Source organism: Pseudoramibacter porci, from assembly GCF_009696145.1.
Taxonomy (GTDB): domain Bacteria; phylum Bacillota; class Clostridia; order Eubacteriales; family Eubacteriaceae; genus Pseudoramibacter; species Pseudoramibacter porci.
In genome coordinates this window covers 57672-173014 of sequence record NZ_VUMO01000003.1, presented here as the reverse complement: position 1 = coordinate 173014, position 115343 = coordinate 57672, and the positions used below count along the sequence as shown (strand labels likewise).

Genomic DNA, 115343 nt, shown 5'->3' with positions numbered 1-115343 from the left:
TGTCCTGAAATGGGCGCGACCTTCGCGGATTATCTGGTCACTGCACACGCAGACGGCAAAAACGCAGCAGGCATCGGCGGCGACGGCATCGAATCTTTCCTGTACGTGATCTCCGGCGCAGTGAGCGTGAAAAACGCAGATGAATCCGCAGATCTGACTGAAGGCGGTTACATGTACAGCCCGGCAGACAAGCCGATGACTTTTGAAAATAAGAGCGGCGAAGACGCTAAACTTTACGTTTACCGCAGACGCTACATTCCGCTGGAAGGCCACAGCGCACACACGGTCGTCGGCAACGCCAACGACATCGCCTACATGGATTACGAAGGCATGACAAATGCACAAAGCAAAGATTTACTGCCGGCCGGCGAAGATCTGGGCTTCGACATCAACATGCACTTCTTAAAATTTGAACCGGGCGCATCCCACGGCTATCTGGAAACGCACATCCAGCAGCACTCGATGTACTTCCTTCAGGGCAAGGGCATGTACAACCTCGACGGCGACTGGATGCCGCTGCAGGCTGGCGATTACGTCTTCATGGATTCCTTCGTTCCGCAGGGCTGCTACGGTGTCGGCACAGAAGACTACATCTACATTTACTCTAAAGACTGCAACCGCGACGTCCAGCTTTAATTAAAACGGACTTTTGACGAAGCTCCGAAATACAAAATTTCGGAGCTTTAAATTAGATTAAAATTTAAACGATTAACACAAACTTCGAAAATTCTAGGGAGGATCAAATGCGATTATCGAGAGACGAACTCAAATCATTGATGAAAAACAAATTGATGGCGGCAGGCCTGCACGAAGACGACGCGGACACCACTGCTGAAATTTTAACCTGGTCGGACGAACGGGGCTATCACTCCCACGGTTCAGTCCGCGTTGAATATTACAGCGAACGCATCGCCAAGGGCGGCATCACCGTTGATCCGAAAATGACGTGGAAACAGACCGGCCCCTGCAGCGGCATGCTGGACGGGGACAACGGCATCGGCTACGTCGTCGCAAAACGCGGTATGGAACACGCCATCGAATTGGCGAAGGAAAACGGCGTCGCCATCGTCGGGATGCGCCGCCTCTCCCACAGCGGCTCCATCGGTTATTACACCGAAATGGCTGCAGAAGAAGGCCTGGCTGCCATTTCAATGTGCCAGTCCGACCCAATGGCCGTGCCGGTTGGCGGGACCGAACCCTATTACGGCACGAACCCCATTTCCTTTGCAGCGCCGTCAGCGGATGGCCGCACCGTCGTTTTCGATATGGCGACGACAGTTCAGGCCTGGGGCAAAATTCTCGATAAGCGCTCCCGCGGCGAATCCATTCCAGACACTTGGGCCGTGGATGAAAAAGGGGTTCCGGTGACGGATCCGAACAAAGTCAACGCGCTGCTGCCGATTGCCGGCGCCAAGGGCTACGGCCTGATGATGATGGTCGATATTTTCTCCGGCATTCTGACTGGTGTGCCCTTCGGCGGCCACGTCAGCTCCATGTACCATGATCTGTCGAAAGGGCGCGACCTCGGCCAGTTGCACATCGTCGTCGATCCGGACCGCTTCTGCGGCAAGGACGCTTTCCTCAAGGCGGTGAGCCAGTCTCTCGACGAACTCCACGACATCCCGACGGCACCGGGCTACGATCAGGTGTACTACCCGGGCGAACGGGCTAACATCCGCAAAGATAAGGCCTACGCGCAGGGCGGCATCGAAATCGTCGACGATATTGTCAAATATCTCAAGAGCGACGACATTCACTACAACCGCTACGATCATAAAAACCGGTTTGCCGAATAAGCCATCGGTTCTGCGTCAGAGAGAAGGAGAAATCAATGTTAAAAACACTTGTGGAAAAGGGCAGCTATCATGATTCCGTGATGTTAATGCTCTTGACCAACGAATTGTCGAAATTGGACGGCGTCAAAAAGGTTCAGGTCATGATGGCCACACCGGCCAACAAAGATATCTTTGCCCGGGCCGGCCTTCAGACCGCTGAACTCGACGACGCGACGGCCAACGACATGGTCATCGTCGCGGATATCGAAGACGACGGCCTGCTGGACCAGATGAAAACCATGGCCGAAGCTTTCTTTGAAGATCAGTCGACGGACAGCGCCAAAGCCGAAGACCAGAGTGTAAAATCCTGGGAAGGCGCTATGAGCGAATTGCCGGACGCGAACCTCGCGGTGATCTCGATCCCAGGCGCTTACGCCGCCCTCGAAGGGGACCGCGCACTGGATGAAGGGCTCAACGTCTTCATGTTCTCAGACAACGTTACCATCGAACAGGAAACGGCGCTCAAACAAAAAGCTCACGAAAAAGGCCTGTGTGTCATGGGGCCGGACTGCGGTACCGGCATCATCGACGGCGTGCCCATCGCCTTCACCAACAGCGTCGGCAAGGGTTCCATCGGGATCATCGGCGCGTCGGGCACCGGGATTCAGGAACTGACCTGCATCATCGACCGTCTCGGCGAAGGGGTCACCAACGCCATCGGCACCGGCGGGCGCGATTTATCCGAAGCCGTTGGCGGGATCACCGTCATGGACATGATCGACGCGATGGAACAGGACGACGCGGTCAAAGTTATGATCGTGCTCTCCAAACCGCCGGCAAAAGCGGTCCGCGACAAGATCGAAAACCGTCTGAGCGTCTGCAAAAAGCCGGTGATCACCTTATTCCTCGGCGAAAAGCCTGAAGAAAACGAAGATAACTTCTACCACTGCTACACCTTGGACGAAGCGGCGCGTCTGGCGGTCGCTCTCGTGCGCGGGGAAAGGGTTGCGGACGGCCAAGTGCCAATCGCAGTCGGCGATGTATTTGACGCAGCGGATCACAAGGCGATCAAGGCGTATTATTCCGGCGGCACCCTGGCCAACGAAGCGGCCATGCTCATTAAAGACGCATTAGACTTGAAGATTCCGCCGGAAAAGGCAGAAGGCTTTATGCTCCAGCACGACGGCCACGTGGTGGTTGACCTCGGCGACGACGTCTACACCCAGGGCCACCCGCACCCGATGATCGATCCAGCCAAGCGTATCGAATGCATGGAAGAAGCCCTTGACGATCCGGCCACCGGTGTCATTTTGTTTGACGTCATGCTGGGCTACGGCTCCCACGCCGACATGGCCGGCGCATTGATTCCGACGATTAAAAACTTACAGGCTAAGGCCGAAGCGGAAGGGCGCAAGATCGTGTTTGTCTCGACCGTATGCGGCACCCGCCGGGATTTCCAGGATTACGACGAAACGGTCAAGAAACTCAAAGACGCTGGCGTCGTCGTCTGTGAAACCAACAAGCTGGCCTGCCAGGCGGCCATCCACGCCATCGGCCTCGACTTTGACGAACCTGAAAAACCGACCGTCCCGAGACGCCAGTCGGACGTCAAACCGGGCACCCCGTCTGACAAATTGGTCGCCATGCTCAAGAGCAAGCCGAAGGTCATCAATATCGGTCTGAAGAGCTTTGCGGATGTCTGCGCGGATTTCGGATGCGAAACCGTTCAATTCGACTGGGCCCCGCCGGCCGGCGGCGATTTGGAAATGATCTCCGTGCTCAACTTCCTGAGAAGCTATACTGAAGGCGGAGAAACCGTCGACGACATGAATCAGAAAGTCATCGCGAAAGTCGTCGCCGCGCAGCCGGTGTTGAAAGACAATGTACCGGCGATGTCGGTCATTCCGGAACTGAACACCGATCACAAGACGATCCTCCACGCTGGACCGCCTATCACTTACGATAAAATGCCGCCGACCGTGCAGGGCTCCTGCATCGGGGGTGTACTTTTCGAAGAATGGGCCGATAACGAAGAAGACGCCAAGCGTCTCCTCGAATCCGGCGAAATCCGCTTTATCCCGTGCCATCACGTTAACGCGGTCGGCCCCATGGGCGGGATCACCACGGCGCACATGCCGGTGTGGGTCGTCGAAAATGAAACCGACGGCAACCGCGCGTACTGCACGATGAACGAAGGCATCGGCAAAGTCCTGCGCTTCGGCGCCTACTCGCAAGAAGTCGTCGACCGTCTGCGCTGGATGCGCGACGTCCTCGGGCCGACTTTGAGCCGGGCATTGAAGACGAAGGAAAACGGCCTGGCTGTGAATCCGATGATCGCCAAAGCCATCGCCATGGGCGACGAATTCCATCAGCGCAACATTGCAGCGTCTCTGGTCTTCCTCAAGGAAGTGGCGCCGGCAATTACCGCCCTCGACATGGACGAACAGGATAAAATCGACGTGATCCAATTCCTCGCGGATACCGATCAGTTCTTCCTGAACATCATGATGGCGACAGGCAAGGCCATCATGGATGGCGCCCGCAAGGTCACTGAAGGTACGGTTGTCACCGCGATGTGCCGCAACGGTGTGGACTTCGGCATCCGCATCGCCGGCATGGGCGATACCTGGTTCACCGGACCGGTCAACACGCCGCAGGGGCTGTACTTCACCGGCTACGACGGCGAAGACGCCTGCCCGGATATCGGCGACTCGGCCATTACTGAAACCGTCGGCGTCGGCGGAATGGCGATGATTGCCGCGCCGGCGGTGACGCGGTTTGTCGGTGCAGGCGGTTACGAAGACGCCCTGCGCACGAGCAACACCATGACCGAAATCACCATCGCACACAACCCGAACTACATCATTCCGACTTGGAACTTCAAGGGCACCTGCCTCGGCCTCGACGCCAGACTCGTCGTCGAAAAGGACATCACACCGGTGATTAACACCGGGATTGCCCACAAGATTCCGGGTTACGGCCAGATCGGCGCCGGTACGGTCCATCCGCCGATTGAATGCTTTAAAAAAGCAATTTTAGCGTACGCAAAGAAATTAGGATATGAAGACTAAAGGTGCGGCGGCGTGAGCCGCCCCCTTTAATATTTTGGCATTTACAAAACGGTATCGAAGGAGAGAGGAAATGGAACAACGAACAGTCGTCATCGCCCTCGGCGGCAACGCGCTTGGCAATAATGTTGCCGAGCAAAAGGCGGCCGTGGCAGGGACCGCCCGCGTCATTGTCGATCTCGCGGCAGACGGATATGCCCTCGTCATCACCCACGGCAACGGCCCGCAGGTGGGCATGATTCAGGACGCGATGGACGCCGCGGCGGCCAAAGGGGACGGTCCGATCCCGCTGCCCTACAGCGTGGCTATGAGTCAAGGCTACATCGGCATCGATCTGCAGAACGCGATCAAGGACGAATTGGCGCGCAGAGGGATGGATAAAAAAGTCTCGACGATTTTATCCCAGGTGGAAGTCGATCCGAAGGATCCCGCCTTTGATCATCCCTCCAAGCCCATTGGCAAATTCATGGGCGAAGAACAAGCCAAGGCGAAAGCCGCTCAGGGCATCGACGTGATTGAAGACGCCGGGCGCGGCTGGCGCGAGGTGGTCGCCTCGCCGAAGCCCAAACGCATTCGCGAGCTTTTGACGATCAAGACCCTGCTTTCGGCCGGGCACATCGTCATCACCTGCGGCGGTGGCGGCATCCCGGTGATCTGCAAAGACGGACGGCTCGAAGGCGTCAACGCCGTGATCGACAAGGACGGCGTCAGCGCATTGCTGGCTGAAAAACTCGACGCCGACGAACTCGTCATTCTCACAGCGGTTGAAAAAGTGGCCGTGCATTTTGGCAAGCCAGACCAAAAATGGCTCAGCACCCTGAGCACCGATGAAGCGAAAAAATATATGGCGGCCGGGGAATTTGCCCCCGGTTCCATGCTGCCGAAGGTTGAAGCGGCGGTGCGCTTCGCCGAAAGCGGTCCGGGGCGCAAATCTTTAATTACCCTTCTCGACAAGGCAGAAGACGGCCTGGCCGGCAAGACCGGCACGGTCATCACCGACACATCCAATTAAATGGATAAAACTTTAAGACACAAAAGTGACAATATAGTATAATAGGAAGCGTAAAGGAGCGAGCATGCATATTCCAGTGAATTTTCTGACGTGGGCGATGGCCTTTCTGCCAATCGTCGTGCTGATTTTCCTGATGGTCAAATGCCATTGGGGCGCCGCAGAGGCCTCGGCGGTGGGCGTGGTGATCACGGTCATCACCGGGTTCGTCTTTTATCGGGCGAATATCAGTCTGGTGGCCTCGGAGATGGCCAAGGGCGTGTGGGACGCAGTGATCATTCTGCTGATCATCTGGGCCGCCATTCTGCTCTACCACGTCGGCGATGAGGCCGGCGCCTACGGCGTGATCCGCGACGGGATGCAGCGGCTTTTACCCAACGAACTGCTTCAGATTTTAGCGATGGGCTGGGTCTTCGAAAGCTTCCTTCAGGGGATCACTGGTTTTGGCGTGCCGGTGGCGGTCGGCGCGCCGCTGCTCATCGGCATCGGCGTCGGCCCGGTTTGGGCGGTCATCATGCCGCTGATCTGCCAGGCCTGGGGCAACACCTTCGGGACATTGGCGGCGGCCTGGGACGCGCTGGCCAATTTCGGCGGGCTGACCGTCGGTTCCGCGATGTACTGGAAGGCGGCTTCCTGGGCGTCGCTCTTCCTCTGGCTCTGGGATATCGCAACCGGATTTATCATCTGCTGGTTTTACGGCAAGGGCAAAGCGGTGCGCAAGGGCTTCAAGGCTGTGATGATTCTCTCGACGATTCAGGGCGGCGGCGAATTTCTCCTGTCTCAGGTGAACACGACGCTGTGCTGTTTCTTCCCGTCACTTATCGCGCTGGTGGTCATTTTCCTGCTCGGCCGGATGAAGGATTACCGGGAACCGTGGCGCATTGACGACTCGCCGATTATGAATCGGAAGGCCGCGAAAACCGAAAACGCGGCCCTGCCGGAAGGGATGACATTGGTGCACGCCTTTATTCCCTACGTGTTTCTTTCGGCCGTGACGCTGATCGTGCTGCTGGTGCCGCCGATTCACAAGGCTGCTTCAGCCTTCACGATCGGGCTGTCCTTCCCGAAGGAAGTCACCGGCTACGGCTACACCACGGCGGCGGTGCCGTCTTATTCGGCCTTTGCACCGCTGTCCCACGCGAGCTTTTTCCTGTTCCTGTCGGCGGTGGTCGGCCTGGTGTATTATAAGCGCAGGGGCTGGATCAAATCCGGCGGCACCGGCCGGGTCTTCTCGGGGAGTATCGCGATGACGATGCCCTCGGGCATTGCGGTGGTCGGACTGGTCATCATGTCGAAAATCATGGGCGGTACGGGCCAGACAATCGTCCTCGCGGAAGGGATCTCCGGCGTGCTTGGCAAAGCGTACGTGGCATTGGCGCCCTTCGTTGGGCTCCTCGGCACGTTTATGACGGCTTCGAACATGAGCTCGAATATTCTGTTCGGCAATTTCCAAATGGCCTCGGCCAAGCTGCTCCACGTCAGCCCGGCCATTGTCCTCGCGGCGCAGACCGCCGGCGCATCCATCGGCGCGGCGATCAGCCCGTCGAAAATCATCCTCGGGACGACGACAGCGGGCATCCTCGGCAAAGAAGGGGAAGTCCTCAAGAAGGTGATGGGGGTCGCCATAACGGCGGCGGTGGTCGTCGGCGTCATCTCTCTTATTGTCGTGCTCATTTAGAAAGAGGTCGTTATGCAATCATTTTTTAAAACCCAGGCCGGGCATCTGACCCTGGCCTTTATCGTCATCGTCATCGGCGCCTGTCTCATCCGCGCCGGTTTGGCGTCGGGCGCAAAGCCGCTCCTCGACGTCGGCGTCGCGGCGGTGGTCGTCGCATTGTGCGCGGTGCCGTTCAGAACGTTTGTCATTAAGCCGATTGCCGACAAGCAATCCGCTGGATCCAATTCCCATTCCAAAAACAATAAGGAGTAAATCATGGAAAACAATCAAATCGAAAAATCCACGGGCCGCATTGCGGAAAATCTTGAAACCCTCAAAACCTTTACGGCGACGCCGGGCAGCGGCTGCACCCGTCTGCCTTTCACGAAGGAAGCCAGAGACGCCGTCAATTATTTGAAAGGCGTCATGGAAGACGCAGGACTTGAAGTCTGGGAAGACGCCGCGGGCAATGTCTTCGGGCGTCTGGCCGGCTCGGATGCATCGCTTCCGTGTGTGATGAGCGGCTCCCACTACGATTCGGTGGTCAACGGTGGCGATTACGACGGCATCGGCGGTGTCATCACCTCGATTGAAGTCGCGCGCCTGCTCAAGGAAAGCGGCAAAACCTTCAAACACGACTACGTCGTCGCGGGCTTCTGTGACGAAGAAGGCATGCGCTTCGGCACGGGCTATTTCGGCTCCGGCGCCATGCTCGGCCACCGCAACCCGGCCTATTGCGACAACTTCAAGGATGCGGAAGGCATCTCCATTGCCGAAGCGATGCGCGGTTACGGCCTCGACCCTGAAAAAATCGGTGCGGCGGCTTGGCCGGAAGGCAGCATCGGTCACATGATCGAAGCCCACATCGAGCAGGGGCCGGTTCTCGACGCTGAGAACATCGAAATCGGTCTGGTCACCGGGATCGTCGGCATCCAGCGCTACGTCATCACCGTTCACGGCCGCGCCGACCACGCCGGCACCACGCCAATGGACATGCGCATTGACGCCGTGGAAGCGGCTTCGAAAGTCATTTCCAAGATCCCCGATTGGGCCCGCGAAAAGGCCGACGGCACCGTCGCGACCTGCGGCGTCGTCCACGTCGAACCCTGCGGCATGAACATCGTGCCGGAAAGCTGCGAATTCTCCGTCGATATCCGCTCGATGAACAACGACAACATCAACGACATTACCCGCCGGATCCGTGCGGCCCTCGACCGCGAAACCAAGGCCATCGGCGCGACCTACGACATGGACACGAAGCTGGTCATCGAACCGGTGGCCCTCGACGAAGACATGCTGAACGTTCTCGAAGACGACTGCAAAGCCCGGGGCTATTCTTACAAACGCCTGCCCAGCGGCGCTGGCCACGATTCCCTGGAAATCGGCCAGGTTTTGCCGACGGTCATGCTCTTCGTGCCGAGTAAAGACGGCCGCAGCCACTGCCCGGTCGAATTCAGCCGCTACAGCGATTTCGCCAAGGCTTCGGCACTGATGACGACATTAATTTCCAAGCTTTTAGACGAATAATCCGCCAAAAATCCGGCGGATTGTGTTAAAATAATCATATTATTTTTCATCCGCAGAGATAGATAGAGGAGGAGCACAATTTGGTCATATCGGATATGAACCCAGACGCGAAGTCGAAAAATCTGAGACTGCTTAGACGCGCGCTGCGCATGACACAGCAGCAATTCCTGGAGCAGTTTCTGTCCGGACCGTCCGGGGAGCCGACGATGAGCATTGCGACTTACTCTAATATGGAGCGCAAGGGCGGTAAGCGAATTAACGAAGTGATTTCGAAAGTCAGTAGGCAGCTTAATCTCGACCCGATGGTCTTTACCATCGATCCGGGACAGTTCAGCGAGCAGGTCGAACACATGATCGCGTCTGCGCCGGAAAAGCAGGTGGGGGCTGAAAGCGGCGCCGGCGACATTACGGAGCTGGTCAACCGGCTGACCGTGTATTTTGCCGACGACATCATTTCCGGAAGACTCAAGAAGGGCAGCCGCATCGAATCGGACCGGGAGCTCGCCCGGAAGATGGGCGTCGGCCGTTCGGCCGTGCGCGAGGCCCTGAAAGTTTTGAGCGTTCTCGGGATGATCGATATCCGCCCGGGCCAGGGGACGTTTATCTCACAGAAGGAGTCAAATTTCTTCACAGTGCCTTTGAGCTGGTCGCTGTTTTTGAGCCGGCCCCAGGTGGAGGACATTCTTCAGGTGCGCAACCTCATCGAAGTGGGGGCTGCGCGTCTGGCCGCGATGTCCCACGACGAGGAGGCGCTCTCGAAGCTTTACGCGCACTCCTACGAGATCTTCAACGCCTACGATGCGGGTGACCACAAGCGTTTCCTCGAGGCCGACGTGGCCTTCCACACGAGCGTCGCGGCGTGTTCGGGCAACGCAGTGATTTTCTCGATGATCGAGACGATCCGCAACCTGCTCAAGCGGGTGAGCCAGACGGGAATGGTCACAGACGAGCAGATGACGTCAATTTACAACGAACACAAGGAGATTTTTGGCGCGATCATGTCCAAGGATCCCGACGAAGCAGGCAAAGCGATGTACCGTCATCTCAAAAATTCCCTCGTGCGCTACAATTACCAGTAAGATCAACACGCAATTTTTCCCGCCGGAGAGAGCTTTCGCTCTCTTCGGTCTTTTTTTATGGTTATAAAGCTTAAATCATTAATAAAGATATGAAAATTTTTGAAAAAGCGTTGCAATTTGTGGAAAAGTATTTTAGAATACATTTAGCACTCAATCAAGAAGATTGCTAATAATTTTGAAATACAAACCACACACAACCATTTTTCAGAAAGTGAGGGGTTAGAATTGGCAAAAAAAGAATTTAAAGCTGAATCCAAACGGCTGTTGGACCTGATGGTCAACTCGATTTACACGAATAAGGAAATCTTTTTAAGAGAGCTGATTTCCAACGCCAGTGACGCCATTGACAAGCGTTATTTCAAGGCCAGTCAGGAAGGACAGACCGGACTTTCCCGAAGCGATTATCCGATTCGCGTCGACCGCGACGAAGACGCCCGCACACTGACGATCACGGACTGCGGGATCGGTATGACCGACTCCGAAATGGAAAATAACCTGGGGATCATTGCCCAGTCCGGCAGTTTCGACTTTAAAACTGAAAACGCAAAAGAAGACGGCACAGACGCCCTCGACATCATCGGGCAGTTTGGGGTTGGCTTTTACTCGGCGTTCATGGTCGCGAAGAAGATCCGCGTCGTCTCTAAGGCTGAAGGCAGCGATCAAGCCTACGTCTGGGAATCAGAAGGCGCCGACGGCTACACCATCGAACCGGCGGAACGGGACGACGTCGGGACGACGATCACCTTGTATCTGCGCGACGATACCGACGACGACCAATACAGCGATTACCTGAAGGAATGGAAACTCCGCGATCTGATCAAGAAATATTCGGATTACATCCGCTACCCGATCATCATGAACGTCACCAAGCAGGAACCGCTGTCTAAGGAAGAAAAAGAAGCGGCTGAAGCTGACGAAGACGGCAAGAAGCCGGAATTCAAAACCGTCCACGAAGATGAAACCATCAACTCGATGGTGCCGATTTGGAAGCGCAGCAAATCCGACGTGACCACCGAAGAATACAACGCCTTCTACAAAGACAAGTTCGTGGATTGGGAAGACCCGCAGAAAATCATTTCGACCAATGTCGAAGGGCTGCTCTCCTACAATGCGCTGCTGTTCATCCCGTCGCGGGTGCCTTACAATTTCTACTCCAAGGATTACAAGCGCGGCCTGCAGCTGTACTCTTCCGGCGTTTTGATCATGGACAAATGCGAAGATCTGCTGCCGGATTATTTCGGTTTTGTGCGCGGCCTCGTGGATTCTCAGGACATTTCGCTGAATATTTCCCGGGAAATGCTCCAGCAGGACCGTCAGCTGAAGGCCATTGCCAGCCGCCTCGAAAAGAAAATTATCTCTGAACTCAAGGACATGATGGCCAAAGACCGCGAAGGCTACGAAAAATTCTTCAACAACTTTGGCCTGCGCCTGAAATTCGGCATTTACGACAATTTCGGCGCTAACAAAGACAAGCTGAAGGATCTGGTCATGTTCTACAGCTCCACCGAAGAAAAACCGGTCACCTTCCAGGAATACGTCGACCGCATGAAGGAAGACCAGAAATACATCTATTACGCGACAGGGGATTCCATCGACAAGATCAAAAAGATGCCGCAGAACGAAATGCTCATGGACAAAGGCTACGAAGTTTTGTTCTGCACCGAAGAAGTCGACGAATTCGCGCTGAAGGTGCTGAATGCGTACAACGACAAACCCTTTAAATCCACAGCGGAAGACGACCTCGGCATCGAATTGTCCGACGAAGAAAAGGCGATCCGCGAAAAACAGAGCAAGGCTTCTGAAGGGCTGCTCAACAGCATCAAGGACGCCCTGGACGGAAAAGTGGCCGATGTCAAGCTGTCCACCCGCCTGAAGAGCCACCCGGTCTGCTTCTCAGCAGGCGAAGGCATCTCCATCGAAATGGAAAAAGTCCTGGCGGAACAGTCCAAGGCGGTCGGTCAGACGCCAACTGACGACATGAAGGCGAAAAAGGTGCTGGAAATCAACGGGGATCACCCGGTATTTGCCGCGATGCGCCGGGTTTATGAAGCCGATGACAAGGCAACTCTCAAGGATTACGCGGAGCTGCTTTACGATCAGGCCATGCTCATTGAAGGCATGCCCATTGACGATCCGGTCGATTTTTCCAACCGCGTCTGCCGCTTGATGAAATAATGCGGCTGTCCCAGGACGGTATTGAAATTTAGATAAAATAATTTGACGAAAATTAAGCAAAAAAAGGGGGATTCGCTTGACACGAATCCCTTTTTTATATTTAATATAGAGTTATGAGGTCCAGATTGAACGCCGCGCGGAAAACAGCGCTTACGCGTCCATGTCGAGCACAATTTTCGAGTTGGCTTTCGCGGCATCCTCGAAGGTTTTGACGATGGCTTCACCGTACTGGCCCAGGTTGTCGGCAAGCACATCGGGATCGAAGAAATGGATGGCGGTGGTTTTGCGAATACCGATGAGTCCATCCCACAGCGCGTCCAAGTTTTTCCCGTACGTGTCAGGCCAGTCCATTCTGTGTTGAATGTGAAGCTGGGCGCGTTCCTTCGTAATCATCTTTCGACCTTCAATATTAATCTCGCGCATGACGACACCTCCTGTTTGTTGATTTGTGTGGTTTCATTATAAAAAAATTACAGGTAAAAGTCAAGATATGACCGTTTTCAAACGATATAACCTATAATTCGATTGAAAATAACAGTATTATTTACAAATTGACCTTGAAAAGGGCCAATCTTCGTGATAGAATGTGAAAATGACTTTGAGACTGAAGTTTTCTAACCTAATTCCACAAGATAAGGGATTTCATCTCAGGTCTAGCAACTACATCAAGTTGTGAAAATATGAATTAGAAAATCATCTACATTTAATATAGAAGTAACATTGATCTCCCAAGTCAGAGAGAAAGGAGGTTCGCGTCGGAAACGCAGGGATGGATCAAGGATCAATATCGGATCAATCGTATGGACTTATTTTAGAATCTATAATATTTGAAAGAAGTGAGTAAACAAATGGCATCATTTAAATACAATCTTGAAAAATTCGGTATCGAACGTGTTGTGGGCTGGTTGACGAAAAACCCGGAAAAGAACCTGCCCCGTGTTATGAATTGGGTCGATAAATTTGCACACGGTGAATTCGTCGGTCAGAGAAATGCGATCCGCGCAGCCATCAACGACGAAAACCACCCGTATCACCCGGTTGTTCAGAGAGTCGTTCACATGGACCCGAACGTTTTGAAGAAAGCTTTCGTCAACTTCTTCATGAACGCCAACCTCGTCGGTTGGGACAAACAGGAACAGGTCCGCAACAAATACGGCTGCAACGCGCCGTGGGCCATTCTGCTCGACCCGACTTCAGCCTGCAACCTGCACTGTACCGGCTGCTGGGCGGCTGAATACGGCAACAAGCTGAACCTGTCTTTCGACGAAATCGACGATATCATCAGACAGGGGAAGGAAATCGGCGTTTACATGTACATCTACACCGGCGGCGAACCGCTGGTTCGCAAGGATGACTTGATCAAACTTTGCGAAAAACACAACGACTGCATGTTCCTGTCCTTCACCAACGGCACCCTGCTCGACGCAGCTTTCGCAGACGAAATCAAACGCGTCGGCAACTTTATCCCGGCGATTTCCCTCGAAGGGTTTGAAGAAGCGACAGACGCCCGCCGCGGGAACGGCGTTTACGACAGAGTTATCGCCGCAACCAAGCTTTTGAAGGAACGCAACCTGCCTTTCGGCTTCTCCTGCTGCTACACGAGACAGAACTTCGAATCCATCACCTCTGAAGCGTATTACGATCAGATGATCGATCTCGGCGCCCTTTTCGTATGGTATTTCCACTTCATGCCGACCGGCGTCAACGCCGTACCGGAACTGATGGTCACACCGGAACAGCGTGTGGAAATGCATAGAAGAATCCGCGACTACAGAAACCGCAAGGCCCTGTTCGCGATGGACTTCCAGAACGACGCCGAATACGTCGGCGGATGTATTGCCGGCGGCCGCCGCTACCTGCACATCAACGCTAACGGCGACATCGACCCGTGCGTCTTCGTCCACTATTCGGACTCCAACATCCGCGAAAAATCATTGCTGGATGCGCTGCGCTCACCGTTGTTCATGGCTTATCACGACGGTCAGCCGTTTAACGACAACATGCTCAGACCGTGCCCGATGCTGGAAAATCCGGAAATTCTGCCGGAAATGGTCAAGAAGACCGGCGCACACTCCACTGACTTGGAATGTCCGGAACCGGTTGACGATCTCGTCGCCAAGACTAAAGACTACGCAAAGAATTGGGCCCCTGTCGCTCACGACATGTGGGACGGCAGCCCGGAAGAAGCCCGCTACATCGCCAAACGCGATCGTCTGCAGAAGGCTTCTGAAAAACGCCAGAAAGAATTGGCAGAAGACCAGGAAACGGCATAATTTAAGCGAAATCAAAAGCCGCACTGTTTTGGCAGTGCGGCTTTTTTGCTTACAAGCACAATTTTAAAAAAGGAGGTCCACTGTGCAAAACCGCAGGAAAAAGCGCCGCAGCCGATCAGATCAGCGCAAAGCACAACGGAAGAAATTTGCAAAATCAGAAGAGAATTTAAGGCGGCAGCAGCTGATGGCGGGCGCAGTCTGGCCGACGGACGAAGAGGCGGCCAAAATCGTCGCGGACGTGTTTGAGAAGAAGCTTGTGAGCCAGCGGCTCTACACGAGAAAGCGCCACCGCGATCAGGAAATCACGCCGCAGATCGAATTTGATCTGCGCGCCTGGGTCGAAAGCGGAAAAGCGCCTTACGATTATTTTCATTTTAAGCACAACACCCTGCCGATGAAGAAGCTGCGCCGCCGCTTCGCCGAGGCCAATCCGGAGCTCGACGGGCTGACCCGATACGTCTCCCCGCGGGGGCATTGGGTCAATATTCCCGAGCACGTCGAGAAGCGGTTGCACAAAACCCTCGAACGGGGCGAGCGCCTCGCGGCCTCGCAGATTCAGCTGAGCGCAACCATCGATCTGCTCGAGCACAACGGCCATTACCCCTTCATTAAAAACCGTTCCCGGGAGCGGGAGCTGATCAAGGAGCAGATCCCCGAACATATCGCCGAGCTCTTTCCGGTGGCGCGCAGCGTCGACCGGCACTTCGTGCTTCACGTCGGGCCGACTAATTCCGGCAAGACCCACGAGGCCATCACCGACTGCGAACGGGCCGAAACCGGGGTCTATCTCGCGCCCCTGCGCCTGCTCGCCATGGAGGAGGCCGAGCGCATGAACCGCGACGGCGTCCCCTGCAGTATGGTCACTGGAGAAGAAGAACGGCTGATCCCAGGGGCCATGCACATGGCCTCGACCATCGAGATGATGTCCGAAGAGCGGCTTTACGACGTCGCCGTCATCGACGAGTGCCAGATGATCGCCGATCGGGACCGGGGCTGGGCCTGGACGCAGGCCATTCTCGGAATCGCGGCGAAGACCGTCCACGTCTGCATGGCGCCGGAAGCCGAGCAGCTGGTCACCGCACTCATCGCGGAATGCGGCGATACCTGGGAAGTGGTGACCCATCACCGGGCGACGCCCCTTGAAATGGAAGGGGGCGGCTTCGTCTTCCCGCGGGACGTGCGTGCCGGAGACGCCTTGGTGGTCTTTTCGAGAAAATCGGTGCTGCAGGCTGCCTCGATTCTAGAGGATGCCGGGCGGCGGGTTTCAGTGATTTACGGCGCCCTCCCTTACGACGCGCGCCGGGCCGAGACGATGAAATTCCTTTCGGGCGAGACCGACGTCGTCGTCGCCACCGACGCCATCGGCATGGGCATGAATCTGCCCATTCAGCGCATTGTTTTTCTCGAGACCGACAAATTCGACGGCATGCGCCACCGGGATCTGGCGCCGGCGGAAATCAAGCAGATCGCCGGACGCGCCGGGCGCCGGGGCTTCGCTGAAAAAGGCTGGGTGACCTCAAGCTATAACCGCGGCCTGATCGCGGAGGGCCTTGACGCTGAGGTCGAGCCCCTTCAGAAAGCCCGGGTATCGATGCCGCGGTTTCTCGTAAACATGGACAGCCGGCTCTCCCAGACGATTCAGGATTGGCAGGGCCTGCCGGACGACGGGCTCTACCTCAAGACCGACATGACCCGGGCCTTTCACCTGTGTGTGTGGCTCGAGGTGAACTGCGAGCTCACGAAGACCGACATGCTGCGCGCCGTGACCATTCCCTTCGACGAAAACGACCTGGGCATGTGGGCGCTGTGGCGCCGCGCGATGAAAAATTTCGACAAAGGGTGCCCGATTTTAGACGGATTTGAGCGCGTCGCCTATCAGCCCGGCGACGGCCTCGACCGCCTCGAGAAAAAGTACCGGACTCTCGATTTGATGTATTACCTCCAGCGCAGCCTCGGGGAAAACGAAACCTACGCCGACGAGGAAAAGCGCGACATCTTGGGCTGCAAGGCTGAAGTGGCCGACGCGATCATCCGCCGGCTTAAAAAAGCCAAGCGGGTGTACCGCCGGTGCCGCGTCTGCGGCGAGAAGCTGCCGTGGAATGACCCCTACACGGTCTGTGAAGCCTGTTATCGCGCCGGAAAGGCCCATTTGGCCCATTAAGCGAAGGCCTTGGGCTTTGGGCCGTCAGTGCCGTAAATCGCGTTAATTTCGTCAGAATAGACGCCGGGAGCCTGATAGATCGACAGGGGCGGCTCGACGATGGTGCCGGCTTTGCCGCGCTTCGCCGCCTGCAGCAGGATCTGGTTGGCCGGTTTATCCGGAAAAGGCTGGACCGCGCGGATGCGCTTGACCTCGAGCTGGTGCGCCCGAAGCACCGCGCAGAGATCGACCACACGCTCGGCCCGGTGCACCATGAAGAGCTTGCCCCGGTCTTTGAGCAGGGCCTGCGCCGCCGCGGCCACATCGTCCAGGGTGCAGGCGATTTCGTGGCGGGCGAGGGCCAGCGCGGGCTCGGGATTCACCTCGCCTTGGCCTTTGGGCATGTAGGGCGGGTTGGTGACGATCACGTCGTAGGCCCCACGGTCAAGGGCACGGCCCGGTTCTTCCCGGATGTCCCCCTCCTGGATGCGGATCACGTCCTCGAGGTGATTCATCGCGACGGAGCGCGACGCCATGTCGGCCATGGCCGCCTGAATTTCGATGGCGTCGATCGAGCGGGTGTGGGTGCGGCCGTAGAGCAAAAGGGGCAGCACGCCGGTGCCGGTGCCGATGTCGAGGGTGCGGGTTTTGCGGTGCACAGCCGGCGCGGCGTACCAGGCGAGCAGCACCGAATCGATATTGAATCGGAAAGCGTCCGGGTCCTGAAGGATGTAAAGGCCGTCCAGGCCGAGGTCTTCGAGACGCTCGCCCGGCCTTTGAAATGGGGCGGCAAAATCTGTGGTCATAGGATTCTCCTTGTGTATTTGCAAATGTTTAACCTGTTGATAACCTGTTGCGGAATGTTGGCGGATATTCGGAACTTGTCCACAATTCGGTGGATAAATCTGGGGATTGGCTGTGTATCACCAAAAAAACGGCGGCAAGTTGTTGACAATCTTTCGACAGCTTGTGGATAAGATTCCGGCCCGCTGGGGACAACCGACAAGTTTATCCACAAAAAGGCGCAGCCGTAAACAGACTTTTCCACAGCAAAGTGAAATTCCGGCATTTTTTATCATGTTATCACATTAAAAGGCCGAGAATGCAACTTTTTTCGCCATTTTCCTTTTTAAAATAAGCGCTTTCTGATATAATGCAAATAGCACGGTTTATAAGCTATTTATCGTTTTCTGTCATGAAATAACCGGAAAAGAAAGTGGGTGGAACCATGGATGATCAAAATAATCGCGACAATGAAATGTCGAAAATCGTAGAAAAAGCCGAGAACCTCAAGACGATGTTCGCCAAGCAGAAAAGCGGCGAAATGGCCCCGCCAGCCAGCCCAGAACCGGAAGGCGCGGTTCAGCCGGCCGGCGACCCCGATCTCAAGGCGGCGCACATGCCCTTTGCGCACACGCGCACGATGGCGGAAAAGCGGACTGCCATTGATGCGGCCTTTGACAATGCCGTTGCCAACAGTCAAAAATCTGTCGGTCAGCTGATCGACGAAGCGGTCGCAGCGAAGATCCAGGCGGAACGCCAGGCATTGGCAGACGAAAAACAGTCCTTTGAAGCCAAGGTCCGCGCTGAAGCTGACGCTCAAGTCGCCGACACGAAGCGCAAACAGGCCGACGCGGAAGCAGCTCTGAAGGATCAGCAGGCGCAGGCCGCAGCCGACATCGAAGATTTCAAGGCGCAGCTCGCCCAAAAGGACGATCTTATCGCCGACGCCCAGCGCGAAAAAGCGGAAATTGCAGCGCAGGTTGAAACCCAGAAAACCGAAAAAGAAGCGCTGCGCAGCCAGATCGAAGCCGCTCGCCAGCACGCTGCGGACTACGACGACGAGCTTGCCCAGCTCAGACAGGCCCTCGTCGAACGCGACGCCAAAATGGCGGATATCAGCGCCGAACGTGACGACGCCCTGAGAGCGGCCGACGGCGCCAAACAGCAGCTGGCCGATTACCAGAACCAGATTGAAGCGGCGCAGGCCGAACCGGCATCGGATTCCACCACGGATGCCGGCATTGCCATGCAGCCGGAAACCGAAACGACCCTGACAGAAAACGAAATCGATACAACTCCGGCAGACGACGACGTCAAGGCATTCTTTGCGATGGACGACGATAATACAGAAGACAGCCAGCCGCAAGCGGCGTCGATCTGGGACGAAGGGGACGCAGACGATCTCTTCGAAGCGGAAGAAGCTGAAAACGACGCCCTGTTCGAATCCGAAGAACCGGTCGACGAAGACGAAGCAGACGAAGACGCCGAAAGTTTTGTGGTCAGCCACGAAGCGTACCGCACGAAGCCGAAGGAAGACGTCGAATTGAGCGAAGACATTCCGTGGGTTTCGCCAAATACCGCGGAAGAAATGAAGAAGCGGCGCCAGGCGAGAGCCGAGCTCATGCAGCAGGCCGCAGCTCGCGAAGCGCAGGCGGCCGAAGCGGCCCGCAACGCGGAAGCCAAGGCCAAGCCGGTCGGCAGCCGCCAGGCTGAAGAAGAACACGACGTGCTCGACGTGCTGCGCAACGCGGGCGCCGCGCCCGAAGCGCCGGAAGCAGAAAATATCGACGACGTGCAGCCGGTTCAAGAAGAAGCCGCGACTGAAAGCATCGACATCGGCACCCTGACCGAAGATGAAGCCCAGTTCTTCGAACAGGTCGGCCGGGAAACGGCGGCAGAAACTGACGAAGCCGACCTCTTTGAAGTTGAAGAGCCGATCAACGACGACGAAGGCGGTCTGTTCGAAGAAGTCGAAACCTACGATCAGACCGAAGGGGCGGCACAACCCGAACAGGCTGAAAGCCAAGACAGCATTTTCGACGACGTGACGAATTTGGACGACGACGATCAGGGCGATATTTTCGAAAACTCCAAGGGCTGGAGCGAAATGACCCACGACGAAACGCCGGAAGCGCCAGCAGCTGACGCCGCCGACGATTTGTTTGAGGAAGACGATCTCGACGAGGACCTCTTTGAAAGCGAAGCGCCGGAAGCCGAAGCGCCGGTTGAACCCGCCTCTGCGGAAGCGCAGCTCGAAGATTTCGACAGCCTCTTTGCCGGCCAGTCGTCGGACGATTGGTTCGAGGAAGAAGACAAAGCGGTCGAAGATGCCAGTTTTGAAGAAGAACCCGCTGAAGCAGCGCCGGCAGAAGCCGCCCCGGAAACGCAGCCTGAAGCAGAACCGGAAGAAAAACCGGAACTGACGGCAGACGAAAAGGAAGAAAAGGCGCGAATCGCGGCGAAGAATGCCGAAATCGACAAAGATATCGCCAAACTCGGCGACACCCAGGTGCTCGACACCGGCGCGATCAACGATTTCTTTGAAATGGCAGAAAAGGACGATAAAGTCCCGTCGCTCTTTGACAATCCGCCGGCTGACGACGGCAGCGACGATCTCTTCGAGGATGAAACCACCATCGAAGAAGGCGACGATGTCACCCAAATCGTCAAACCGTCTGAAATCGAAGAAAAGCTCGACGCAGGCGACGACGGCAGCCCGAAGCCTTATCACGACGATTTCGACGATCTCTTCGACGAAGGGGATCCGGATCCCTTTAGCGATGACGATGACAGCCACGCCGACAAGAAACGCAAACGCGGCTTGTTCCGCCGGAACCGCTAAACTGTATCCATAAGCACCAAGCAAAAAATAAGCACTGGTCTGAAAATCAGATCAGTGCTTTTTTTCTGCCCGAATGATTATTCGTAGCGCAGGGCGTCGATGGGGTTGAGCTTGGCGGCTTTGTTGGCCGGGTAGGCCCCGAAAAACAGCCCGATGGCCATCGAGAAGAGGACAGCCACGCAAATGGACGATGGCGTCGGATAAACGGCTATATGGACGAAATGGCCGCCGACCGCGCCAATGGCAGCGCCGACGCCGATCCCGAGCAGCCCGCCGATCAGACAGATGATGACGGATTCGACGAAAAACTGGAAACGGATGTCCCGGTTGCTGGCGCCCAGGGCTTTGCGGATACCGATTTCCCGGGTGCGTTCGGTGACGGAGACGAGCATGATGTTCATGACGCCGATGCCGCCGACGAGCAGGGAGATGCCGGCGATCAGCGCGATGCCCAGCGAGAGCTTCGCCATCTGATTATTGACTTCATTGGCTTGCTTTTCAATGTTCATCGTTGTGATTTTTGCGTCGGGGTTGTTCGCGTAATAATGCCGGTTAAACCAGGTTTTGATTTGGCGGCTCAGGGACTCGGTGTTGGCATCCTGGCTGAGGGTGACGATGATTTCCGAGTTGCCGTCGTCCGCGCGCATCAGCGCGTTGGCAGCGGCCGCCGAGAGGTAGACTGTCTCGTCGGAGACCCCGTTCATCGCGGACACGATATCCTTGCTGCCGGTTTTGTACACGCCGACGACGGTGCAGCGGACGCTGCCATTGTCGGTGCGCACCGTCATGATTTGGCCGACGGGGTCCTGATGGCCGAAGACCTTCAGAGCCAGCTCCTTTGAAATGACAGCCAGAGGGCGCGACCCGCGGGATTCCGTTTCGGTAAAGCGGTGGCCTGAGACGAGGCGCAGCTGCAGGTAGCTGAGGTAGCCGCCGTTGGCGCCGGTCAGCGAGACCTTGGTCTGTTTGAGGTCGTCGACGGTGCCCGACAGGCCGGTCGAGGTGGAATAAGCCACGTCGTCGATCTTCCCGGAGAAGTGATGCTGGAAGGCGTCGATCATCTCCTGACTGATCATATCCTTGGTGTCGATGGTGCCGTTGTCGCTGCTCCGCGGCGTGACGTAGACGTCGACGCTTTTCGACGCCATTGCGCTGAGGGCGTCGCTGACAGAGCGGCTCACGGCCGAGCCGATGGAGGAAATGGCGATGACCGAGCCGATGCCGATGATGATGCCGAGCATCGTCAGCAGGGCGCGCATTTTGTTGCTCTTCAGGCTGGTGATGGCGAGGCGGATGTTTTCTCGTAAATTCATCGCGCCGCCTCCATCACTTTTGCCGCGTCGGGGATTCTGCGCGCGGCCTTTCCGGCGCGCTCCCCGGTGATCCGGCCGTCCTCGATGGTGATGATGCGCTCGGCCTCCTCAGCCAGCTCGTCGTTGTGGGTGATGAGCACGATGGTTTTGTGCTGGTTTTCGTGGAGGTGGTGGAAGATGTCCATGACCATCCGCCCGGTGTGGGAGTCCAGGGCGCCGGTGGGTTCGTCAGCGAGGATGATCGGCGGATCGTTGGCCATGGCCCGGGCGATGGCGACCCGCTGGCACTGCCCGCCGGAGAGCTCGTTGGGCATGTGGGAGGCCCAGGCGCCCATTTTGACAGTTTGAAGCAAGGCGTAGGCGCGGCTTTGCCGCGCTTTCTGGCTGACCCGGGCGTAGAGCATCGGCAGCTCGACGTTGGACAGTGCGGAGGTCCGAGGGATTAGGTTGAAGGACTGGAAGACAAAGCCGATTTTCTGGTTGCGGATCATCGACAGGCGCTGGTCCGGCACTTGGTCGATGGGCAGACCGTCGAGGACGTATTGCCCCTCGGTGGGCCGGTCCAGCACGCCGATGATGTTCATCAGCGTCGATTTGCCCGAACCCGAGGGCCCGACGATGGCGGCGAATTCGCCGTCGTCAATGGACAGGTTCAAGTCGTCGAGGACAGTCAGCTCGTTGGCCGTGCCGATGAAATAGCGCTTGGTGATGTGTTCCAAATGGATGAGTGCCATGGCCCCTCCTTATTCCTGAACCTGCTGGCCGTCTTCGAGGGACGCCGGATTGAGGGCGACTTTGGCGCCGGCTTTGAGGCCCTCGGCGGTAATCTGGATGTGGGTGTCGTTTTGCAGGCCCGTTTCGACCACCACCGCCTCGACCGTCTTCGGCGCGTCTTTGTGGGACTTCACGACGAAGATTTCGTAACGGCCGTTTGCGTCCTTCGTCACCGCGTCGATGGGCACGGTGAAAACATTCTGGCGGTTTTCGACGGTGATGTCCTGATTGGTCTTCATGCCGATTTTTAAGCCGTCGGTCGGCCGCGCGATATCGACAGTCGCCTGGAAAGTTGCGGCGGAGCCGGAACTCACCGAGGTGGTGCCGGAAGCGGACAGCGCCGAGGTCGTGTCTGAACTCATGGCAGACGAGCCCGCGTCAGCGTTTCCGACCGCGGCATCGGTGCTCGTCGGGGCGACGCTGGCGATCACGCCGGTGTAGCGGCGCCCGCCGGTGCCGTCGGCGGTAATGGTCACGGCCTGGCTGGTGGAGACGGCGCTGATGTCGTTCTGGTCGATCTGCATGACGATCTGGAGATTGCCGGTGTTCTGAATGGTGAAGAGCTCCCCGGAGGTGGGATTGCCCTTGACCGCGCCGACGTGGGTGATCGTGCCGGCAATGGGCGCGGTGACGGCGCGGGCCTGGCCGGTCTGGCTGTCGACGAGGGTGCAGAGTCTTGCGCCCTTGTTGACCGTGTTGTTCAGCCCGACGTCGACGCTTTGGATGAGGCTGCCGCTGCTGTCTGCCACGACGCTGACGTTTTTGCTTTGGACGGTGCCGTCCGCGGAGATGGTTTTGGTCAAATTGCCGTAGGTGATGCGTGCCGTTGTGATGTGTTTGAGATTGGGCTTGCTCTTTTGATAGAGCGCAGCGGCGGCGATGCAGGCAGCGGCGGCGATCAAGATGATGGCGATGATCCGCTTCCGGCGTTTTTTGCGGCCTTCGTCGGCCACCATCGGATCAGGTGTCAGGGCTTCACCATCTTCAAAAACCGGACGGTTCGCGTCGTCCGGCTGGAAATTTCGTTTAAAGGGATTTTTCATGGGATCCTCCTTTGATTGTATTAAGGTAATAATACATCGTGAAACGCAGTTTGTCAACAAAAAAAGAGCCGCCCTGGGGCAGCTCTGTATGCATTTATCAAATGATGATTAGTTTCACGCTTTGTCGATGGATCCGAAGACTTCCATTTTTTCTTTGACCTTGGCCTTGATGGCTTCCGTTCCTGGCAGGAGCAGTTTTCTCGGGTCGAAGCCTTTGCCGACCTTGTCTTTGCCGGCTTCGATGTATCCGCGGGTCGCTTCTGCGAAGACGAGCTGGCATTCGGTGTTGACGTTGATCTTGGAGACGCCGAGCTTAATCGCGTGCTGAACCATTTCGTCTGGGATGCCTGTGCCGCCGTGGAGCACCATTGGCAGGTCGCCGATTTCCTTCTGGATGTTGGCGAGCACGTCGAAGTTCAGTCCCGGCCAGTTTTCCGGATAAACGCCGTGGATGTTGCCGATGCCGGCTGCGAGGAAGTCGATGCCGAGGTCTGCGATCTGCTTGCATTCCTTCGGATCTGCGAATTCGCCAGCGCCGATGACGCCGTCTTCTTCACCGCCGATGGTGCCGACTTCCGCTTCGATGGACAGGCCGAGAACGTGAGCCGCAGCGACGAGTTCCTTCGTCTTTTCGACGTTTTCTTCAAAAGGCAGATGAGAGCCGTCGAACATGATTGAGGAGAAGCCGGCGTTGATGCAGGCCTTTGCCCCTTCGTATGAGCCGTGATCCAGATGCAGCGCAACGGGAACGGTGATGTTTAAGGATTCGATCATCGCCTTGACCATGGCTGCGACGGTTTTAAAACCGGTCATGTATTTGCCGGCGCCTTCGGAAACAGCCAGGATGACTGGGGAGTTGTTTTCCTGTGCGGTTTCGAGAATGGCCTTCGTCCATTCGAGGTTGTTGATATTGAAAGCGCCAACGCCGTAATGCCCGGCTCTCGCCTTGACTAACATATCCTTTGCTGAAACTAACATGTGATACCTCCATATCAAGTTAATGTGTTATCCTTATTATAGCGGACAGGGGCGCCAATAACAATAGAATAACCCCAAAATTATGTAAAAATCAGCGAAAACATTCAAAATTAATCAATATTTATCAAAAATGAGAACGACCGGCAGACTGTGTTATAATGAAATGATCAATGGATGTGATGGGAGGCTGTGATGAAAAAAGATCCGTACCGGTTCCAGCGGAGCTGCTTTAAGGCTCAGGCGGTATCTCCGGGCTCAGAGAAATGGGCGGCGGCCGCGGCGAGGAGGGACGCGCTCTACCAGCGCGACGAAGACATCCGCACGCCCTTCGGCCGGGATTACACCCGGATTCTGCACTCGTCGGCCTACCGCAGGCTCAAGTACAAGACGCAGGTGTTCTTCCGGCCGCGCAATGACCACGTCTCCACCCGGATCGACCACGTGCACTACGTCGCCTCCATCGGCCGGCTCATCGCCGATTTCCTCGGGCTCAACGGCGAGCTCACGGCGGCCATCGCCATCGGCCACGACCTCGGCCACACGCCCTTCGGCCACGACGGCGAGGCGGCCCTTGCGGCGATTGTCCGGCGGGACGGTCTGGCGCCGTCTTTTTGGCACGCGGCCAACGGCCTGCGTTTTGTCGACGAATTTGAACTGCTCTCCGGCCCGGACGGCAGGCAGTACAATTTGGACCTGACTTACGCGGTGCGGGACGGCATCGTCGGCCACAGCGGTCCGGTGAACGCGCCGCTGTTCCCGCGGGAGGCGGCGATCGATCTGAAGGATTTCACCCGGCCGGGTCAGTTCAACCCCTTCACCTGGGAGGGGTGCATCATCAAAATCGCAGACAACATCTCCTATCTGGGGCGGGACATCGACGACGCCGTGCTCCTTGGGCTCATGAAGCCAGAAGACCGCCGGGTTTACGCCGAGGTGGTCGATCGGTACGCCCGGGCGGCGGGGATTTCGTCCATCGACGTGAACAACGCCAACGTCATCCACCTGATGGTGACCGATTTGTGTCTGCATTCGACGCCGGAACGGGGCATGGGCTTTTCAGCGCCGGCGATGAAGGCGATCAGTGAAGTCACCCGGCTTAACCGCGAACTGATTTATTACAACGACCGGCTCAAGGCCTACAAGGATTACGGCCGCCAGGTGATCGAGACCATTTACGGGGCCCTCTGCCGCTACGCCGAGGAGCCAGGCCGCCGGGATTATTTCCGGGAGCAGTTTCCGTCGCTGACCGCCGGATTTGAAAAATGGCTCGTCGACTACATGCAGGGCTTCCACGACGAGAAGCGGGCCGACACGTTGGCCTGCCATTGGGTTTACACCTACCGGAAAGGGGAGGCCGGCGTGTCAGAGATGAAGCGCGCCGCGGTGGACTACATCTCCGGCATGACAGACCGGTTCATCGAGCTGCTCTATCGGGAGCAGGTGGTGTTCAAAAGCCAGCGCACACCTTACGTGTCGCTGTAAATAAATGAAAATAATTGAGAAAGTGAAATAGAAAACAGAGGCAATACAATGGAAATCGAACCAGTACTTCAAAATAAAAGCGTCGTCATCATCGGACTCGGGCTCATGGGCGGGGCCCTCGCCATGGCTCTCAGAAAAGAAAGGCCGGATTGGATCGGCGCCATCGACACCGACAGCGAAGTTCTCGAGGCGGCCCTCGACCGCGGCGTCATCGATCAGGGGGAAAACGACGCGGAAGGCGCGGCGCGCATCCTCGCGCAGGCGGATTTCGTCTACTTCTGCCTGTACCCGCGCACGGCGGTGAATTTCTTCAAGACCCACATGGGAGATTTCAAGCCCGGCGCCGTGATCACCGATATCACCGGGGTTAAGCAGATCCTCGTCGACGAGGTGCTGCCGATTCTTAGAGACGACGTCGATTTCATCATGGGCCACCCCATGGCCGGCAGCGAAAAGGAAGGCTTCGGCGGCGCGGACGAGCGGATTTTCCTCGGACACAACTACATCCTCGTGCCTATGTCCCAGAACGATCCCGACCACATTGAGTGGCTCGAGCGCGTGATTTACAACATGGGCTTCACAAACATCGTCGAGACGACCCCGGAAGGCCACGACAAAAAGATCGGCTTCACCTCTCAGCTCTGCCACGTCATCGCCTGCGCTCTTATCGACTGTAAGGAAGAGCGCCACCTTTCGGATTTTGAAGGGGGCAGCTTCATGGACTTGACGCGGATTGCGATGATCAACGCGCCGATGTGGGCGGAGCTCTTCGTGAGCAACCGCGAGGCACTGCTGTCCCAGATCGATGATTTTGAAAATAGTATGAAAACTCTTAGGGGGATGATTGAAAATTCTGATGAAAATGGCTTGGAAGATTTGATGTTTTCAGTCCGCAAAAAGCGCGTAACGATGGAAATCGACCGTAAAAACAGGACTTTGGCCATTGAAAATCAGTTTAAACATAATGAATCTTAATTAAATCTTAAGAAAATCTAAATGTAACAGTTTACATTAGGGATATTCCAATTTACATTCTTACAACGCTTGACGTTTTTTTCATAACGCGCTATACTATAGTCACATCAAGGAAATACATTCGATTGAAGCACACACCCGGTTGGATGTATTTGATGTTCAGAACTTGCTGAATATGCGAGAATTCAGCAAGGAATCATAATATTACCCCCCTCTCTCCAAAGGACTTCGAACTCCTCCCCCTATTTGGTTCGAAGCCCTTCTTTTTTTGTCTTTTTTCATTGATTTACAATATTTATCGTCAAATCAATCGGCGCCAATAAAAAAACCTGTCTGAAAATTTTCAGACAGGCTTTGATGTAGGGAAGGACTTATGCAATCCCCTTGATTTTCTTGACTTCTGCGGTCAGTGCCGGGACGACAGCAAAGAGGTCGCCGACAACACCGTAATCAGCGATGTCGAAGATTGGTGCTTCTTCGTCTTTGTTGATGGCGACGATGCAGTCAGAGCTGCTCATCCCAGCAACGTGCTGAATGGCGCCGGAAATCCCGCAGGCGATGTACAGTTTCGGGCCAACTGTTTTACCAGTCTGGCCAACCTGATGGGAGTGTGCGATCCAGCCAGCGTCAACGGCTGCACGGGATGCACCGACAACGCCGCCCAAAGCGTCGGCTAATTCCTGTAACGGTTCGTAGCCTTCCGGTCCGCCGACACCGCGGCCGCCGGAAACGATGACGTCCGCGCCGACCAGGTCGACCATTTCGGAAGCGTCTTCTTTGATTTCTTTGATTAAGCGGGTTCTAATATCTTCAGGAGCAACGTGGATGTCTTCTTTGATGACTTCGCAGGTGCGGCCTTCTTCAGGTTCCGCTGCCTTGAAGACACCAGGACGGACAGTACCGAGCTGTGGACGGTGGTTCGGGCAGAGGATGGTGGCCATCAGGTTGCCGCCGAATGCCGGACGGGTCCAAGCGATATTGCCGGTTTCTTCGTCGTAGCCGAGTTTTGTACAGTCAGCGGTCAAGCCAGTCTGCAGACGGGATGACAGACGCGGTCCGACATCGCGGCCGTTGTTGGTTGCGCCGATGAGCATGGTGGTCGGTGCGTATTTGGTGACAACTTCGTACAGCGCGTTGACATAAGCGTCGGTGGTGAAGTGTTCGTATTCTTCGCCGTCGATGACGATGACCTGATCTGCGCCGTGTTCCTGAACAGCTTTCACAGCTGCGTCGGTGTTGTGGCCGAGTACCAGACCAACCAGTTTGCCGCCCTGTTTTTCAGCCAGTTCGCGGCCAGGGTTTAACAATTCCAGGCCCACATTCTGAGCGGAGCCATCAGGATAAGTTTCAATAAATACCCAAAGATCCTTTGTTTTCGGTTCCATTTCTGATCTCCTCTCTTATATTATAGTAAGCCTTCTTTGTCGAGGGCAGCTGCCAGATTTGCAGCGAGTTCTTCTGGCGATTCGCCGGTGATCATTTCGCCGCCGGTCTTGACTGGCGGGACGAAAGTCTTCTTAACGTTAGTCGGTGAGCCCTTCAGGCCGCATTTTGCGAAATCGATGTCGAAATCTTCTTCGCCGAGGACGTGGATTTCTTTTTTGCGAGCAGCCAGTTTGTCTTTGATCTTCGGCAGACGCGGATCAAATGACGGTTTGGTTGCGGTGACCAGGCACGGGAAGCTGGCGCCGAGGATTTCCTGGCCGTCTTCTGTTTCGCGGGTGACCTGAATTTCATCGTCCGTCATTTCAGCGGTTAAGCCGTAAGTGATTTGCGGGATGCCGAGGTGTTCAGCCAGTTCCGGACCAACCTGAGCGGTGTCGCCGTCGATTGCCTGTTTGCCGCAGAAGATGACATGGAATTTGCCTTCGATTTCTTCGATCTTCTTGATGGCGCAGGCCAGAACGTAGCTGGTTGCGAGAGTATCGGATCCGCCGAATTTACGGCCGGAAACCAAATAAGCTTCGTCGCCGCCGACTGCCAGGCAGTTCTTCAGCGCTTCTTTAGCCTGATCTGGTCCCATTGATACGACGACGATTTTGACGTCGTCTCTTGCATCCTTAATGCGTGCGGCCATTTCCAGCGCGTACCCATCGAAAGGATTGACAATGCTCGGCACACCTTTACGAATCAGCGTATTCGTTTCCGGATCAATACGGATTTCGGTTGTGTCAGGCACTTGTTTAACACACACGAGAAAATTCATGATATTACGTTGCCTCCTTAAAAAATCAATGTGTATCATCTGGACGAAAAAGCGTCCTAATAATTTGTGAATATTGTAACATAAAGATAAGGCGTGCGTAAAGGGTTTTAATGGCAAATTAATGCAAATTTAATGCAAAAAATTACTGATTAGTGGCACACTTTAACAAAATTTTCCCCTCGTATAGGCTATGTCAAATCTCCCTGAGGAATGGGCCAAAAATCAGGTTGAAGGGGAGAAGGGAATAAGCGTATAATAAATGCAATCAATATTGGTCATCAGGCTGCGTCAATCGGCGCAGTTCAGAGGAATAGAAGGGTTAAAATGGATAAGACAACCAATCAGGCAATGGCGCAGCCGATTCGCGTCGGCCTCGGCTACGACGTGCACGCCTTTGAAGCAGGCCGCCCGCTGATTCTCGGCGGGGTCCGCATCGAAGGGCACGCCGGCCTCCGGGGGCACTCCGACGCCGACGTGCTCCTGCACGCGGTGATGGACAGCCTCCTCGGGGCATTGGCCCTCGGCGATATCGGCGCCCATTTTCCAGATACTGACGCAAAATACGCCGGGGCGGACAGCATGGCGCTGACCGATCACGTCTGGCGGCTCATCGACGAAGCCGGCTACAAAATCGGCAACGTCGATGCCATTATTGTGGCCCAGGCGCCGAAAATGGCGCCCCACATTTCGGCGATGCGGGCCAACATCGCGGCGTGCCTCCGGGCGGACGTCTCGCAGATCAGCGTCAAGGCGACGACGGAAGAGCATTTGGGATTTACCGGAAGGGAGGAAGGCATCGCGGCCAAAGCTGTCGCGTGCCTGATTAAAAAATGATTGGCTTTGTGGCAGCGATGGAAGAAGAAGCGGCCGCCTTTGCGCGGTGGATGACAGACACCAGCACCTTTGCGAAGGGCGGCATCGATTTTGTCACCGGGAAAGTCGGCAGCAGCGACGTGACCCTTGCGGCCGTCGGGCTCGGCAAGGTCAACGCCGCCATGGGCACCCAGATGCTCATTGACTGCTATGGCGCCGACCCGGTTATCAGTTTTGGCGTCGCCGGCGGCATCGGCGAGGGGCTTGCCTTTGGCGAGCTCGTCATCAGCACCGACGCGGCGGCCTACGGGTTTGAACCGGACAAAGGCGGGCTCAAGCCTGTGGACGTACCCTTTATGAACGGGACGGTTTACCCGGCGGATGGGGAGCTGATCGCGGACGCGGTCCGCGGGGCTCAGAAACTCAAGCTCAAATACCGCAAGGGCCGGGTGCTCACAGACGACCGGGTGGTGGCCGACTCCAGGCTCAAGGCGGCGCTGCGGCAGCATTTTAAAGCCGAATGCGTCGAAATGGAAGGCGCTGCGGTCGCGCAGACGGCCCAGGCCAACGGCGTGGCCTGGCTCATCCTCCGCGGGATCTCCGATTTGGCGGATGAAAACATGCAGGGCACTTACGACCAACACTACACCAAGGCCATCGAAGCGGCGGCTGGCGCCGCGGTGGCGGTGTGTCTGGTTCAGAATACGTCCAAGGGCTGTCAAGCTTAATAAAAACAACTAAAACATAAAGAAAGTTAGAGGCAAATATGAACGAAAACAGCGAAAAAGATATGTCGGCGCTGGGTGCGGCGCAGATCGGCGGCGACGAACGGGAATTTGACGAATTGGGTATTAAAGTGCCGGTGCCGGCCCATCGGCCGACCTGGGCGGAAATCAGTCTGGACAACGCCGTGCTCAATTTGCAGGCAATTAAAAAACGGGTGGGCCCGGGCCCGAAAATCATCGCGGTGGTTAAGGCCGACGCCTACGGCCACGGCATTGAATTCACCCAGACGATTCAGGACGAAGGCGTGGACATGATGGCCGTCGCCTTTTTGGACGAAGCCATCGCCCTGCGCCAGAAGGGCATCGACCGGTGCGACATCATGCTCCTCGGGCTGACCCGCCCGAACCAGATTCCCGATCTGGTGGAATGGGACATTCAGCCGGCGGTGGATTCCCTGGAATTCGCGCGGGCACTTTCGGAATACAACGTGAAAAACGGCACGGTGACCCGCATCCACGCGAAGGTGGACACCGGTATGGGCCGCATCGGCTTCCGCTGGGATGAAGCGGTGGACGCCATTGCCGAAATCGCCGGCATGCCGGGCATCGAGCTTTACGGCTTATTCACCCATTTCGCGACGGCGGACGAATCGGAAAAATCCTTCACAGAGCTTCAGATGAAGCGCTACCTCGACGTCGTCCGGGGGCTCAAGGCCAAGGGGGTCGAAATTCCGCTGAAGCACGTGGAAAATTCTGCGGCAATTGTCGATTTCAGTAAATCGGTGTTCAACGCCGTGCGCCCGGGGATCATTCTTTACGGGCTTTACCCGTCGGACGAAGTCAAGAAAGAAAATCTGAAGCTGCGCCCGGTGATGACCTTTAAATCCACGGTCATGCATCTGAAGACGATCCACGCCGGGGATTCCTGCGGCTACGGCCGGAAATTCATCGCCGACGGCGATCGGAAAATTGCGACGCTGGCCGTGGGCTACGCCGACGGCTACACCCGGATGCTCTCGGGCAAGGGAACGGAGGTTTACCTCGACGGCCACCGCGCGCCGGTGGTCGGCAACATCTGCATGGACCAGTGCACGGTCGATGTGACCGACGTGCCGGGGGTCAAGGTCGGCGACGAGGTCGAACTCTTCGGGCCCCACATTCCGGTGGAAGAACTGGCCGAAAAACTCGGGACCATCAATTACGAACTGGTCTGCATGGTCAACAAACGGGTGCCGCGGCTCTACAAATTCTTGGGAGACGAACACCTCGAGGTCGAAATCTTAAATGACGGCTTTTACGGCGCGTTTTAATCGGCGCCGGGGGCAGGTGCAGCCGGCGCTTTGAGCCGGGCGCGCAGGTATTTGATCGGGATGCCCCGTTCTGAGAACATCGCCTCGTGCTCGGTGGGAAAATCCTCGAGAGCAGCGTAGCGCGCGTCGCTGTGAAGGTCCCGGCTGAGGGCGAGGACTTCGAAGCCGGCTTCCTCGAGATAGCCGAGGGTCGCTTCGAACAAATCGTCGTCGTCGGTTTTGAAGCGCAGCCAGGCCCCGGGCGCGAGAAAGGCCTTGTACTTTTCCAGCTGGCGGGTGTGGGTCAGCCGCTTCTTGTGCTTTTTGCGCTTGGGCCAGGGGTTGCAGAAATTGATGAACAGGCCGTCGATGCGGTCGTCAGGGCCGAGGATTTTCTCGATGCGCTCGATGTCCCAGGCGGTGAGTGTTAAATTTTCCGGGTCGGCGCCGCCGCGTTCGGCGACGACGTTGCGCCGGGTGATGCCGAGCATGGTGTCGATCATGTCGACGGCGAGATAATTATTTTCAGGGTGAGCGGCGGACATTTTCGCGATGAAATGCCCTTTGCCGCAGCCCAGTTCCAAGTAAAGCGGGTGCGCGGGCGCAGGGAAGCGTTCGCGCCAGTGATTTTTCAAAGTCCAGGGTTCCGCGGCGAAAAACGGGCTGGCTTCCAGCTCGGGCCGCGCCCACGGACGGGGTCGGATGTGCATAAGGCCTCTCCTTTTTATATGAATTGATTTTGATTCGAATGTATTTTAATGGAAGATGGGATTTTGAGCAAGGGGGATGGGATGAAAGCCGCTCACGATTCACAGATTACGCGCAACCCGCTGTATAGCGCGCCGCTGATGCCGCTGATCGCGAAGTACGCCGTGCCGTCGATTGTCAGCATGCTCGTGTCGGCGGCCTACAACATCACGGACCAGGCCTTCATCGGCCACGTCGTCGGCCTCGTGGGCAACGCCGCGACGAGCGCCGCCTTTCCGGTGGTGACGCTGACGACGGCCTTCGCCCTGCTCATCGGCAACGGCATGGCCGCCGCCTACACCATGGCCATCGGCGCCGGCAAGCGCGGCGAGGCAGCGCACATCGTCGGGACGGGGACCTTCATGCTGGCTCTGGCCGGGGTGCTCGTCTTCACGACCATCGTCGGGCTCAAGCAGCCGATTTTGATTCTCTGCGGTGCGACGAAAACCGTCATGCCCACCGCCAGCCTTTACCTCAAATACACGGCCTTCGGCCTGCCGATGCTGCTCTTTGCCAACGCCGGCGCCAGCCTCATGCGCGCCGACGGCAGCCCCAACGCGGCCATGGCCGCTTCGGTGAGCGGGGCGGTTCTCAACGTGGTCCTCGACGCGGTTTTCATGTTTGGGCTCCACCTGGGCATCCGCGGGGCGGCGCTGGCCACGGTGATCGGTCAGGGCGTGTCGTTTTTATGCTGCCTGTTTTATTACCCGCGGTTCAAATGCATCCGCTTCAAACTTTCGTCGGTGGCCTACCGGCCGGAGACCGCGGCGCAGATCGCCAAGCTCGGCACCGCGAATTTCATCAACCACATCATCATGGCGCTGGTCAACATCGTGCTCAACAACCAGCTGACCCGATACGGGGCGCTGTCGCCCTACGGCAGCGACATCCCGCTGGCGGTGGCCGGAGTGGTCGCCAAACTCAACGTCATTCTCGCGGCCTTCGCCGTCGGGCTGGCCCAGGGCTGTCAGCCGGTGGTCAGTTTCAATATGGGGGCGCAGAATTACCCGCGGGTCAAGGGGGCGTATCTGACGGCAGTGCGCGCCGCGGTGATCGTGAGCATCATCGCCTTCGCGGTTTTCCAGATCTTCCCGCGGCAGATCGCGGGCCTGTTCAGCACAGGCAGCGCCGCCTATTTCGACTTCGCCGAAAAATACCTGCGCATTTACATGTTCATGATTTTCGTCTACGGGGTGCAGCCCATGACGGTGAATTACCTCGCCAATATCGGCTGCGTTGCCAAGGGCATCACGCTCTCGGTCGCCCGCCAGGGCTTCTTCTTAATTCCGCTGCTCGTCTTTCTGCCGCGGCTTTTGGGCATCGACGGCGTGCTGTTTGCCGGGCCTGCCGCCGACGCGCTGGCCTTTGCCCTTTCGGTGGTGCTGATGCGAAAGAATTTCAGAGAACTGGATCAGATGGCGGCCGAATCCGGGAAAACCCTGTAAATTCGCCCTTGCAATTTTATAAAAAAATGATACAATACAGAATCATAGTCAAAGGCGTTGATGAAGACGGTGTTTTGACCCCTGTGTCAACCAGAGAGGCGGCCCTTAGCTGAAAAGCCGCCGGCGCAGCAGAACGCGGATCACTTCGGAGCCGGCAGCCTGAACGGAGTAGGGCGGCCCGGGAAGCCGTTAACCTTAAAATGAAGCGGGCCGCAGCGCGGCCAATGCGGGTGGTTCCGCGGTAATCATGGATTATCGTCCCTTTTTGAAAAATCAAAGAGGGGCTTTTTTTATATTTGAATTGTCATAGAGGAGGAAATATGGCGCGAAAGTTTTCTGAATTGTCCAAAGCTCCTGTGAAGGAAGTCGAAACCCAAATCGCTTCCAAATGGGAAAAAGAAGACATCTTGAACAAAACGATTGAAGCACACGCTGACGACAGCAATTTTGTATTTTTTGAAGGGCCGCCGACGGCCAACGGCAAGCCGGGGATTCACCACGTCCTCGCGAGAACCCTGAAGGATTCGGTCTGCAAATACCAGACGATGAAGGGACACCGCGTGCTGCGCAAGGCCGGCTGGGACACCCACGGCCTGCCCGTCGAAATCGAAGTGGAAAAACAGCTGGGCATCCACAACAAGCCCGAAATTGAAGACTACGGCATCGCCAAATTCAACAAGAAATGCCGCGAATCCGTCTTTACCTACGAAGCGCAGTGGCGCGAGCTGACCAAGCGCATGGGCTATTTCATCGATCTCGATCACCCGTACATCACCCTGGACAACAATTATATCGAAACCGAGTGGTGGATTCTTGACCAGTTCTACAAAAAGGGCCTGATTTACGAAGGCCACAAGATTTTGCCCTACTGCCCGCGCTGCGGCACCGGCCTGGCGTCCCACGAAGTCGCCCAGGGCTATCAGGAAATCAAGACCAACACGGTCACCGTCGCCTTCAAACGCAAGGACGCTGACGAATACTTCCTCGTCTGGACGACGACGCCGTGGACCCTCGCCGCCAACATCGCCCTCTGTGTCAATCCGGAAGCGGATTACATCAAAGCCAAGAGCCGCGGCACGGTCTTCATCTGTGCGGAAGTCCTCGCCGACAAACTCCTCGGCGACGATTACGAAGTTGTCGAACGCATGAAGGGCAAGGATCTGGAATACGTCGAATACGAACCGATCATGCCTTTCGTCCGTCCGGCCCGGGGCAAGGGCTATTTCGTCACCTGCGCCGATTACGTCACCACCGACGACGGGACGGGGATCGTCCACATCGCTCCGGCCTTCGGGGAAGACGACTACCAGGTCGGCCGCCGCTACGATCTGCCGGTGCTCCAGCCGGTCGGCCTCGACGGCAAATACACGGCGACGCCATGGAAGGGGCACTTCGTCATGGAAGAAGGCCTCGACGTCGAAATCATCAAATGGCTCAAAGATCAGGACGTCCTGTTCAAAAAAGAAAAGGTCACCCACAACTACCCCCACTGCTGGCGCTGCAAGACCCCGCTGGTCTATTACGCCAAGCCGAGCTGGTACATCGAAATCACCAAGCTGAAGGATCAGCTTATCAACAACAACAACGGCGTCAAATGGTTCCCGCCTTTTGTCGGCGAAAAGCGCTTCGGCAACTGGCTCGAAAACTTAAACGACTGGGCGCTGTCGAGAAGCCGCTACTGGGGCACCCCGCTGAATATCTGGCGCTGTGACGACCCGGACTGCGGCTGCACCACCTCCGTCGGCAGCCGGAAGGAATTGGCGGAACGGGCCATCGAAGACATCGACGACAGCATCGAGCTGCACCGCCCCTACGTCGACGACGTCCACCTGACCTGCCCCCACTGCGGCGGCCGCATGTCCCGCGTGCCCGACGTCATCGACGTCTGGTTCGATTCCGGCTCCATGCCTTTCGCCCAGCAGCATTATCCCTTCGAAAACAAAGAAAAATGGGAAGACCAGTTCCCGGCCGACTTCATCTGTGAAGGGATCGACCAGACCCGCGGCTGGTTCTACTCGCTCCTCGCGATTTCGACCTTCCTCACCGGCAAGTCGCCTTACAAGAACGTGCTGGTCAACGATTTGGTCCTCGACGCCAACGGACAGAAAATGTCCAAGAGCCGCGGCAACACCGTCAACCCCTTTGAATTGTTCGACCAATACGGCGCTGACGCCCTGCGCTGGTACCTGATGTATGTCAGCCCGGCCTGGACGCCGACCCGTTTCGACGAATCGGGCCTGCAGGAAGTGCGCAGCAAATTCTTCAACACCTTGAAGAACACCTACGCCTTCTTCGCCCTTTACGCCAACACCGACGGCATCGACGCCGACGCCATCGCCACGGACGAATTTGACATCGCCCCGGCGGACCGCCCGGTCATCGACCGCTGGATCTTGAGCAAATACAACCGCCTGGTCAAGAACGTCACCGAAGCCATGGATCAGTACAACCACAACGCGGTGGTCCATCTGATTCAGAATTTCGTCAATGACGATCTGTCCAACTGGTACATCCGCCGCAACCGCCGCCGCTTCTGGAAATCGGGCATGGACGACGATAAGAAGGCCGTCTACCGCACGACTTACGAAGTCCTCGAAGGGCTGTGCCGCCTGTGTGCACCCTTCGCGCCGTTCATCAGCGAAGAAATGTACGGCGATCTGACCGGCGCTGATTCCGTCCACCTGGCCGCTTATCCGGTGGCGGACGAAAGCCTGATCTCAGACGACGTCGAAAAACCGATGGACCTGGTGCGCGATCTCGTCTCCCTCGGCCGCTCCGCCAGAGAAGACGCAAAGATCAAGGTCCGCCAGCCGCTGACCAAAGTCATCATCGACGGCGAATACAAGGGAGTTCTCGGCGATTTAACGGAACTGCTCAAAGAAGAGCTCAACGTCAAGGCGGTCGATTTTGAAGACGACCTTCAGTCCTTCCTGAACTTCACTGTCAAGCCGAACTTCAAGGTCGCCGGACCGATCCTCGGCTCGAAGGTCAAGCTTCTCGGCAAGGCCATGGCCACCGTGGACGCGGCAGCCCTCGTCGCCGCCACTTCCGCCGGCAAAGCTTACCCGGTCGAAGTGGAAGGGGAAACCATCGACGTGACGCCGGAAATGGTCGACGTGCGCATCGCCGCGAAGGACGGCTTCGACGTCCAGACCGACGGCGAACATTTCGTCATCCTCGACATGACCTTAACCGACGCCCTCATCGCCGAAGGCATCGCCCGGGAATGTATCTCAAAAGTCCAGCAGATGCGCAAGAATCACGATTTCGAAGTGACCGATCACATCGCCATCACCTACGAAGCCGACGATGAAGCGGCCCAGGCCATCGAAGCCAACGCCGAATTCATCAAGAAAGAAACCCTGGCCGAAACCCTCCAGGCCGGCAGTGCCGAAGAAGAACAGGATCTCAACGGCCACGCCGTGAAGCTTTCTGTCGCACGAGTTTAAGATCAACTCAACGCAATAAAAAATCCCTGGGTGGTTAACCACTCAGGGATTTTTTTGCGGCGATTAAGCTTGTCGTTCGGCGAGCAGCCACGCCATGACGTGGACCGCCTGTTGAAGGCCGCCGGTTTCAATCAGCCGGCAAATCGACGTGTCAATTCAATTTGGTCAAAAACTGGGCCGAGCGCTGGCGGATGGGGCCGGCGACGACACAGAGCAAGACGGCGTAGAGGGGATAGAGCACGACGTTTTTGACGATCCGGGCGGCGAAAAGCGCCATGAAGGCGTTGCCGTACATTAAGGACAGCCAGAAGGTGTTGAGCAGCATATCGACGCCGATCGTGACGACCGCCTGGGCGATGAGCACCCGGGAGACCGACGGCTTTTTGTGGACGATCAGTCCGAAAATCAGCCCGGTCAGCGCGTAGCTGATCGTGAATCCCGGGAAGAACGCCCCGGACGGGTGCACCATGTAGCCGAGGATATCGGACAGGCCGCCCACCGCGCACCCGAGCCCCGGCCCGAGCAGAATGCCGGCGGCGGCGATGGCCAAGCCGTTAAACCGGATCTCTAAGGTGTTGGTGACCGTGATGGAAAAGAAGGACAGGATGGTGGCGAGGGCGACAAAAAGCGCCGACGTGACGATCCGCCTCGTGTGCATTGATGACATAAAAAAACCTCCTTTGCAGCAGGTCCTTCGCTACAAAGGAGAGAGACAATCTCGGAAGTAGCAACGGGATGCGGAAGGGACACCGTAAGCCTTGCGCTTTTCGTCTGGCTGACAACTCCCCGTTCAGCCGGCACTTGACGCGTCCGATCCTACTCTGCTTCATCAATTTTCTTTATTATATCGGTCGCGCCCGGCGATGGCAAGGGGAGATTAAAAAAATACAAAAATTGATTAAAATCGCGAAAAAGTGTAGTCTCATGACAAGCAGTATGTTATAATATAAACACAATTTGGAGATAGATTGTCGTCCGCCGGCGTAAATCAATTGGAGAGGATTGAGCAGCGGACAGGCGCGCGCACCGCGATTTATCGGTGTGCCGCAGAGGGGGAACAAAGATACGGCCTGACCGTATCTTTTTTTATTGCCGCCGTTGTGGCAGAATCATCGCAGGTTAGTTAGCTAAACGAATGAGATCTTTAATCGAGAAAGGAAGTGAAGGGATGGCGCGTCCTCAAACGCTGACCGTCGGCATGCCCCGGGCGCTGCTGTATCACCGGTACGCGGTGCTGTGGCAGACTTATTTCGACGCCCTGGGCATCGCGACGGTTGTTTCAGAAGAGACCAACCGCGAAATCGCCGAAGGGGGCATCGCGGCCGCCACGGACGAGATGTGCCTGTCGCTGAAGGTGTACCTCGGACACGTCGCGGCGCTGATCGGAAAATGCGACCGGATTTTCATCCCGCGGATTGTCGATTTCGGCATCCGCCGGGTCATGTGCACCACCTTCGAGGGGCTGCCCGATATTGCGGCCAATATTTTCAGAGACCGGCACATCGACATTTTGTCCTGCAATATTTCCGTTCAGGGCGGGATCGACGAAAAGGCCGGCATGGTGCAGATGGGCCGGGAACTGGGGTATTCGAAAAAGGAAGCGAAGCGGGCTTACAAGCGGGCCCTCGTGGCGCAGCGCGCGGCCGACGAAGCCGCGGCGGCTGCGGCAGAACATTTGTACCAGAGCCGCGGGCTCAAGATCGCCGTCGGCGCCCACGCCTACGTCATGGACGACGACTATTACGGCAGGCCCGTGCTCGATTATTTGAGCGAAATGGGCGTGACGGCCATTCCGGCCTACGCGGTGGACCGCCGGGAGGCGCGGAAGGTGACCAAGCGTCTGAGCCCGACGATGAAATGGGAGGTGTCCCGAGAAATCGCCGGGTCGCTGGCGATGCACCTAGACGACGTCGACGGGATCATCCTGATGAGTGTCTACCCCTGTGCGCTGGATTCGATGGTCAATGACATGCTCGTGCGCAAATTCAGAGACAGCGGCGTGCCGATGATGCATCTGACGATGGACGCCCAGAGCGGCACGGCCGGGCTCGAGACCCGGCTCGAATCCTTCATCGATATTCTGTCGATGCGGCGGACCGGAAAGGCGGTGAAAGCATGAAAAGGGATAAACAGGTCAAGCGCAAGATCGCCTTTCCGATGATCGCCCATTACAACGACGCCGTGCGCTATTTCATCGAGCGGGGGCTCGGCCAGACTTACATCATGCAGCCGGCGATGACAAGGCGGACCATGGCCCTGGGCGAGAAGCTCTCGCCGGATATGGTCTGCACACCCTTCAAGACGATTCTCGGGTCGATGATCGAGGCCTTAGAGGCCGGCGCCGAGGTGCTGATCATGACCATGGGCTATTGCCGCCTCGGCTATTACGGAGAGCTGGCGGAGTCGATTCTCAGGGAGCAGGGCTACGATTTCGATTACGTCAATTTCGCCGAGTACACGACAGGCCATCCCAAGGATTATCTGAAGGCGGTCAAGGCGATCTGCCCCCATGTCCGCCCGGCCAAGGCGATGAAGGCTCTGCGCGAGGCCCTCGACATGGTCAAGATGATCGACGACATCGAGTGCCAGTATTATATGAACTGCGGCTTCGAGACTGAACCCGGCAGCTTCAAGGCGGCGCTGACCCGCTTCTACCGCGATATGCGCACCGCCAAAACCCGGAAAGACATCGAGGCGGGCTACGAAAACTGCCGCCAGGCTTTTGAAAAACTGCCCATCGCGAAGGATCAAAACGCGCTGAAGGTCGGCCTGATCGGCGAGTATTTCACGGTGATGGACGCCTTCTCCAATCTCGATCTCGAGCAGGCCCTCGCGGACATGGGCGTCGAGGTGCACCGGTGGATGAACGTCTCCCACCGCAACCTCGATTACCCGGGCGAGAAGAACCTCCACGTGCGCATTAAGGCATACTGCCGGTACGAAATGGGGCCGACCTCGACGGCGAACATCTGGAAGGCGAAAAAATACGCCGAGGACGGCTTTGACGGGATCATCCACGTCAAATCCGCCGGCTGCACGCCGGAGATCGAGATCATGCCCGTGATCCGCAACATCTCCGAGGATTACAAAATCCCGGTGCTGTTTCTCACTTACGATACCCAGACGGCCACGGCCGGGCTCATGACCCGGCTCGAGGCCTTTTACGATATGATAGCCATGCGAAAGAAGGTGATACAATGAGAGAAGAAGCGTATCTCGGCGTCGATGTCGGCTCCATCTCCACCAAGGGGGTCGTCATCGACGGGGACAACCACATCCTCGCCTCAGCCTACATTTGGACAGAGGGCGACCCCATCGGGGCGGTCAAGCGGCTGATCGCAGATCTGGACGGCCAGTTTGATCACGACCGCTGGGCCATTCGGGCGACCGGCACCACCGGCTCCGCCCGGAAGCTCGTCGGCGCGGTGCTCGGGGCGACGGTCGTCAAGAACGAAATCACGGCCCACGCCGTCGGCACGACGACTTTCCACCCGGACGTGCGCACGATCCTCGAGATCGGCGGCCAGGATTCGAAAATCATCCTGCTGGAAAACGGCATCGCCATCGATTACGCGATGAACACCCTGTGCGCGGCGGGGACCGGCGCCTTTCTGTCGTCCCAGTCCCGGCGCCTGGGCATTCCGGTGGAGGACATGGGCGCGGTGGCGCTGAAGTCGGCCCACCCGACCCACATCGCGGCGCGGTGCACGGTTTTCGCCGAGTCGGACCTTGTGCACAAGATTCAGGTGGGCCACACGAAAGAAGACATCGTCGCCGGGCTCTGCCAGGCGGTCGTCGGCAATTATCTCAACAATGTGGGCAAGGGCAAGCGCATCCGCGAGCCCATCGTCTTCCAGGGCGGGGTGTCGAAGAACATCGGCGTCGTCAAGGCCTTTGAAAAAGCCCTCGGGGAGCCGGTCATCGTCGACGACAACGGCCACCTCATGGGGGCCATCGGTGCGGCGATTCTCGCGCGGGGCGGCGAAGCCCGGGCGGATTTCAACTTCGACATCGAAGACATCGCCTTTGTGACCCGGGAGGTCGTCTGCGGGCGCTGCCCGAACCGCTGCGAAATCATCTGCGTCTACCGCGACGGCCAGCTCATCGACAGCTGGGGCAACCGCTGCGAAAACGGCGAAATCACCGTGCGTCAGGCGCAAAAGCATCACGCTTAGGGCATCAAAAAAGCCGGCGGACTCTGAGTCCGCCGGCTTTTTCTGCGGGTGGGTTTATTCTGCCGCTTCCGTTTGAGCGCCGGTGTTGCGGTATTTGCGGCGGTAGGCGGTCGGCGTGATGCCGACGTTTTTCTTGAAGACCTTGCTGAAATAATTGGGTTCGTGGTAAGACAGGTCGAGGGCGATGTTGATGATCGGCGTGTCGGTGTTGATCAGCATGTCCTTGGCGATCTGAATCTTCTGCTTGGTCAAATAGGTCACGAAATTCATGCCTGTTTCCTTCTTGAAGATTTTTGAGAGGTAGTAGGAGCTCATGTTCGCGTACTCGCCGACTTGTTCCAGAGAAATGTCGTTGGCGGCGTTGCGGTCGATGAAGTTGAGGATGTCCTCGATGGAGCTCTTGCGGTCCGGGTTGGTCTTCATGTGGTCGAAGATTTTGCCGATGACTTTCATGATCTCGACCCGCAGGTTGTAGCGGTTCTGGAATTGGCGGGCGAAATGCTTGTGGCCGCTGGTGGATTTCAGCGGTGAGACGATTTCGTAGCCGCCGTTGTCGTCGGCGACGGTCTGTAGTTCTCTCATCAGGGTCTGGACTTCTTTCTGAATCGAGATCAGATCGAAGCCGTAGTGATCGTAGAGCAGGTTTAAATAAGTCTGCACCGCTTCGCGGCACTGGGTGTATTTCTTGTGCACCACAGCGTAGATGATTTCGCTCATCTTTTCGTCGATGTTGCTGCGGGTGTTGGCCTGCAGCCCTTCGATCGCCTGATTGAGGGAGGCGATCAGCTGTTCCGGGCGGATCGGCTTGAGCAGCAAGTCGTCGACCTTGGCCTTGATAGCCTGGTGGGCGAAGTCAAATTCGTTGAAGGCGGTGATCAGGATGACTTTCTTTTCCGGATCGGATTTCTTGACCCGGCGCAGCACCTCGATCCCGTTGATTTCCGGGATGTTGATGTCCATCAGAATGATCTGGGGGTTGGTCTCCGCGATGCCTTTCAGGGCGTCTTTGCCCGAGGCGGCGGTGCCGACGATTTTCACGTTGGGCGCCTGGCCGTTGATGATCATCTGCAGGGCTTTTCTTTCCAAATGTTCGTCTTCTACAATATAAACTTTATACATTTTTTCCTCTTTCTCTTTTTCCATGGTTTAATTCGAACCCGGCAGGGTCTTGTTGGGAATCCGGATGATCACGTGGGTGCCCCGGTCGAGGCCCTTGACGTAGGTGACACCGTACCCGCTGCCGTAATAGTAGCGCAGGCGCTTGTTGACGTTCTGCACGCCGATGCCCATGCCTTTTTTGCTTTCGTCGGTGCGGAAGCTTTCGTTGAGCAGGGCGTCGATTTTTTCGTCGGGGATGCCGTCGCCGTCGTCGACGATGTGAATCAGCAGGTCGTTGCCGTCGGCTTCGGTTTTGACGGTGATGGTCGACGGCACGCGGCGCGCCTCGACCACGTATTTGATGCTGTTTTCGATGAAGGGCTGGACGATCATGAACGGGCAGAAGGCCGCGTTTAAGGATTCGTCGCAGTCGAACGCGTAATGCAGGTGATCCCCCTGGCGCACCTTCTGGATGTGCAGGAAGTTGCGCGCGTTGTTGAGCTCGTCCTCGAGGCGGACGAAGTCGTTCTCTCCGGTCTGCAGCGTGTAGCGCAGAAGGTCGGAGAAATGGTAGACCATTTCCTGGGTTTGGGTCGCGCCCTCGAGCATGGCCAGGCGGCCGATGGTGTTGAGGACGTTGAAGAAGAAGTGGGGGTTGATCTGGGCCTTCAAGGCGCGAAGGTCAGCGTCTCTGAGGGCGGATTCCGCTTCACTTCTCCGGTGAATTTCCAGCATGAGCTGTTCGTTGGTCAGCCGCAGCTTTTCCTGGGTGTTCCGGGAGGCGGACAGCTCGGCGAGGTAATTGGCGATGGTGAACATCAGCTCCGCCGCGGCCTTGACGCGCTTGAGGGTCGAGTGGGGCACAGTTTTTCTCAGCTCGAGAAATTCCGGATAGTCGGAGAAATCCGTCAGACAGCCCGGCGCACCGGTGGGCAGCTGGGCCGCTTCTTCGGCGGGGATGCGCACCTGGCCGGCGAGAATGGCGCCGATGTATTCGCCGCGCACCTGAATCGGCACGGCCATATCGACGAGGCCGCCGTGGCAGGTGTAGATCTTGGGGCGCTGCACGCGGTTGGCGTAGCGCCCGCCCATGTCGTCGGAATTGGTACAGTGTTTGTAAAATTCCGGAATCGTGCGGATCGCGGAACAGAACGGCGTGAAATTGCTGTACTTCAGCGCGGGATTGCCGAAGCGGTCGACAAAGATCGCCGCGACGCCGGTCGCATCGGAAAAGGCGTCCTGAATGCGCTGGAGCAGCTCCATGTCGAAGACGTCCTGAAGCTCGGTGGGCTTGTCGGCCGTATCGCTGCGGTTCATATTTTTCAATCGCTTGAGCGATTGATCGTTTTCGGTGATGTCATTCGATAGTTCTGAGTTTAAATTGAATGATTTCAGCATGGCTACAATCCTCAAATTTATTTCTAGTTTCGTTTCGTTTTCGATCGGTATCTTGTGTATGCGTTATCAATGCGATCTCCTCTTTATTATAACATAGTTCGCTAGAATGGTATAATTTTTAGACATTTTTTGGCAAAATCTTACTTGCCTTTTCAATGGAGAAAAATCAAAAACGCGGAAGGGCCTTGGCGGCGCGCCGTTACTCGTTTACAGAACAACCAGATATTGTGGTGTTTAAATTTACACACAACAATAACTTGATTTTAACGGGCGGGGGCATTATAATAGCTCTGGCGTTTTAAACGCTGAAGTAAAATTTAAATTGCATTTCAAATGCATTGAGACGATACAAAATTTAAAAGGATGAGAAACAGGAGGAGATTATGGGAGCAGAGATGCAGGTGATGAATATCATCAAGCGCAGCGGTGAGGAGGTGCGCTACGACAGGAGCAAGATCGTCAACGCGGTGTCGAAGGCCAACGTCGAGGTGGACCCGATTCGCCGGCTCAACGACAGCCAGATCGAGGCCGTGGCCGACAACGTGGAAAAGCAGCTGCGCCGCTACACCCACGCCGCCAACGTCGAAGATATTCAGGATCTTGTCGAAACGGGCATCATGGAAATGCGCGGCTACGAAGTGGCGCAGGCCTACATGCACTACCGCGACAAACGCACGGCGCTGCGCCGCGCCAACACGACGGACCGAAGGATTCTCTCGCTGATCAACCGCAACAACGAGCTGGTCAAGCAGGAGAACGCCAACAAAAATCCGACGATCAACTCGACCCAGCGGGACTACATCGCCGGGGAAGTCAGCCGCGACCTGACGCGCCGCCTCTTTTTGCCGGAGGACATTGTGAAGGCCCACGAGGACGGGTTGATCCATTTCCACGACGCCGATTATTTCGCGATGCGCGAGCACAACTGCGATTTGATCAACCTGGACGACATGCTCCAGAACGGGACGGTGATCTCCGGCACGAAGATCGACAAGCCCCACAGCTTCTACACGGCCTGCAACATCACGACCCAGATCGTTGCCCAGGTCGCCTCGAACCAATACGGCGGCCAGAGCTTCTCGCTCTACCACGTGTCGAAATTTGTCGACGTCAGCCGCCAGAGCCTGAGGGCCCGCACCCGGGCCGATCTGGCGTCGGCGGGCATCGATGCGAGCGACGACCAGGTCAACCAGATCGCCGAACGGCGCCTGAGGAAAGAAATCAAAAGCGGGATCCAGACCATTCAGTACCAGCTCATCACCCTGATGACGTGCAACGGCCAGGCGCCCTTTGTGACGATGTTCATGTATTTGGACGAAGCGCCGGAAGGCCAGCCGCGGCGCGATTTGGCGCTGTGTATCGAGGAGGTGCTCAACCAGCGCATCCAGGGCACGAAAAACGCCCAGGGCATCTGGGTGACGACCACCTTCCCCAAACTGATCTACGTCCTCGACGAAGACAACATCGAACCGGGCACGCCCTACTATTATTTAACGGATTTGTCGGCGCGGTGCACGGCCAAGCGCATGGTGCCCGACTACATTTCGGCTAAGGTGATGAAGCAGCTGAAGGCCGGCAACGTCTACACCTGCATGGGGTGCCGCTCATTTTTGACCGACGAGCCGACGATCACCAACCCCGACGGCAGCCACAAGTTTTACGGCCGGTTCAATCAGGGCGTCGTGACGATCAACCTGGTCGATGTGGCCTGCTCCTCCGGGCGGGACGAAGACAAATTCTGGCAGATCCTCGACGAGCGCCTCGAGCTCTGCCACCGGGCGCTGCGCTGCCGCCACGAACGCCTTCTCGGCACACCCTCGGACGTCGCGCCGATTCTCTGGCAGCACGGGGCATTGGCCAGACTTGCCCCCGGCGAGCCCATCGACAAGCTGCTTTTCGGAGGCTACAGCACCATTTCCCTCGGCTACGCGGGGCTGTACGAAATGTGCCAGTACATGACGGGCAAATCCCACACCGATCCGGAAGCTAAGCCCTTCGCCCTGGCGGTGATGCAGCGGCTCAACGACAAATGCGCCGAGTGGCGGGCGGCGGAAAACATCGCCTACTCGGTTTACGGGACGCCGATGGAATCCACGACGTACAAATTTTCCAAATGCCTGCAGAAACGCTTCGGGATCATCCCCGGCGTGACGGACAAGAATTACATCACCAATTCCTACCACGTCCACGTCACCGAGCCCATCGACGCCTTCACGAAGCTCACCTTCGAGTCGGATTTTCAGAAGCTTTCGCCGGGCGGCGCGATCTCTTACGTGGAAGTGCCCAACATGCAGGACAACATTCCGGCGGTGCTGGCCGTGATGCGCCACATTTACGACCACATCATGTACGCGGAGCTGAACACCAAGAGCGACTACTGCGAGGTCTGCGGCTACGACGGCGAAATCAAGGCGGTTGAGGACGACGCCGGCAAGCTCGTCTGGGAATGCCCCCACTGCGGCAACCGGGATTTGAACAAGATGTCGGTGGTGCGCCGGGTCTGCGGCTACCTCGGCGGCGCCACGGGCTTTAATCAGGGCCGAACCCAGGAAATCGCCGAACGGGTGCTCCACCTATAATGGCCATGCATTACGCCGATATTCACGCCCACGACATCGCCAACGGGCCGGGGATCCGCCTTTCGCTTTTCGTCTCGGGCTGCACCCATCACTGCCCGGGCTGCTTCAACGCGGCCGCCCAGGATTTCGCCTACGGCGAGGTGTTTTCTGAGGCGGTGCAGGAGGCGCTGCTGGATCGGCTCGCCGCGCCCTATTACTCGGGGGTGACCCTCCTCGGCGGGGAGCCCATGGAGCCGGCCAACCGGGCGGCGCTTCTGCCCTTTGTGAAGGCGATTCGCGCGCGCTACCCGAAGCTTACGATTTGGTGCTACTCGGGCTACACCTACGAGGAATTATTGGGGCCGGCGGCCGAGATGCTGGCCGCCCTCGACGTCCTGGTCGACGGAGAATTTGAGCAGGACAAAAAAGACATCACCTTATTGTACCGGGGCTCATCGAACCAGCGGCTCATCGATTTGAACGAGACCCGGGCGGCCGGTGCGGTCGTGCTCTGGGATCCCGGCTCGGTGTCCATGTCGGCGATGGCCCATTAAAAGGCGGCGATTGGAAAAAACGCGGCGAGATTTTTGTCATGGGGACGACAGAGGAAGAGATTGTGCTATAATAAAAAATACATATTGGGAAATAGCCAGTCTGTTTCCGAACGAGGAGGTAAATCTGGTATGAAAATTGTATTGTTAGAACCCCTGGGCATCAGCGCCGACAAGCTGAAGGCCCTCGGCGATTCCATGACGGCACCGGGCCACGAATTTGTCAGCTACGACACCCTGGCTCAGGATGAAAACGAACAGATCAAGCGCATCGACGGCGCGGACGTGGTGATCATCGCCAACCACCCGCTGCCGGGCGCAGTCATCGATTCCGACCCGAATTTGAAGATGATTTCCGTCGCCTTCGTGGGCATCGACCACGTGGACGTCGACGCCTGCAAGCGCCGCGGCATCCGCATCGCCAACACCGGCGGCTACTGCAACGACGCCGTCGCGGAATTGGCCGTCGGCCTGACCCTCGACTGCCTGCGCAATATCACGGCGTGCGACGCGGCTGTACAGGCAGGCAAGGGCAAAGCCGGTCTGCAGGGCTTTGAACTGGCGGGCCGCACCGTCGGCATCGTCGGCACCGGCGCCATCGGCATCCGCACCGCTGAAATCTTCAAGGCCTTCCACTGCAAGCTGATCGGCTACAGCCGCAGCGAACGGGACGCCGCGAAGGCCCTCGGCCTGACCTACAAATCCCTCGACGACGTCATGGCCGAAGCGGACATCGTTTCGGTGCACACACCGCTGACCCCGGACACCAAGGGCTTAATCGGCGCGAAACAGATCGGCGAAATGAAGCCGGGCGCCATTTTAGTCAACACCGCCAGAGGGCCGGTGGTGGACACCGACGCGCTGGCTCAGGCGCTGAAGGCGAAAAAGATTTATGCGGGCATCGACGTCTACGAAAAGGATCCGCCATTGCCGGCTGATCATCCGCTGCTCGGCTGCCCGAATCTGGTCTGCACGCCCCACGTCGGCTTCGACACGAAGGAATCCATCGACCGACGCGCGGACATGGTCTTCGAAAACATTACAGCCTGGATCGACGGCAACCCGATCCGCGTGATGCTCTAAATTCAAAATACAAATTTAATATTCATGAACTGCAGCGCAGCAGAGTCCGCGCTGCTTTTTTTATTGGCTTAAGAAAATGACCGGATTTTATTTTTAAGAAAACGTCTAAAACGTGTATTTTGCGGAGTACATGGTATTTTATGCTAGACTTCATTTAAAATTTAATGTAGACTGATACCGTGATATCAATTTAATTTTTCTAAATTATTCGAGAAAGGAATGCGGATGATTGGGGAACAGATCAAAAAAAACGAGCTGAGGGCCTGGCTCGACGGCATCGCGGCCTTTAACGGGACGCCGGGTGAAGGGATGACCCGCGAGGTGTACACCGGCGAATTTCAGGCGGCCAGAGCCTACGTCATCGGCGAGATGGAAAAGCTCGGGCTGCACGTCCGGGAGGACTGCCTCGGGAATATCTTCGGGCTTTACCCCGGGACGGATGCGGACGCGGCGCCGGTGTGGACAGGCTCCCACATCGACACGGTGCCGAAGGGCGGCAAGTACGACGGCCTGGCCGGGGTGTTCGCCGGCCTTGAGGCGGTGGCGGCGATGGGCCGCGCCGGGGTGCGCCCGAAGCGCTCGATCTCGGTCAACGTCTACGCCGGCGAGGAAATGAGCCGGTTCGGCGTGTGCTGCATCGGCAGCCGCGGCCTGTCGGGGCGCCTGTCCCTCGCGGATTTGAAGGCCCACACCGACCCGTCGGGTCTGAGCCTTTACGACGCCCTCAAAAGCTTCGGTTACGGGCCGGACCATTTCGATCAGGACTTTCCCCGTCGGGCGCCGGTTCACGCGAGCCTCGAGCTGCACATCGAGCAGAACGACAAGCTGGAAAAAGCCGGGGTGCCCGTGGGCATCGTCACCGGCATCTGCGCGCCGACCAATCTGATCTGCACCGTCGAGGGCGTCCAGTCCCACGCCGGGGGCACGAGCATGGCCGACCGCCGGGACGCCTACATGGCGGCGGCGGAGATGGCGCTGCTCCTCGAGCATTTGGCCCAGACCTCGACCAGCGACTACATCACCGGGACGGTGGGCGAATTGACCCTGACGCCGGGGGCGGCCAACGTCATCCCCGGGAAGGCCGTTTTCACTGTCGACATCCGCTCAGTCAGCGCCGAAGACAAGGACGAGCTCGTCGAAAATCTGCGGGCCGGCATGCGGGCGATTGCCGAGCGCCGAGGGGTCGAGGTGACGCTGACGCCCTTGAACAACGACGCGCCCCTGCGCTGCGACGAACATTTGAGCGGGGTGATGCGCGATCAGGCCGACGCCCTCGCCATCCCCCACATGGATTTGATCAGCGGGCCTTACCACGACAGCCTGATGCTCGGGGATTTGGCCCCGGCGGCGATGATTTTCATCCCGTGCGAAAAGGGGATCAGCCACGACCGCGCGGAAAATATTGACGACGACGATCTGGTCAAGGGGACGGCGGTGCTCGCCGAGACTTTGGCGAAGATCGCGGACGAATAAAGCATTTACAAAACCAGGAGTATAGCGATGAGCAAAAAGAAACGCATTGGCATTATCGGAGGGGGGATTTCGGGGACGGCCTTGGGCTACAACCTGAGCCTTTACGACGATGCGGCGGTGACGCTGTTTGAAAAGGGACGCATCGGCTGCGGCACCACGGCGAAATCCGCCGGGACGGTCTGCCTGTTCGACGATTCCCTGAACAACCGCTATTGGGACGTCCGTCTCTACGGTTTCGAGACCTACCTCAAAATGGAACGGGAGCGCAAGGGTTCGGCCGGCTTCGACAAGACCGGCACCCTGGTCTGCGCGACCTCTGAAAAGGAAGTCGACCGGATCAAGGCCGGGATCGCCCTCGCGAAATCTGCCGGCTACACCGGAGAATACCTCACCGACAAGGCGCAGATCAAAAAGATTCTGCCCATGCTCAACACGGACACCATTCTCGGGGCGGGCTACACCGCTGACGACGGCTATTTCGACGGGACGATGATTTCCAACACCTTCGCCCAGAAAATGGAAGCCAACGGCGGGACGATTCTGCGCGGGGCCAACGTCACCGAAATTGTGATCGAAGGCGGCAGCGCCAAGGGCGTGAAGACCGAAGACGGCGACACCTACGATTTCGACGTCGTCGTGGACTGCACCGGTCCGTGGAGCCGCTTCACCGGGGAAATGGCCGGGCTCGACGTGCCGATCTGGCACACCAAGGCCGAAGCCTTTTTCGTCGTGCCGCCGGAAAAACACCTGGACTACGTTTTCCCGATTTTGAAATTCCCGGCGTTTTACGCGCTGCGCGCCGGCAACAACATCTTCATCTGCAAATCCCACCTGTCGATGAACCTCGACGACCCGATGCACGCGGGCCAGTGGGATCCGGACCGGCTGCCGGAGCGGGAAGGCACCGACGATTATTTCATCGATTTCCTGTTCCACCAGTTCGAAAAGAACGTGCCGGGGCTGACCGACGCGGGGCTCAATTCCTCGTGGCTGTCTTACCGGGCGGAAACCCGGGACTTCCTGCCCATCGTCGGGGATACGCCGGTGAAAAATTACCTCTTGGCGACGGGCTACGGCGGCAACGGCGTCATCGAAGCGCCGGCGGTGAGCCGCGATTTGGCGAAATACATCATGCGGGGAGAATCGACGCTGCTGCTTGAAGAGTGGGCGTTCTCAAGATTACTGAAAAACAAAGGGGAATGAGATGAAAATAGCGATTTGTGTCAAATACGTGCCGGTGGACAGCAAGGTTCAGGTCGATCCGGCCACCCACGCCCTGGTTCGCGGCAGCGGCGCCGGCGAAATCAATCCCAGCGACCGCTACGCCGTGGAAATGGCCCGGCGCCTCAAAGGTGACGGCGACACCCTCGACGTGTTCACCATGGGGCCGGCGGATGCCACCCGCGCGCTGAAAGTCGTCCTCGCCCTCGGCGCGGATCACGCTTATTTATTAAATGACAAGGTCTTTGCCGGAAGCGACACCCTCGGCACGGCGAAGGTGCTGGCGGCGGCTCTCGAACACTATGGCCCTTACGACGTGGTCCTCATGGGCAGCGCCTCCAACGACGGCGCCACGGGGCAAGTCGGCCCGATGACGGCGGAGATGCTCGGGATGCCCGACGTGACCGACGCCGTGGACTGCCAGATTGCAGGAGGCAGGGCGTCTGTTGCGAAGAAGGCCGGCGACGCCCTCCTGGCCCTGGAAGCGGCGCTGCCGGTTCTGGTGACGGTGCCCTTCGGCGCCAACGCGCCGGAGCTGCCGACGCTTCGCCATCAGGTCGCGGCCAACCAGCACCCCATCGTCGAAGTGACGGCGGCGGATTTAGGAATCGATCCGGCAACGGTCGGCCAGGCCGGGGCCCTCTCGGTGGTCACCGATACGATGCAGGTGGTGCAGAAAAAACAGGCCGTCACCCTCACCGGGACGGTGGACGATATGGCGAAAAAATTGGCCGATCGCGTTGACGGCCAGCTGAAGGCATTGCAGCAGGGAGGTGGCGAACATGTCTAAGACCGCGATTTTCACATGGATTCAACAGGGACAGGTGCCGGAGAGCGTAGCGGAATTGGCCACGGCGGCGAAGGCCCTCGGCGAAACGGCCGCGTGCTACGCCTTTGGGGCGGATCTGGACGACAGTCTCGCCGCGGATTTGTCCTTTGACGGCATTGACGCGGTCCACCTCGTGAACACCCCGGGGCTGGCCCTCTGCCAGAGCGACGGCCTCGCCGAGGCGGCGGCCCAGGTGATGACGGCTGACGGGCTCACGACGGTGCTCCTCGAAGCGGAACCGGCGGGGCGGGATATCATGTCCCGGGCGGCGGTGAAGGTCGGCGCCGGGATGACCTCGGACTGCACGGCGCTGGAAGTCCAGGACGGCGCCATCCGCCAGATCAAGCCCTCCTTCGGCGCCCAGGTCATGGTCGCCTGCGAAGTGAAGGGCGCGCCGGAAATCATCACGATGAAAAAGGGCAGCACCGCACCGGCGGACAAGACCGCCGCGGCGCCCTGTGACGTGCGCACCGTCGAAGCGGCGTCCAAGATCACCTGCGGGAAAATTACGGCGCTGCCGTCCTCGGATCATCTGACCGGAGCGGATGTGGTAGTCGTCGCCGGCAAGGGCGCCATCGAAAGCGGCCAGTTCGAAACAGTCAAGGCTTACGCCGACAAAATCGGCGCGGCGCTGGCCGGCAGCCGCCCGGTGGCCGACCAGGGCTTCATCCCCTTTGACGACCAGATCGGCGAATCGGGCACCGTCATCCAGCCGAAGCTGTGCATCATCTTCGGGGTGTCCGGGGCGATCCAGTTCACCGAAGGGATCAAGGGCGACGGGACGGTCATCGCCGTCAACAATGACCCCAACGCGCCGATCCGCGGCTTCGCCGACGTGTTCATCTGCGCGGATATGGGCGAGCTGCTTGTCGCGATGAATGCGAAATAAAATCAGGCAATAAAAAATGCTGAGTCGTGTGGCTCAGCATTTTTTTGGCTCGCGGGGCACGACTGTAAATAGCATGAGAAACAGCAGGCACTTGAATCCATCACGAAAACGTGATAAAATGCAAGCAAACAATGAGGAGATGACCATGCCCACGTTAGCGAGATTTTACGGCATCACCATGCGCATGTATTACCAGCAGTCGGAACACAATCCGCCGCACGTTCATGCGCAGTATGGCGACATGTCGGCGGAAATCGAAATCAAAACCGGAGAAATATTAGACGGCAATTTACCGAAAAAGGCATTAGCGCTGGTGAGCAAATGGGTTCACCTGCATCAGGGTGAACTGCTCGACATCTGGGAAACACAGGAATTTAAGGAAATTGCACCGCTTGAAAAGTGAGGTTGAGAACATGTTCCACAAAATCAAGGCCGTGAATGCGCTGTCGGATTATAAGCTGAGTGTTCAGTTTGCCGAAGGCGTGACGAAAATTTACGATGTGAAGCCGCTGTTTGACAAGTGGCCAGCCTTTGAGGCCCTTAAGAGATCGAAGGCATTATTCAGCCAAGTGAAAGTCGATATCGGGGGGTACGGCGTGATTTGGAATGACGCGCTGGATCTCTCTTGCGATGAGCTGTATGAAAACGGCACAAGGGTTGAGACCCCCTTTGATCATTTGATCGCCTTTACCGACGCGACCCAGCTCTGGGGACTTAACGAGAGCACGCTGCGCAAGGCCATCGCCTACGGCAAGCTGATCAATGGTGTCGACGCCTGCAAATTTGGCAAGCAGTGGGTGGTCTCGAGAGAAGCGATGACGCGCGAATACGGCGCGCCAAAAAAATAAGCATCTGCTTAAAAAGCAGATGCTTTTTCTTTACCATTTTTCCTGGTGGATGACGCCGTCGTCCAGGGCGTCGGGGTCGTGGGGTTCGGGCGCTTCATCGATGGGGCCGAGGGCGAGAATGGCTTCGAGGCGGTTGTTTTTCGGGAAGCCGAGCACGTCCCGGGCGAAATCTTCAGCGGACTTGCCTTCGGTATCCGACGGGCGCAGCCGAATCTGCAGCCAGCAGGAGCCCAGGCCCAGGTAGGAAGCCATCAGGTGCATCTGGGTCATGGCGACGGCGTCGTCTTCGATCCAGGTATCCGAGCGGTCTTCGTCGCCGAGGACGGCGATGGCGGCTTTGGCGGTGGTCAGCATTTTCGCACCGCCCTTGCGGCAGCCGACGAGTTTTTGAATCGTCTGCGGGTCGCGGATGACGATGAAATCGTAGGGCTTGATGCCCTTGCCCGACGGGCCGAGACGGCCGGCTTTGAGAATCGCGTCGAGATCGGCGTCCGAGACGTCGCGGTCGGCGTAGGTGCGCACGGAGCGGCGGGCGCTCATGGCTTTGAGTAAATCGTTCATAATTTCATTCCTTTCGCATTTTAATTTTTTGAGGTTGTATTTTAAGTTTAGACCTTTTATTTTATATTTTCAAGGTGCTTCGCACAAACATTTTAAGGTAAAGGCCATGCCGCACAGGGAATCAATCCCGGAGGAATGCCCGATTTTCCTAAATTCTTTGACGGTCGTCAAATAATTAAAAACAGATTGATCGCGATTGAAAAAATTTAAAATCGCCTGGGAGTAATAGCCCTCGGCCGCGCAGTTGATAAAGGCGACGGAGAGGGGATGGGTGCGGTTTTCGATGTGGGTCAGCTGGCGGAGGAGGTCGGGCATAGCCGGGTGATACCAGGCGCCGGCGCCCCGAAAGGCGGCGAACACCCCGCAGACGAAATCGTCGCCGCTGGGGGTCAGCCCTGTGCCGAGGCCGATGAGCTCCTTGAGGGTGGCGGCAAAGCGCGGATAATCGGCATCAGAAAAGGCGTCTGCCGCGCGGCTTAAAATGTCCTCGACGGCGGCATAAAACATCGTGCTGACCTGGCCGGTGCCGCCGAACAGCGGCCGAAATCCGTAGGGATGACTGATGCAGCGGCCCAGTGTCCCTTTGGCCCGGCTGAGGTAGACCTCGGCTAAAATTTTGTAGGCCGCCTCGCCGCTTTTGCGGTAGGCGGCCGGGTCGGTGTCGGCCTCCGGAGCGAGCCGGGTGGGGATGACGTCGGCGGCGTCGGTCAGGGTGAGGACGGCGTTTTCGGTGCGGATGGCACCGCGGCCGATGGTGAAGGCGCTGCCGGGGGCGACGTCGAGAGTCGACAGCGGAAAATCGCAGCGGAGTGTCAGCGGCGAGACGGGCGAGTCCGCCGGCTGCAGGGCGATGAGCTGGCCGCCCACCATGAGGTTCACCGCGCCCTTGTAGACCGAGTGGACCGTGCCGCGATGCAGACGGGCGGCGCCGATCCAGGGGGCGGTGTAGTCGGTAATCGATAAAAATGTGCGTTTCATAACAGCCTCATCGTTTCTTTTTGCTTTTATTATAGAACATCTTATCACAGGAAAGGCCTTGAAAAAACCGGTTCTTTAGATTTTAATGCCAAAAAGTGAAGATTGACAAAAAATTCTTGCATTTCTATGGGTATGCGTTTACAATAAAGACAGAGAAATTAAAAAATGGTTGAACGCAATATCGAAATTTCAATTATATTTTAATTCATAAAAGATTCTGACCCGCGGTTATTGACAACGCACGCATTGTCCGTTATAGTGAAAGCGAATCAAGAAAATACTCAAATGGCAAGGGCGTCAGAAGTTTTAGCTTTTGACGCCCTTTTTTTAGACGGGGGATGAAAGGGAATACATTTAAGGCATAATGAAAGTTAAACGCGGTTAATCAGATTGTGTGCAAACATGGAGAAGTCACGGAGAAGCAGGAGGAACACCATGTACGATTTATTCATTCGAAACGGCAAATTGGTTACGCCGGAAATGGTTCAGGACGGCGGCATCGCCGTCAAGGACGGCAAGATCGCGGCCATTTTGGCGCCGGGGGTCGAAGTCGACGCCAAGCGGGTCATCGACGCTGGCGGCAAATACGTTTTCCCGGGGGCCATCGACACCCACGCCCATCTGAACGATCCGGGCTACGAATGGCGCGAGGATTACGAACACGGGACGGCCGCGGCGGTGCTCGGCGGGTACACGACGGTCATCGACATGCCGCTGCAGAACGAACCGGCCATGACCACTGGCGAGCTTTTCGACATAAAGGAAGCCAAGGTTACACAAGAAGCTTATTCAGATTATTGCTTCTGGGGCGGACTGATCCCCGACAATTTCTCTGATCTGGCCGATCTCGACGCCAAGGGCTGTGTCGCCTTCAAATCCTTCATCGGGCCGGTGTCGCCGGACTACAAGCCCCTGAACTACGGCCAGGTTTACGAAGCGATGAACATCATCAAAGAATTCGGCGGCCGCGCCGGCTTCCACTGCGAGGATTTCTCGATGATTAAAGAAGGGGAAGCGAAGATGAAACGGGAAGGCCGCCTGGACTGGCAGGGCTTCCTCGATTCAAGAACGGTCGCCGCGGAAATGGTCGCGACCGACGCGGTTATCGAAATCGCTAAGGCCACAGGCTGCAAGGCGCACATCTGCCACGTGTCCAGCCCCGACGTCGCCCAGAAGATCAAGGAAGCGCAGCAGGCCGGCTACGACATCACGGCGGAAACCTGCGCCCATTATTTGAGCTTCACCGGCCAGGACACCCTCGACCACGGCGAGCTGTTCAAATGCGCGCCGCCTTTGAGAAGCCGGGAAGAGGTGGAACGCCTCTGGGGCTACGTCGTCGACGGGACGTTCTCGGGCATCGCTTCGGACCACTCGCCCTGCGCACCGGACGAAAAATACAAAGAAATCCTCGGCCAGAAGATCGAAAACGTGTTCGACGTCTGGGGCGGCATCAGCGGCATCCAGAGCTGTGTCCAGGCGGCTTTCTCCGAAGGGGTCGTCAAGCGGGGCATCAGCCCGTCAGTGCTGGCCACGGCGATGGCGAAGAACCCGGCCAAGGCCTTCGGCATCTACGGCAGAAAAGGCGACATCCGTCCGGGATTTGACGCCGACTTCGTGATCATCGATCCCGATCAGGAATGGGAAGTCAAGGCGGAAGATTTGCTCTACGTCAACAAGATTTCGGCCTTTGTGGGCATGAAGGGCAAGGGCCTGCCGGTGTGCACCGTCGTGCGCGGGGCGGTCATGGCAGAAGACGGCAAAGTCGTCGGCGAAAAGGGCACCGGCGAATTGATCAAACGCATCAAATAAGCGTCAATAGAAGGGAAGATCATCATGCTGAAAGAAAACAAGATTCTGAATCCGGAGCTGGCGAAAAACGTCAACGCCGATTTGCTCCCCACCGACGAGCGGATCATGGACCCGCTGTCCTACGGGGCGAGCTTCATGGGCGGCTGCGTCTCCATCGGGACGTTTTCCATGGGGGCGAGCCTCATCGGCGCGCTGACAGTGGCTCAGGCCATCATCGCCATGTGCATCGGCTGCGCGGTCATCGCCGTCGCCCTGGTTTTAATCGGCAACTGCGGCCACAAATACGGGGTGCCGTTTACGGTTCAGGCGCGGTCGAGCTTCGGCTTCGCCGGGCTTAAGATTCCGGGATTCATGCGCGGGATTCCGGCCATCGTCTGGTTCGGCTTCCAGAGCTGGGTCGGCGCCGGGGCCATCAACTCCTGCCTGAAAATCCTCTTTGGCTTCAGCAACATGCCGATCGTTTTCGCGCTGTTCACCATCCTTCAGGTCGCCCTGGCTATCAAGGGCTTCAAGGAAATCAAATGGCTCGAAAACGTGTCTTGTGTGTTCATCATCGGGATTTTGATTTACATGCTCTACGTCGTGAATACCAAGTTCGCGGGGCAGATCGGCAACGCCTTCAGCGGCATCAAAGGCACCTGGGGCATGCCCTTCTGGGCGGCGACGACCTCCTTCCTCGGGATTTACGCGACGATGATCGTCAACGCGTCGGACTACAGCCGCAATTTGAAAGAAAAGACCGGCCCGGCCGCGACGGGCAGCATCTACACCCTGGCGATTCTGCCGGTGACGCTGTTCATGGGCCTCATCGGCCTTTTGGTTACAGCGGCGACGGGCAACGCCGACCCGGTGGTGGTCTTCTCGACGACGATGAATTCCAAGGTCTTAACCATCCTGACCCTCGCCTTCATCGCCTTCGCTCAGGTCACAACCAACGTCCTCAACAACATCGTCCCGCCGGCCTACGTCCTCGTGGAATCCTTCAACATGAAATGGTCGTGGGCGACGATCATTGTCGGTGCGCTGTCGGTGGTGGTCATGCCGTGGCGCCTGGTCACCGCCCAGTCCGCCGCAGGGCTGTCCCTGTTCACCCGGTTCTACTCCGCCTTCCTCGGGCCGATTTTCGCGGTCATGGTGGTGGATTACTACATCCTGCGCAAGCAGACCCTCGACGTCAACGACCTATACGACAAGGACCACACGCCGTTTAAGGGAATCAACTGGGCGGCAGTCATCGCCATTGTCGTCGGCTCGGCCGTGTCCTGTCTGGTGATGGATTTGTCCTGGTACATCTCGCTGATCCCCACCGGCGTCGTGTACTATCTGCTCATGAAATACGCCCATTTCGGCAATATCGACAATTTCAGAAAGGGCACGATCTTCGACACGGCAGACGCATCGGCTGAAGAAGCGGCATAAAATATTAACGGAATATCACTTGGAGAGTAAGGAGTGTAACATGTACGATTTATTGATCACAAACGGCAAACTCGTCACGCCGGACCGGATCTTCGACGCGCAGATCGCAGTGAAGGACGGCAAATTCGCGGGGTTCTTCGCTCCGGGCGAAAGGGTGGAAGCGAAAAAAACCGTGGACGCCGGCGGCAACCTGGTCTATCCGGGGATCATTGACTGCCACGCCCATTTGAACGAACCGGGATTTGAATACCGCGAAAATTTCGAAACCGGCTCCCGGGCGGCAGTGGCGGCGGGGTGCACGACGCTGATCGACATGCCGCTGAACAACGACCCGTCCTTGATGAACAAGGCAATCTTCGATCTGAAGATGAGCAAAATCTCCCGCCATTCTTATGTGGACTACGGCCTCTGGGGCGGCCTCGTCGGCGATTTCGACGACAAGCCCGACTCGGTGAAGAACAACATGGCAGACCTGCTCGATCTGGAAGCCTGCGGCGTCGCGGCCTTTAAGGGCTTCACCTGCCCCAACGGGCCCCTCTTCCCGACGGTCAACCTCGGCAATATCAGAAAGGCCCTGGACATCTTAAAGCCCACCGGCGCCCTCTGCGGCTTCCACTGCGAAGAATACGGCCAGGTGCTGGAGCGTGAAAAAGAAGCCAAGGCCAAGACGAACCAGACCCGGGAACAGAAAATCCGCGACTTCCTCGACGCCCACGACGTCTGGACCGAATACGTGGCGACGAAAAACGTCATCGACATGGCCCGGGCCACCGGCGCCCGCGTCCACATCTGCCACGTGTCCCACCCGATGGTGGCCCAGGTGGTCAAGGACGCCCAGCACGAAGGCTTGAAGGTCACGGCGGAAACCTGCCCCCACTATCTCGGCTTCACCGAAGATTTCGTCTTCGAAAAGGGCGGCCCGGCGAAATGCACCCCGCCGCTGCGCACCCAGGACGCCGTGGACGGCCTTTGGGATTACGTCCTCGACGGGACCCTCGCCTGCGTCGGCAGCGACCACTCGCCGGCCGCGGACGAAGAAAAGGACAACGCCACCAAGGACATCTGGCAGGCCTGGGGCGGGCTCAACTCGATCCAGTATTTCCTGCCGATGATGTTCGATATGACGGTGCACCAGAAAAAGCTCTCGCCGACCCTCATCGCGAAAGTCATGGACGAAAGCCCTGCGAAGATCTTCGGGTTCTGGGGCCGCAAGGGCGCCTTCGAAATTGGCTTCGACGCCGACATCGTCATCCTCGATCCTGAAAAAGAATGGCAAGTGGAACAGGACAAGCTCTACACCAAGGGCCACGTTTCCTGCTTCGACGGCTTGAGCGGCAAGGGCGCCCCGGTGAAGACCTTCATCCGCGGCAGACTCGTCGCCGAGGACGGCCGCTACATCGAAGACGCCAAAGGCACCGGCGAATTTATTAAACCCCTGAAATAAGCAGTATAAAGGAGTATTTCACAAATGGCAAAAGACAATACGGCCCCTGTGGCCGAAGAAAAGAAAGAGGCGGCGTCCTTAAAGCCCCTTAAGGACGAAGAACGCAGCATGGGCTGGGGCTCCTACACCATGCTTTGGCTTGGGGGCTGTATCTCCATCGGGACCCTGACCATGGGCTCCGCCCAGCTGGGCAAGGGCCTCAACCTCATGCAGATCTTCCTGGCCGTCGCCATCGGAACCCTCGTCCTCATCGTCGGCATCTGCTTAAACGACACCTTCAGCTACAAGACTGGCGCCCCTTACGCGATTCAGCTTAAGAGTGCCTACGGCACCAAGGGCAGCGCCATTCCGGTCCTCATTCGAGGCCTGCCCGCCATCGTCTGGTACGGCTTCCAGACCTGGCTCGGGGGCGCGGCGATCAACCAGATTTCCATCGCGCTGTTTCACTACAACAACGTCTGGCTGTTCTTCTTCGTGTTCCAGGCGGTTCAGATCGCATTGTCCGTCAAGGGCTTCCAGGGCATCAAATGGGTCGAAAACATCGGCGGCGTGGTCATCGTCGCGGCGATGTTCTACCTGCTCTACATCTGCCTGTCCAAGTACAGCGGCGTCATTCAGACGAATTTAGGCAGTCTGAAGCCGACTTGGGGCATGCCGTTCATCGCGGCGTGCATCGCCTTCTTCGGCAATTCCACGACGGTCATGCTCAACGCCGGAGACTACTCCAGGGAGCTGAAGCGGGGCTACTCGCCGGCGAAGCGCGGGACATCTTATTTCCTCGCGATGGTGCCGGCCACGGTCATGCTCGGGGTGATCGGCGCGATGGCGTCTACGGCCACCGGCATCGCCAACCCGATCAACGCCTTCGGCACGATGGTGGACAATGTGTTCATCAAAGTTGTCGTCCTGGCCTTTATTCTGTTCGCACAGATGACGACGAACCTGGCTTCTAACGTGGTGCCGCCGGCCTACGCCTTCATGGACGTGTTCAAGATGAAACACAAGACCGCCGTCATCTTCGTCGGGATCCTCGCGGTGTGCTGCTGCCCGTGGATCCTCACCAACGACGCCTCTGCCGCGGGGCTCGACGTCTTCGTCAAGGTGTACACGGCGTTCTTCAGCCCGATCTTTGCAGTGCTGATTGTGGATTACTACATCCTCCACAAACGCCACTTCACCAAAGAACAGCTCGACGATCTCTACGCGGAAGACAGTTCCCGCCAGGGGGTCAACTGGGCGGCAATCATCGCCACCGCAGTGGGCGCGGTCATCGGCCTGCTCAACGTGGACATCTCTTTCTTGACTGCGACGGTGCCCACCGGCTTGATTTATTACTTCTGCATGAAGAAGATGCCGTCGTGCAAGGCCTTCCGCAAAGGGACGAGCCTGGAATCGGTGGACGCGGACGCCTAAATTCCTAATCGTGAATACATATCAATATTAAAAATAAAATAGGGTTCGATAAAAAGAGACCATCTCCCAAACGCTCGGCATTGCCGGGCGTTTTTTTAAGCTTAGTCGCTACGACCGACCAAGTTAGCGACCAAGCTGCGATCAAGTTCAAAGGATGATGATTTCGTGGTATAATGACAAGCAATACCTAAAAAATAAAGCGTGGAAAGCAGGTGATGCAGGTGGATAAGCTAGATAAAGAAAATAGAGAAGCGCTTACCGAATTACTGGAAATCCTGACAGAAGCGGAAAATGACGTGCAGAATGGCCGCGTCAGACCTGTATCTGAGACCTTTGACGCGTTGAGGAAAATGCTTTAAAAATAATAGAGGAGTGAAGCGCATGAATAAACCAAACGCTGAAACGCGCGCGGCGCTGGCCGAATATGCGGCGATGAAAAAGCATCCAGAGCGCTATAAACGCTACCGTTCTTTTGACGATTTGATGAACGAGGTACTCGGGGATGCGTCATTAAAAGTGCCTTCAAAACCCATTTCGAAAAAATAATAATCAACTTAGTCGCTACGACCGACCAAGTTAGCGACCAAGCTGCGACCAAGTTCAAACACAAAAACCGCCAGACTGATTCATTTCAGTTTGGCGGTTTTGTTGAGTTTGGCCTTGCATTTCAAAATCCGGGTGACCGAAGCGTTCAGGCGCGTTTCGCTGATGGTGCCGTTCTGGACGGCGGTGAGCACGGCGGAGCGGGCGGCGGGGAAGTCCTTGGGCATCAGAAGCAGATCGCAGCCGGCCTGGAGGGCGGCCACGGCGGCCTGGCCGGAGTCGGTGGTCTGGGTGACGGCGCCCATCTGCAGCGAGTCGGTGGTGACGACGCCCTTGTAGTGCAGCTTGCCCCGCAGGACGTCGGTGACCATTTTTTTCGACAGGCAGGCGGGGGTGTTGTCTCCGGTGACTTTCGGCGCGGCGATGTGGCCGGCCATGATCATCGGCGCGTAGGCGTTCACGTCTGTGAAGGGGACGAGCTCCGCCTGCATCAGTTCGTCGAGGGTTTTGTCCGTGGCGGCGGCGCCGGCGTGGGTGTCGCCGGCAGTGGCGCCGTGTCCCGGGAAATGCTTGAGGCAGGGGATGACGCCGCAGGCCATCAGGGCCCGGGCTTCCGCCGCGCTCATGTTTTTCACAAGGGTCGGGTCGGTGCCGAAGGAACGGCGGGCGACGACGCGGTTGGCCGGATTGGTGAGGACGTCGGCGTCGGGGGCGAAGTCCAGATTGAAGCCGAGACCGCTCAAATACGTCCCGATGGTGGTGCCGGCGGCCGCGGCCTTAGCCGGATTTCCGGTGCGCCCGATCTCCCGCATGTCGCCGACATTTTGGACGCCGAAGGCGGGGTTATGCGCGACGCGGGCCACCTCGCCCCCTTCTTCGTCGACGGCGAGAAAGGGCGCCGGCAGGCCGAGGTCGTTGTAAATTTGCCGGGTGTCTTTCAGCAGGGCCTGGGTCTGGGCCGGGTTTTTCAGGTTGTCGTCGAAATAGATCAGGCCGCCGGGCTGGGTTTTCGCGATGGCCTGGCGGGTCGCCTCGCCGGCGGTGGTGACGCGGGCGCCGGTGAGCTGGTCGGGGGTGACGAGAAAGAGCTGGCCGACTTTTTCCTCGGTGGTCATGCGCTTCACCTGAGCGGTGATGGGGTCGGCTTTTTTGACGGGGCCCTTCGGCGCCTTCTGGGCGGACCGGCAGAAGACGAAGAGGAAGCCCGCGAGGATGGCGAGGGCGAGGGCGGCGGCGAGAATCATCAGGACGAAAAGACGGGATTTCCGAGGGTGGTTGTGCTTCATAGGGTTTTCCTTTGTTAATGAGATTTGTTGATTTTATTTTATCATAGGATGGGGGTTTTGTGTGCAGGACGGGAAAATGACGTTGCGAAACGGGCAAATCGTGATATAATTTGACTATATTAAAGCATAAGCGAGGAGGTGCGCGGATATGGCGAAACTTCGGGAAACGATTCGGCCGTCGGCGGATTTGAGGAATCATTATCACGATATTTCTCAATTGTGCAAAGAGCAGGACGAAGCGGTCATCATCACGGTGAACGGCCGGGGCGATACGGTGTCGCTCTCTTACGAAGCGTATCAGAATATGAAGGCGCGCATTGAGCTGCTGGAGGTTCTCTCAGAGGCGGAAGATGACGTCAGGAACGGCCGAGTCGGACCGGTTTCGGACACCTTTGATAGTTTGCGGGCAATCCTGCAGGAGTATGACGATTGAAGTACAAAATCCTTAAAACCGACACAGCAGACGCGCAAATCAGCAGGATTGTTTTGCATGTGGCGCAGCATTTCGGCCGTCGTACGGCCCTTGCGAAGTTGGACGAGATTGAAAGCAGCATTCTGAAGCTGGGGGATCATCCGGATCTCGGGGTCAGGCCACGATACCCAACGCTCAGACGGCAAGGCTACCGGGTGCTCGTTTTGAAGAAAGATCTCGTTTTTTACAAAATAGATGAACCGGCCCAAACGGTGATCATTTATGCGGTGGTGGATCAACGGCAGGATTATGTGGACATTATTCGCGGATTGTAGATTTGCCCGCATTATCCGGAAGAAAAATTAAGGCAAAAGTTTTCATCTCAAAAAAAATCATCCGCCCCCTTTACAAAGCGCCCCCTTTCGATTAAAATCAAAACAATTCAATGACGAGACGAGTAAGACGCGCGGAAGCGAAAGCGAGGCCGGGGCGGTGAGAGCCGGCTGCAGAGGCCGTCCGAAGACCACCTCCGAGAGGCCCCAATCCGGCCCGGTGATGCCGTTACCATCGCGATGAAGCGGTCCGCATGAGCGGACAAGCAGGGTGGAACCGCGCGAACAAGCGTCCCTGACAATACCTTTGGTATCTGTCGGGGATTTTTTTTATGGTCCCGGCGATGCCCGAAACAAAGGAGAACAAAAATGGATGAAAAAGTATTAAGTTGTTACCGCCATTCCCTGGCCCACGTGATGGCCAAGGCTGTGATCGAGCTCTACGGCCCCGAAACCCAGTACGCCATCGGGCCCCAGATCGACGACGGCTTTTATTACGACTTCCTCTTGCCGGAAGGGAAGACCGTCACCGAAGGGGATTTCAAGGCCATCGAAGACAAAATGCGCGAAATTCTCAAGCGCAAGGAAGACTGGACCCGTAAGGAAGTCTCCAAGGCCGAAGCCCTCGATATTTTTAAAGGTCAGAAATTCAAGACCGAATTGATCGAAGACCTGCCCGACGACGAAGTCATCACCGTGTATTACACCGGGGACGATTACGTCGATCTCTGCCGCGGGCCCCACGTCGACAACTCCCAGGAGCTGCTCAGCGCGGCCTTCGAACTCAGAAGCGCGTCGGGCGCCTATTGGCGCGGCGATGAAAACCGCGACAACCTGACCCGCATCTACGCCTACGCCTTCCCGGACAAGAAGGCCCTCAAGGCCCACAAGGCCCTGATCCGCGAAGCCAAGGAACGGGATCACAAGAAGATTGGCGCCCAGCTGGATCTCTTCATGTTCGACGAAACCGCGCCGGGCATGCCCTACTGGCTGCCCCGCGGCTGGAAGCTGTTCAACGCGCTGCTCGATTTCTGGCGCGACGTCCACGAAGCCCACGGCTACCAGGAAATCTCCGGGCCGGTGCTCTCGAAGAAGAAGCTCTGGGAAACCTCGGGCCATTGGGATCACTACATGGACGGCATGTTCGTCATCCCGGGCAAAGATGAAGAAGACCCCAACACCTACGCCCTCAAGCCGATGAACTGCCCGAACACCATCAAGGTCTATCAGACGAAGAAACGCTCCTACAAAGATCTGCCCCTGCGCTACGCTCAGGTCGACACCATCCACCGCAAAGAAAAATCCGGCGAACTCAATGGCCTGTTCCGGGTGCAGATGTTCCGTCAGGATGACGCCCACATTTTCGTCACCGAAGACCAGATCGCCGACGAAATTTTCGACATCATGGACGTGGCCAGCGAAATCTACAGCCCCCTGGGCCTGACCTACACGGCTGAGCTTTCCACCCGCCCTGACGATTACATGGGCGACATCGAAGTCTGGAACAAGGCGGAAGCCGACCTCAAGGCCATTTTGATCAAGAAATACGGCGAAGGGAATTTCGAAATCAACGAAGGGGACGGCGCTTTCTACGGTCCGAAGATCGACCTTAAAATGCGCGACGCCTTGGGCCGCGAATGGCAGATGGGGACGATCCAGCTGGACTTCCAGCTGCCCATGAACTTCGGCATGAAGTACGCCGCCGGCGACGACACCGAAAAGCGCCCGGTGCTCATTCACCGCGCGATTCTCGGCTCCTTCGAACGGTTCATCGGGATCATCACCGAAAACTTCAAGGGGGATTTCCCGTTCTGGCTCTGCCCGTACCAGGTGGGCATCGTGCCGATCCGCGAATCCCACAACGCCTACGCCAAACACGTCGCCGACGTGCTCAAGCGCGCCGGGGTGCGCGTCGAAGCCAATTACACCGACGACAACATGAAGACGAAGATCAAGCACTTCAAGCAGTACAAGGATCCCTACATCCTGATCCTCGGCGACAAGGAAGCGGCCGACGGCACTGTCTCCATCAACATCCGCGGCAACAAACAGCTCAACGACATTCCGCTGGATCATTTCGTGGCCATGTGCCAGAAGATGATCGGCGAACACAGCCTGGAACTGATTGAAACCGCCGACTGAGTTTCACGGTAAAAACAAACAAATAACGCCTGACTGATTTTCAGCCGGGCGTTTTTTTATGCGATAAGGGGAAACCTGCGCATCATCGAAAAACGGTACAAGAAGGTGTTTGCCGTGGTATAATTAAAGAAAAAAGCAGCGCGGCTGACACGACGAGGAGGGGTGAAATGAATCATCAGGTTTTGACGATAACGGACATCGAAAAAATTGTCCGTCCGCTGGCTGAAAAGTACCACATTTCGGCGGTGTACCTGTTCGGCTCGTACGCCAGAGGGGAAGCGGATTCGGAAAGCGATCTGGATTTCATCGTCATCGGGGGCGAGGGGTTTAAACGCACGCGGGTCTTTGCCTTTGCCGAAGATTTGAGGGAGGCGTTTGACAAGTCTGTCGATGTGTTTGAAATCCACGAAATTAATCAGGAGAGCGCGTTTTATCAAAGTATTTTGAGGGATAGAAGGAAAGTCGCATAACGCCTGACTGAAAATCAGCCGGGCGTTTTTTTGTGAGCGGGCGAACCTGCGCATAATGGGATTTAGCCGGGGTGCTAAACCTGCGCATTATCGAAATATGGGGTTTTGAAAATAATCGGTCGAAAAAATCACATAATAAAGCATACCATACCATAACAAATCAAAGCACACGACAGCACACCATACCACATCATACCAAACCATAACAAACGACAACCATATTAAAGAAGATGCAGATGTAGAGCATGCTTATCCCGGCTTTCGCCGGGGGTTCGGCGCCCAGGCGCCGGCACAGCATCCGCCACCCAAAATGATGAAGGATGTCTTTACAACTGTATTTGCGGTAAACGGGGATTTGCGCAGGATTTAGCTATAAACGAACGGGGATTTGCGCGGTTTTGGGGTAGATTTGAACGGGGATTTGCGCATGAACGCGCATCATTTATTAAAATGACAAATGTAACAATTCAAACAGCAGCCCCCAGGCGACGCCCGAGGCGTAGAGCAGGGCGGTGAATTTGAGGTTTTCCTTCCAGTGGCGGCTGGTGCGGAAGAGCACGAGCAGGCCGACGCCGGCGCCGACGAGCAGCCCGGCCATCATCTGTCCGGCGGTGAGCATCCGCGAGAGGTAAAGCTGGGTGATGACCACCGAGGCGGCGCAGTTGGGGATGAGCCCGATGAGCGCCGAAAGGCAGACGCCGATCACGGGGCGGTTGGTGAGCACGCGTTCGACGGCGGAGACGCCGGCCCAGTCGATCAGCGCGCCGAGGACGAGGGAAATCGCGAAGACGAAGGCGGTGATGTTCAGCGTGTGGACCAGCGCCGAGCGGGTCACGGCGCGCAGCCCCGCGGGTTCGGCCTCGTCCTCGCAGCCGCAGTGCTCGTTGTCGCACAGGTCGTGGATGTGCTTGTCGTCGCCGTAGCGGCGGAGCCTGAGCACCCCGTCGACGGCCATCCCGGTGAGCACGCCGATGACAGCCTTGGCGAGGAGCACCCGGCCGAGGGTGGCCACAGGGACGTGCTCCGACAGGAAGATGGGCAGCATTTCGTCGGAGGTGGAGAGAAACACTGACAGCAGCGTCCCGGTGGAGATGAGCCCCCCGGCGTAGAGACTGGCCGCAGCGGCGGAGAAACCGCATTGGGGGACGACGCCCACCGCCGCGCCGGCCGCCGGCCCGAAGGGGCCGACCCGAAGCAGTAGCCGGGTGGAATGGCCCTCCGCCCGGGCTTCGAAAAATTCCATGAGCCAATAGGTCACGAAGAGGAAGGGGATGAGCTTGACGGTATCGACCGCCGCGTCGCTCAGGACGGCGAGAAATGCGTGGAGCATGGTTTTCCTTTCTAAATTTACAATACAAGTTTTTACAGGAGTAAATAAAACGAATGCGCGCGGGCGCACCCGCTTTCAATCTATTTTTTTAGTAGGGTCATCCTATCATGATTTTCATCAATTTGCAAATAAATGAAAAAAGTTTCATATGAATGCATCTGCATCTTTTGCCAAAATGAGGGCGGTGAGCGCGGGCGGTTGTGGTATGATAAGGGCATCCATCTAATGGCAATCGCAACAGAAAGAAGGTGCTCCATGGCAGTATTACACGGATTTCAAGGTGTTTTGGCCTGGTGTGTGGGCTTCACCGGGCGGGTGGTGGTGATCTTCGGCCTCGCGGCCATCGTGCTCGTGCTCATCGAAATGGGCGTCACCGCCGGGGCAAAGGGCAAGAAAAAGCGCGGGGTGAAGCGCATCGCGCTGATCACCGGGGCCTCCAGCGGCCTCGGCCGGGAATACGCCAGGCGCCTGGACCGGACGGAGAAGGATCTGGACGAAATCTGGCTGGTGGCCCGCCGGGCGGACCGGCTTACGGCCCTGGCCGAGACCCTTACACACGGGACACGGACGTTCCCACTCGATTTGACGCAGCCCGAGAGCCTGACCGCGCTGAAGACGGCGCTCACCGAGGAAGGCGCGGAGGTGGCGGTGCTCATCAACTGCGCAGGTCTCGGCAAGATCGGCAATTACGCCAAGCTCACCCTCGCGGAGACCCACAACATGATCGACCTCAACGACCGGGCGGCGGTGGACGTGACGGTGACGGCCCTGCCCTTCATGGGCCCCGGGGGCCGCATCCTCGAAATCTGCTCCACGGCGGCCTTCCAGCCCCTCCAGCACTTTGGCGTCTACGGGGCCTCCAAGGTCTTTCTCTACCACTACACCCGGGCCCTGCGGGCGGAGCTGCTCCCGCGGCGCATCCGGGTGACGGCGGTCTGCCCCTATTGGATGGCAGACACCGAATTCATCCCCGTTGCCAAGGCGGCAGAGGCCCAGGGCGAAAAGCCCGCGATCAGGCACTTCGCCCTGGGCGTGCCGGCGGCGCGGGTGGCCCGGCGCTCCCTGCGGACGAACCGCCTGGGCATGGCCGTCTCGACCCCCGGGCTCTTCTGCACCGCCCACCGGTTTTTCTCGAAATTGATCCCCCGGGAGGTGCTCATCGCCTTTTGGGAGGTGCTCAGACGGCTGTAACCACCGTGCAGAATTAATGACAAAAATTTACCTTTGAATTTCACAAAATCTCTCCAAATCGGGGAGATTTTTTTATTTTGAGCCAACAAAAACAGCATAAAATCAAGAGCTTTCAATATCACGTGCCGCCGAAGACTCCGATAACAAAAATATACACTTACGTTCAACTAAGAAAAGGCATAAACTAGAAAATGTTTACAGACGGGTCCACCGCAGAGACAATTTACGCGAAGGCGGCCACACCCTGGCACGACCCGTCAAGACCGGCCTGGACTATTTCCCGTTCGATAGCCAGTGCCGCGCCGCTGCACACGAAATAAAGGAGAATAGTGGAGATGCAGATGAACCAGAACGCGAGAAATTTTGTACAACCTGCCGCGGGGCCAAGCCCCTGGGGCGAAATTGAGACCCTGGCGGTTCGCGCCGCCGCCGGGGAGCGCGCCTGCGAGGCGGCGCTGATCGTGGCCTTTAAGCCGCTGATCGTCAAGCTGGCGGCGCCCTTTCCCGATTACGAGGATGCCCGGGCCGATGGCGTCCTCTGGACCCTCGAGGCGGTCCGGGCCTTCGACCCCGGCCGCGGCGTCAGCTTCACGGTGTATTTGAAGCGCAGCCTCACCGGCCGATACCGGGCGCGGTGGCGCCGGTTTTCGGCCGAGACCGTCCCCTTTGAGGACTACCACGGCAGCGCAGCCGACAACGTCGCCCAGGCCGAGCGCGCGGCCGAACAGAAGCGCGTCATCGGCCAGATCGCCGCCGCCATCCCCGAGCTCTCTGAGCTGGAGCGGGCCATTATCACCTGCGCCTTCGGCAAGGGGATGAGCAGAAAGGCCATTGCCAAGGCGCGGGGCATCGCTCCCGAAACCGTAAAAACCGCTAAAAAGCGTGCGATGCAGAAGCTTCGAAAAAAATTTAAAAAAATTTGAAAATTTTTGTCCCCCAAATTGCCGATTTTGCGCATTATATAAGTGTCTCAATGAATTGCGGTGCGCACCCGAAGCACAGGTCGGGGTGAAAACCCTCAGGCTAAAGTGCAAACAATGAAATGAATTTGAAACAAAAGGAGAATGAATATGGCAGTAACAAAGAAATTAACCGGACAGACCCTGAGAATGCGCAACATCAAGGACTTGGATGACGGCGGTACCAAAACCGTCAACCGCGATGTCAGCAAAATTTTAACCGCGGCGACGCCGGAACAGATTTTCAATCTGGCCAACGTTTACGACGGCCTGACTGAAATCGCGATGGAATCCGCTTACATCGTGACCACAGAACAGCTGGTCAGCGCGTGAAGCGGGACGGAAACGATCCGAAGGAAAATCAGAATAATTTAAAGCACGAAGAAAAGGAGAAACACAATGGCAGTAACGAAGGAACTTAACGTAAAATTTAATTTGGCATCGGGCGACGTCATGGGCTTAACCATCGGCGACTTCAAGGACAGCCTCTTAGACAGCGAGGTCAAGACCCAGCTCGACAACATGGTGGCCGCCGGGGCCCTCGGGATCGGCGCCGACGCAGTGGTGAGCGTCGCCTCCGCCCAGCGCATCACCACCGACAAGACCGACGTCGCCCTGGCCTGACCCCTTGGCCGGGCTTGAACGGGCCGCCGCCGTCCTCTCGGCGGCGGTTCTGGTCTTGACGGCGCTGTCTCTTTCGGTCCCGCCGGTGCGCGGCTTCATCGCCGCCAAGGTGAAAACCCGGAAAATCAGAGCGGGGCGGGCGGCATCGACGCTGTCCCACATCGATAAACGCCTGGACCTGACAGAGCTGGCCTGTGTCACCCTCCTCCACGACAGACTCTTCAACGCCTGCACGGCGGCTCTGTCCCGGGGCTGGACGACCACCGGAGAGATCACCAACCTCCACCATCTCTTCGACGTCTACCACAAAATGGGCGGCAATTCCGCGGCGGCTGCGCTGTACCGCCGGGCGCTGACTCTGCCGGTGCACGATCTCGGCAGAAAGGAAGGGGACGGCGATGAAGGCGGCGCTTAAACAGGCGCGCCCGTGGCTTTTGGCGGCGGGCAGGCGGGCGGCGCGGACCTTCGCCCAGACCTTTGCGGCGGCGATGATGACCGCCTCCGGGATCACCGATGCCCCGTGGCGGCCGGCCCTTTCGGCGGCGGCCCTCGCGGCCGTCCTTTCGCTGATCACGGCTTTGGTCGGGCTGCCGGAGCTGAACAATCCGCCCGGGTAGAATGAAAGAAAATAAGAAGAAATGAAAAGAAAGGCGCACAGCGCATTTAAAAAATAAAATTATGAAACGAATTGCCCCATATGAATACGGAAGAGAATTTATCAGAAAGGAGGTCGCCGTGGCCCTGTACGGCATTGACATTTCCAACCACAATCTGGCCGTCAATTATTATTTGCAGTCTTTTTATATGATCAAGGCCTCGGAAGGGCGCACTTTCGCCGACCCGCTGCGGGAGCGCCACGCCAAAGGGGCGCTTAGCGCCGGCCGGCTCATCGGCTTTTACCACTACGCCAGGCCGGAGCACAACCGGATGGCCGACGAGGCGGATTTCTTCGTCCGGCTGGTCCGGCCCTACCTCGGGCGGGCTGTCCTCGCCCTGGACTGGGAAGGCCGGGCGCTGGCCTACGGGCCGGACACGGCCCTCGCCTGGCTCGACCGGGTGACGGCGCTCACCGGCGTGCGCCCGCTATTTTACTGCTCCGATTCCCAGACCGCGCGGTACGCCAAGCTCGCGGGGCGGGACTACGGCCTTTGGGACGCGAAATATTCGACCCACCCGCCGGCTCACGTCGGCTGGCCGTTCATCGCGATGTGGCAGTACTCCGGGACGAAAATCGACCGCAACGTCTTTTACGGCGGCAAGGACGCCTGGATGCGCTACGCCTCCGGCGGGAAAATCGCCGCGCCCCACACCCAGGCGAAGCCCACCGGGGCCGCCTGGGTCAAAGCCCTTCAGCGGGAGCTCAACGCCCAGTACGGCGCGGGGCTTCAAGTCGACGGCATCCCCGGCCCGAAAACGCGCGCGATCTGTCCGGTGCTGACCCGCAACAGTCGCGGGCAAATCACCCGACTGGTGCAGCAGGCGCTCGGGGTTCGGGCGGACGGCATCTTCGGCCCAGCAACCGAGGCCGCAGTGAAGGCCTTTCAGGCCGCTCACGGTCTCGCAGCCGACGGCATCGTCGGACCGCACACCTGGCGGGCGCTGCTTCCCCTCGCGCATTAGGTGCCGGGGCGCCTGGGGCTAAAGCCCACAAAAAAAGACCCAAGCTTATCGCTTGGGTCTTGTTTGCTTTTGGGGGCGCCTCATCGCCCGATGGCCTTTCGGGCCTGTTCGCTGACTTTGGCGATGGTGTCGACGAAATCGCCGACGGTGGCGATGCCCTCCCGGTCCATGACCAAGGTCTTGGCCAGGACGAAAAGCATCTGGCAGGCCGCGAGCTGGTCGGCAGGGTCGGGGATGGTGTCGATGTCCGGGGTGCGTGTACCCCGGCCGACCCGGCTGATGAGCTGGGCTCCGGCGAAGCCGATGGTCTCGTGGAAATACCGGTCAAGGAGAAAATCACAGTAATCGTCAAAACCGCGGTACATCTCCCGCACATCTTCCTGCCAGCAGCCCTTGAACACCGCGATGTAGGACTCGAGGAACATCCGGATCGCGTAAAGGGCGTAGGCGCGCATTTCCGCCGGGGTGTGGTCCCCCGCTTGGGGGCAGAAAAACCAGCGGACGTACTGGTAAATCAAATTGCCGATCAAATACCCGGAATCCGCAGAGCAGGCGCCCATGAAGGCGTATTCCATGTCGATGGTCTTCATGCGGTCGGCGTTTACCATCAAATTCGAGGTGTGCAGGTCGGAGTGGATCAGGCACTCGGACTTGGCCATGTAAGTGTGGCGCAGCTTGAGCATTTCGGTGCAAAAGGCGTGATCCGCCCACACCGCCCGGGCCAGGGCCTGGCGTTCCGGGTAGGTCGCGTCGTCGGGACCTTCAGCCTTGGGCAGGAAAAGAATGTTCTCAAAGAGGTTGCGCATCACCGGGTTGGCGAAGGCCGCCGCCAGCTTCTGGTGGGTTTCCGGCTCGAGGTAGAGCTCCGAGGTGTAGAAATTATCCTTGGCCACCAGCTCCCCGACCATCGCCGGGATCTTCGGGTAAATTTTGCCGGCCATCATCTCGAACCGCCAGATCTTCAAGTCCCCGCAGTCCTCGCAGACGTAAAGGTGGTGGGGGGCGTCGATCAGGTAAATCTCGGGGATGTATTCGGGGGTGATCGCCGACTTGATCAGCATGAGGCGCGCTTCGAGGGTGTTGCGTTCGGGGACGTAGGGCGTGGCACTCTCAAAGGTGCGGGCGTAGGGCCGGGCCTGCTTGAGGATCACCGAGCCGCCGGTGCGGGTGTCCGTCACCCGGAACAGGTAATTGACGAAACCGTCGCCGACGGCGCCGACCTTGGCCGCGTCGCTGCCGATTTCGTAGACGGAAAGCGTCGCATCCTTCGGGAACAAATTCGTCTCGTTCTGGATGTAAGCCGCCGCCGTGTCCTTTGTGATTTCCTGATAATCCATACAATCCCCCCTCAATACGTTATTGCCGATAATATATCAGCTTTATTGTAGCACGATTTCATCATCGGGGACAAGCGAGACTTTCGCCAAAAAAAGATAAAATAACGCAAAAAAAAACAGCTCCCCTCACACGATCCGAGGGGAGCCTAAACATTACAATCTAACATATAAGGAATATCCGGCGCACTGTGTTTTCGTCCTTTACCAGAGGCGGTAAAGGGATGCGCCTGTGAACACGAATACCGCCGAGCCGACAACGTACATCATGATTCAGTTAAGTCTTAACTATGAATACGAATTGAATACGAATACAACCGAACCGACGACGGACGCGATTTTTCACATTTGAAAAATCTTTTTAGAATACGAATTCTGCCAAACAAATACGTCACTGCCGTTTCATAACGGCCTGAATACGAATTCCGCCGAACGTCTTTTAAATCATGGCCGATATCCAATCGAACCATTTACTAGGAAAAGAAGTTAATTGAGAATACGAATTCTGCCGAACCAACAACGATTAAGTATCTATCTGGAAAAGGAAATTTCCTTATATGGGCATTATAAACCGTTTACACCGGAAGCGCAAGACCTCGGCGCCAATTCGCCCTAAAATTTAAGCTAAACTTAAGGCGTTTATGCGTTCTGCCGATTATTTCCCGGGAAATGTCAGCCCCTGAGGGCCGCGATCACCGATTGGTACTCGGGGAACCGCCCCAGGCGCTTCTCGAAAGCCGTCTGGGACAAGAGGGCCAGCCACCGTCCCCGGTCCGGGACGTCCCCGGCGCAGGCGGTGATGAGCCGGGCCGCCGTCGGGAAGATGCCGGCCGCCCGTTCCGAATGGCGGATCAGCACGGCGAGCACCGCCGGCAGCCCTGCAGCCGCCAGCTGCCGCCACAGGCCCTCGTCTGTGGGGTTGACCGCGATCAGCGTCACCAGGTTGGCCAGCGGATCCAGCCAGCGCGGATCCCGGAAGGCTTGAAGGCTGGCGCAGAGGTGCTCGAAAATGACGACTGGCCGCTTCGGGTCGGCGAAGGGAATGACCGCCGGGCGGTAGCGCACAAGCCAGCGCTTAAGCTCCCGGGGCTTGGCGAATTTAGTCACGATGTCCAGGTCCACCGCGTCCCAGGGGCGGGCGAGCTTCGGCGCCCCCGCCAGGCAGAGCATCCCCTGAATGGCGTACTTGAGGTAAGCCTGGGCGTCGGCGGAGCCTTCGAAGGGCAGATGGTTGTCCCGGATGTAAAACCAATAGCCCCGGGCCCGGGCCGAAAGCCGTCCGGCGATGCGGCGGATTACCCGAGGGTCGCCCCGGCCGTCCCGCAGCTGGTCCTCCAGGCGGTCCCGGTCGGTCATCATTTTGAACTGGTCGGTCGCCGTGGACTGGAAGAGCTGGCGCAGAAAGGCCGTCCCCGGCTGGGCGGCCACCCACTCGGCGGAAAGGAGCCGGGAGAGCGCGGCCCGGCTTTCCCCCTGGGCCAGGTGGGTCCGCAGGGTGTGGAGGAGCCAGGCGATGGTGTCCTCGGGGTCGAAGGTCTCGGCGTCTTTGGCGACAGCCGGCGCCGGGTCGTGGCCCAGGAGATGGCCGTAGCCGATCTGCGCCGCAGGAGATGCGGTCTCGAGATCGTCCTGGAGGTCGAGGGCGCGGTTGTCGAGGTAATCCCAGAGGAGGGCGGCTGCTTTGGGCGTTCGGGTCGGGCAGTCCGGCAGGGCGAAGGGTGGCTCCCCGGCGCAGGCGAGGGCATCGATGCCGGCCCTGGCGAAGGCGGCGGGAGCCACGCCGCGCCGGTCCTTAAACACCGGAATCAGCCGGCGGAACATCTCCGGATCCTTGAGGATGAGGGTCGTGTCCACCAGCTCCGTCGGACCGAAATCGAAGGCCCCCAGCAAGTCGTCCGCCGCGATGCGCCCGTAAGCGAGCAGGGGCGTGAGCCGCTCGTCCAAGGTGTCAGCCAGGGAGAGGACGTGCTGAAACAGCCTGTCGTCGGTGACGCAGCGCAGGTAGGCGTAGAGCCGTCGGCCGAAGGGGGCCGTCAGCGACGGCGGGATCGGCGCCCGGCGGAGGATCACCTCGGGCAGGGTGTTGAGGTCCACCACCGAGAGGTTGCGGCTGGCCAGGCGGCGCACCTCGTAGGGCGAGGGCGTCTTGGTCTGGACGAGGATGTTCTGGGGCCGGCGGGCCACCCGGTGCTGCTTCCTGAAGAAATTGATCCAGTTGAGAATCAAATTCAGATTGTAGTCGTTGAGGGAGTAGCCGATGAACAGAAAGGTGTGGTTGATCAGCAGAGAGCGGATGAAGGTGGCCACAAGTGGGTGATTCTGCTCGTAGTCGAGGTAATCGCTCTCCTTGACGACGACGGTCTTCGGGTCCTTGATGTCTCCGTGCATTTTGATCAGATACCGGTCCGAAGACACCGAGAGCAGGTCCGCGTCCTGGGAGACGACGGCATAAAGCCGGGTGTTGAGGGAGTCGGAGCGCTCCAGCAAATCGTCGACATTGGTGGTGACGATGTGGTGGGGGCGGATCTCGAAAATCAGCTCGTCGATGGGGTTGGCCGGCGCCTCGCTCTTTAAAATTTCGGTGATCGCCCGGTAATAGGCGGCGTGGCCGGGGGAGTCGTCCTGCTCGTAGAGATATTCGGGGATGCGCAGGTAGACCTCGGGATTAAAGGGCGCGTCGCTGTTGAAATCCGCCGGCAGGCGCGCGGCGATCTGGCGGATCATCTGCTTCCACGTAGGCAGCCCCGAATTGGCCGATACCCCCGAGCCCACGAAAATCACCAGCTGATTTTTCCCCTGAGCCCGCTGAATGGCTCGCACCGAATGAATCCAATCCATCCTGCCACCTCCTTTGTGTGTCTACGCCCTATTATAGCCTAAGGGGCCGAGGGGCGCATGAAAAAAAGCGCAGCAAAACGCTGCGCCTGTGATGCAAAAAGGGTCTTAGTCAAGGGTCTTGACGAAACCGCCGGGAATGGCTTCGAAATCCCGGCCCGGCTCTAAATCCATGAGCTGGACGTATTCGGCCGCGTTGTCGCGGATCCCCTGGATTTCTTCGTCAGTCAGCTGGCGGACCGCCTTGGCCGGCGAGCCGAGAATCAGCGAACCTTCGGGGAAGGTCTTCCCCTGGGTGACCAGGGCGCCGGCGCCGACGATGCAATTGTCGGGGATATTGGCGCGGTTCATGACCGTCGCCCCCATCCCGATGAGGACGTTGTCGCCGATATCGCAGCCGTGGATCGTGCAATTGTGGCCGATGGTGACGCCGTCGCCAATGATGGTCGGCGTCTTGATGTCCACGTGGACGACGGAGCCGTCCTGGACGTTGGTGCGCTCGCCGATGGTGATGGGCGCCTGGTCGCCGCGGACCACCGCCGCGTACCAGATCGACGAATCTTCGCCGACGCGGACGTCACCGACGACGGTGGCGTTCTTCGCGATAAAAATGTGCTTGTCCGGCTTTTTCGCCGGGGTGTCGTTGGATGTGGTTTTCATTTCAGGCCTCCGGGTATCGGGCTCCACCGCGGCCTTGAGGGCAGCCGCCGCGGCAGGCGTGTGGGTGATGGTCCCACCGTCAGGCGCCGGGTCGGGGGCTGGTGCGGCTTCTGGGGCTGGCGCTGTTTCTTTCGCCGGGGCGTCGGGGCGCGCTGAAGCCCCGGAAAAGGCTTCAGCTTCAGGCTCCCCCGAATCGTCCTTTTCGGCCGCCTTGGCCGCCTTGACCCGCTGCCAGTTCCCCTTGAGGGGAATGTCTTCGACCGGGCGCTTGTTGTACTGATTATAAGTATACCCGTCCGGGGCCTCAGTGTCATCATTTTTAAGAATGTGGGCGTTGCCGCCGTACGTCGTCACCTCAGCGGATTTGCCCAGGCTGTCGGTGATGCCGGAATTGCCGCCGTAGGTGGGCACATCGGAGGTGCCGCCCAGGCTGTCGGTGATGCCGGCGTTGCCGCCGTAGGTGGGCACGTCGGTGGAGAAGCCGCCCATGACCGCCGCGTTGCCGCCGTAAGTCCCGCCGGAGACATCGTCGGCGACGTTCTTCAGCAGGTCGGCGTTGCCGGTGTAGGTGCCTTCATCCGCCTTGCGCTTGGCGAAATCTTCCCGGCCTTCGAGCTTGTAATCGCCGGATACGGTGACTTTGTAGCCACTGTTCGCGTGGACGGTTTCGTCGTCGTCCAAAGGCAGGCGGCGCCGGTGGGGGATGTCCACCAGGCTCTTCTGGTTCTTCGCCCGTTCGATGGCCTTATTGATCTTGAAGCACACGCCGTCAAAATCGGCGTCCACTTCTCGGTAGGTGAAGGACATGAGCTTAAGCCCCATGTTTCTGAGGGCGTCGCCCTTGCGGCCCGAGCCTGTGCCGGCGGAATCGGAAAAGTGATGGAATTTTTCCAGCTCGACGACGAATTGGGCGTCGGGGCAGTAAAACAGGAAATGGTCCATCCCGGCCATGATGCTGCGCTGGAAATGGGCCGCGGCCTTATCCTTTAAGAAATCGGCCCACAGGCGTTTTTCCTGGGGCGCGGAAATCCGTTCGAAATCTTCGACCGTGGGTTGTTTAAAATCGTCTGACATATCTACTCCCTCCAAGGTGATTCCTGGTGTGTGTACTGGTTTAAAAGAATTACTTCCATGATAACACGATTTCATTAAAAAGCGTGTAGAGTATATTGTCGATTCACTAGAAATTTTTACAGAAAATTTTGCGGATGCCCCCTGCCGGCCCCCGCGCCTTTCTTGTTGACGAAAAGGCCCAAATCAAATAAAATAAATAAAGTATAAGCATTTTTAGGACCAACGCAAAATGTGTTTTTAAAGATATAGTGAGGAGGCTGTCATGTCAGACAGACAAGGAGAGGCCGCGCGCATCGATTTAACCGGGCGCCAGCTGATCGAACCTGGAGATTTTACGGTAGCGGAATTGGAGTCGATTTTCGAATTGGCCGACCAGATCATCGCCGACCCCGGCGCCGCCATGGACTTAGCCAAAGGGAAACTGATGGCCAGTTTGTTTTACGAACCCTCGACCCGGACGCGGTTCAGCTTTGAATCGGCGATGATGCGCCTCGGCGGGCGGGTCTTCGGCTTCGACGACCCCAACACCTCGTCGGTGTCCAAGGGCGAAACCCTGATGGACACGGCGAAAATCATCTCCTGCTACGCGGACCTCGCCGTGATCCGCCACCCGCGGGAAGGGACGGCCCGGCTCTTCGCCCAGTCCGTGCCCGGGATGCCGGTGATCAACGCCGGCGACGGCGGCCACGAACACCCGACCCAGACGCTGACGGACCTGCTCACCATCCGCCACCTGCTGGGCAGCTGCAGCGGCCACACCGTCGGCGTCTGCGGGGACCTGCTCTTCGGGCGCACCATTCATTCTCTGGTGAAGACCCTCAACCGCTACCCGGACAACCGCTTCATCTTCATCTCGCCGAAGGAATTGCGTATGCCCGAATATTTCCTGTCGATGCTGCCGGAAGGCTCCTACGTCGAGACCGACAGCCTCGACGACGTCATCGGCGACGTGGACATCCTGTACATGAGCCGCGTCCAGCGGGAACGCTTCGTCAACGAAGAAGAGTACATCCGCTTGAAAGACGTCTACATTCTGGACCGCCACAAAATGAAGCGCGCCAAGGACGACATGATCGTCATGCACCCGCTGCCCCGGGTCAACGAAATCGCCACCGAAGTGGACGACGACCCCCGGGCCGTGTACTTCAAGCAGGCGAAATTCGGTATGTACGTGCGCATGGCGCTGATCAGCAAATTACTGGGGGTGGCAAAATGATTAACGTATCGGAACTCAAAAAAGGCATCGTGATCGACCACATCGAAGCCGGCCACGGCATTCACATTTTCAAGCAGCTCCATCTCGACGAGCTGACCGACCCGGTGGTGTTGCTCACCAACATCCCGAGCAACAAAACCGGCACCAAGGACATGATCAAAATCGAAACGGATTTCAAGATCAACATGAACGTCCTCGGCCTCATCGACCCCAATGTGACGATCAACTTCGTCCAGCAGGGCAAGGTCACCAGCAAGCTCAAGTTGACTTTGCCGCGGGAGGTCGTCGGCATCATGAAGTGCAAGAATCCGCGGTGCATCACCAACCACGAACCGGTGAAGGACGTCCATTTTTATCTCGTCGACGAATCCGAAAAGATTTACCGCTGCGAGTACTGCGACGCCTACACCAAATTCAAACCAGAAGAAAACTGAGGACAGGACATGAGACTACTTTTTAAGAACGTCACCATCGTCGACGGCACCGGCGTGCGCCGCGGCAAGGTGATGACCGAGGACGGAAAAATCCGCAAAGTTTACAAGGAAAGGGGACGGGTCCAGACCGACTACGACCGCGAAATCGACGGCGCAGGCAAGGTGCTCATGCCGGGGTTCATCGACATGCACTGCCACCTGAGAGATCCGGGCCTGACCTACAAAGAAGATTTGTCCACCGGGCTTCACGCGGCGGCCAAGGGCGGCTTCACCACCGTCTGCCCTATGGCCAACACCAAACCCGTGATGGACACAGCCGAAAAGGTGGCGGACAACATGAAGCGGGGCAACGCCCTGGGCCTGACCGAGATGATTCAGGTGTCGGCGGTGACCAAGGATTTCTCCAATTTCACCTTCGACCTCGTGGACTTCGGCGCCTTGTCCAAAGTGACGCCGATTTTCTCCAACGACGGCCACAACGTCGACAACCCCGACGTCATGCGGGCAGCCTTTAAGGCCAGCGCCGAAACCGGCGCCGTCATCGCTACCCACAACGAGCCCGAAACCGAAACCGTCGTCCGGGACATCGAAATTTTGAAAGACTACCCGGGCGCCAAGCTGCACATCTGCCACATCTCGAAAAAGGCCACTCTCGACGCCATCGTCGCCGGGAAAAAACAGGGGCTGGACATCACCTGCGAGGTGACGCCCCACCACGTGTACGCCTCGGGCCTGAGCTACCGGGTGCACCCGCCGTTTCGCGCCTGGGCGGACCGCAAGGCTTTGCTGGAAGGCGCGCTTTCCGGCGCCATCGACTGCTGCGGCACCGACCACGCGCCCCACTCGGACGAAGACAAGCTCAAGGGGTCGCCCGGGATCAACAATTTCGAAACGGCCTTCGCCATGTACCACACGGCCTTTGCCGCCGCGGGCATGGATTTGGTCCGCCTGTCTCAGATGATGAGCCAGAAGCCGGCCGAACGCCTGGGCCTGAAAAACGGGCTCATCGCCGAAACCTACCCGGCCGATCTGGTCCTCGTGGATCCCGATCTGGAATGGCAGGTGGACAGTTCGCAATTCGTTTCAAAAAGCCACAACACGCCCTTTGACGCCAAATGGCTCAAAGGACAGGTCTTATTGACCGTGAAAGGAGGACGCATCATCTATGATCATGGATCGTTTGTATAAGGCCGCGGCGGAAAGCCCGGTGTGTGTCGGCCTCGACACCAAAATCGATTATCTGCCGGCCTGTATCGCCAATATGGACACCAACGACGGCGAAAAGATCTTCGAATTCAACAAGAAAATCATCGATGCCACCGCCGATTTGGCGGGGTGCTACAAAGTGCAGGTAGCTTGTTACGAGGCCCTCGGCCTCGAAGGGATGAGCGCCTACGCCCGCACCGTGCAATACGCCAGAGCACAGGGCAAGCTCGTCATCGGCGACTGCAAACGCGGGGACATCGCCTCCACTGCCGAACAATACGCCCGGGGCCATTTCGAAGGGGATTTCGAGGTGGATTTCCTGACCGTCAACGCCTATATGGGCTATGACGCCGTGTCCCCGTATCTGCCCTACGTGAAAGATCACGACAAGGGGCTGTTTATCCTGACCCATACCTCCAATCCATCAGCGAAAGATCTTCAAGAACAGAAACTCGAAGATGGAGAACAAGTTTTTGAAAAAATGGCGGATCTCGTCGAAAAATGGGGCGGGGATCTCGTCGGCGAATCGGGCTACTCGGCCGTGGGCGCGGTGGTCGGCCTGACCTACCCCGAAGCCTTCGCCGATATCCAGGCCCGCTGCCCCCACACCTTCTTCCTCGTTCCCGGGTACGGCGCCCAGGGCGGCACAGGCAAAGACATCGCAGACATCTTCAAGCGCTCCCGCTGCGCCGTGATCAATTCATCCCGTGGGATCATCTGCGCCCATCGGGGCAAGACGGAGGGTCCTGATTTCGTCGATTACATCCGCGATGCGGCGGCGGCGATGAAAGAGGATATCCTGCAATGGCTGTAATCAAATCCAATTACGCCGTCGCCGAAGGCATTTATCTCATGGAAGTGGCCTGGCAGGGCGAGGTGAAACCCGGGCAGTTCTTCATGGTCCGGGCCTGGGAGCGCGACCCGCTGCTGTCCCGGCCGATCTCGGTCTGCGACTACGACGCGGCGGCCGGCACCCTGACCTTTCTCTACATGGTCAAGGGGCAGGGGACGCGGCTCATGAGCCAGCTTGAGCCCATGGATGTCATCACCCTCGACGGCCCCCACGGCAACGGCTTTCCCGATATCAAGACCAATCTCGTGGCCGTCGGCGGCGGGATCGGCATCGCTCCGCTTCTGTACGCGATCAAAGATTTCAAGGCTAAGCACAAGCGCCGCAAGGTCCGGGCCTATCTCGGCTTCTCGACCGAATCCTATTACGTCGAGGCCTTTAACGAAGTGGCCGACGACGTTATCGTCAACATCGGCGGCATCATCACCGATGTCGTCGAGGTCAAACGCGGCGAATCCGTCATCGGCTGCGGGCCCAACATCATGATGCAGGCCCTGGCCGACACGGTGCCGCCGAAGCACGACGTCTACCTGTCCCTCGAAAAGCGCATGGCCTGCGGCATGGGCGTCTGTCTCGGCTGCTCCATTGCGACGGCGGACGGCAGCCGCCAGGTCTGTTCTGACGGCCCGGTCTTCACCCGGGAAGCATTGATGTGGGGAGGTGCCCAATGAGCGCGCGTCTTGAAACCCAATTTGCGGGCGTGACCTTCAAGAACCCTGTCGTCACGGCGTCGGGGACTTTCGGCTTCGGCCGCGAATTTGAAAAGATTTACGATTTGAGCCGCCTCGGCGGCTTGTGCACCAAAGGGCTGACCCTGACGCCCCGGCCGGGCAATACCGGCGAGCGCCTCTGGGAAACGCCGGCGGGCCTGCTCAATTCCATCGGGCTGGAAAACCCGGGGGTCGACGCCTTCATCGAAAACGAATGGCCTCACCTGTCGGGCATCGACACGGTGACCATTCCCAACGTCGGGGGCTCGGACGAAGCGAGCTACGTCGGCGCCGTCGAGAAATTCAACGATCTGCCCGTGGCTCTCATCGAGCTCAACATTTCCTGCCCCAACGTCCAATGCGGCGGGATGGCCTTTGGCATGGATCCGGACCAGGCCTACGCCATCACCCGGAAAGTCGTCGAAGCGTCCACCCATCCGGTCGTGGCCAAGCTGACCCCCAACGCCCCAGACCTCGTGGCCGTCGCCCGGGCCTGCGAAGAAGCCGGTGCAGCGGGCCTAAGCCTGATCAACACCATTCAGGGCATGGCCGTGGACATTGACAAAAGGCGCATCGTCTTCGACAACGTCTACGCGGGGCTGTCGGGCCCGGCGGTCAAGCCCATCGCCCTGCGCATGGCCCATCAAGTCATCCACGGGGTGAAAATCCCGGTCATGGCCCTCGGCGGCATCGCCACCTGGCGCGACGCCCTGGAATTCATCATGATCGGCGCGGCCTGTGTTCAAGTGGGCACCATGAGCTTCGTGACGCCGACAGCGGCGGTGGACATCGTCGACGGCCTCGAACAATACTGCGCGGATCAAGGCCTTGCGAATATCGACGAGGTCCGCGGCATTCTCTAGAAAGCCCGGCTGCCTATGAAGAAGTTTTTGTACCGGCTTTTAATGCTGATCTGCATCGGGGTGATCGCCTTCTCCGGCGCGCAGCTGGTGCGCATCTACCTCAAGTACAAAAAAGGCACCGACACCTACAAGCAGACGGCGGCCAAGGCCGTCACGACGAAAAAAAGCGATGGGGACCGGGATCACGTGCCCATTACGGTAGATTTTGACAAGCTCAGGGCCGAGAACCCGGACGTTGTCGGCTGGCTTTACTGCAAGGGCACACCCATCAATTACCCGGTGGTCCAGGGGAAGGACAACAGCGAATACCTGCACAAGCTCGTCAACGGCACGAAGAACTTCTCGGGGACACTCTTCGTCGACGTCAACAGCCCCAAGGATTTAAGCGGCCCCAACACCATCATCTATGGCCACGCGATGAAAAACGGCTCGATGTTCGGCACCCTCGCCCACTACAGAAAGGCGGATTACTACCAGGCGCACCCATACCTATGGTATTTGACGCCCGAGGGCAATTACCGTCTGGATCTCATCCGCGGCTACACCGCTCCGGCGGACAGCCTGATTTATTCGGCCTTCGATTTGGCTAAGGTGCAGGCGGTGCTGGCGAATACGGCGTCGGAGTCGACCTTCGATGCCGGCATTGACAGGCTGACGGTGTCGAAAATCGTCACCCTGTCCACCTGTGCTTACGACTACGACGATGCCCGCTACATCGTCATCGCCGTGCCGACGCGGGTGGATCAGTGAGCGAAGCGGCGAAAGCCGCTTTTTTTAACCGAGAAAGGAAAACGTATGCATCGACAGAAAATGATGGCAATCCTGGCGAAGGGGCTGTGGGCGCTGATGAGCCTGTCCCTTGTGCTGTTCGTCGTTCAGGGGGCGCGCCTCGGTGTGGTGCCGGCTTGGGCGGTGGCCTTATCCGCGGCCGTCGCCGCCGGGCTGATCGCGGGAATCGGCTGGGCGGTGTTCCGCCCGGACAAAGACACCCGGTTCTCCACCCGCACCCGGCGCTACACGGCGCCCTGCATCGCGGCGGTGGTGATTGCGGCTTTGTGCCTGATCGGCTTTCGCACCGCGACCATCGCGAAAAAAGCGGGGGATGCAGTCTTCACCTCGGACAAAGCCGCCGGAGCGGCGGTGAGCCAGCCCTTCGCCCTGGCCCTGGCTGCAGACGCCAACGCCGGAGAGGGGGCGATGTACGCCTTCGCCGCGGTCAACCCCGAGACGAAGAAAATCGAGGCGGTGAGCCTGCCGGCCTCTGCCCTTGTCGCCGGGGCGGGCGGTACGGTCCGTCTGGACAGCTTGAGCTTTGATGACGCGGTTTCGGCGATGGCGAACCTTTTCGGCATTCAGGCCGGCCACCGGGTCCGCCTCAGTCCCGAAGGGCTGAAGGCCACCATCGACGAAATGGGCGGCATCCGGGTCACCGCCAGCGAGACCTTCACTTCGGGCGGGCACACCTTTATCGTCGGGACCAACACCTTAAACGGCCGCGAGGCCCTGGCCTTCGGCGCGGGAAACAGCGCCAATCAGCTTCGCGTGCTCGACGCGGTGATCCGCAAAATGGCCTCGGAGCGGGCCCTTACCCAGTACAGCGCGGTGATGGCGGGCCTGTGCCGGACGGTGAAGACGGATTTCAGCGCCAGGCAGTTCGCCCAGCTGGCCCAGTCGCCGTCGGGCTGGCAGACGAGCACCTACGCGGTGACCGGCACGGCGGTTTCGGGCGGGGTGCAGCTGGATCAAGGCTCGGCTGCGGCGGCCGTCTCCCGGCTTAAAGGGGTTTTAAAGGGCCAATAGAATCCCCTTGATAAATTGAAAGCCGGGGCAATAAATGTTATAATTTTAACGTAAAATGCGAATATATTGTTTTTGATAACGAGGAGGGTAATATGAGTTATTTGAAAGAATACGCAGACAAGCTGACGACCGCCGACGAAGCGGTCAAAGTCATTAAAGACGGCGATTACATCGATTACGGATGGGTCACCTGCACGGTGCAGAAGCTGGACGAAGCGCTGGCGAAGCGCATGCCCGAGCTGCACGATTTGAACATCTACGGCGGCATCATCCCGTCCCGTCCGAAGATCTTCGACGTGGAAAACCCGGGGGAACACTTCACCTGGAATTCCTGGTTCTATTCCGGCATCGACCGCCACGAAGTCGGCAACGGCTTTGTCTTTCACGGCCCGGTGCGCTACTCGGAAGTGCCGAGATATTACCACGACATGCCCCACCCGCTAAACGTGGCCATGTTCCAGGCGGCGCCGATGGACAAGCACGGCTATTTCAACTTCGGCCCCAACGCCTCCCACATGATGGAAGTGGTCAACAAGGCCGACGTCGTCATTGTCGAAGTCAACACCTCGGTGCCGCGCTGTCTCGGGATTGAAGAAGCGGTGCATATCTCCAAGGTGGACATGATCGTCGAAGGGGACAACCCAGCCATGCGCGAAACCGGCGGCGCCACCAAACCGACGGAAGTAGATTTGGCCGTGGCGCGCCAGATCGTCGCGGAAATCCCCGACGGCGCGACCCTGCAGCTCGGCATCGGCGGCATGCCCAACACCGTCGGCACGCTCATCGGCGAATCGGATCTGAAGGATTTAGGGGTCCATACCGAAATGTACGTCGACTCCTTTGTCGACCTGACGATGAAGGGCAAAATCACCGGCGCCCGCAAAGCCCGCGACCGCTACAAACAGACCTACGCCTTCGGCTCCGGCACGAAGAAGCTCTACGACTTCCTCGATGACAACCCGGCCTGCATGGCGGCTCCGGTCAACTACGTCAACGACCCGAGCATCATCGGCGAATTCGACAACTTCATCTCGATCAACAACGCCGTCGACATGGACTTATTCGGCCAGATCAACGCGGAATCCGCAGGGACCCGCCAGATCTCCGGCTCCGGCGGCCAGCTGGACTTCGTCCTCGGCGCCTACAAATCCAACGGCGGCAAAAGCTTCATCTGCATGTCCTCGTCCTTCACCGACAAGAAGGGCGTCAAGCACTCCCGCATCAAGCCGACTTTGACCGAAGGCTCCATCGTCACCGATACCCGTGCCAACCCGATGTACATCGTCACCGAATACGGCATGGCCTACCTCAAGGGCGCGACCTGCTGGGAAAGAGCCGAACAGCTCATCAACATCGCCGATCCGGACTTCCGCGACGAATTGATCAAGGCGGCAGAAAAGATGCACATTTGGCGCCGTTCCAATAAACGGTAAAACCCTTTGACAAACCCTGCCCGCCGGCGTAGAATTATAGATTAGAAATCTAAATCATATACGAGGGGAGAATCGATTATGAAAACAAGAGTAGGGATCATGGGCTACGGCAATTTGGGCCGCGGCGTGGAAGCCGCGATTAAACAGAATCCAGACATGGAGCTGGTCGGCGTGTTCACCCGCCGCGACCCGGCGGCGGTCACCATCCAGACCGAAGGGGTCGGCGTTTATAAGCTCGACGACTGCAAAACCATGCAGGATGACATCGACGTGATGATTCTGTGCGGTGGCTCGGCAGCCGATCTGCCGTGGATGTCGCCGGAATACGCCCATTTCTTCAACACGGTGGAATCCTTTGACACCCACGCCGACATCCCGTGGCACGTGGACAACGTCAACGCCTCGGATATCGCCAACGACAAGACGAGCATCGTCTCCTGCGGGTGGGATCCGGGCCTGTTCTCGGTCGCCCGCGTGATGACCGGCGCCATCCTGCCGGCGGGAAAGGCCTACACCTTCTGGGGCAAGGGCGTCAGCCAGGGCCACTCCGATGCGGTGCGCCAGATCCCCGGGGTCAAGGACGCCAGACAATACACCCTGCCGGTGCAGGATGTGATGGACGCCATCCGCGGCGGCGCGATGCCCGAGCTTACAGCGGGGCAGATGCACACCCGCGAAGTCTTCGTCGTCTGCGACGACGACGTCACCGAAGACGACAAGGCCGATATCGTCGAAGATATCAAAACGATGCCGGCGTATTTCGAAGACTACAACACGACGGTGCACTTCATCACAGAAGAAGAGATGCAGCGGGACCACAGCGGCCTGCCCCACGGCGGCTTCGTGATCCGCAGCGGCGGCGTCGGTCCGGACGGCAAGGATAAGGCCGTTGTCGAATTCAGTCTGAACCTCGACTCCAACCCGGAATTTACCGGCAGCGTCCTCGTGGCCTGCGCCAGAGCCTGCCACCGTATGAACCAGGAAGGCAGTTACGGCTGCAAGACCATGCTCGACGTGCCGCCGGCCTATTACAGCCCGATGAGCCGGGACGAATTGCTCGAAAAAATGATGTAAGCCCGTATTTCGGGCGCCTGATCTTCCGCTTTGCCGCGACGCGAAGCGGAAGTTTTTTTGTGTTTTTTCCCCAATCGTTTAGAAAACCCCCATCTCTAATTGTCCGGGGGGCGTTTCTTTGCTATAATAAAAGCGTATGTAAAAAGAGCAATTCCACAAAAGAGGAGAGGATAAAAATCATGAGTATTTACGCGGATTGGAAACAGACCATCGAAGATCATTCCAAGAATCCGAAGGATCAGCAGGCCTTTTGGGATGGCTTCTGCGAACGGGAAAAACACATTTACGAAGACATTCTCGGCCGCCAGGATCCCCACGTCGAAGGGACCGTCGCTGATTTGGCGCTGCGCTACGACATGCCCGAAACTGAAATTTTAGGCTACCTCGACGGCGCCCTCGAAAGCATCAAGGGCAAGCTGCCGGAACTCGACACCATCGAATCGGACACCATGATTTCAATGGATTACGATTTCGAAAAGCTGTATTACAATATGGTCAAGGTGCCGGCACCGTGGCTCTACGGCTTAAGCGAATGGAACGACGTGCTGGACAAAGACACTCAGAAACAAATTTACAAAAAATGCCGCAACCGCAACACCGTTGTTAAGGGCAAGAAAATCGGCCGCAACGACCCGTGCCCCTGCGGCAGCGGAAAGAAATACAAGAACTGCTGCGGCCGCAACGCATAAAACATTGAAGAGAGAAGGAGAACATCCATGCTAGATATCAAACGTATTAGAGAAAATCCGGAAGCGGTGGTCAAGGCGCTGAACAGCCGCAACAGCGGCACCTTTTCGGTCGACCACATCCTCGAACTCGACGACAAGCGCCGCGAAATCATCGGCCGCGTCGAACAGCTCAAAGCCAAAAAGAATCAGGTCTCCAAGGAAATCCCGCAGCGCAAACTCGCCGGCGAAGACCTTCAGCCGCTGTTTGCCGAAATGAAGGCAGTCTCCGAAGACATCAAAAAAGACGACGACGCTTTGGCCGACATCGAAAAACAGCTGCGCAGCGAATTGCTGGTCCTGCCGAACATCCCCAATCCGGATATCGTCCTCGGCCTCGACGACAGCGACAACCGCGAAGTGCGCAAATGGGGCGAACCGCGCCAGTTTGATTTCGAACCGAAGGCCCATTGGGATCTTGGGACCGATCTCGGCATTCTCGATTTTGACCGGGCCCACAAGCTCACCGGCGCCCGCTTCTCCATGTTCTGCGGGCAGGGCGCCCGCCTCGAACGCGCGCTGATTAACTTCATGCTCCACGTCCACACCGTTGAACAGGACTACACCGAAATGTCGACGCCGTACATGGTCAACCGCGCGTCCATGACCGGCACCGGCCAGCTGCCGAAGTTTGAAGAAGACGCCTTCCACCTCGAAAAGGAAGACTTCTTCATGGTGCCGACGGCGGAAGTCCCGCTGACCAACACCTTCCGCGGCGAAATCCTCGACAACGACATGCTGCCGATCCACTTCACCGCCTACACGCCGTGCTTCAGAGAAGAAGCCGGCTCTGCCGGGCGAGACACCCGCGGCCTCATCCGCAACCACCAGTTCGATAAAGTCGAAATGGTCAAGTTCGCGCGTCCGAGCGAATCCTACGACGAACTCGAAAGCATGACCAACGACGCCGAAGAAATCCTCAAACAGCTGAAGATTCCGTACCGCGTGGTGGAACTTTGCACTGGGGACATTGGTTTCTCGGCGGCGAAGACCTACGACATCGAAGTCTGGATGCCGAGCTACAACCGCTACGTCGAAATTTCGTCCTGCTCCAACTGCGAAGACTTCCAGGCGCGCCGGGCCAACATCCGCTACCGCGACCCGGTGACCAAGCACACCCAGTACGTCCACACCTTAAACGGCTCCGGACTGGCCGTGGGCCGGACCTTTGCGGCGGTGCTCGAAAACTACCAGAACGCCGACGGCTCGGTCACGATTCCGGAAAAACTCGTGCATTTCATGGGCGGGCTGACCAAAATCGAAGCCAAATAATCAATCACCCCGCACATTTTGAAGGCGGCTGAATCCTCAGCCGTCTTTTTTTTGTCCAATAAAAAAGAACCCGGGAGATTCCGGGTTCTGAAGTTCTGAACGAGCATTTGAATGGGATTAATCTTCGCCGAGGACGTCCAGCTGAATTTTCTTGAGCCGTTTCATCACGTCGTTGGTCCCGCGGCCGAAATAGTCGTGAAGAGCCGCGTATTCGGTGAAGAGCTTGTCGTACACCGCGCTGGCTTCGGGATTGGGCGTATAAGTCTTTTCAGCCGGCTGAACCAAAACTTTGGTCGCGTCGAAGATGTTGTCGTAGCCGCCATTGGCTTTTCCGGCTGCGAGGGCACCGAGGACCGCTGCGCCGAGGGCACCGCCGTTTTCAGAGCTGGCCACGGAGATCGGCCGCTTGGAGATGTCGGCGAAAATCTGCATGAGCAGCGCGTTCTTGCGGCTCATGCCGCCGGTCGCGAAGATGTGATCGGTGACGATGCCGGCCTGCTCGAAGGTTTCGAGGATCATCCGGGTGCCGTAGGCGATGGCTTCGATGAGCGCCCGGTACATTTCTTCCGGTTTGGTGGTCAGGCGCATGCCGAGCATCAGCCCTGTCAAATCGTTGTCCACGAGGACGGAGCGGTTGCCGTTCCACCAGTCGAGGGCGAGAAGCCCCGATTCGCCAGGCTTAAGTTTTGCCGCCTTTTCCGTCAGGTATTGGTGGATGTTCTGGCCGGCCTTGTGCGCCGCTTCAGTGTAGGACGCCGGCACGCAGTTGTCGACGAACCACGCCAGGTGATCGCCGAAGCCGGACTGGCCGCATTCGTAGCCGTAGAAGCCTGGGAGCATCCCGTCTTTGACGACGCCGAAACAGCCGGGGACAACGGTTTCCTTCTTGGAGATGAGCATCTGGCAGCCCGAGGTGCCCATGATGAGGACCATCTGGTTTTCCTTCGGTTCAGACAGCGCCCCCGGCACGCCGGAGTGGGCGTCGATGATGGCGACGCCGACGGCCGTGCCTTTGTTCAGGCCGGTGATCTTCGCGCCATTGTCGTCGATTTCCCCGGCCTTGGAGCCGATGGGCACCACCGGATATTTGAGTTTCTTGGCGACGACATTTTCAAGCTTGGACGAGAGCGCTTCGAAGAAGGCTTCGCTCGGGTAGCCTTCGCTGTCGCTGTAAAGGGCCTTGTAGCCCGCAGCGCAGGAGTTGCGCACGTAGTGGCCGGTGATCTGGCCGACGATCCAGTCGCCGGCTTCGATGTATTCGTCCATATCGGCGTAAAGTTCCGGATCTTCTTCGGCGATCTTCCAGAGCCGCGGGAAGAGGGTTTCCGACGAGGCCTTGCCGCCGTAGCGTTCGAGGAATTTTTCGCCCCGGGCTTCGGCGATTTCGGTCAGGCGGTTGGCGTAGTCCTGAGCACCGTGGTGCTTCCAAAGCTGGACGTAAGCCATGGGGTCGTCCTTGTATTTATCCGTACAGCACAGCGGAGTGCCGTCTTTGGCGATGGGCAGCACGGTGCAGGCGGTGAAGTCGATGCCGAGGCCGACGACTTCATCCGGGGTGACGCCGTTGTTTTCGAGCACGCCCGGGATCACAGCCGAGAGACTTTCGATGTAGTCCTGCGGGTGCTGCAGGGCGTAGTCCACCGGCAGCTTCTTGCCGCTCGGCAGCGCCGTGTCCATGACAGCATGGGCGTAGGGCTGTTCACTGAGGCGCAGCTTCGCTTCGCCGGTTTCCACATTGATTAAGATAGCGCGGGCGGACAGTGTCCCGAAATCCACACCGATCACATATTTTGCCATTGATTTCCTTCCTTTATTAAAATGATATAAATGAATTTAGAGATACTGGCTCATTTCGTAGAGCGAATCGTAAATGCACGTCGGTTCGACGTCGGATTCGGCGACGGTCTGCATATCCGCTTCACCGGTCAAGACGAGGAAGCCGTTGGCGCCGTTGTTGACCCCGGTGGCCACATCGGTGTAGAGGCGGTCGCCCACGAAGCCCATCTTGTCTGCCGGGCATCCCGTGATCGCGGTGATCATGTCGACCGTTTCCTTCCACGGCTTGCCGAGATAACGCGGCTCGACGCCGGTGGAAGCGGTGATCAGCGCGCACATGGCGCCGCAGTCGGGCATGTAGTCGTCCTCGGTCGGGCAGTTGATGTCCATGTGGGTCGCGATGAAGGGCACGCCGTTGCGGATGTAGTAGCAGATTTTATCCATCTTATCGTAAGTCATCGTCGTGTCAAAGCTTTGGACACAGACGTCCGGCTTGTCGTCGACGAGGTTCAGGCCCCGGGCCTTCCAGTTTTCTTCGAGCAGCGGCGTCCCGTTGAGTAAGATCTTCGCGCCCGGATAATTTTCGTTTAAAAATTCCGCGCAGACGTCGCCAGCGGTGACGATTTTGGATTCGTCGACGTCGAGGCCCATTTTCGCGAGCTTGTCGACGTAAACCTTGGGCACGCGGGAGGCGTTGTTGGTGAAGAAAATGTAATCCCGATTCGGGTCGTCGTCGACTTTGTGGATAAAGTCGAGGGAACCGTCGATCAGATTGTTGCCGAGATAGACGGTGCCGTCCATGTCGAGAACAAAGAGCTTGATGTCTTTTAACGCTTGGTCTTTCGCTTGCATAGGACTCCTTTATTTCGTATTAATATTAAAATTGTTTACAAATCGGATAAAAAGCAAAGCGGAAGCACCTGCCGAGGGGGCAGATGCTTTCGCTAGATTGACTTAATCGTAAAGTTCAGCGGTGATCTTGTCGGCGATTTCTTCGAGGCGGCCGTGTTCCTTCGCGAATTCCATGACGGAGTAGCGCGGACGGACGGTGTAGCCCTTGAGCAGACTGTTGTGGAACAGTTCTCTGGAGATGCCGATTTCCTTCGGTGAAACCGGTGCGCCGCCGTCGCGGAGGAGTTTTTCAATTTCTTCATGACGCGGGCAGAGTGCGCCGGTGCCTTCCGGCAGGATGTCCGCTAATTCTTCAAAGAAGCGGGCGATGACCGGTGTGGCGACACCGACCTGAGTCCCGTGATGGATCGGGTTCAAGCCGCGGTCGACGTAATCCATTTCCCAGTAGTGGGAGAGCATGTGTTCTGCACCGGATGCCGGGCGGGAGATGCGGATCAGCGCCATGGCGACGCCCGTCAAGGTCAGCGCTTCGATCAAGTATTTGATGGCTTCTTCATCGCGCTGCGGCAGCAGGTTGGATTTGGAGAAGCATTTGTCGAGGGCGCGCTGCACGAGGGTGACACAGGTGTCGCAGCGGTAGTCGCCCTTCACTTTTACAGCCAGATCCCAGTCTGCGAGAGCGGTGATCTTGCCGACCACATCACCGAAGCCAGCGGCGATCAGTTCCTGAGGGGCATCTTTCATGATGTTGGTGTCGCCGATGACGCCGTAGGCGAGGTGAGCCGGGTAAGAGATTTTTCTGCCGGCGCTCATCAAAGGCGCACCGTCGGAAACGTAGCCGTCCATGGACGGGGCTGTGCCGACGATGATGTACGGCAGGTGGCAGTGGAATGAAACGTATTTGCAGGAATCGTTGATGGAGCCGGAGCCGACACCGACGATCAGGCGGGTGTCTTCAGGGGTTGGGCCGGAGAGTTCCTGGAGGATGCGACCGACGACGGATTCGTCCGGAATCAGGATATCGTCGCCGCGGTCGAACAAGAGTTCCTTGACGTTAAAACCAGCGTCGACCATCAGCTTGTGCGCCTGCTTGCCGGCCGCTTCGTAGGTGTTGTTGTCGTAGACCATGAGGATCTGGCCTTCTTTGAACGGTGCAGCGATTTCAGGCAGCTTGTTGATGGCGCCGCTGCCGATGGCAACGTCGTGAATCGAGAAATTGTGGTGTTTCCCGCAGGAGCAGTCAAACTCCGTCTGCGCCATATCATTTAAATCCAGGTTGAGTATTTCATCCATTTTAAAATCTCCTTTAATATAAATACAATTGGAATTAACGAAATTGAAAATTTAATTATTCTCCGCCAGCTGTGTCGCACAGTCGACGTCGGTAATTAACGTGTTAATGTATTTGCCCTCGATGGCGCCTTTGATGGCGTTGAGCTTTTCCAGACCGGAGGCCACACCGATGGCATGGGGCACCTTTCTGAGCTTTTTAATCTCGATGCCGATTACGGTATTCTGTTTTTTAAAGGGCGCTGTATCGCCGTGGGAATCGAAAAACTGCATGCAAATATCGCCAGCCACGCCAGCCTTTTTCATCGCGTTCATTTCCGCCTCGGTATAATAACCGGTGGCCATGATCGCCGAGGTCTTGTTCGGGTAGCCGATGCCGACCAGCGCAATGTCCAGGGAGTCGCACATTTTAATGACGCGGGCGATACTCATTTCGCTGAGAAATTCATCGCGGATGGTGCGGTTGGCCACTCGGGCCGGTGCGTGCATCGGAATGAATTTACCGTCGCCAAATTTGCGGGCCATGAGCTGAACGAGGGTGTTCGAGTGCAGCTCGTTGCGAAGGTGTCCCATCCCGCCGATCATCGGCACAAAGAACACATTTTTCGCTGAGCACGCGTCGAGATGTTTCGCCGTCTCGTAAAGGGTCGAGCCCATGGAAACGCCGACAATGTCGCGGTCCACGACAATGCGCTTCAGGTAGTCAGCCGCAACTTGGCCGAGCTCTTCCTTCTGCTTGACGGGATCGTCGAAATGGTCGACAACAACAACCTCCTTCAGGCCGTAAATCGATTCAATCTTGTGCTCGAGCTCGACGTAATTGGTCATCTCGAGGTTTTTAATCGTGATGGTGACGACGCCGGCCGCGCGGGCATTACTGATGATTCTGGAAATGGTCGGGCGCGAGAGGCCGAGCTTCGTGGCGATGGATTTTTGGCTTAAATTTTGATTGTAATACATATCGCAAATTTTGATCATGAGTCGTTCGTCGTTAACAATTTTCTTCATCTGTCTGTTCCTTATCAATCAATGACTGCAATGTGTAAAGTGAATACATCGTCTTGTTTTACCCAAGGTGATGATGTTTTCATTATATCGTCATCTAGAACCAAAGTCAACAAGCATTTTTACATTTATTCACAGAATTCGTCATAAAATCGTTTAAATAAGAATGGATAGAGACAAAATAAAAGATACTTTTATTTTTGTAAAAATACAATGCATGAGCAAAAAAATTGCATAAAAAATATGTAAAAAGCCTTGACAGCATATACCCCTATGGGTAGAATGAAATTATCTTCTGAATCTGAATTCGGAAGTTGATTTCTAAAGAAAGCGGGGGGCGTGCCCGCATCCGAAGAGATCCCTTATAAAAAGGCAAAGCAGTCCGGTCATCCGGGCTGCTTTGTTTTTTATGTTATTTTTTTGTAGGGAAATCGTCAGCGGGCAGTCTGCGGTACACGGTGAGCATCATCGTCGAAAAACTGGCCAGACCGCCGATGAGGTTGGAGATGGGTTCGGCCGCGAATACACCGGAGGCGCCAAGGAATTTAGGCAGCACCACCGTCAGCGGCACGACGATGAAGGCCTTGCGCAGCAGCGAGAAGAAAATCGCCTGCTTCGGCTTTTCGAGGGCCATAAACGTCGTCTGGCCGGTGTATTGCAGGCTCATGAAGACGAAGCCGAAGAAATACAGGCGCACGGCGTGCTGGCCCGCGGCGATCATCCGGGGGCTGTTGGTAAAAATCGCGATCAATAGATGGGGACAGGCCGAGATGAAAATCCAAATGGCCAGACTGAAGGCGAAGGTCAGGGCGAACATGATGCGAATGCTTTTTTTTACGCGGCCGTAAGCCTTCGCCCCGTAATTGTAGCCGATGACCGGCGACGTCCCCGAAGTCAGGCCCAGCGCCGGCAGCTCCGCCATCTGGCGGATCGCATTGATGATGGTCATGATGCCGACGTAAAGGCTGCCGCCGATGGCCGACAAAGTCGCGTTGCAGACGATTTGGACCAGAGCGTTGGTGCAGTTCATGATAAAGCCCGAGGTGCCCAGGGCGATGATGCGCCGGACGAGCTTCCCGTCGAGGCGGCAGGTGTCCCGGTCGAGGGTCAGCGAAGCCCTGCTTCTGGTCATAAACCGAAAGACCCACAGCGCCGCCGCAAATTGGGAAATGACCGTGGCGACAGCCGCGCCCGCGATCCCCAGGTTCAGCGTGAAAATGAACACCGGATCGAGGACGCAGTTGATGATGACGCCGAGCATCGTCGTGATCATCCCCGTGCGCGGGAAGCCCTCGGCATTGATAAAGGGCGTCAGCCCCGTCGCGAACATCGAGAACACCGTCCCGATCAGGTAAATGCGGGTGTAGGCGGTGGCGTAGGGCAGGGTGTGGGCGTCGGCGCCGAAAAGACTCAGCACCGGCCTTTCAAAGCCGTAACCCACCGCCATCAGCGTGAAAGACGTGAGGACGAGGAGTGCCGTCGTGTTGCCGAGGATTTTTTTTGCCTGGGCGTCGTCTCCGGCGCCTCGGGCGATGGCGAAGAGGGATGCGCCGCCGGTGCCGTAGAGATTGGTAAAGGCGGCGATGATGGTGATGATCGGGAAGACGAGGCCAACGCCGCTCAAAGCCGCATCGCCCGTTTCCGGCATGTGGCCGATGTAGATGCGGTCCACGATGTTGTAGAGCATCTGCGCGATTTGGGCGAGCATCACCGGCACGGCCTGGTGCAAAATGATGGACGTCAGCCTGCCGTGGGCAAAATCTGACGGGTCGTGTGCTTTCGACACGGCGGCGCCTCCTTTCTTTTAAAATTGACGAATGTTGAGCAAGATTGAATGCCTACAGTTTAAATCAAAAAAAGAGCCGCTGCAAGGGGCAGCGGCTGTGTGGATGCAATGGGCGCGGTTATTTGATGCTGGCCTGATAAATCTTGTCGATCGCGTCGGCGAGCAGGTAATTGAAATCCATGTCGTTCATGCGGCAGGTCAGCCCTTCGGTCAACGCTCTTGAGAAGCTGGCGATCAGACCCGGGTTCTGGGCGAGCTTGACGCAGGCGTCTTTGCGGGTGTAGCCGCCGGACAGGGCGACGACGCGCACCACATGGGCATCCTTCATGATGTCGGTGTACAGGCCGGCTTCGGTCGGGATGGTCACCTTGAACATCACCTTGTCGCCGTCTTCCAAATCGGCGAGGTGGGATTTGATTTCGGCGTGAAGCAATTTTTCCGCTTCGGCCTTGTCCGCAGCGTGGATATCCACTTCCGGTTCGATGATCGGCACGAAGCCCGCGGCGACAATGCGTTTGGCGATGTCGAACTGCTGGTCGACGATGGCTTTAATGCCGGCTTTGTTTGCTGAGTGGATCACCGAGCGCATTTTCGTCCCGAAGATGTGGCGCTTCGCGGCGCGTTTGAGCAAATCGTTGAGCTGCGGCATTGGCTTCATGAGCTGGACGCCGTCTTTTTCCTCGGCCAGGCCTTTGTCGACTTTCAAAATTGGAATGATCCCCTTCACATTCCAGAGATAGTCGGCGGTGTACTGGTCTTCGACCTTGCGGTCCATGGTATTTTCAAACAAAATCGCGGCCAGGATCTTGTCACTGGTGAACGACGGGCTGGTCATGATGCGGGTGCGCATGTCGTGGACCAGGTCGAACATCTGGTCGTCGTTGCGATAGCGGGTCTTTGGAATGCCGTAGGCCTTCAGCGCCTTCGGTGTGCTGCCGCCGCTTTGATCGAGTGCGGCAATGAACCCCGGTTCTTTCTGCATGCGGTCTAATTGTTTTTGATTCATTAAATTCCCTCCTCATCGCATTTGCGATACGTAAAGATCACGGGTATACACTAATACCCCTATTGTGTTTTTAATTGTACATCAAAAAGCCCCGAAATTCAAGGCTGCCCGCCAGACAAAAAGATGTAATCTTCAGAACAAAGGCTGTCACTTTTAGGGCAAAAGCGCTTAAATCCAGCCGCCGTCGAGGCGGATCACCTGACCAGTCAGGTAGTCGGGCATGTCGAGCAGGCGGATGACAGCGGCCGCCACCTCCTCGGGGGTGCCGAAGCGGTCCGCTGGAATTTCGGCGCGGATGGCCGCGCGCTCGTCGCTATTGTATTCCGCGTTCATGGCCGTGTCGATGAAGCCGCAGGCGAGGGCGTTAACCGGGATGCGGCTCGGGGCCAGCTCCTTGCCGAGGGCCCGGGTGAAGGCCGCCACGCCGCCCTTTGTCGCTGAGTAAGCGGCTTCGGCCGCGGCGCCCACGTCCCCCCAGACGGAGGAGATATTGACGATGGCGCCGCTGCCCCCTTCGAGAAATTTCGGAATGGCCAGCCGCGACGTATAAAAACAGGACGAGAGATTGGTGCGCACCAAATCGTCCCAAGCTTCCGGCGTGAGGTCTTGGATGAGACCGGTGACCGACCGCCCGGCGTTATTAATGAGGAAATCCAAGCGGCGGATGTGGGTGGCGAACAGCGCCGCGACCTGATCCGGGCGGCCCGCATCGCAGACCGCCGGTGTGACCATCACTTCGTAAGTCTGGGTGAGCCTTTCCGCCAGGGCGGTGAGGGCATCCATGGAATGGGAACAGGTCAGGATCAGCCGGCAGCCCCTTTGGGCGAGGGCTTCGGCGATGGCCGCGCCGATGCCCCGGGAGGCGCCGGTGACGAGGGCCGTTTTGTTTTTAAAATCGTGCATGGTAGTTTCCCTTCTATAAATAAATTTGTTTAAGCCCGGGCGATTTTCGCGCGCAGGGTGTTGAGCACCAGCCGCTTGTTGGCGGACCATTTGGGCGCGATCAAAAGGCGCTTGGGCGCGTCGCCGGTAAGCCGGTGGACGACCGTGGTTTCGGGCAGGCGCTTCAGACAGTCGACGACGAGATCGGTGTAGGCCTCGAGGGTGAACACGGGAAAGGGGTCTTTTAGATAGGCCTCGCCCATGGCCGTGCCCTTCAAGACGTGGAGGAGCTGCAGCTTGATCCCCGGGAGGGTCGGCGACAGCTTCGCGAGGTAGTCGACAGTCTCGAGCATCATCTTCCGCGTCTCGCCGGGCAGGCCGAGAATCACGTGGACGACGGCCGGAATGCCGGCGGCGGCCAGCCGATGGTAGGCCGACTCAAATACGTCAAGGGGGTAGCCCCGGTGAAAGGCTTCGGCGCTGGCCTCGTGGACGGTCTGCAGGCCCAGCTCCACCCAGACCGGCTTAACTTCGTTGAGGGCCGCGAGCATCTCGATCACCGGCTCAGGCAGACAGTCGGGGCGGGTGCCGATGGCGAGGCCGACGATGTCGGCGCGCGAGATGGCTTCGGTGTAGAGGCGGCCCAGCCGGCTTAAATCTTCGGCGCCTTTGACGTAGGTGTTGGTGTAGGATTGGAAATAGGCGATGTAGCGGCGGTCTTCCGGGGCGATGTTTTTCGGAAACTTGGGATCGACCAGGGCCTTAGCCCTTTCGATTTGCTCGGCGATGGGCGCGAGGGGCGCGGCAAAATCGCCGGAGCCGCCGGCGGAGCAGAAGGTGCAGCCGCCGGTGCCCAGGGTGCCGTCCCGATTGGGGCAGGTGCACCCCGAGGAGAGGGCCAGTTTATAGACTTTGGTGTGGTAGCGGCGCTTCAGCGCCTCAGAGAGGGTTAAGATTTTCATAGCGTACCGAATTATTAAAAAAATTAAAATTTTATGGGGTTTTGTCTATTATATTCCATCCTTGACGCTTTATCAAAATAAATGTGTGTGTTATAATGTGCACAGTATTTTGGTCATTTATGGCAAATAATTTAAATGGGCGGGCTTCCCGTCTGGAAAGGATGGATAGATATGGCAGTTACAGTACTGGTCGGCGCCCAGTTCGGCGACGAAGGCAAAGGCAAAATCATCGATTACCTCTGCGACAAACAGGACCTCATCGTGCGGTTTCAGGGCGGCGACAACGCCGGCCACACCGTCGTCAACGACTACGGCACCTTTAAATTTCACCTGGTGCCCAGTGGCATTTTCAATAAAGACGGCGAATGCCTCATTGGTACCGGCACCGTCGTCAATTTAGATGTTCTTGCCGAAGAAATGAAACAGGTCGAAGACGCGGGGGTCTCCACGGACAACCTCAAAATTTCCGGCAGAGCCCACCTGCTGATGCCTTATCATCAGGAACTGGATGCGCTGATGGAAAGCCACGGCGGCATCGGCACAACCAAACGCGGCATCGGCATTTGCTACGCCTTTAAAATGCTGCGCAAGAACTTAAGAGCGGAAGATTTACTCGATCTGGACCGCGCCCACGACAAGATGGTCAACTACCTCGACGTGGTCAACAAGATGATGGTCGCTTACGGCGGCGAAGCCGTCACCATTGAACAGGTCGACGCGAAACTTGCGGACTGGGCTGAAAAATTCGCCGACCGCATCGTCGAACCGATCAGCTACATTCACCGCTACCTCGATGAAGACAAGAACATCCTCTTTGAAGGGCAGCTGGCGGCGATGAAAGACATCGACCAGGGGATTTACCCCTACGTCACCTCGTCCTGCCCGTCCGGCGCTTACGCGGCGGTCACCGGCGGTTTTCCGGCGAAGAAAATCGACAAAGTCATTGGCGTCGCCAAGGCCTTCTCTTCGGCCGTGGGTGCTGGCCCCTTCCCGACAGAAGATGAAGACAGCCCGCAGCTGGCCATCATCCGCGGCGACGGCACCAAGGACGACGACGAATTCGGCGTCCGCACCGGCCGCTCCCGCCGCTTGGGCTGGCTCGACCTGCCGATCATCCGCTACACCAATTTGGTCAACGGCTTTGACGAATTGGCGCTGTGCAAGCTCGACAAGCTGGACTTCCTCGAAAGCATCAAAGTCTGTACCGGTTACAAACTCGACGGCAAAAAGCTGGATTATTTCCCGAATACCGACGATTTGGAACGGGTCGAACCCATTTACGAAGAATTGCCGGGATGGCAGACTTCCACGACCGACATCCGCAAGATCGACGATCTGCCGGAAAACGCGAAAAATTACATCAAATTTATCGAAGACCAGGTGGGCGCACCGATTCACTACGTCGGCGTCGGCCCGGACCACGATTCTCTCGCCGTAAGATAGGAGTGATGGAACCGCGTTGGCATTTAGCATTGTAAAAGAAAGAGGTATCTGATGTCGTACTTTAAAAAGGATAAACGGGCCTATCTGCTTTTGGCAGACGGCTCGGTTTATCAGGGATATCATTTTGGGTGCGAAGGCACCACGATCGGCGAGATCGTCTTTACCACCGGGATGACCGGTTATCAGGAAGTGTTGACCGACCCGTCCTATTGCGGGCAAATCGTCATGCAGACTTACCCGCTAATCGGCAACTACGGGATCAATAACAGCGATATGGAAAGTTCGAAAAGCTGGGTCAACGGCTATATCGTCCGGGAATGGTGCGAAGCGCCGTCTAACTTCAGAGAAGCGGGCACCATCGACGCGTTTTTAAAAAGCCAGGGCAAAGTCGGCATCTGGGATGTGGACACCCGCCAGCTGACCCGGAAGATTCGCCGACAGGGCACCATGAACGGGGCCATCACCACCGAGGACGTCTTCGCCCACAAGGATGCGCTGCTCGAAAAGATCCGCAGCTACAAAATCGTCAACCCGGTGCCGAAGGTGTCCGTCTCCAAGCTGGGGTGGTTCTACGAACGGGAAAACCGCGCGAACCACGTCGCCCTCATGGATTTCGGCTACAAGCACAACATTCTCGAAAAGCTGCTGCAGTTCGGCTGCAACGTGACCGTCATGCCGTGGAATTCGACGATGGAAGATATCCGCGAGCTCAATCCGGACGGCATCATGTTGTCCAATGGCCCGGGGGACCCGACGGACAATATCCAGGTCATCGACAACATCAAGCGCTTTATTGACTACGGCAAGCCGATTTTCGGCATCTGCCTCGGACATCAGCTCATGGCGCTGGCCAATGGCGCCAAAACCGAAAAAATGCCCTTTGGCCACCGCGGTCTCAATCAGCCGGTCAAGGATTTGACCCAGGACCGGGTTTACATCACCAGCCAGAACCACGGCTACGCGGTGGTGAACAACACGGTGGACCCGTCGGTCGGGCAGATCACCCATATCAACATGAACGACGGCACCTGCGAAGGGATCGCCTACCCGGACATTCACGCCTTCACCGTCCAGTTCCATCCGGAAGCCAGCGCCGGCCCGAACGACACCCGGTATTTGTTTGAAAAATTCACCGATTTAATGGAAAGGGGACAGGAAGGATGCCTTTAAAGAAAGAACTGAAGAAAGTACTGGTCATCGGTTCCGGCCCGATCATTATCGGACAGGCGGCGGAATTCGACTACGCCGGCACTCAGGCCTGTAAGGCCTTGCGTCAGGCGGGGCTCGAGGTCGTGCTCATCAACTCCAACCCGGCAACGATCATGACCGACAAGGCCATGGCCGACGAAGTTTACATCGAACCGCTGACCGAAGACGTTGTCAAGCGGGTCATCCTCAAGGAAAAGCCCGACGGCGTGCTCTCTACCCTCGGCGGCCAGACGGGGCTCAACCTGTCGATGGCGCTGGCGCGCAGCGGCTTCCTCGATGAACACGGCGTCGAACTGCTCGGCGCCAACGTGGAAACCATCGACAAGGCCGAAGACCGCCAGGCCTTCAAGGACACCATGCGCAAAATTGGCGAGCCGACCATTCCGTCGAAAGTCGTCGAATCCGTCGACGACGCCATGGATTTCGCGGCGTCCATCGGCTATCCGGTCATCGTCCGTCCAGCCTTTACCCTCGGCGGCACCGGCGGCGGCATCGCCGCCACCCCGAAGGACTTGCACCGCATCGCGACCCGAGGGCTGCGCCTCTCGCCGATTCACCAGGTGCTCATCGAACGGGATATCTCAGGCTGGAAGGAAATCGAATTCGAAGTCATGCGGGACGGCAAGGGCAACGTCATCACCGTCTGCTCCATGGAAAACTTCGACCCGGTCGGCATTCACACCGGCGACTCCATCGTCGTCGCGCCGTGTCAGACCTTGTCGGACAAAGAGTACCAGATGCTGCGCACCTCGGCCTTGAAAATCATCTCGACCCTCAAAGTCGAAGGGGGCTGCAACTGCCAGTTCGCCTTAAACCCAGACAACTTCAACTACGCGGTCATCGAAGTCAACCCGCGGGTGTCCCGCTCGTCGGCGCTGGCTTCAAAAGCCACCGGCTACCCGATCGCGAAGATCGCCAGCCTCATCGCTGTGGGCTTCAGCCTCGACGAAATCACCAACGACATCACTGGCAAAACGCCGGCCTGTTTCGAACCGGTCATCGACTACATCGTCGTCAAATTCCCGAGATGGCCCTTTGACAAATTCGTCTACGCGAGACGGACCCTCGGCACCCAGATGAAGGCTACGGGGGAAATTATGGCCATCGGCAACAGCTTTGAACAGGGCATGATGAAGGCCATCCGCTCCATCGAGCTGGGCTTTGATACCTTGTCGGTCGAAAAATACCGCAAGGCTTCCGACGAAGAAATCGTCGAAGCCCTGGGCCGCAAGGACGACGAACGCTGCTTCGTGGTTTACGAAGCGCTGTACCGCGGCATCCCGATGGATCAAATTCACGCGATCACCATGATCGACATGTGGTTCCTCGACAAGCTGCGCCACCTGGCGATTATGGAACGGGATTTGTGCGAAAAGGGCATCGGCGACGACCGCGCCGCCGAACGCATCACCGTCGCCCGTCAGCTGGGCTTTCTCGATTCGACGATCGCCCGTCTGACCCGCCTGCCCTACAACCCGAAGACCTGCCACGTCGAGCTGCCGGAAGCCGTTGAAAAACAGATCAAAATGAAGCCGTACGCCTCGTTCAAAATGGTCGACACCTGCGCCGGGGAATTCGACGCGGAAACCCCGTATTTCTACTCGACCCGGGACAGCGAAAACGAAGCAGAGGAATTCCTCGAAGAACACGCCAGCGGCAAAAAGCGGATTATGGTCTTCGGCTCCGGGCCCATCCGCATTGGCCAGGGAATTGAGTTCGACTACTGCGCCGTGCACTGCGCCTGGGCCCTTCGCGAGCTGGGCTACGAAGCCATCATCGTCAACAACAACCCGGAAACGGTCTCGACCGACTTCGACACCTCGGACCGGCTGTACTTCGAACCGCTGACCGCGGAAGACGTCCGCGCCATCGTCGAAACGGAACAGCCCGACGGGGCCATCGTCCAGTTCGGCGGTCAGACGGCCATCAAGCTGACCCAGCATCTCGACGAAATCAAGGTGCCGATTCTCGGGACCGATCCCAAATACATCGACGCGGCGGAAGACCGCGAGCTCTTCGACGAATGCCTTGAACGCTGCGGCATCCCGCGGCCGAAGGGCGGCACCGTCTTCAAAACCGAAGAAGCCCTCGCCGAAGCCAACCGCCTCGGCTATCCGGTGCTGCTCAGACCGTCCTACGTTCTCGGCGGGCAGAACATGATCATTGCCCACACCGACGACGACGTCCGCGAGTACATGGGCATCATCACCTCCCACGAAATCAAGAACCCGGTCCTCATCGACAAATACCTGATGGGCAAAGAAGTGGAAGTCGACGCGATCTGCGACGGCGAAAACTTCCTGATCCCGGGGATCATGGAACACGTGGAAAAGGCCGGGGTCCACTCCGGCGACTCCATCTCGGTCTATCCGCCACACACCTTGTCCGAAAAAGTGCAGCAGACCATCATCGACTACACCGGCAAGCTCGCCAAGGAGCTCCACGTCATCGGGCTGATGAACATTCAGTTCGTCGTCATGGACGAAACGGTGTACGTCATCGAAGTCAACCCGCGCTCCAGCCGGACCGTCCCGTACATTTCCAAGGTCACGGACGTGCCGATGGTCGACATGGCCACCCGGATCATGATGGGCGAAACCCTCAAAGATATGGGGATCGATCACTCGGGGCTGCACCCGGTGAAAGATCACGTCGCGGTGAAGGTGCCGGTGTTCAGCTTCTCGAAACTCGAAGACGTAGACACCCAGCTCGGGCCGGAAATGAAATCCACCGGGGAAGTCCTCGGCGTCGCCAAAACCTTTGAAGACGCGATTTACAAAGGCTTTGTGGCCAGAGCCGGCAGCGACATCGTGCGAAGTGGCGCGGTGCTGCTCACCGTCCGGGATATTGACAAGCCGGAAATCATCGACATCGGGCGCCGATTCCACGCGCTTGGCTTCAAGCTCAACGCGACCGTCGGCACGGCCAAGGTGCTGCGGGAAAACGGCCTGCCGGTTCACGTGGTCAGACGGCTGTCTGAAGCGCGGCCTAATATCGGCGACCTCCTCGAAAATCGGGAAGTCGACTACGTCGTCTCTACCTCGACCAAGGGGCGCCAGCCGGGCATCGACGAAGTCAAAATGCGCCGGAAGGCGGTCGACAATTCCGTCACGCTGATGACGGCGCTGGATACCGTCCGGGCCCTGCTCGGCTGTCTCGAAAGCAAGAGCGCCCTCGCGGACATTCCCCTCGTCGACATCACGAAGATCTGAGTTTTTATCCAACACGGCCATTTATACGCCAGTTCATGAAAATGAGCTGGCTTTTTTATGTGATTCTTAAAAAAAATACGATATAATATAAATAAATTGAGATAAAATAAAAATAACGCGCGGGAAGCGCTTGGATCATTTGGACAGGAGGGACAGACACATGAAAATCTTGGCAGCCGGCGGGGCCGGTTTTGTGGGCAGCAATTTTATTCATTATTGGCGCAAGCATCACCCATGGGATACGCTGGTCTGCGTCGACGCGCTGAAGCGCCGCGGCAATCTCAGAAATCTGGGCGAAGCCTTCGAATCGCCAAATTTCGCTTTCATCGAAGCGGACATTACTGATCAGCCGACGATCGAGAGCATCCTCAAAGTGGAAAAGCCCGACGTGGTGATCAATTTCGCGGCGGCCGGCCGGGAAAGCGGCCGGGCGGACCTTTGCCTTGAGACCAACGTGACTGGCACGGTGCGGCTGCTCGAGGCCTGCGTGAACAGCGGCGTGCCGCGGTTTCACCAGGTCTCGACGGCGGACGTCTACGGGGCCATCTCCCTCGGCGACGACCACCAGATTTACGAAACCGAGGCGCCAAGACCGGGCTCGGTCTACGCGGCCTCCAAGGCGGCGGCGGACGCCTTTGTCCTCGCCTGTGGGAGCGAAAAGGCCATCGCCGTGACGATTTCGCGGTGCACGGCCAATTACGGGCCGTCCCAGACGCCCAACGCCCTGATCCCCGAGACGATCATTCACGCGCTGCACAATCAGGATATTGATGCGCCGGGGACGGGACAAAACGTCCGGGACTGGACTTTCGTGGAAGATCACTGCCGGGCCATCGACCGGATTTTGTTCAACGGCGAGCCGGGGGAAATTTACAACGTCGCCAGCGGCGCGGAACGCAGCGACATCGAGACGGTGCAGACCCTCTGCGACGCCCTCGGCAAATCGGCGGTACAGCTGGAAAATGTACCGCTGCCCGGCCCGAAGGACAAGCTGTTCACCGTCAACGCCGACAAGATTCACGACGAGCTCAACTGGACGCCGCGGACCACTTGGAGCTCGGGCATCAAAACCACATACGAGTGGTATTTACACCATATGGATTGGTGGGACGATCAAAAAAAATAGGCCGATATCAGAAAAAGGGATACGTCGAAGGGCGCATCCCTTTTTTTGCGAGTTAAAAAATGGTGGCGAGGCGTTCAAAAACCGCGTGGACATTCGCCGCCTCGATGCTTGCAAAATTGATGATGATCTGCACGCAGCCCGCCGGCGGCTTTTGGTTCAGCGGGTGGAAAAAATGAAACCGAAGGGATTTGGCCGCGGCCCGGGAGAGAATCTCATCCTCGGGCAGATCGGTGCGGACCGTCATTAAAAAATGGGTGCCAACGCCGAAATCGGCCACCTCGGCGATACGGGAAAGGACCGCATTGTGGCGGATCTCGTTGAGGATGGCCGCCCGCAGCTTGCGGTAATGCTTTAACAGCCGGAACAGATGGCGCTCGTAATAGCCGCGGTTAATGAAGAGCGCGAGGGCGTATTGCTCGAAGCTGGACACCGAGCAGGCGTAGAAGCTCACCGTTTCCTCGTAGCGCGCAAGCAGCGCCGGCGGCAGCACCATGTAGCTGATGCGCAGGGAGGGGACCATGGTTTTCGAGAAGGTGTTAAGGTAAATCACCTTGTCCTGGGCGTCCTCGGAGAACATCGAGCGGTGGCCCGCCGGCACGAAGCAGAACTCGGCGTCGTAATCGTCCTCGACGATCCAGCGGCCCTTCGCCGCGTTGGCCCATTCGAAAAAGGCGATGCGCCGGTCGATGGGCATGGTGGTGCCGTAGGGGAAGAGGTTCGCCGGAGACAGCTGCACGACGTCGACCGGCGCTTGGCTGATGAGGTCCACTCGGAGATTCTTTTCGTCGATGGGGAAATAGCGCCAATGGTGGCCGTGGTTCCGGGCGATCTGTGCGAATTTGGAGGGGCCGGTGTCGGCGCTGGCGATGGTGAGATCGGTGCCGAGGATCTGCATGAGCCGGCTGTAGAGGTATTCCGTGCCGGCGCCGACGACGATCTGCTCGGGGGAGACCCGGGTCATGCCGCGGTGATCGGCCAGCTCGGCGGCGATGGCCTCCCGCAGCACCCGCATCCCCCTCCAGGAGACGGTGCTCATCAGCGTGCTGTCGGAGACGCCGATGGCCTCCCGCATGCATTTGGCCCACAGGCTCGCGGGAAACAGCTGCAGCGGCGCGTGGGACGCGCGGAAATCCATAAACCAGTGGCTGTCCTCCGAGGGCTCCGGCGGCGCCATGGGTTTTTTGCCGGCCTTAGGCACGACGTAATGCAGCCGGCTGACAAAATAGCCCTTTTTTTCGACGGTGTACAAAAAGCCCTCGGCGACGAGGAGATCGTAGGCCGCCATGACGGTGTTGACGCTGACGGAAAGCACCTCGGCGAACCGGCGCTTGCTGGGCATGCGCTCGTCAGGGCGCAGGCGCCCGTTTGTGATGTCTTCGCGGATGCGCGCGTATAAATATTGGTAGCGCGGCATATCGCCGCGTTTGGATAAATCGTAAGAAATCATAATCTGGTCCCATAAAATAAAAATAATCTGACGCTTATCATCATATCAGAATTGGCGGATAATGTCACCAACTTAAACAAAAGGAGCTATTCACATGACAACACAAAGCAACCTGAAAGAAAAATATGGCCTGTTTATTGATGGCACATTCAGAGCCTCATCCGATCAAGCGTATTTTAAAGTAATGAATCCAGCGACGGGTGAACAGCTCGCCGAAGTTGCAGAAGCGACTAAAGAAGATGTTGATGCCGCAGTGGCGGCCGCCTGGAAAGCTTTTCCAGCCTGGCGCGACACAGAGCCCGGCCAGCGGGCTGCGGTCTTAAATAAAATTGCCGATATCATCGACGCCAACAAAGAAAGACTGGCTCGGGTCGAAACCCTCGACAACGGCAAACCCATTCGGGAAACGATGACCATTGACGTGCCCTACGCGGCGGATCATTTCCGTTATTTTGCCGGCGCCGTTCTGACCCAGAAGGGCAACGCGACGGTTCTCGACGGCGGGCTCTTGAGCCTGGAACTGCGCGAACCCATCGGCGTCGTCGGGCAGATCGTCCCGTGGAACTTCCCGTTTTTGATGGCAGCCTGGAAACTGGCGCCGGCCTTGGCCGCAGGGAACTGCGTCGTCATCAAATCGTCCTCGACGACCCCGCTGAGCCTGCTGGTCCTCATGGAATTGATTCAGGACGTGGTGCCGGCCGGCGTGATCAACGTCATCAGCGGCAAGGGCTCCCGCTCCGGGCAGTACATTCTCGACCATCCGGACCTGCGTAAACTCGCCTTCACCGGCTCGACAGAAGTGGGTTACAATGTGGCCCGGGCCGCGGCGGACAAACTCATCCCGGCGACCTTAGAGCTCGGCGGCAAGAGCGCGAACATTTTCTTCGATGACGCCAATCTCGAGCAAGCGCTCGACGGCGCACAGCTCGGCATCTTGTTCAACCAGGGGCAGGTCTGCTGCGCCGGGTCCCGCATTTTCGTGCAGGACGGCATTTACGACGAATTTGTCGAAAAACTGACCGAGCAATTCGGCAAAGTCGTCCAGGGCGATCCCTTAGATCCGGCGACCCAGGTCGGCTCTCAGATCAACGCCGGCCAGGTGAAGAAGATCGCCTCCTACATCGACATCGCCAGAGCAGAAGGGGCGACCATTGCGGCCGGCGGCGAAAAAAACAGCGACGGCGATCTCGCCAAGGGCAATTTCTTCAAGCCGACCTTAATCACCGGCGTGACCAACGACATGCGCGTGGCTCAGGAAGAAATCTTCGGGCCGGTGGCCGTCGTCATCCGCTTCAACACCGAGGAGGAAGTTATCGCCATGGCCAACGATTCGGAATACGGCCTTGGCGGCGGCGTCTGGACGCGGGACATCACCCGGGCGCTTCGCGTGGCTAGAAAAGTCGAAACCGGCAGAATGTGGGTCAACACCTACAACATGATCCCGGCAGGCGCCCCCTTCGGCGGCGTGAAGAAATCCGGATACGGCCGCGAAACCGACTTAGCCATTCTCGACGCTTATACCGTCTGCAAGAACATCATGATCAATTTGTCCGACGCGCCGTCAGGCTTTTTCCCGGCAGTTTAAAGCGCCGCCTCAAATCCTCCACTTTACGGATGCCTGCTGTTTTGACAGCAGGCATCCTTTTTTGCTGACCGAATTTTTTTTGTGCATTGCAAATCGTTATCAACTCTGTTATATTAATAAGCGTGTAGAAAAAGTAACGTGTCAGTAAATTTTTAAGCAACTGGCCGATTCGAAACAAAAAGACAGATAAAGCCGGTACGAGCGTATCGGCTCTAGATTGGCGGGAATATGATTCAAAAAAAATATCTCATTAACAACACGCACACGATGTCGGAGATGGTTCGGGATATTCAAAAAGATCCGGCCTACGCCGCGGCATCTGAGCGCGCGCTGTTGGTTTTTGAAAGCGAAAATAATCTTGATGAAATCCAGGCCCATCTGGACACATTGGCGGCCGAATTGCCAGAGACGAAGGTATTCGGCATGACCCTCCTCGGCAAATTGAAAGCGGACATGGCCTTGGCGAATAACACGACGGTCTGCAGTCTCATGCTCTTTGAAAACAGCCGTGTGCAGGTCGTCGGTGCGGATACCGCGGGCATGCCGGCGAAGACGGCGGCAGAGGATTTTCTAAGTCAGATCGATCGGCAGGATCTCAAGGGCATTTTGTTTTTGACCGCGATGAAATCAGCCCAACCCTTTGATTATTTAGAGACCGTCGCCGGGGAGCTGCCCCACACACCGATTTTTGGCGCACAGGCCGGCTCCAAGGTGCTCAATTCCGATCGGTTTTATGTATTCTGCGGCACGAAAATTTATCGGGATGGCGCGGTGGCGGCCGCCTTTAACGGCGAAGATCTCGAAATTGAAGCTGAACAAGTGCTCGGGTGGAAACCGCTGGGGCGGGAGCATCGGGTGACAAAAATCGCGCCGGGGGGCTACATCGAGACGATCGACAACCGGCCGGCGATGGATTTGTACGCCAAATACCTGGGGCTGAAGCCCGACGCCAATTTTTACGCCAACAACGCGGCTTTTCCGCTGCTGGAGCAGACCGGGAGCATGATGTCGGCGCGCATCCCCGTTGATTTCGACGAGCGGGGCGCCATTCGGATGTTCACGCCGATGCGCGAAGGGGCGCGGGTGAGCCTGTCCTACTCCAGAAAGGGCCTGCTCCTTGAGCACGCGCTTAACTGTGCCAAATGGATCGCACGTTTTAAGCCGGAATCCCTGATCCTGATCACCTGTTTGAACCGGCGGCTTCTGCTGGGCAATGCCGATTCGGATTTAGAGCTTAGTTATTTTGCGCAAGTGGTGCCGCAGGCCATCTGGGGCTACGGCGGCAGCGAAATTCTACGGACCGGGCGAAACGGCGGGATTCTTAACAGCAGCATCGTCGCGGTGGCCTTTCGCGAAGGGCCGCCCAAAGCCGGGGCGCCGGTTTGCGTGCACGACGACAAATTAGAGGAGAACGCTAACCAGCCCATCGAGTTGTCCGACCGGCTGGTGACGTTTTTGGAACAGACGACCGCCGAACTGCACGAGGTCATCGACAAGCTGCAGGTGATGGCGCTCCACGATCAGCTCACCGGGCTGGCCAACCGCCGGCTCTTGAACGAGACCACAAGCGCCCTGATTCGGCAGGAAAAACAAGAGGACGATTTTGCGGCTCTGATGTACGATGTGGATTACTTCAAAAAGGTCAACGATACCTACGGCCACAAAGCGGGCGACGCGATTCTCTGCGAAATCGCCGATGTGGTCAAGCAGCAGATACGCAAAGCGGATGTCTTGGGGCGCTGGGGCGGCGAGGAATTCGTCTGCCTGTTCGAGAACACCAGCCTGATGGATGCGACCTATATTGCCGAGCGCATCCGCTGGGCCGTGGATCAGCACCGTTTTGCCTACGCGGGCCATCTCACCATCAGTCTCGGCGTTGTGGCCTATCACCCGGGCGAATCGGAAGAGACGCTGTTTATCCGCCTTGACAGAATGCTCTATCAGGCGAAAAATGGCGGCCGCAATCGGGTCGTCACCGAAGACGGCCGAACGATCACAGCGGACAAATAATTGCGTATGTACGACAACAGCCCTGCAATCAGTATGATACTGATTGCAGGGCTGTTTTTTATGCGGATATATTATTCCAGCTCGAGCTTACCGGTGTAGAGCTGGTAGTACATGCCGTGTTTGGCGATGAGCTCGTCGTGGGTGCCCCGTTCGACGATGCGTCCATGGTCCATGACCATGATGGCGTCGGCGTTGCGGATGGTCGAGAGCCGATGGGCGATGATGAACACTGTCCGGCCGATCATCAGCTTGTCCATCCCAGCCTGGACCAAGGATTCGGTCCGGGTGTCGATGGAGGAGGTCGCTTCATCGAGAATCATGGCCGGGGGATCGGCGACCGCGCACCGTGCGATGGCGAGAAGCTGTGCCTGGCCCTGGGAGAGACCTTCGCCGTTGCCCGAGATGACGGTGTTGTAGCCGTTGGGGAGCAGGTTGATGAATTGGTCGGCGTTGGCCAGACGGGCAGCCGCCCGAATTTCCGCGTCGGAGGCGTTGAGGTTGCCGTAGCGGATGTTGTCGGCGACTGTCCCGGTGAACAAATTGGTTTCCTGAAGGACGAGGCCGAAGGAGCGGCGCAGGTCGGCTTTTTTGATCCGGGTGATGTCGATGCCGTCGTAGCGGATCTGGCCGTGTCCGATGTCGTAGAAATGGGTGATCAGGTTGGTGATCGTCGTCTTGCCGGCGCCGGTGGAGCCGACGAGGGCGATTTTCTGTTTGGGCTTGCCGTGGATAGTGATGTCGTGGAGGATCGGCTTGTTGGCCTCGTACTCAAAATCGACGTGATCCAAGGTGATGGCCCCTTCGAGCTTGCGGTAGTGAATTTCGTTTTTCGCGCGGTCTTCCATGCGCCACGCCCAGGTTTCGGTGCGGTGGTCGGCTTCGAGGAGCTTGCCGTCGCGGATGATCGCGTTGACGAGGGTCACGTCGCCGTCGTCTTCTTCCGGCATTTCGTCCATCAGCGTGAAGATGCGCTTGGCGCCGGCCAGCGCCATGATGACCGAGTTGAGCTGCTGGGAGATCTGGCCGATGGGCATCGAGAAGCTCTTGGTCAGATTGAGGAAGGCGATGAGCCCGCCGAGGGTCAGGGCCGTGCGCCCCGAGAGCATCATCAGCGCGCCGACAATGGCGATGATGATGTAGAGCAGATTGGACATGTTGTTCATGACCGGCATTAAGATGTTGGCGTAGGTGTTGGCCCGTTCGGCGTCGCGGAACAGCTGTTCGTTCTTTTCGTCGAAGTCGGCGATGGACGCATCTTCGTGGTTGAACACCTTGATGACTTTTTCGCCGGACATGGATTCTTCAATGTACCCGTCGACGACGCCGAGGGAGTTCTGCTGCCGGATGAAGAATTTCGCGCTCATTCCGGTGATTTTGCCGGAAACGAAAATCATCAGCGCCACGCAGACCACAGCCAAAACCGTCAGGACAAAGGAAGTGACGAGCATCGAGACGAACACCGCGACGATGGAAACCAGTGCTGAGAAGGACATGGGAATCGCGATAGACAGCATCTGGCGCAGGGTGTCGGTGTCGTTGGTGAACCGGGACATCACGTCGCCGTAGGCGTGGGTGTCGAAGTATTTGATGGGCAGATCCTGCATCTTCGCGAACATTTCGTCGCGGATATCCTTTTGGATGCCCTGGGAGATCGTGACCATGATCCGGTTGTAGAGCAGGTTGCACACGGCTCCGGCGGCGAACACCGCGCCCATGACGATGACCGTGTGGAGCAGCGGCCCGAAATTCGGGTGGGACTGCTTGAGCATCGGCGTGATGAAATCGTCGACGACGTTGCCGATGAACAGCGACGAGAGCGCCGTGACGATGGACGAGATGATGATAAAAATGACGACGGCGGTGAACCGGAACCGGTAATTGCGGCCGATGTAGGCCATCAGTCTGCGGATGGTGGCGCCGTCGACGGCGTCGCCGCCGGAGGGCTTGGCCTTCGGAATCGGGTGATCCTTGCGCTGGCCCGCTTCATCGACGTAGTGGCCGTCTTTGAATTTACGCTTCTTCGCCATTGACCTGGCCTCCTTTCATTTGCATTTGGGTGTCGTAAACTTCGCGGTAGATGTCGCTGCGTTCGATGAGTTCAGCGCTGGTGCCGACGTCGGCGACCCGTCCGCCGTCCATCACGACAATCCGGTCCGCGTCCTCGATGGAGGAGATGCGCTGGGCAATGATCAGTGTCGTCGTCCCCGGGATGATATCCTTGAGACCCTGGCGGATTTTCGCGTCGGTCTTCGTGTCCACTGCAGAGGTGGAATCGTCGAGGATCAGAATTTTCGGCTTGGCCAGCACAGCCCGGGCGATGCAGAGTCTTTGCTTCTGCCCGCCGGAGACGTTGGCGCCGCCTTGTTCGATCATCGTGTTCAGCCCGTCGGGCATTTCTTTGATGAATTCGTCAGCGCAGGCGACTTCACAGGCGCGCCAGAGCTCAGCGTCCGTGGCCTTCGGATTGCCCCAGCGCAAATTGTCGGCAATGGTTCCGGCAAAGAGCACGTTCTTCTGCAGCACCATGCTGACCTGATCGCGCAGCACCGTCATGTCGATTTGCTTCACGTCGATGCCGCCGACGTAGACCGTGCCGGTCGTCGCGTCGTAGAGCCGCGGGATCAGCTGGACCAGCGAGGACTTCGCCGAGCCGGTGCCGCCGATGATGCCGATGGTTTCCCCAGATTTAATGGTGAGGTTGACATCCAGCAGCGAGAGCTTGTCGGGGTCGTCGGCGTAGGAGAAATTGACGTTGTCGAAAACGATGGAGCCGTCCTTGACGGTTTGGATCGGGTCCGCCGCGTTGGTCAGCGCGCTTTCGGTGTTGAGCACTTCGACAATACGTTCGGCAGAGGCCTGGGCGATGGTGAGCATCGTGAAAATCATCGACAGCATCATCAGGCTCATGAGAATCATCATGATGTAGGTGATCAAGCTCGTCAGCTCGCCGGTTGTCAGGCTGCCGGCGACGATGAATTTCGCGCCGAGCCAGGCGATGATGAGCATGCACGCGTACATGACCGCCTGCAGCAGCGGACTGTTGAGGGCCATGAGTTTTTCAGCCTTGCTGAAGGTGTCGTAGACGTCACCGGAAATGCTTCGGAATTTGCCGATTTCGTGGTCTTTGCGCACATAAGATTTGACGACGCGGATGCCCCGCAGATTTTCCTGGACGACGGTGTTGAGCTTGTCGTAAATTTTAAAGACCTTGCGGAACAGCGGGTGGGCAAATTTGATGATGAGCCCGAGGCCGAGGGCCATGATCGGAATGGCGATCAGGAAATAGACCGAGAGTTTGGCGTTGATCGTCAAGCTCATGATCAGCGCGAAGATCAGCATGAGCGGCGCCCGGAAGGCGATGCGGATGAGCAGCATGTAGGCCATTTGAACGTTGGTGATGTCCGTGGTCATCCGGGTGACCAGGCTGCCGGTGGAGAAGTCGTCGATGTTTTTAAAGGAGAAGGTTTGAATCTTCTCGTAAATGTCGTGGCGCAGATTTTTGGCCAGACCCGTCGAGGCGGTCGCACAGAATTTCCCGGCCAGGGCGCCGAAGACGAGGGACAGGCAGGCGACGGCGAGCATGATCAGCCCGTAGATCCAGGTGGCGCGCATGTCGCCGCGGTTGAGCCCTCTGTCGATCAGGCGGGCCATCAGGATCGGGATGATGATTTCCATGACGACCTCAAGGGTCACAAAGAGCGGGGAGAGCAGGGATTCGCGCTTGTATTCGCGGATGCTCTCCGACAATTTTTTGATCATAGATACCTCCTATATTTTTATCGTGCTGACTATAATACACATTTTATCTGAAATTTGTAAGGGATTTTTCCAGTAATATTTTGGTTAAAGCGTACAATTTGAATTTATTGATTAAGTCTTGAATAAATGGGATGAAAGGTTTATTATTTAAACAGACTTATAAATATGTAATGCTTGATGCGGGGGGAAATATGGACACAGTTGACGAAATGAAGTGCTTCGGACCGGAATTTATCAAACTGGTGCTGACACTGAACAAAGGCAGCATCGCCCAGTATTTGAGA

97 protein-coding genes and 1 riboswitch (2 of these 98 cut by a window edge) are annotated in these 115343 nt (G+C 57.6%); of the genes, 67 read left to right on the top strand and 30 right to left on the bottom strand.

What is annotated here, in order from left to right; all coding sequences use genetic code 11:
• The 9 genes from allE to htpG all read left to right on the top strand — a co-directional run.
• Nucleotides 1-636, top strand: the 3' portion of a protein-coding gene (gene allE, locus FYJ52_RS03745) for a (S)-ureidoglycine aminohydrolase (protein WP_154575925.1). It extends 153 nt beyond the left edge of the window; the window shows 636 of its 789 coding nt (coding positions 154-789); the start codon falls outside the window, past its left edge; it ends in the stop codon at nt 634-636.
• A gap of 107 nt (nt 637-743) precedes the next feature.
• Entirely contained in the window at nt 744-1796 is a 1053-nt protein-coding gene (allD, locus tag FYJ52_RS03740) for an ureidoglycolate dehydrogenase (protein WP_154575924.1), read from the top strand.
• 35 nt (nt 1797-1831) lie between these two features.
• Nucleotides 1832-4846: a bifunctional FdrA/YlbE family protein gene (fdrA, locus tag FYJ52_RS03735; RefSeq protein WP_154575923.1), complete on the top strand. Its 3015-nt coding sequence runs from the start codon at nt 1832-1834 to the stop codon at nt 4844-4846.
• A gap of 70 nt (nt 4847-4916) precedes the next feature.
• Nucleotides 4917-5855, top strand: a complete 939-nt coding sequence (arcC, locus tag FYJ52_RS03730) for a carbamate kinase (RefSeq protein WP_154575922.1) — start codon at nt 4917-4919, stop codon at nt 5853-5855.
• Nucleotides 5856-5919: 64 nt separating this feature from the next.
• Nucleotides 5920-7530, top strand: coding sequence for an L-lactate permease (locus FYJ52_RS03725; protein ID WP_154575921.1), 1611 nt, complete (start codon nt 5920-5922; stop codon nt 7528-7530).
• A 12-nt stretch (nt 7531-7542) separates the two neighbouring features.
• Complete coding sequence (locus FYJ52_RS03720; protein WP_154575920.1) at nt 7543-7782, top strand: hypothetical protein; 240 nt, start codon at nt 7543-7545, stop codon at nt 7780-7782.
• A gap of 3 nt (nt 7783-7785) precedes the next feature.
• The gene (locus tag FYJ52_RS03715) at nt 7786-9036 is read left to right on the top strand and encodes a M20 family metallo-hydrolase (RefSeq protein WP_154575919.1); all 1251 of its coding nucleotides are present in this window, start codon (nt 7786-7788) and stop codon (nt 9034-9036) included.
• Between the two features lie 80 nt (nt 9037-9116).
• Nucleotides 9117-10115 (top strand): FadR/GntR family transcriptional regulator, encoded by a 999-nt coding sequence (locus FYJ52_RS03710; protein ID WP_235901521.1) that lies wholly within the window; start codon nt 9117-9119, stop codon nt 10113-10115.
• Nucleotides 10116-10340: 225 nt separating this feature from the next.
• Nucleotides 10341-12290: a molecular chaperone HtpG gene (htpG, locus tag FYJ52_RS03705; protein WP_154575918.1), complete on the top strand. Its 1950-nt coding sequence runs from the start codon at nt 10341-10343 to the stop codon at nt 12288-12290.
• Nucleotides 12291-12440: 150 nt separating this feature from the next.
• Here htpG and FYJ52_RS03700 read toward each other — a convergent pair whose 3' ends face one another.
• Entirely contained in the window at nt 12441-12713 is a 273-nt protein-coding gene (locus FYJ52_RS03700; protein ID WP_154575917.1) for a barstar family protein, read from the bottom strand.
• A 425-nt stretch (nt 12714-13138) separates the two neighbouring features.
• On the opposite strand from FYJ52_RS03700, the gene FYJ52_RS03695 reads away from it, so the two are divergent.
• Both FYJ52_RS03695 and FYJ52_RS10290 read left to right on the top strand, forming a co-directional pair.
• Complete coding sequence (locus FYJ52_RS03695; protein WP_154575916.1) at nt 13139-14563, top strand: radical SAM protein; 1425 nt, start codon at nt 13139-13141, stop codon at nt 14561-14563.
• An 82-nt stretch (nt 14564-14645) separates the two neighbouring features.
• Nucleotides 14646-16724: a helicase-related protein gene (locus FYJ52_RS10290; protein WP_154575915.1), complete on the top strand. Its 2079-nt coding sequence runs from the start codon at nt 14646-14648 to the stop codon at nt 16722-16724.
• Here the strand turns inward: FYJ52_RS10290 and FYJ52_RS03685 are convergent.
• Entirely contained in the window at nt 16721-17509 is a 789-nt protein-coding gene (locus tag FYJ52_RS03685) for a tRNA1(Val) (adenine(37)-N6)-methyltransferase (protein ID WP_154575914.1), read from the bottom strand. The genes FYJ52_RS10290 and FYJ52_RS03685 overlap by 4 nt on opposite strands.
• A gap of 422 nt (nt 17510-17931) precedes the next feature.
• Here FYJ52_RS03685 and FYJ52_RS03680 point away from each other — a divergent pair, with 422 nt between their 5' ends.
• Complete coding sequence (locus FYJ52_RS03680; RefSeq protein ID WP_154575913.1) at nt 17932-20328, top strand: hypothetical protein; 2397 nt, start codon at nt 17932-17934, stop codon at nt 20326-20328.
• A 77-nt stretch (nt 20329-20405) separates the two neighbouring features.
• Here FYJ52_RS03680 and FYJ52_RS03675 read toward each other — a convergent pair whose 3' ends face one another.
• From FYJ52_RS03675 to fba, 4 genes are all read right to left on the bottom strand, one after another.
• Nucleotides 20406-21641: an ABC transporter permease gene (locus FYJ52_RS03675; RefSeq protein WP_154575912.1), complete on the bottom strand. Its 1236-nt coding sequence runs from the start codon at nt 21639-21641 to the stop codon at nt 20406-20408.
• Complete coding sequence (locus FYJ52_RS03670; RefSeq protein WP_154575911.1) at nt 21638-22375, bottom strand: ABC transporter ATP-binding protein; 738 nt, start codon at nt 22373-22375, stop codon at nt 21638-21640. The genes FYJ52_RS03675 and FYJ52_RS03670 overlap by 4 nt, the downstream gene beginning before the upstream one ends.
• A 9-nt stretch (nt 22376-22384) precedes the next feature.
• Nucleotides 22385-23458 (bottom strand): efflux RND transporter periplasmic adaptor subunit, encoded by a 1074-nt coding sequence (locus tag FYJ52_RS03665; RefSeq protein WP_154575910.1) that lies wholly within the window; start codon nt 23456-23458, stop codon nt 22385-22387.
• Between the two features lie 114 nt (nt 23459-23572).
• A complete protein-coding gene (gene fba / locus FYJ52_RS03660; RefSeq protein WP_154575909.1) occupies nt 23573-24436 on the bottom strand; it encodes a class II fructose-1,6-bisphosphate aldolase in 864 nt (287 codons plus the stop codon).
• Between the two features lie 192 nt (nt 24437-24628).
• Here fba and FYJ52_RS03655 point away from each other — a divergent pair, with 192 nt between their 5' ends.
• A complete protein-coding gene (locus tag FYJ52_RS03655) occupies nt 24629-25918 on the top strand; it encodes a deoxyguanosinetriphosphate triphosphohydrolase family protein (RefSeq protein ID WP_154575908.1) in 1290 nt (429 codons plus the stop codon).
• A 48-nt stretch (nt 25919-25966) separates the two neighbouring features.
• Nucleotides 25967-26893 (top strand): prephenate dehydrogenase, encoded by a 927-nt coding sequence (locus FYJ52_RS03650; RefSeq protein ID WP_154575907.1) that lies wholly within the window; start codon nt 25967-25969, stop codon nt 26891-26893.
• 371 nt (nt 26894-27264) lie between these two features.
• Here FYJ52_RS03650 and FYJ52_RS03645 read toward each other — a convergent pair whose 3' ends face one another.
• Nucleotides 27265-28278 (bottom strand): electron transfer flavoprotein subunit alpha/FixB family protein, encoded by a 1014-nt coding sequence (locus FYJ52_RS03645; RefSeq protein WP_154575906.1) that lies wholly within the window; start codon nt 28276-28278, stop codon nt 27265-27267.
• 20 nt (nt 28279-28298) lie between these two features.
• Entirely contained in the window at nt 28299-29099 is an 801-nt protein-coding gene (locus tag FYJ52_RS03640; RefSeq protein ID WP_154575905.1) for an electron transfer flavoprotein subunit beta/FixA family protein, read from the bottom strand.
• Nucleotides 29100-29447: 348 nt separating this feature from the next.
• Here FYJ52_RS03640 and ispF point away from each other — a divergent pair, with 348 nt between their 5' ends.
• The 3 genes from ispF to alr are packed head-to-tail and all read left to right on the top strand — an operon-like array spanning nt 29448 to nt 31947.
• Entirely contained in the window at nt 29448-29933 is a 486-nt protein-coding gene (ispF, locus tag FYJ52_RS03635; RefSeq protein ID WP_154575950.1) for a 2-C-methyl-D-erythritol 2,4-cyclodiphosphate synthase, read from the top strand.
• Nucleotides 29930-30640, top strand: a complete 711-nt coding sequence (gene mtnN / locus FYJ52_RS03630; RefSeq protein ID WP_154575904.1) for a 5'-methylthioadenosine/S-adenosylhomocysteine nucleosidase — start codon at nt 29930-29932, stop codon at nt 30638-30640. The genes ispF and mtnN overlap by 4 nt, the downstream gene beginning before the upstream one ends.
• Before the next feature lie 38 nt (nt 30641-30678).
• Nucleotides 30679-31947, top strand: a complete 1269-nt coding sequence (alr, locus tag FYJ52_RS03625; RefSeq protein WP_154575903.1) for an alanine racemase — start codon at nt 30679-30681, stop codon at nt 31945-31947.
• Here the strand turns inward: alr and trmB are convergent.
• Nucleotides 31944-32636: a tRNA (guanosine(46)-N7)-methyltransferase TrmB gene (trmB, locus tag FYJ52_RS03620; RefSeq protein ID WP_154575902.1), complete on the bottom strand. Its 693-nt coding sequence runs from the start codon at nt 32634-32636 to the stop codon at nt 31944-31946. The two genes, alr and trmB, sit on opposite strands and share 4 nt — an antisense overlap.
• A 48-nt stretch (nt 32637-32684) precedes the next feature.
• Here trmB and FYJ52_RS03615 point away from each other — a divergent pair, with 48 nt between their 5' ends.
• Together FYJ52_RS03615 and ileS are read left to right on the top strand one after the other, a co-directional pair.
• Nucleotides 32685-34118 (top strand): MATE family efflux transporter, encoded by a 1434-nt coding sequence (locus tag FYJ52_RS03615; RefSeq protein WP_235901519.1) that lies wholly within the window; start codon nt 32685-32687, stop codon nt 34116-34118.
• A gap of 320 nt (nt 34119-34438) precedes the next feature.
• On the top strand, nt 34439-37567 hold the full coding sequence (gene ileS, locus FYJ52_RS03610; protein ID WP_154575901.1) for an isoleucine--tRNA ligase: 3129 nt from the start codon (nt 34439-34441) through the stop codon (nt 37565-37567).
• 151 nt (nt 37568-37718) lie between these two features.
• Here the strand turns inward: ileS and FYJ52_RS03605 are convergent, their stop codons facing one another.
• Nucleotides 37719-38234 (bottom strand): folate family ECF transporter S component, encoded by a 516-nt coding sequence (locus FYJ52_RS03605; RefSeq protein WP_154575900.1) that lies wholly within the window; start codon nt 38232-38234, stop codon nt 37719-37721.
• A gap of 59 nt (nt 38235-38293) precedes the next feature.
• Nucleotides 38294-38393: riboswitch (THF riboswitch) on the bottom strand.
• A 342-nt stretch (nt 38394-38735) separates the two neighbouring features.
• Between FYJ52_RS03605 and FYJ52_RS03600 the strand changes: the two genes are divergently transcribed.
• The 3 genes from FYJ52_RS03600 to FYJ52_RS03590 are packed head-to-tail and all read left to right on the top strand — an operon-like array spanning nt 38736 to nt 41742.
• On the top strand, nt 38736-39686 hold the full coding sequence (locus FYJ52_RS03600; protein ID WP_205960751.1) for an acyl-CoA dehydratase activase-related protein: 951 nt from the start codon (nt 38736-38738) through the stop codon (nt 39684-39686).
• A complete protein-coding gene (locus FYJ52_RS03595; RefSeq protein ID WP_154575898.1) occupies nt 39683-40768 on the top strand; it encodes a 2-hydroxyacyl-CoA dehydratase in 1086 nt (361 codons plus the stop codon). Before FYJ52_RS03600 ends, FYJ52_RS03595 begins: the two co-directional genes overlap by 4 nt.
• The gene (locus tag FYJ52_RS03590; RefSeq protein ID WP_154575897.1) at nt 40765-41742 is read left to right on the top strand and encodes an acyl-CoA dehydratase activase; all 978 of its coding nucleotides are present in this window, start codon (nt 40765-40767) and stop codon (nt 41740-41742) included. Before FYJ52_RS03595 ends, FYJ52_RS03590 begins: the two co-directional genes overlap by 4 nt.
• Before the next feature lie 54 nt (nt 41743-41796).
• Here FYJ52_RS03590 and FYJ52_RS03585 read toward each other — a convergent pair whose 3' ends face one another.
• Nucleotides 41797-42861, bottom strand: a complete 1065-nt coding sequence (locus tag FYJ52_RS03585) for a response regulator (RefSeq protein WP_154575896.1) — start codon at nt 42859-42861, stop codon at nt 41797-41799.
• Between the two features lie 27 nt (nt 42862-42888).
• A complete protein-coding gene (locus FYJ52_RS03580; protein WP_235901517.1) occupies nt 42889-44238 on the bottom strand; it encodes a sensor histidine kinase in 1350 nt (449 codons plus the stop codon).
• 404 nt (nt 44239-44642) lie between these two features.
• Here FYJ52_RS03580 and nrdD point away from each other — a divergent pair, with 404 nt between their 5' ends.
• From nrdD to FYJ52_RS03535, 9 genes are all read left to right on the top strand, one after another.
• Nucleotides 44643-46817, top strand: a complete 2175-nt coding sequence (nrdD, locus tag FYJ52_RS03575; protein WP_408003696.1) for an anaerobic ribonucleoside-triphosphate reductase — start codon at nt 44643-44645, stop codon at nt 46815-46817.
• Complete coding sequence (gene nrdG, locus FYJ52_RS03570; RefSeq protein WP_328598755.1) at nt 46817-47350, top strand: anaerobic ribonucleoside-triphosphate reductase activating protein; 534 nt, start codon at nt 46817-46819, stop codon at nt 47348-47350. The genes nrdD and nrdG overlap by 1 nt, the downstream gene beginning before the upstream one ends.
• Before the next feature lie 129 nt (nt 47351-47479).
• On the top strand, nt 47480-48430 hold the full coding sequence (locus FYJ52_RS03565) for a 2-hydroxyacid dehydrogenase (protein WP_154575894.1): 951 nt from the start codon (nt 47480-47482) through the stop codon (nt 48428-48430).
• 225 nt (nt 48431-48655) lie between these two features.
• On the top strand, nt 48656-49903 hold the full coding sequence (locus tag FYJ52_RS03560; protein ID WP_205960750.1) for a M20 family metallo-hydrolase: 1248 nt from the start codon (nt 48656-48658) through the stop codon (nt 49901-49903).
• A gap of 27 nt (nt 49904-49930) precedes the next feature.
• The gene (locus tag FYJ52_RS03555; RefSeq protein WP_154575892.1) at nt 49931-51106 is read left to right on the top strand and encodes an NAD(P)/FAD-dependent oxidoreductase; all 1176 of its coding nucleotides are present in this window, start codon (nt 49931-49933) and stop codon (nt 51104-51106) included.
• 1 nt (nt 51107) lies between these two features.
• A complete protein-coding gene (locus FYJ52_RS03550; RefSeq protein WP_154575891.1) occupies nt 51108-51914 on the top strand; it encodes an electron transfer flavoprotein subunit beta/FixA family protein in 807 nt (268 codons plus the stop codon).
• On the top strand, nt 51907-52842 hold the full coding sequence (locus tag FYJ52_RS03545) for an electron transfer flavoprotein subunit alpha/FixB family protein (RefSeq protein ID WP_154575890.1): 936 nt from the start codon (nt 51907-51909) through the stop codon (nt 52840-52842). Before FYJ52_RS03550 ends, FYJ52_RS03545 begins: the two co-directional genes overlap by 8 nt.
• A 145-nt stretch (nt 52843-52987) precedes the next feature.
• On the top strand, nt 52988-53245 hold the full coding sequence (locus FYJ52_RS03540) for a DUF4160 domain-containing protein (RefSeq protein WP_154575889.1): 258 nt from the start codon (nt 52988-52990) through the stop codon (nt 53243-53245).
• A 10-nt stretch (nt 53246-53255) separates the two neighbouring features.
• On the top strand, nt 53256-53690 hold the full coding sequence (locus FYJ52_RS03535) for a DUF2442 domain-containing protein (protein ID WP_154575888.1): 435 nt from the start codon (nt 53256-53258) through the stop codon (nt 53688-53690).
• A gap of 30 nt (nt 53691-53720) precedes the next feature.
• Here the strand turns inward: FYJ52_RS03535 and FYJ52_RS03530 are convergent, their stop codons facing one another.
• Both FYJ52_RS03530 and FYJ52_RS03525 read right to left on the bottom strand, forming a co-directional pair.
• Nucleotides 53721-54251 carry a nitroreductase family protein gene (locus tag FYJ52_RS03530; protein WP_154575887.1) on the bottom strand — a complete coding sequence of 177 codons (531 nt, stop codon included), beginning with the start codon at nt 54249-54251 and terminating at the stop codon, nt 53721-53723.
• Nucleotides 54252-54320: 69 nt separating this feature from the next.
• Nucleotides 54321-55229, bottom strand: a complete 909-nt coding sequence (locus FYJ52_RS03525; protein ID WP_154575886.1) for a DUF2877 domain-containing protein — start codon at nt 55227-55229, stop codon at nt 54321-54323.
• A gap of 435 nt (nt 55230-55664) precedes the next feature.
• Here FYJ52_RS03525 and allB (FYJ52_RS03520) point away from each other — a divergent pair, with 435 nt between their 5' ends.
• From allB (FYJ52_RS03520) to FYJ52_RS03495, 6 genes are all read left to right on the top strand, one after another.
• Entirely contained in the window at nt 55665-57038 is a 1374-nt protein-coding gene (allB, locus tag FYJ52_RS03520) for an allantoinase AllB (protein ID WP_154575885.1), read from the top strand.
• Between the two features lie 24 nt (nt 57039-57062).
• On the top strand, nt 57063-58457 hold the full coding sequence (locus FYJ52_RS03515) for an NCS1 family transporter (RefSeq protein WP_154575884.1): 1395 nt from the start codon (nt 57063-57065) through the stop codon (nt 58455-58457).
• A gap of 40 nt (nt 58458-58497) precedes the next feature.
• Nucleotides 58498-59901: an allantoinase AllB gene (gene allB / locus FYJ52_RS03510; RefSeq protein WP_154575883.1), complete on the top strand. Its 1404-nt coding sequence runs from the start codon at nt 58498-58500 to the stop codon at nt 59899-59901.
• A gap of 24 nt (nt 59902-59925) precedes the next feature.
• A complete protein-coding gene (locus FYJ52_RS03505) occupies nt 59926-61314 on the top strand; it encodes an NCS1 family transporter (protein WP_154575882.1) in 1389 nt (462 codons plus the stop codon).
• Between the two features lie 221 nt (nt 61315-61535).
• Nucleotides 61536-61673, top strand: coding sequence for a hypothetical protein (locus FYJ52_RS03500; protein ID WP_154575881.1), 138 nt, complete (start codon nt 61536-61538; stop codon nt 61671-61673).
• 22 nt (nt 61674-61695) lie between these two features.
• Entirely contained in the window at nt 61696-61860 is a 165-nt protein-coding gene (locus tag FYJ52_RS03495) for a hypothetical protein (protein WP_154575880.1), read from the top strand.
• A gap of 80 nt (nt 61861-61940) precedes the next feature.
• On the opposite strand, the gene FYJ52_RS03490 is transcribed toward FYJ52_RS03495, so the two are convergent.
• Nucleotides 61941-63143, bottom strand: coding sequence for a glycoside hydrolase family 3 protein (locus FYJ52_RS03490; RefSeq protein WP_154575879.1), 1203 nt, complete (start codon nt 63141-63143; stop codon nt 61941-61943).
• Between the two features lie 148 nt (nt 63144-63291).
• On the opposite strand from FYJ52_RS03490, the gene FYJ52_RS03485 reads away from it, so the two are divergent.
• From FYJ52_RS03485 to FYJ52_RS03470, 4 genes are all read left to right on the top strand, one after another.
• Nucleotides 63292-63576 (top strand): type II toxin-antitoxin system Phd/YefM family antitoxin, encoded by a 285-nt coding sequence (locus tag FYJ52_RS03485; RefSeq protein ID WP_154575878.1) that lies wholly within the window; start codon nt 63292-63294, stop codon nt 63574-63576.
• The gene (locus FYJ52_RS03480; RefSeq protein ID WP_154575877.1) at nt 63573-63890 is read left to right on the top strand and encodes a type II toxin-antitoxin system RelE/ParE family toxin; all 318 of its coding nucleotides are present in this window, start codon (nt 63573-63575) and stop codon (nt 63888-63890) included. The genes FYJ52_RS03485 and FYJ52_RS03480 overlap by 4 nt, the downstream gene beginning before the upstream one ends.
• Nucleotides 63891-64256: 366 nt before the next feature.
• A complete protein-coding gene (gene thrS, locus FYJ52_RS03475) occupies nt 64257-66029 on the top strand; it encodes a threonine--tRNA ligase (RefSeq protein WP_154575876.1) in 1773 nt (590 codons plus the stop codon).
• A 167-nt stretch (nt 66030-66196) separates the two neighbouring features.
• On the top strand, nt 66197-66499 hold the full coding sequence (locus tag FYJ52_RS03470) for a nucleotidyltransferase family protein (protein WP_154575875.1): 303 nt from the start codon (nt 66197-66199) through the stop codon (nt 66497-66499).
• 445 nt (nt 66500-66944) lie between these two features.
• Here the strand turns inward: FYJ52_RS03470 and FYJ52_RS03465 are convergent, their stop codons facing one another.
• Nucleotides 66945-67829, bottom strand: a complete 885-nt coding sequence (locus FYJ52_RS03465; protein ID WP_154575874.1) for an arsenic efflux protein — start codon at nt 67827-67829, stop codon at nt 66945-66947.
• A 255-nt stretch (nt 67830-68084) separates the two neighbouring features.
• Between FYJ52_RS03465 and FYJ52_RS03460 the strand changes: the two genes are divergently transcribed.
• The 7 genes from FYJ52_RS03460 to FYJ52_RS10285 all read left to right on the top strand — a co-directional run bounded on the left by FYJ52_RS03460 (nt 68085) and on the right by FYJ52_RS10285 (nt 72223).
• On the top strand, nt 68085-69020 hold the full coding sequence (locus FYJ52_RS03460) for an SDR family NAD(P)-dependent oxidoreductase (RefSeq protein ID WP_235901514.1): 936 nt from the start codon (nt 68085-68087) through the stop codon (nt 69018-69020).
• 335 nt (nt 69021-69355) lie between these two features.
• Complete coding sequence (locus FYJ52_RS03455; protein ID WP_154575873.1) at nt 69356-69943, top strand: sigma-70 family RNA polymerase sigma factor; 588 nt, start codon at nt 69356-69358, stop codon at nt 69941-69943.
• 147 nt (nt 69944-70090) lie between these two features.
• Complete coding sequence (locus FYJ52_RS03450) at nt 70091-70312, top strand: DUF1659 domain-containing protein (protein ID WP_154575872.1); 222 nt, start codon at nt 70091-70093, stop codon at nt 70310-70312.
• Between the two features lie 66 nt (nt 70313-70378).
• Nucleotides 70379-70603, top strand: a complete 225-nt coding sequence (locus tag FYJ52_RS03445) for a DUF2922 domain-containing protein (RefSeq protein ID WP_154575871.1) — start codon at nt 70379-70381, stop codon at nt 70601-70603.
• A 4-nt stretch (nt 70604-70607) separates the two neighbouring features.
• Nucleotides 70608-71018, top strand: a complete 411-nt coding sequence (locus FYJ52_RS03440; protein ID WP_154575870.1) for a hypothetical protein — start codon at nt 70608-70610, stop codon at nt 71016-71018.
• Complete coding sequence (locus tag FYJ52_RS03435; RefSeq protein WP_154575869.1) at nt 71002-71220, top strand: holin; 219 nt, start codon at nt 71002-71004, stop codon at nt 71218-71220. The genes FYJ52_RS03440 and FYJ52_RS03435 overlap by 17 nt, the downstream gene beginning before the upstream one ends.
• Before the next feature lie 61 nt (nt 71221-71281).
• The gene (locus FYJ52_RS10285) at nt 71282-72223 is read left to right on the top strand and encodes a GH25 family lysozyme (RefSeq protein WP_154575868.1); all 942 of its coding nucleotides are present in this window, start codon (nt 71282-71284) and stop codon (nt 72221-72223) included.
• An 80-nt stretch (nt 72224-72303) separates the two neighbouring features.
• On the opposite strand, the gene FYJ52_RS03425 is transcribed toward FYJ52_RS10285, so the two are convergent.
• The 3 genes from FYJ52_RS03425 to FYJ52_RS10280 form a co-directional block, all read right to left on the bottom strand.
• The gene (locus tag FYJ52_RS03425; protein WP_154575867.1) at nt 72304-73560 is read right to left on the bottom strand and encodes an S-methyl-5-thioribose kinase; all 1257 of its coding nucleotides are present in this window, start codon (nt 73558-73560) and stop codon (nt 72304-72306) included.
• 669 nt (nt 73561-74229) lie between these two features.
• Nucleotides 74230-76395: an SIR2 family protein gene (locus FYJ52_RS03420; RefSeq protein WP_154575866.1), complete on the bottom strand. Its 2166-nt coding sequence runs from the start codon at nt 76393-76395 to the stop codon at nt 74230-74232.
• Nucleotides 76396-76500: 105 nt separating this feature from the next.
• The gene (locus tag FYJ52_RS10280; protein ID WP_205960749.1) at nt 76501-78126 is read right to left on the bottom strand and encodes a DapH/DapD/GlmU-related protein; all 1626 of its coding nucleotides are present in this window, start codon (nt 78124-78126) and stop codon (nt 76501-76503) included.
• Between the two features lie 262 nt (nt 78127-78388).
• On the opposite strand from FYJ52_RS10280, the gene pyrB reads away from it, so the two are divergent.
• The 12 genes from pyrB (at nt 78389) to serS (ending at nt 89709) form a co-directional block, all read left to right on the top strand.
• On the top strand, nt 78389-79342 hold the full coding sequence (gene pyrB, locus FYJ52_RS03410) for an aspartate carbamoyltransferase (protein ID WP_154575864.1): 954 nt from the start codon (nt 78389-78391) through the stop codon (nt 79340-79342).
• Complete coding sequence (locus FYJ52_RS03405; RefSeq protein WP_154575863.1) at nt 79339-79776, top strand: aspartate carbamoyltransferase regulatory subunit; 438 nt, start codon at nt 79339-79341, stop codon at nt 79774-79776. Before pyrB ends, FYJ52_RS03405 begins: the two co-directional genes overlap by 4 nt.
• A 9-nt stretch (nt 79777-79785) precedes the next feature.
• The gene (locus FYJ52_RS03400) at nt 79786-80964 is read left to right on the top strand and encodes a dihydroorotase (RefSeq protein ID WP_154575862.1); all 1179 of its coding nucleotides are present in this window, start codon (nt 79786-79788) and stop codon (nt 80962-80964) included.
• Complete coding sequence (gene pyrF, locus FYJ52_RS03395; protein WP_154575861.1) at nt 80942-81796, top strand: orotidine-5'-phosphate decarboxylase; 855 nt, start codon at nt 80942-80944, stop codon at nt 81794-81796. Before FYJ52_RS03400 ends, pyrF begins: the two co-directional genes overlap by 23 nt.
• The gene (locus tag FYJ52_RS03390; protein ID WP_154575860.1) at nt 81787-82503 is read left to right on the top strand and encodes a dihydroorotate dehydrogenase electron transfer subunit; all 717 of its coding nucleotides are present in this window, start codon (nt 81787-81789) and stop codon (nt 82501-82503) included. The genes pyrF and FYJ52_RS03390 overlap by 10 nt, the downstream gene beginning before the upstream one ends.
• The gene (locus FYJ52_RS03385) at nt 82500-83405 is read left to right on the top strand and encodes a dihydroorotate dehydrogenase (protein WP_154575859.1); all 906 of its coding nucleotides are present in this window, start codon (nt 82500-82502) and stop codon (nt 83403-83405) included. Before FYJ52_RS03390 ends, FYJ52_RS03385 begins: the two co-directional genes overlap by 4 nt.
• Before the next feature lie 15 nt (nt 83406-83420).
• Nucleotides 83421-84155, top strand: coding sequence for a class B sortase (srtB, locus tag FYJ52_RS03380; RefSeq protein WP_154575858.1), 735 nt, complete (start codon nt 83421-83423; stop codon nt 84153-84155).
• A gap of 45 nt (nt 84156-84200) precedes the next feature.
• Nucleotides 84201-85205 carry an LCP family protein gene (locus FYJ52_RS03375; protein ID WP_154575857.1) on the top strand — a complete coding sequence of 335 codons (1005 nt, stop codon included), beginning with the start codon at nt 84201-84203 and terminating at the stop codon, nt 85203-85205.
• A 92-nt stretch (nt 85206-85297) separates the two neighbouring features.
• Nucleotides 85298-86638, top strand: coding sequence for a butyryl-CoA:acetate CoA-transferase (locus FYJ52_RS03370; protein WP_154575856.1), 1341 nt, complete (start codon nt 85298-85300; stop codon nt 86636-86638).
• A gap of 78 nt (nt 86639-86716) precedes the next feature.
• Nucleotides 86717-87712: a diaminopimelate dehydrogenase gene (locus FYJ52_RS03365; RefSeq protein WP_154575855.1), complete on the top strand. Its 996-nt coding sequence runs from the start codon at nt 86717-86719 to the stop codon at nt 87710-87712.
• 179 nt (nt 87713-87891) lie between these two features.
• Nucleotides 87892-88401, top strand: a complete 510-nt coding sequence (locus FYJ52_RS03360; protein WP_154575854.1) for an SEC-C metal-binding domain-containing protein — start codon at nt 87892-87894, stop codon at nt 88399-88401.
• Between the two features lie 27 nt (nt 88402-88428).
• Nucleotides 88429-89709 (top strand): serine--tRNA ligase, encoded by a 1281-nt coding sequence (gene serS, locus FYJ52_RS03355; protein ID WP_154575853.1) that lies wholly within the window; start codon nt 88429-88431, stop codon nt 89707-89709.
• Nucleotides 89710-89826: 117 nt separating this feature from the next.
• Here the strand turns inward: serS and FYJ52_RS03350 are convergent, their stop codons facing one another.
• From FYJ52_RS03350 to FYJ52_RS03315, 8 genes are all read right to left on the bottom strand, one after another.
• Nucleotides 89827-91506 carry a ribulokinase gene (locus FYJ52_RS03350; RefSeq protein ID WP_154575852.1) on the bottom strand — a complete coding sequence of 560 codons (1680 nt, stop codon included), beginning with the start codon at nt 91504-91506 and terminating at the stop codon, nt 89827-89829.
• A 36-nt stretch (nt 91507-91542) separates the two neighbouring features.
• Nucleotides 91543-92337, bottom strand: coding sequence for an HAD-IIA family hydrolase (locus FYJ52_RS03345; protein WP_154575851.1), 795 nt, complete (start codon nt 92335-92337; stop codon nt 91543-91545).
• Nucleotides 92338-92439: 102 nt separating this feature from the next.
• Nucleotides 92440-93630, bottom strand: a complete 1191-nt coding sequence (locus tag FYJ52_RS03340; protein ID WP_154575850.1) for a sn-glycerol-1-phosphate dehydrogenase — start codon at nt 93628-93630, stop codon at nt 92440-92442.
• A gap of 51 nt (nt 93631-93681) precedes the next feature.
• The gene (locus tag FYJ52_RS03335; RefSeq protein ID WP_154575849.1) at nt 93682-94635 is read right to left on the bottom strand and encodes a sugar-binding transcriptional regulator; all 954 of its coding nucleotides are present in this window, start codon (nt 94633-94635) and stop codon (nt 93682-93684) included.
• 409 nt (nt 94636-95044) lie between these two features.
• A complete protein-coding gene (locus FYJ52_RS03330) occupies nt 95045-96418 on the bottom strand; it encodes an MATE family efflux transporter (RefSeq protein ID WP_328598754.1) in 1374 nt (457 codons plus the stop codon).
• A gap of 118 nt (nt 96419-96536) precedes the next feature.
• A complete protein-coding gene (locus FYJ52_RS03325) occupies nt 96537-97424 on the bottom strand; it encodes a fructose bisphosphate aldolase (protein WP_154575848.1) in 888 nt (295 codons plus the stop codon).
• Nucleotides 97425-97592: 168 nt separating this feature from the next.
• A complete protein-coding gene (gene ymfI / locus FYJ52_RS03320; RefSeq protein ID WP_154575847.1) occupies nt 97593-98327 on the bottom strand; it encodes an elongation factor P 5-aminopentanone reductase in 735 nt (244 codons plus the stop codon).
• A 29-nt stretch (nt 98328-98356) separates the two neighbouring features.
• Nucleotides 98357-99268 carry a TIGR01212 family radical SAM protein gene (locus FYJ52_RS03315; RefSeq protein ID WP_154575846.1) on the bottom strand — a complete coding sequence of 304 codons (912 nt, stop codon included), beginning with the start codon at nt 99266-99268 and terminating at the stop codon, nt 98357-98359.
• Between the two features lie 171 nt (nt 99269-99439).
• Between FYJ52_RS03315 and FYJ52_RS03310 the strand changes: the two genes are divergently transcribed.
• The 4 genes from FYJ52_RS03310 to FYJ52_RS03295 all read left to right on the top strand — a co-directional run bounded on the left by FYJ52_RS03310 (nt 99440) and on the right by FYJ52_RS03295 (nt 106258).
• Nucleotides 99440-100711 carry an adenylosuccinate synthase gene (locus tag FYJ52_RS03310; RefSeq protein ID WP_154575845.1) on the top strand — a complete coding sequence of 424 codons (1272 nt, stop codon included), beginning with the start codon at nt 99440-99442 and terminating at the stop codon, nt 100709-100711.
• A gap of 51 nt (nt 100712-100762) precedes the next feature.
• Nucleotides 100763-101881, top strand: a complete 1119-nt coding sequence (locus FYJ52_RS03305) for a carbamoyl phosphate synthase small subunit (RefSeq protein ID WP_154575844.1) — start codon at nt 100763-100765, stop codon at nt 101879-101881.
• A complete protein-coding gene (gene carB / locus FYJ52_RS03300) occupies nt 101872-105132 on the top strand; it encodes a carbamoyl-phosphate synthase large subunit (RefSeq protein ID WP_154575843.1) in 3261 nt (1086 codons plus the stop codon). Before FYJ52_RS03305 ends, carB begins: the two co-directional genes overlap by 10 nt.
• A gap of 160 nt (nt 105133-105292) precedes the next feature.
• The gene (locus tag FYJ52_RS03295) at nt 105293-106258 is read left to right on the top strand and encodes a dTDP-glucose 4,6-dehydratase (protein ID WP_154575842.1); all 966 of its coding nucleotides are present in this window, start codon (nt 105293-105295) and stop codon (nt 106256-106258) included.
• Nucleotides 106259-106310: 52 nt separating this feature from the next.
• Here FYJ52_RS03295 and pdxR read toward each other — a convergent pair whose 3' ends face one another.
• On the bottom strand, nt 106311-107705 hold the full coding sequence (gene pdxR, locus FYJ52_RS03290; RefSeq protein ID WP_154575841.1) for a MocR-like pyridoxine biosynthesis transcription factor PdxR: 1395 nt from the start codon (nt 107703-107705) through the stop codon (nt 106311-106313).
• A 94-nt stretch (nt 107706-107799) separates the two neighbouring features.
• On the opposite strand from pdxR, the gene FYJ52_RS03285 reads away from it, so the two are divergent.
• Complete coding sequence (locus FYJ52_RS03285) at nt 107800-109290, top strand: aldehyde dehydrogenase family protein (protein ID WP_154575840.1); 1491 nt, start codon at nt 107800-107802, stop codon at nt 109288-109290.
• A gap of 228 nt (nt 109291-109518) precedes the next feature.
• On the top strand, nt 109519-111300 hold the full coding sequence (locus FYJ52_RS03280; RefSeq protein ID WP_154575839.1) for a sensor domain-containing diguanylate cyclase: 1782 nt from the start codon (nt 109519-109521) through the stop codon (nt 111298-111300).
• A 71-nt stretch (nt 111301-111371) separates the two neighbouring features.
• On the opposite strand, the gene FYJ52_RS03275 is transcribed toward FYJ52_RS03280, so the two are convergent.
• Together FYJ52_RS03275 and FYJ52_RS03270 are read right to left on the bottom strand one after the other, a co-directional pair.
• Nucleotides 111372-113327 (bottom strand): ABC transporter ATP-binding protein, encoded by a 1956-nt coding sequence (locus FYJ52_RS03275; RefSeq protein ID WP_154575838.1) that lies wholly within the window; start codon nt 113325-113327, stop codon nt 111372-111374.
• Entirely contained in the window at nt 113311-115059 is a 1749-nt protein-coding gene (locus FYJ52_RS03270) for an ABC transporter ATP-binding protein (protein WP_154575837.1), read from the bottom strand. Before FYJ52_RS03270 ends, FYJ52_RS03275 begins: the two co-directional genes overlap by 17 nt.
• Nucleotides 115060-115250: 191 nt before the next feature.
• Between FYJ52_RS03270 and FYJ52_RS03265 the strand changes: the two genes are divergently transcribed.
• Nucleotides 115251-115343 carry the start of a MarR family winged helix-turn-helix transcriptional regulator gene (locus FYJ52_RS03265; RefSeq protein ID WP_205960748.1) on the top strand. Its footprint extends 387 nt past the window's final position, so 93 of the gene's 480 nt are visible here — the first part of the coding sequence; its start codon is at nt 115251-115253; the stop codon falls past the right edge of the window.

What these genes read in the sequence shown, in the direction of transcription:
- allD (WP_154575924.1), top strand. Translation starts at nt 744, where the DNA reads ATGCGATTATCGAGAGACGAACTCAAATCATTGATGAAAAACAAATTG.
- fdrA (WP_154575923.1), top strand. Translation starts at nt 1,832, where the DNA reads ATGTTAAAAACACTTGTGGAAAAGGGCAGCTATCATGATTCCGTGATG.
- arcC (WP_154575922.1), top strand. Translation starts at nt 4,917, where the DNA reads ATGGAACAACGAACAGTCGTCATCGCCCTCGGCGGCAACGCGCTTGGC.
- FYJ52_RS03725 (WP_154575921.1), top strand. Translation starts at nt 5,920, where the DNA reads ATGCATATTCCAGTGAATTTTCTGACGTGGGCGATGGCCTTTCTGCCA.
- FYJ52_RS03720 (WP_154575920.1), top strand. Translation starts at nt 7,543, where the DNA reads ATGCAATCATTTTTTAAAACCCAGGCCGGGCATCTGACCCTGGCCTTT.
- FYJ52_RS03715 (WP_154575919.1), top strand. Translation starts at nt 7,786, where the DNA reads ATGGAAAACAATCAAATCGAAAAATCCACGGGCCGCATTGCGGAAAAT.
- FYJ52_RS03700 (WP_154575917.1), bottom strand. Translation starts at nt 12,713, where the DNA reads ATGCGCGAGATTAATATTGAAGGTCGAAAGATGATTACGAAGGAACGC.
- FYJ52_RS03695 (WP_154575916.1), top strand. Translation starts at nt 13,139, where the DNA reads ATGGCATCATTTAAATACAATCTTGAAAAATTCGGTATCGAACGTGTT.
- FYJ52_RS03685 (WP_154575914.1), bottom strand. Translation starts at nt 17,509, where the DNA reads ATGACCACAGATTTTGCCGCCCCATTTCAAAGGCCGGGCGAGCGTCTC.
- FYJ52_RS03680 (WP_154575913.1), top strand. Translation starts at nt 17,932, where the DNA reads ATGGATGATCAAAATAATCGCGACAATGAAATGTCGAAAATCGTAGAA.
- FYJ52_RS03675 (WP_154575912.1), bottom strand. Translation starts at nt 21,641, where the DNA reads ATGAATTTACGAGAAAACATCCGCCTCGCCATCACCAGCCTGAAGAGC.
- FYJ52_RS03670 (WP_154575911.1), bottom strand. Translation starts at nt 22,375, where the DNA reads ATGGCACTCATCCATTTGGAACACATCACCAAGCGCTATTTCATCGGC.
- FYJ52_RS03665 (WP_154575910.1), bottom strand. Translation starts at nt 23,458, where the DNA reads ATGAAAAATCCCTTTAAACGAAATTTCCAGCCGGACGACGCGAACCGT.
- fba (WP_154575909.1), bottom strand. Translation starts at nt 24,436, where the DNA reads ATGTTAGTTTCAGCAAAGGATATGTTAGTCAAGGCGAGAGCCGGGCAT.
- FYJ52_RS03655 (WP_154575908.1), top strand. Translation starts at nt 24,629, where the DNA reads ATGAAAAAAGATCCGTACCGGTTCCAGCGGAGCTGCTTTAAGGCTCAG.
- FYJ52_RS03650 (WP_154575907.1), top strand. Translation starts at nt 25,967, where the DNA reads ATGGAAATCGAACCAGTACTTCAAAATAAAAGCGTCGTCATCATCGGA.
- FYJ52_RS03645 (WP_154575906.1), bottom strand. Translation starts at nt 28,278, where the DNA reads ATGGAACCGAAAACAAAGGATCTTTGGGTATTTATTGAAACTTATCCT.
- FYJ52_RS03640 (WP_154575905.1), bottom strand. Translation starts at nt 29,099, where the DNA reads ATGAATTTTCTCGTGTGTGTTAAACAAGTGCCTGACACAACCGAAATC.
- ispF (WP_154575950.1), top strand. Translation starts at nt 29,448, where the DNA reads ATGGCGCAGCCGATTCGCGTCGGCCTCGGCTACGACGTGCACGCCTTT.
- mtnN (WP_154575904.1), top strand. Translation starts at nt 29,930, where the DNA reads ATGATTGGCTTTGTGGCAGCGATGGAAGAAGAAGCGGCCGCCTTTGCG.
- alr (WP_154575903.1), top strand. Translation starts at nt 30,679, where the DNA reads ATGAACGAAAACAGCGAAAAAGATATGTCGGCGCTGGGTGCGGCGCAG.
- trmB (WP_154575902.1), bottom strand. Translation starts at nt 32,636, where the DNA reads ATGCACATCCGACCCCGTCCGTGGGCGCGGCCCGAGCTGGAAGCCAGC.
- FYJ52_RS03615 (WP_235901519.1), top strand. Translation starts at nt 32,685, where the DNA reads ATGGAAGATGGGATTTTGAGCAAGGGGGATGGGATGAAAGCCGCTCAC.
- ileS (WP_154575901.1), top strand. Translation starts at nt 34,439, where the DNA reads ATGGCGCGAAAGTTTTCTGAATTGTCCAAAGCTCCTGTGAAGGAAGTC.
- FYJ52_RS03605 (WP_154575900.1), bottom strand. Translation starts at nt 38,234, where the DNA reads ATGTCATCAATGCACACGAGGCGGATCGTCACGTCGGCGCTTTTTGTC.
- FYJ52_RS03600 (WP_205960751.1), top strand. Translation starts at nt 38,736, where the DNA reads ATGGCGCGTCCTCAAACGCTGACCGTCGGCATGCCCCGGGCGCTGCTG.
- FYJ52_RS03595 (WP_154575898.1), top strand. Translation starts at nt 39,683, where the DNA reads ATGAAAAGGGATAAACAGGTCAAGCGCAAGATCGCCTTTCCGATGATC.
- FYJ52_RS03590 (WP_154575897.1), top strand. Translation starts at nt 40,765, where the DNA reads ATGAGAGAAGAAGCGTATCTCGGCGTCGATGTCGGCTCCATCTCCACC.
- FYJ52_RS03585 (WP_154575896.1), bottom strand. Translation starts at nt 42,861, where the DNA reads ATGTATAAAGTTTATATTGTAGAAGACGAACATTTGGAAAGAAAAGCC.
- FYJ52_RS03580 (WP_235901517.1), bottom strand. Translation starts at nt 44,238, where the DNA reads ATGCTGAAATCATTCAATTTAAACTCAGAACTATCGAATGACATCACC.
- nrdD (WP_408003696.1), top strand. Translation starts at nt 44,643, where the DNA reads ATGAATATCATCAAGCGCAGCGGTGAGGAGGTGCGCTACGACAGGAGC.
- nrdG (WP_328598755.1), top strand. Translation starts at nt 46,817, where the DNA reads ATGGCCATGCATTACGCCGATATTCACGCCCACGACATCGCCAACGGG.
- FYJ52_RS03565 (WP_154575894.1), top strand. Translation starts at nt 47,480, where the DNA reads ATGAAAATTGTATTGTTAGAACCCCTGGGCATCAGCGCCGACAAGCTG.
- FYJ52_RS03560 (WP_205960750.1), top strand. Translation starts at nt 48,656, where the DNA reads ATGATTGGGGAACAGATCAAAAAAAACGAGCTGAGGGCCTGGCTCGAC.
- FYJ52_RS03555 (WP_154575892.1), top strand. Translation starts at nt 49,931, where the DNA reads ATGAGCAAAAAGAAACGCATTGGCATTATCGGAGGGGGGATTTCGGGG.
- FYJ52_RS03550 (WP_154575891.1), top strand. Translation starts at nt 51,108, where the DNA reads ATGAAAATAGCGATTTGTGTCAAATACGTGCCGGTGGACAGCAAGGTT.
- FYJ52_RS03545 (WP_154575890.1), top strand. Translation starts at nt 51,907, where the DNA reads ATGTCTAAGACCGCGATTTTCACATGGATTCAACAGGGACAGGTGCCG.
- FYJ52_RS03540 (WP_154575889.1), top strand. Translation starts at nt 52,988, where the DNA reads ATGCCCACGTTAGCGAGATTTTACGGCATCACCATGCGCATGTATTAC.
- FYJ52_RS03535 (WP_154575888.1), top strand. Translation starts at nt 53,256, where the DNA reads ATGTTCCACAAAATCAAGGCCGTGAATGCGCTGTCGGATTATAAGCTG.
- FYJ52_RS03530 (WP_154575887.1), bottom strand. Translation starts at nt 54,251, where the DNA reads ATGAACGATTTACTCAAAGCCATGAGCGCCCGCCGCTCCGTGCGCACC.
- FYJ52_RS03525 (WP_154575886.1), bottom strand. Translation starts at nt 55,229, where the DNA reads ATGAAACGCACATTTTTATCGATTACCGACTACACCGCCCCCTGGATC.
- allB (WP_154575885.1), top strand. Translation starts at nt 55,665, where the DNA reads ATGTACGATTTATTCATTCGAAACGGCAAATTGGTTACGCCGGAAATG.
- FYJ52_RS03515 (WP_154575884.1), top strand. Translation starts at nt 57,063, where the DNA reads ATGCTGAAAGAAAACAAGATTCTGAATCCGGAGCTGGCGAAAAACGTC.
- allB (WP_154575883.1), top strand. Translation starts at nt 58,498, where the DNA reads ATGTACGATTTATTGATCACAAACGGCAAACTCGTCACGCCGGACCGG.
- FYJ52_RS03505 (WP_154575882.1), top strand. Translation starts at nt 59,926, where the DNA reads ATGGCAAAAGACAATACGGCCCCTGTGGCCGAAGAAAAGAAAGAGGCG.
- FYJ52_RS03495 (WP_154575880.1), top strand. Translation starts at nt 61,696, where the DNA reads ATGAATAAACCAAACGCTGAAACGCGCGCGGCGCTGGCCGAATATGCG.
- FYJ52_RS03490 (WP_154575879.1), bottom strand. Translation starts at nt 63,143, where the DNA reads ATGAAGCACAACCACCCTCGGAAATCCCGTCTTTTCGTCCTGATGATT.
- FYJ52_RS03485 (WP_154575878.1), top strand. Translation starts at nt 63,292, where the DNA reads ATGGCGAAACTTCGGGAAACGATTCGGCCGTCGGCGGATTTGAGGAAT.
- thrS (WP_154575876.1), top strand. Translation starts at nt 64,257, where the DNA reads ATGGATGAAAAAGTATTAAGTTGTTACCGCCATTCCCTGGCCCACGTG.
- FYJ52_RS03470 (WP_154575875.1), top strand. Translation starts at nt 66,197, where the DNA reads ATGAATCATCAGGTTTTGACGATAACGGACATCGAAAAAATTGTCCGT.
- FYJ52_RS03465 (WP_154575874.1), bottom strand. Translation starts at nt 67,829, where the DNA reads ATGCTCCACGCATTTCTCGCCGTCCTGAGCGACGCGGCGGTCGATACC.
- FYJ52_RS03460 (WP_235901514.1), top strand. Translation starts at nt 68,085, where the DNA reads ATGGCAGTATTACACGGATTTCAAGGTGTTTTGGCCTGGTGTGTGGGC.
- FYJ52_RS03455 (WP_154575873.1), top strand. Translation starts at nt 69,356, where the DNA reads ATGCAGATGAACCAGAACGCGAGAAATTTTGTACAACCTGCCGCGGGG.
- FYJ52_RS03450 (WP_154575872.1), top strand. Translation starts at nt 70,091, where the DNA reads ATGGCAGTAACAAAGAAATTAACCGGACAGACCCTGAGAATGCGCAAC.
- FYJ52_RS03445 (WP_154575871.1), top strand. Translation starts at nt 70,379, where the DNA reads ATGGCAGTAACGAAGGAACTTAACGTAAAATTTAATTTGGCATCGGGC.
- FYJ52_RS03435 (WP_154575869.1), top strand. Translation starts at nt 71,002, where the DNA reads ATGAAGGCGGCGCTTAAACAGGCGCGCCCGTGGCTTTTGGCGGCGGGC.
- FYJ52_RS10285 (WP_154575868.1), top strand. Translation starts at nt 71,282, where the DNA reads ATGAAACGAATTGCCCCATATGAATACGGAAGAGAATTTATCAGAAAG.
- FYJ52_RS03425 (WP_154575867.1), bottom strand. Translation starts at nt 73,560, where the DNA reads ATGGATTATCAGGAAATCACAAAGGACACGGCGGCGGCTTACATCCAG.
- FYJ52_RS03420 (WP_154575866.1), bottom strand. Translation starts at nt 76,395, where the DNA reads ATGGATTGGATTCATTCGGTGCGAGCCATTCAGCGGGCTCAGGGGAAA.
- FYJ52_RS10280 (WP_205960749.1), bottom strand. Translation starts at nt 78,126, where the DNA reads ATGTCAGACGATTTTAAACAACCCACGGTCGAAGATTTCGAACGGATT.
- pyrB (WP_154575864.1), top strand. Translation starts at nt 78,389, where the DNA reads ATGTCAGACAGACAAGGAGAGGCCGCGCGCATCGATTTAACCGGGCGC.
- FYJ52_RS03405 (WP_154575863.1), top strand. Translation starts at nt 79,339, where the DNA reads ATGATTAACGTATCGGAACTCAAAAAAGGCATCGTGATCGACCACATC.
- FYJ52_RS03400 (WP_154575862.1), top strand. Translation starts at nt 79,786, where the DNA reads ATGAGACTACTTTTTAAGAACGTCACCATCGTCGACGGCACCGGCGTG.
- pyrF (WP_154575861.1), top strand. Translation starts at nt 80,942, where the DNA reads ATGATCATGGATCGTTTGTATAAGGCCGCGGCGGAAAGCCCGGTGTGT.
- FYJ52_RS03390 (WP_154575860.1), top strand. Translation starts at nt 81,787, where the DNA reads ATGGCTGTAATCAAATCCAATTACGCCGTCGCCGAAGGCATTTATCTC.
- FYJ52_RS03385 (WP_154575859.1), top strand. Translation starts at nt 82,500, where the DNA reads ATGAGCGCGCGTCTTGAAACCCAATTTGCGGGCGTGACCTTCAAGAAC.
- srtB (WP_154575858.1), top strand. Translation starts at nt 83,421, where the DNA reads ATGAAGAAGTTTTTGTACCGGCTTTTAATGCTGATCTGCATCGGGGTG.
- FYJ52_RS03375 (WP_154575857.1), top strand. Translation starts at nt 84,201, where the DNA reads ATGCATCGACAGAAAATGATGGCAATCCTGGCGAAGGGGCTGTGGGCG.
- FYJ52_RS03370 (WP_154575856.1), top strand. Translation starts at nt 85,298, where the DNA reads ATGAGTTATTTGAAAGAATACGCAGACAAGCTGACGACCGCCGACGAA.
- FYJ52_RS03365 (WP_154575855.1), top strand. Translation starts at nt 86,717, where the DNA reads ATGAAAACAAGAGTAGGGATCATGGGCTACGGCAATTTGGGCCGCGGC.
- FYJ52_RS03360 (WP_154575854.1), top strand. Translation starts at nt 87,892, where the DNA reads ATGAGTATTTACGCGGATTGGAAACAGACCATCGAAGATCATTCCAAG.
- serS (WP_154575853.1), top strand. Translation starts at nt 88,429, where the DNA reads ATGCTAGATATCAAACGTATTAGAGAAAATCCGGAAGCGGTGGTCAAG.
- FYJ52_RS03350 (WP_154575852.1), bottom strand. Translation starts at nt 91,506, where the DNA reads ATGGCAAAATATGTGATCGGTGTGGATTTCGGGACACTGTCCGCCCGC.
- FYJ52_RS03345 (WP_154575851.1), bottom strand. Translation starts at nt 92,337, where the DNA reads ATGCAAGCGAAAGACCAAGCGTTAAAAGACATCAAGCTCTTTGTTCTC.
- FYJ52_RS03340 (WP_154575850.1), bottom strand. Translation starts at nt 93,630, where the DNA reads ATGGATGAAATACTCAACCTGGATTTAAATGATATGGCGCAGACGGAG.
- FYJ52_RS03335 (WP_154575849.1), bottom strand. Translation starts at nt 94,635, where the DNA reads ATGAAGAAAATTGTTAACGACGAACGACTCATGATCAAAATTTGCGAT.
- FYJ52_RS03325 (WP_154575848.1), bottom strand. Translation starts at nt 97,424, where the DNA reads ATGAATCAAAAACAATTAGACCGCATGCAGAAAGAACCGGGGTTCATT.
- ymfI (WP_154575847.1), bottom strand. Translation starts at nt 98,327, where the DNA reads ATGCACGATTTTAAAAACAAAACGGCCCTCGTCACCGGCGCCTCCCGG.
- FYJ52_RS03315 (WP_154575846.1), bottom strand. Translation starts at nt 99,268, where the DNA reads ATGAAAATCTTAACCCTCTCTGAGGCGCTGAAGCGCCGCTACCACACC.
- FYJ52_RS03310 (WP_154575845.1), top strand. Translation starts at nt 99,440, where the DNA reads ATGGCAGTTACAGTACTGGTCGGCGCCCAGTTCGGCGACGAAGGCAAA.
- FYJ52_RS03305 (WP_154575844.1), top strand. Translation starts at nt 100,763, where the DNA reads ATGTCGTACTTTAAAAAGGATAAACGGGCCTATCTGCTTTTGGCAGAC.
- carB (WP_154575843.1), top strand. Translation starts at nt 101,872, where the DNA reads ATGCCTTTAAAGAAAGAACTGAAGAAAGTACTGGTCATCGGTTCCGGC.
- FYJ52_RS03295 (WP_154575842.1), top strand. Translation starts at nt 105,293, where the DNA reads ATGAAAATCTTGGCAGCCGGCGGGGCCGGTTTTGTGGGCAGCAATTTT.
- pdxR (WP_154575841.1), bottom strand. Translation starts at nt 107,705, where the DNA reads ATGATTTCTTACGATTTATCCAAACGCGGCGATATGCCGCGCTACCAA.
- FYJ52_RS03285 (WP_154575840.1), top strand. Translation starts at nt 107,800, where the DNA reads ATGACAACACAAAGCAACCTGAAAGAAAAATATGGCCTGTTTATTGAT.
- FYJ52_RS03280 (WP_154575839.1), top strand. Translation starts at nt 109,519, where the DNA reads ATGATTCAAAAAAAATATCTCATTAACAACACGCACACGATGTCGGAG.
- FYJ52_RS03275 (WP_154575838.1), bottom strand. Translation starts at nt 113,327, where the DNA reads ATGGCGAAGAAGCGTAAATTCAAAGACGGCCACTACGTCGATGAAGCG.
- FYJ52_RS03270 (WP_154575837.1), bottom strand. Translation starts at nt 115,059, where the DNA reads ATGATCAAAAAATTGTCGGAGAGCATCCGCGAATACAAGCGCGAATCC.